Annotated in this window: 108 protein-coding genes (2 of these 108 only partly in view); 55 read left to right on the top strand and 53 right to left on the bottom strand. The window is 72.6% G+C overall.

The features are described 5' to 3' along the window. Window positions 1-888 carry the 5' portion of an aldo/keto reductase gene (locus ACIQUC_RS07870; protein ID WP_402265215.1) on the bottom strand. The gene continues 66 nt to the left of window position 1, outside the view, so 888 of the gene's 954 nt are visible here — the first part of the coding sequence; it begins with the start codon at window positions 886-888; its stop codon lies beyond the left edge, outside the window. A 95-nt stretch (window positions 889-983) separates the two neighbouring features. On the opposite strand from ACIQUC_RS07870, the gene ACIQUC_RS07865 reads away from it, so the two are divergent. Both ACIQUC_RS07865 and ACIQUC_RS07860 read left to right on the top strand, forming a co-directional pair. Further along, window positions 984-1,628, top strand: a complete 645-nt coding sequence (locus ACIQUC_RS07865; RefSeq protein ID WP_402265212.1) for a HEAT repeat domain-containing protein — start codon at window positions 984-986, stop codon at window positions 1,626-1,628. A gap of 340 nt (window positions 1,629-1,968) precedes the next feature. Beyond that, on the top strand, window positions 1,969-3,255 hold the full coding sequence (locus tag ACIQUC_RS07860; RefSeq protein ID WP_402265210.1) for a sodium:proton exchanger: 1,287 nt from the start codon (window positions 1,969-1,971) through the stop codon (window positions 3,253-3,255). A gap of 32 nt (window positions 3,256-3,287) precedes the next feature. Here the strand turns inward: ACIQUC_RS07860 and ACIQUC_RS07855 are convergent, their stop codons facing one another. Then, a complete protein-coding gene (locus tag ACIQUC_RS07855; RefSeq protein WP_402265207.1) occupies window positions 3,288-3,977 on the bottom strand; it encodes a metal-dependent transcriptional regulator in 690 nt (229 codons plus the stop codon). A gap of 22 nt (window positions 3,978-3,999) precedes the next feature. Here ACIQUC_RS07855 and ACIQUC_RS07850 point away from each other — a divergent pair, with 22 nt between their 5' ends. The 3 genes from ACIQUC_RS07850 to ACIQUC_RS07840 all read left to right on the top strand — a co-directional run bounded on the left by ACIQUC_RS07850 (window position 4,000) and on the right by ACIQUC_RS07840 (window position 7,705). Next, window positions 4,000-4,884 (top strand): lysostaphin resistance A-like protein, encoded by an 885-nt coding sequence (locus ACIQUC_RS07850; protein WP_402265204.1) that lies wholly within the window; start codon window positions 4,000-4,002, stop codon window positions 4,882-4,884. Window positions 4,885-4,998: 114 nt separating this feature from the next. Continuing rightward, window positions 4,999-6,771, top strand: coding sequence for a phosphatase PAP2 family protein (locus tag ACIQUC_RS07845; RefSeq protein ID WP_402265201.1), 1,773 nt, complete (start codon window positions 4,999-5,001; stop codon window positions 6,769-6,771). A 58-nt stretch (window positions 6,772-6,829) separates the two neighbouring features. Continuing rightward, complete coding sequence (locus ACIQUC_RS07840) at window positions 6,830-7,705, top strand: L,D-transpeptidase (RefSeq protein ID WP_402265198.1); 876 nt, start codon at window positions 6,830-6,832, stop codon at window positions 7,703-7,705. 226 nt (window positions 7,706-7,931) lie between these two features. On the opposite strand, the gene ACIQUC_RS07835 is transcribed toward ACIQUC_RS07840, so the two are convergent. Together ACIQUC_RS07835 and ACIQUC_RS07830 are read right to left on the bottom strand one after the other, a co-directional pair. Next, window positions 7,932-8,744: a methyltransferase domain-containing protein gene (locus ACIQUC_RS07835; RefSeq protein ID WP_402265195.1), complete on the bottom strand. Its 813-nt coding sequence runs from the start codon at window positions 8,742-8,744 to the stop codon at window positions 7,932-7,934. 2 nt (window positions 8,745-8,746) lie between these two features. Beyond that, complete coding sequence (locus ACIQUC_RS07830; protein WP_022906215.1) at window positions 8,747-9,544, bottom strand: HAD-IIA family hydrolase; 798 nt, start codon at window positions 9,542-9,544, stop codon at window positions 8,747-8,749. A gap of 178 nt (window positions 9,545-9,722) precedes the next feature. Between ACIQUC_RS07830 and ACIQUC_RS07825 the strand changes: the two genes are divergently transcribed. Together ACIQUC_RS07825 and ACIQUC_RS07820 are read left to right on the top strand one after the other, a co-directional pair. Then, the gene (locus tag ACIQUC_RS07825) at window positions 9,723-10,400 is read left to right on the top strand and encodes a TetR/AcrR family transcriptional regulator C-terminal domain-containing protein (RefSeq protein WP_402265191.1); all 678 of its coding nucleotides are present in this window, start codon (window positions 9,723-9,725) and stop codon (window positions 10,398-10,400) included. A 28-nt stretch (window positions 10,401-10,428) separates the two neighbouring features. Continuing rightward, window positions 10,429-11,064 carry a TrmH family RNA methyltransferase gene (locus ACIQUC_RS07820; RefSeq protein WP_402265188.1) on the top strand — a complete coding sequence of 212 codons (636 nt, stop codon included), beginning with the start codon at window positions 10,429-10,431 and terminating at the stop codon, window positions 11,062-11,064. A gap of 130 nt (window positions 11,065-11,194) precedes the next feature. Here the strand turns inward: ACIQUC_RS07820 and ACIQUC_RS07815 are convergent, their stop codons facing one another. Next, entirely contained in the window at window positions 11,195-12,193 is a 999-nt protein-coding gene (locus ACIQUC_RS07815; protein WP_402265185.1) for a LacI family DNA-binding transcriptional regulator, read from the bottom strand. A 275-nt stretch (window positions 12,194-12,468) separates the two neighbouring features. On the opposite strand from ACIQUC_RS07815, the gene ACIQUC_RS07810 reads away from it, so the two are divergent. Both ACIQUC_RS07810 and ACIQUC_RS07805 read left to right on the top strand, forming a co-directional pair. Then, on the top strand, window positions 12,469-13,365 hold the full coding sequence (locus ACIQUC_RS07810; protein ID WP_402265182.1) for an endonuclease domain-containing protein: 897 nt from the start codon (window positions 12,469-12,471) through the stop codon (window positions 13,363-13,365). Between the two features lie 10 nt (window positions 13,366-13,375). After that, complete coding sequence (locus tag ACIQUC_RS07805; RefSeq protein ID WP_402265179.1) at window positions 13,376-14,179, top strand: NAD-dependent epimerase/dehydratase family protein; 804 nt, start codon at window positions 13,376-13,378, stop codon at window positions 14,177-14,179. A 217-nt stretch (window positions 14,180-14,396) separates the two neighbouring features. Here the strand turns inward: ACIQUC_RS07805 and ACIQUC_RS07800 are convergent, their stop codons facing one another. The 3 genes from ACIQUC_RS07800 to ACIQUC_RS07790 are packed head-to-tail and all read right to left on the bottom strand — an operon-like array spanning window position 14,397 to window position 17,841. Beyond that, on the bottom strand, window positions 14,397-16,466 hold the full coding sequence (locus ACIQUC_RS07800; RefSeq protein ID WP_402265176.1) for a YhgE/Pip family protein: 2,070 nt from the start codon (window positions 16,464-16,466) through the stop codon (window positions 14,397-14,399). Further along, entirely contained in the window at window positions 16,463-17,179 is a 717-nt protein-coding gene (locus ACIQUC_RS07795; RefSeq protein WP_402265174.1) for a hypothetical protein, read from the bottom strand. The genes ACIQUC_RS07800 and ACIQUC_RS07795 overlap by 4 nt, the downstream gene beginning before the upstream one ends. Continuing rightward, complete coding sequence (locus ACIQUC_RS07790; RefSeq protein ID WP_049973454.1) at window positions 17,176-17,841, bottom strand: TetR/AcrR family transcriptional regulator; 666 nt, start codon at window positions 17,839-17,841, stop codon at window positions 17,176-17,178. Before ACIQUC_RS07790 ends, ACIQUC_RS07795 begins: the two co-directional genes overlap by 4 nt. A gap of 161 nt (window positions 17,842-18,002) precedes the next feature. On the opposite strand from ACIQUC_RS07790, the gene ACIQUC_RS07785 reads away from it, so the two are divergent. The 7 genes from ACIQUC_RS07785 to ACIQUC_RS07755 all read left to right on the top strand — a co-directional run bounded on the left by ACIQUC_RS07785 (window position 18,003) and on the right by ACIQUC_RS07755 (window position 25,877). Continuing rightward, a complete protein-coding gene (locus tag ACIQUC_RS07785) occupies window positions 18,003-21,674 on the top strand; it encodes a S8 family serine peptidase (protein WP_402265171.1) in 3,672 nt (1,223 codons plus the stop codon). A 107-nt stretch (window positions 21,675-21,781) separates the two neighbouring features. Next, window positions 21,782-21,952, top strand: a complete 171-nt coding sequence (locus tag ACIQUC_RS07780) for a hypothetical protein (protein WP_022906203.1) — start codon at window positions 21,782-21,784, stop codon at window positions 21,950-21,952. Window positions 21,953-22,147: 195 nt separating this feature from the next. Then, on the top strand, window positions 22,148-23,440 hold the full coding sequence (locus tag ACIQUC_RS07775; protein WP_402265168.1) for an adenylosuccinate synthase: 1,293 nt from the start codon (window positions 22,148-22,150) through the stop codon (window positions 23,438-23,440). A 2-nt stretch (window positions 23,441-23,442) separates the two neighbouring features. Further along, window positions 23,443-24,000, top strand: a complete 558-nt coding sequence (locus ACIQUC_RS07770) for a low molecular weight phosphatase family protein (protein WP_402265165.1) — start codon at window positions 23,443-23,445, stop codon at window positions 23,998-24,000. Window positions 24,001-24,374: 374 nt separating this feature from the next. Continuing rightward, window positions 24,375-24,704, top strand: coding sequence for a hypothetical protein (locus tag ACIQUC_RS07765; RefSeq protein WP_022905219.1), 330 nt, complete (start codon window positions 24,375-24,377; stop codon window positions 24,702-24,704). A gap of 135 nt (window positions 24,705-24,839) precedes the next feature. Beyond that, the gene (locus ACIQUC_RS07760; protein WP_022905218.1) at window positions 24,840-25,184 is read left to right on the top strand and encodes a hypothetical protein; all 345 of its coding nucleotides are present in this window, start codon (window positions 24,840-24,842) and stop codon (window positions 25,182-25,184) included. Between the two features lie 111 nt (window positions 25,185-25,295). Beyond that, window positions 25,296-25,877 carry a hypothetical protein gene (locus tag ACIQUC_RS07755; RefSeq protein ID WP_402265160.1) on the top strand — a complete coding sequence of 194 codons (582 nt, stop codon included), beginning with the start codon at window positions 25,296-25,298 and terminating at the stop codon, window positions 25,875-25,877. Window positions 25,878-25,886: 9 nt separating this feature from the next. Here ACIQUC_RS07755 and ACIQUC_RS07750 read toward each other — a convergent pair whose 3' ends face one another. Together ACIQUC_RS07750 and ACIQUC_RS07745 are read right to left on the bottom strand one after the other, a co-directional pair. Further along, window positions 25,887-26,627, bottom strand: coding sequence for an SOS response-associated peptidase (locus tag ACIQUC_RS07750; protein WP_402265157.1), 741 nt, complete (start codon window positions 26,625-26,627; stop codon window positions 25,887-25,889). A gap of 33 nt (window positions 26,628-26,660) precedes the next feature. Next, window positions 26,661-27,350 (bottom strand): hypothetical protein, encoded by a 690-nt coding sequence (locus tag ACIQUC_RS07745; protein WP_402265155.1) that lies wholly within the window; start codon window positions 27,348-27,350, stop codon window positions 26,661-26,663. Between the two features lie 136 nt (window positions 27,351-27,486). On the opposite strand from ACIQUC_RS07745, the gene ACIQUC_RS07740 reads away from it, so the two are divergent. The 3 genes from ACIQUC_RS07740 to ACIQUC_RS07730 are packed head-to-tail and all read left to right on the top strand — an operon-like array spanning window position 27,487 to window position 29,290. Then, a complete protein-coding gene (locus ACIQUC_RS07740) occupies window positions 27,487-27,912 on the top strand; it encodes an organic hydroperoxide resistance protein (protein ID WP_402265152.1) in 426 nt (141 codons plus the stop codon). Window positions 27,913-27,922: 10 nt separating this feature from the next. Beyond that, window positions 27,923-28,309, top strand: a complete 387-nt coding sequence (locus ACIQUC_RS07735; protein ID WP_402265149.1) for a YchJ family protein — start codon at window positions 27,923-27,925, stop codon at window positions 28,307-28,309. Window positions 28,310-28,336: 27 nt separating this feature from the next. Then, window positions 28,337-29,290 (top strand): SDR family NAD(P)-dependent oxidoreductase, encoded by a 954-nt coding sequence (locus ACIQUC_RS07730; protein ID WP_402265146.1) that lies wholly within the window; start codon window positions 28,337-28,339, stop codon window positions 29,288-29,290. A 15-nt stretch (window positions 29,291-29,305) separates the two neighbouring features. Here ACIQUC_RS07730 and ACIQUC_RS07725 read toward each other — a convergent pair whose 3' ends face one another. Then, window positions 29,306-30,172 carry a shikimate dehydrogenase family protein gene (locus ACIQUC_RS07725; protein ID WP_402265144.1) on the bottom strand — a complete coding sequence of 289 codons (867 nt, stop codon included), beginning with the start codon at window positions 30,170-30,172 and terminating at the stop codon, window positions 29,306-29,308. Between the two features lie 54 nt (window positions 30,173-30,226). Between ACIQUC_RS07725 and ACIQUC_RS07720 the strand changes: the two genes are divergently transcribed. Next, window positions 30,227-31,237, top strand: a complete 1,011-nt coding sequence (locus tag ACIQUC_RS07720; protein ID WP_402265142.1) for an iron-siderophore ABC transporter substrate-binding protein — start codon at window positions 30,227-30,229, stop codon at window positions 31,235-31,237. Window positions 31,238-31,407: 170 nt separating this feature from the next. Here ACIQUC_RS07720 and ACIQUC_RS07715 read toward each other — a convergent pair whose 3' ends face one another. Continuing rightward, entirely contained in the window at window positions 31,408-31,812 is a 405-nt protein-coding gene (locus ACIQUC_RS07715; protein WP_187290535.1) for a DUF1304 domain-containing protein, read from the bottom strand. Between the two features lie 112 nt (window positions 31,813-31,924). On the opposite strand from ACIQUC_RS07715, the gene ACIQUC_RS07710 reads away from it, so the two are divergent. Both ACIQUC_RS07710 and ACIQUC_RS07705 read left to right on the top strand, forming a co-directional pair. Further along, on the top strand, window positions 31,925-32,248 hold the full coding sequence (locus ACIQUC_RS07710) for a chorismate mutase (protein ID WP_022908001.1): 324 nt from the start codon (window positions 31,925-31,927) through the stop codon (window positions 32,246-32,248). Then, window positions 32,245-33,363, top strand: coding sequence for a lactonase family protein (locus ACIQUC_RS07705; RefSeq protein WP_402265139.1), 1,119 nt, complete (start codon window positions 32,245-32,247; stop codon window positions 33,361-33,363). Before ACIQUC_RS07710 ends, ACIQUC_RS07705 begins: the two co-directional genes overlap by 4 nt. 121 nt (window positions 33,364-33,484) lie before the next feature. On the opposite strand, the gene ACIQUC_RS07700 is transcribed toward ACIQUC_RS07705, so the two are convergent. Genes ACIQUC_RS07700 through ACIQUC_RS07685 form a run of 4 tightly spaced genes read right to left on the bottom strand, consistent with a single transcriptional unit; the run spans window position 33,485 to window position 37,827 of the window. Then, window positions 33,485-34,405: a 2-hydroxyacid dehydrogenase gene (locus ACIQUC_RS07700; protein ID WP_402265136.1), complete on the bottom strand. Its 921-nt coding sequence runs from the start codon at window positions 34,403-34,405 to the stop codon at window positions 33,485-33,487. A 40-nt stretch (window positions 34,406-34,445) separates the two neighbouring features. Beyond that, window positions 34,446-36,827: a phosphoribosylformylglycinamidine synthase subunit PurL gene (gene purL / locus ACIQUC_RS07695; protein WP_402265133.1), complete on the bottom strand. Its 2,382-nt coding sequence runs from the start codon at window positions 36,825-36,827 to the stop codon at window positions 34,446-34,448. Window positions 36,828-36,874: 47 nt separating this feature from the next. After that, on the bottom strand, window positions 36,875-37,570 hold the full coding sequence (purQ, locus tag ACIQUC_RS07690) for a phosphoribosylformylglycinamidine synthase subunit PurQ (RefSeq protein ID WP_402265709.1): 696 nt from the start codon (window positions 37,568-37,570) through the stop codon (window positions 36,875-36,877). A 5-nt stretch (window positions 37,571-37,575) separates the two neighbouring features. Further along, window positions 37,576-37,827, bottom strand: a complete 252-nt coding sequence (locus ACIQUC_RS07685; RefSeq protein WP_402265130.1) for a phosphoribosylformylglycinamidine synthase subunit PurS — start codon at window positions 37,825-37,827, stop codon at window positions 37,576-37,578. Between the two features lie 143 nt (window positions 37,828-37,970). On the opposite strand from ACIQUC_RS07685, the gene ACIQUC_RS07680 reads away from it, so the two are divergent. Then, the gene (locus ACIQUC_RS07680) at window positions 37,971-38,585 is read left to right on the top strand and encodes a PadR family transcriptional regulator (protein ID WP_402265127.1); all 615 of its coding nucleotides are present in this window, start codon (window positions 37,971-37,973) and stop codon (window positions 38,583-38,585) included. Continuing rightward, window positions 38,582-40,243 carry a DHA2 family efflux MFS transporter permease subunit gene (locus ACIQUC_RS07675; RefSeq protein ID WP_022907994.1) on the top strand — a complete coding sequence of 554 codons (1,662 nt, stop codon included), beginning with the start codon at window positions 38,582-38,584 and terminating at the stop codon, window positions 40,241-40,243. Before ACIQUC_RS07680 ends, ACIQUC_RS07675 begins: the two co-directional genes overlap by 4 nt. A 281-nt stretch (window positions 40,244-40,524) precedes the next feature. On the opposite strand, the gene ACIQUC_RS07670 is transcribed toward ACIQUC_RS07675, so the two are convergent. Together ACIQUC_RS07670 and ACIQUC_RS07665 are read right to left on the bottom strand one after the other, a co-directional pair. Continuing rightward, window positions 40,525-41,340 carry a cytochrome c oxidase assembly protein gene (locus ACIQUC_RS07670; RefSeq protein WP_402265706.1) on the bottom strand — a complete coding sequence of 272 codons (816 nt, stop codon included), beginning with the start codon at window positions 41,338-41,340 and terminating at the stop codon, window positions 40,525-40,527. Between the two features lie 145 nt (window positions 41,341-41,485). Next, window positions 41,486-42,793: an acyltransferase gene (locus ACIQUC_RS07665; RefSeq protein WP_402265124.1), complete on the bottom strand. Its 1,308-nt coding sequence runs from the start codon at window positions 42,791-42,793 to the stop codon at window positions 41,486-41,488. Between the two features lie 180 nt (window positions 42,794-42,973). Between ACIQUC_RS07665 and ACIQUC_RS07660 the strand changes: the two genes are divergently transcribed. After that, on the top strand, window positions 42,974-43,417 hold the full coding sequence (locus ACIQUC_RS07660) for a Fur family transcriptional regulator (RefSeq protein WP_402265122.1): 444 nt from the start codon (window positions 42,974-42,976) through the stop codon (window positions 43,415-43,417). Window positions 43,418-43,561: 144 nt separating this feature from the next. Next, window positions 43,562-45,088, top strand: coding sequence for a catalase (locus ACIQUC_RS07655; protein ID WP_402265120.1), 1,527 nt, complete (start codon window positions 43,562-43,564; stop codon window positions 45,086-45,088). 195 nt (window positions 45,089-45,283) lie between these two features. Here ACIQUC_RS07655 and ACIQUC_RS07650 read toward each other — a convergent pair whose 3' ends face one another. Next, window positions 45,284-45,850 carry a GNAT family N-acetyltransferase gene (locus ACIQUC_RS07650; protein WP_402265117.1) on the bottom strand — a complete coding sequence of 189 codons (567 nt, stop codon included), beginning with the start codon at window positions 45,848-45,850 and terminating at the stop codon, window positions 45,284-45,286. 39 nt (window positions 45,851-45,889) lie between these two features. After that, window positions 45,890-46,759 carry a VOC family protein gene (locus tag ACIQUC_RS07645; protein WP_402265115.1) on the bottom strand — a complete coding sequence of 290 codons (870 nt, stop codon included), beginning with the start codon at window positions 46,757-46,759 and terminating at the stop codon, window positions 45,890-45,892. 123 nt (window positions 46,760-46,882) lie between these two features. Here ACIQUC_RS07645 and ACIQUC_RS07640 point away from each other — a divergent pair, with 123 nt between their 5' ends. Then, window positions 46,883-47,446: a hypothetical protein gene (locus ACIQUC_RS07640; protein WP_402265112.1), complete on the top strand. Its 564-nt coding sequence runs from the start codon at window positions 46,883-46,885 to the stop codon at window positions 47,444-47,446. 100 nt (window positions 47,447-47,546) lie between these two features. Beyond that, window positions 47,547-48,455, top strand: a complete 909-nt coding sequence (locus ACIQUC_RS07635) for an AraC family transcriptional regulator (protein ID WP_022906113.1) — start codon at window positions 47,547-47,549, stop codon at window positions 48,453-48,455. 60 nt (window positions 48,456-48,515) lie between these two features. Here the strand turns inward: ACIQUC_RS07635 and ACIQUC_RS07630 are convergent, their stop codons facing one another. The 5 genes from ACIQUC_RS07630 to ACIQUC_RS07610 are packed head-to-tail and all read right to left on the bottom strand — an operon-like array spanning window position 48,516 to window position 52,428. Then, entirely contained in the window at window positions 48,516-48,839 is a 324-nt protein-coding gene (locus tag ACIQUC_RS07630) for a hypothetical protein (protein WP_148286873.1), read from the bottom strand. Window positions 48,840-48,861: 22 nt separating this feature from the next. Further along, window positions 48,862-49,488 carry a response regulator transcription factor gene (locus ACIQUC_RS07625; RefSeq protein ID WP_022906115.1) on the bottom strand — a complete coding sequence of 209 codons (627 nt, stop codon included), beginning with the start codon at window positions 49,486-49,488 and terminating at the stop codon, window positions 48,862-48,864. Next, window positions 49,485-50,696: a sensor histidine kinase gene (locus tag ACIQUC_RS07620; RefSeq protein WP_402265107.1), complete on the bottom strand. Its 1,212-nt coding sequence runs from the start codon at window positions 50,694-50,696 to the stop codon at window positions 49,485-49,487. The genes ACIQUC_RS07625 and ACIQUC_RS07620 overlap by 4 nt, the downstream gene beginning before the upstream one ends. Before the next feature lie 23 nt (window positions 50,697-50,719). After that, on the bottom strand, window positions 50,720-51,490 hold the full coding sequence (locus tag ACIQUC_RS07615; RefSeq protein WP_402265104.1) for an ABC transporter permease: 771 nt from the start codon (window positions 51,488-51,490) through the stop codon (window positions 50,720-50,722). Next, complete coding sequence (locus ACIQUC_RS07610; protein WP_402265101.1) at window positions 51,487-52,428, bottom strand: ABC transporter ATP-binding protein; 942 nt, start codon at window positions 52,426-52,428, stop codon at window positions 51,487-51,489. The genes ACIQUC_RS07615 and ACIQUC_RS07610 overlap by 4 nt, the downstream gene beginning before the upstream one ends. A gap of 136 nt (window positions 52,429-52,564) precedes the next feature. On the opposite strand from ACIQUC_RS07610, the gene ACIQUC_RS07605 reads away from it, so the two are divergent. After that, window positions 52,565-53,758, top strand: coding sequence for a PP2C family protein-serine/threonine phosphatase (locus ACIQUC_RS07605; protein ID WP_402265098.1), 1,194 nt, complete (start codon window positions 52,565-52,567; stop codon window positions 53,756-53,758). Window positions 53,759-54,393: 635 nt separating this feature from the next. On the opposite strand, the gene ACIQUC_RS07600 is transcribed toward ACIQUC_RS07605, so the two are convergent. Further along, window positions 54,394-55,263, bottom strand: a complete 870-nt coding sequence (locus tag ACIQUC_RS07600; RefSeq protein WP_402265095.1) for a phosphoribosylaminoimidazolesuccinocarboxamide synthase — start codon at window positions 55,261-55,263, stop codon at window positions 54,394-54,396. Continuing rightward, window positions 55,260-56,528 (bottom strand): phosphoribosylamine--glycine ligase, encoded by a 1,269-nt coding sequence (purD, locus tag ACIQUC_RS07595; protein WP_402265092.1) that lies wholly within the window; start codon window positions 56,526-56,528, stop codon window positions 55,260-55,262. The genes ACIQUC_RS07600 and purD overlap by 4 nt, the downstream gene beginning before the upstream one ends. A 57-nt stretch (window positions 56,529-56,585) precedes the next feature. Here purD and ACIQUC_RS07590 point away from each other — a divergent pair, with 57 nt between their 5' ends. Then, a complete protein-coding gene (locus ACIQUC_RS07590; RefSeq protein ID WP_031261651.1) occupies window positions 56,586-56,948 on the top strand; it encodes a sterol carrier family protein in 363 nt (120 codons plus the stop codon). Between the two features lie 366 nt (window positions 56,949-57,314). Here the strand turns inward: ACIQUC_RS07590 and ACIQUC_RS07585 are convergent, their stop codons facing one another. After that, window positions 57,315-59,888, bottom strand: coding sequence for a LuxR C-terminal-related transcriptional regulator (locus tag ACIQUC_RS07585; protein WP_402265089.1), 2,574 nt, complete (start codon window positions 59,886-59,888; stop codon window positions 57,315-57,317). Window positions 59,889-59,996: 108 nt separating this feature from the next. Between ACIQUC_RS07585 and ACIQUC_RS07580 the strand changes: the two genes are divergently transcribed. Then, window positions 59,997-60,410, top strand: a complete 414-nt coding sequence (locus ACIQUC_RS07580) for a hypothetical protein (protein ID WP_402265087.1) — start codon at window positions 59,997-59,999, stop codon at window positions 60,408-60,410. A gap of 84 nt (window positions 60,411-60,494) precedes the next feature. Here ACIQUC_RS07580 and purF read toward each other — a convergent pair whose 3' ends face one another. Further along, window positions 60,495-61,952, bottom strand: a complete 1,458-nt coding sequence (gene purF, locus ACIQUC_RS07575) for an amidophosphoribosyltransferase (protein WP_402265084.1) — start codon at window positions 61,950-61,952, stop codon at window positions 60,495-60,497. 73 nt (window positions 61,953-62,025) lie between these two features. Here purF and purM point away from each other — a divergent pair, with 73 nt between their 5' ends. After that, a complete protein-coding gene (purM, locus tag ACIQUC_RS07570; RefSeq protein ID WP_402265081.1) occupies window positions 62,026-63,123 on the top strand; it encodes a phosphoribosylformylglycinamidine cyclo-ligase in 1,098 nt (365 codons plus the stop codon). Window positions 63,124-63,574: 451 nt separating this feature from the next. Here purM and ACIQUC_RS07565 read toward each other — a convergent pair whose 3' ends face one another. Next, window positions 63,575-63,796, bottom strand: a complete 222-nt coding sequence (locus tag ACIQUC_RS07565; RefSeq protein WP_022908422.1) for a DUF3073 domain-containing protein — start codon at window positions 63,794-63,796, stop codon at window positions 63,575-63,577. Between the two features lie 158 nt (window positions 63,797-63,954). Between ACIQUC_RS07565 and ACIQUC_RS07560 the strand changes: the two genes are divergently transcribed. Continuing rightward, a complete protein-coding gene (locus ACIQUC_RS07560) occupies window positions 63,955-65,112 on the top strand; it encodes an NAD(P)-binding domain-containing protein (RefSeq protein WP_402265078.1) in 1,158 nt (385 codons plus the stop codon). A gap of 327 nt (window positions 65,113-65,439) precedes the next feature. Here ACIQUC_RS07560 and ACIQUC_RS07555 read toward each other — a convergent pair whose 3' ends face one another. The 4 genes from ACIQUC_RS07555 to ACIQUC_RS07540 all read right to left on the bottom strand — a co-directional run bounded on the left by ACIQUC_RS07555 (window position 65,440) and on the right by ACIQUC_RS07540 (window position 69,402). Then, window positions 65,440-65,880, bottom strand: a complete 441-nt coding sequence (locus ACIQUC_RS07555; protein ID WP_402265075.1) for a DoxX family protein — start codon at window positions 65,878-65,880, stop codon at window positions 65,440-65,442. A 122-nt stretch (window positions 65,881-66,002) separates the two neighbouring features. Continuing rightward, window positions 66,003-66,266 carry a DUF3072 domain-containing protein gene (locus ACIQUC_RS07550; RefSeq protein ID WP_402265072.1) on the bottom strand — a complete coding sequence of 88 codons (264 nt, stop codon included), beginning with the start codon at window positions 66,264-66,266 and terminating at the stop codon, window positions 66,003-66,005. 173 nt (window positions 66,267-66,439) lie between these two features. Continuing rightward, entirely contained in the window at window positions 66,440-67,177 is a 738-nt protein-coding gene (locus ACIQUC_RS07545) for a hypothetical protein (protein WP_402265069.1), read from the bottom strand. A gap of 11 nt (window positions 67,178-67,188) precedes the next feature. Continuing rightward, complete coding sequence (locus ACIQUC_RS07540) at window positions 67,189-69,402, bottom strand: APC family permease (RefSeq protein WP_402265067.1); 2,214 nt, start codon at window positions 69,400-69,402, stop codon at window positions 67,189-67,191. 130 nt (window positions 69,403-69,532) lie between these two features. On the opposite strand from ACIQUC_RS07540, the gene ACIQUC_RS07535 reads away from it, so the two are divergent. Further along, on the top strand, window positions 69,533-70,321 hold the full coding sequence (locus ACIQUC_RS07535) for a MerR family transcriptional regulator (RefSeq protein WP_402265064.1): 789 nt from the start codon (window positions 69,533-69,535) through the stop codon (window positions 70,319-70,321). A 69-nt stretch (window positions 70,322-70,390) separates the two neighbouring features. Here the strand turns inward: ACIQUC_RS07535 and ACIQUC_RS07530 are convergent, their stop codons facing one another. The 3 genes from ACIQUC_RS07530 to ACIQUC_RS07520 form a co-directional block, all read right to left on the bottom strand. After that, on the bottom strand, window positions 70,391-70,972 hold the full coding sequence (locus ACIQUC_RS07530; RefSeq protein WP_402265061.1) for a PadR family transcriptional regulator: 582 nt from the start codon (window positions 70,970-70,972) through the stop codon (window positions 70,391-70,393). After that, window positions 70,969-71,856, bottom strand: a complete 888-nt coding sequence (locus tag ACIQUC_RS07525) for a DUF4097 family beta strand repeat-containing protein (RefSeq protein ID WP_402265059.1) — start codon at window positions 71,854-71,856, stop codon at window positions 70,969-70,971. The genes ACIQUC_RS07530 and ACIQUC_RS07525 overlap by 4 nt, the downstream gene beginning before the upstream one ends. 76 nt (window positions 71,857-71,932) lie before the next feature. Continuing rightward, on the bottom strand, window positions 71,933-72,631 hold the full coding sequence (locus tag ACIQUC_RS07520) for a YitT family protein (RefSeq protein ID WP_402265056.1): 699 nt from the start codon (window positions 72,629-72,631) through the stop codon (window positions 71,933-71,935). A gap of 60 nt (window positions 72,632-72,691) precedes the next feature. On the opposite strand from ACIQUC_RS07520, the gene ACIQUC_RS07515 reads away from it, so the two are divergent. The 3 genes from ACIQUC_RS07515 (at window position 72,692) to ACIQUC_RS07505 (ending at window position 78,390) form a co-directional block, all read left to right on the top strand. Beyond that, window positions 72,692-74,143: a PLP-dependent aminotransferase family protein gene (locus ACIQUC_RS07515; RefSeq protein ID WP_022908411.1), complete on the top strand. Its 1,452-nt coding sequence runs from the start codon at window positions 72,692-72,694 to the stop codon at window positions 74,141-74,143. Window positions 74,144-74,250: 107 nt separating this feature from the next. Beyond that, a complete protein-coding gene (locus ACIQUC_RS07510; protein ID WP_402265053.1) occupies window positions 74,251-74,916 on the top strand; it encodes a DUF6518 family protein in 666 nt (221 codons plus the stop codon). 60 nt (window positions 74,917-74,976) lie between these two features. After that, entirely contained in the window at window positions 74,977-78,390 is a 3,414-nt protein-coding gene (locus ACIQUC_RS07505; RefSeq protein ID WP_402265050.1) for an efflux RND transporter permease subunit, read from the top strand. Here the strand turns inward: ACIQUC_RS07505 and ACIQUC_RS07500 are convergent. Then, complete coding sequence (locus ACIQUC_RS07500; RefSeq protein WP_402265048.1) at window positions 78,387-78,707, bottom strand: hypothetical protein; 321 nt, start codon at window positions 78,705-78,707, stop codon at window positions 78,387-78,389. The genes ACIQUC_RS07505 and ACIQUC_RS07500 overlap by 4 nt on opposite strands. Before the next feature lie 239 nt (window positions 78,708-78,946). After that, entirely contained in the window at window positions 78,947-80,080 is a 1,134-nt protein-coding gene (locus tag ACIQUC_RS07495) for an alpha/beta hydrolase (RefSeq protein ID WP_402265045.1), read from the bottom strand. A 217-nt stretch (window positions 80,081-80,297) separates the two neighbouring features. Here ACIQUC_RS07495 and ACIQUC_RS07490 point away from each other — a divergent pair, with 217 nt between their 5' ends. Continuing rightward, window positions 80,298-81,152, top strand: a complete 855-nt coding sequence (locus ACIQUC_RS07490; protein ID WP_402265042.1) for a PPK2 family polyphosphate kinase — start codon at window positions 80,298-80,300, stop codon at window positions 81,150-81,152. 269 nt (window positions 81,153-81,421) lie between these two features. Continuing rightward, window positions 81,422-83,623 carry a DEAD/DEAH box helicase gene (locus ACIQUC_RS07485; RefSeq protein ID WP_402265039.1) on the top strand — a complete coding sequence of 734 codons (2,202 nt, stop codon included), beginning with the start codon at window positions 81,422-81,424 and terminating at the stop codon, window positions 83,621-83,623. Between the two features lie 65 nt (window positions 83,624-83,688). Here ACIQUC_RS07485 and ACIQUC_RS07480 read toward each other — a convergent pair whose 3' ends face one another. Both ACIQUC_RS07480 and ACIQUC_RS07475 read right to left on the bottom strand, forming a co-directional pair. After that, on the bottom strand, window positions 83,689-84,198 hold the full coding sequence (locus ACIQUC_RS07480) for a DUF664 domain-containing protein (protein ID WP_402265036.1): 510 nt from the start codon (window positions 84,196-84,198) through the stop codon (window positions 83,689-83,691). Window positions 84,199-84,234: 36 nt separating this feature from the next. Continuing rightward, window positions 84,235-84,801 carry a MarR family winged helix-turn-helix transcriptional regulator gene (locus ACIQUC_RS07475; RefSeq protein WP_402265033.1) on the bottom strand — a complete coding sequence of 189 codons (567 nt, stop codon included), beginning with the start codon at window positions 84,799-84,801 and terminating at the stop codon, window positions 84,235-84,237. A 232-nt stretch (window positions 84,802-85,033) separates the two neighbouring features. Here ACIQUC_RS07475 and ACIQUC_RS07470 point away from each other — a divergent pair, with 232 nt between their 5' ends. The 4 genes from ACIQUC_RS07470 (at window position 85,034) to ACIQUC_RS07455 (ending at window position 91,129) form a co-directional block, all read left to right on the top strand. Next, window positions 85,034-85,633, top strand: a complete 600-nt coding sequence (locus ACIQUC_RS07470) for a hypothetical protein (RefSeq protein ID WP_022905694.1) — start codon at window positions 85,034-85,036, stop codon at window positions 85,631-85,633. Between the two features lie 120 nt (window positions 85,634-85,753). After that, on the top strand, window positions 85,754-86,929 hold the full coding sequence (locus ACIQUC_RS07465; RefSeq protein WP_402265030.1) for a S24/S26 family peptidase: 1,176 nt from the start codon (window positions 85,754-85,756) through the stop codon (window positions 86,927-86,929). A 61-nt stretch (window positions 86,930-86,990) separates the two neighbouring features. Then, complete coding sequence (locus tag ACIQUC_RS07460) at window positions 86,991-88,154, top strand: exonuclease SbcCD subunit D (RefSeq protein WP_402265027.1); 1,164 nt, start codon at window positions 86,991-86,993, stop codon at window positions 88,152-88,154. Beyond that, complete coding sequence (locus ACIQUC_RS07455; RefSeq protein WP_402265025.1) at window positions 88,154-91,129, top strand: AAA family ATPase; 2,976 nt, start codon at window positions 88,154-88,156, stop codon at window positions 91,127-91,129. Before ACIQUC_RS07460 ends, ACIQUC_RS07455 begins: the two co-directional genes overlap by 1 nt. Window positions 91,130-91,163: 34 nt before the next feature. Here ACIQUC_RS07455 and ACIQUC_RS07450 read toward each other — a convergent pair whose 3' ends face one another. Both ACIQUC_RS07450 and ACIQUC_RS07445 read right to left on the bottom strand, forming a co-directional pair. Then, entirely contained in the window at window positions 91,164-91,340 is a 177-nt protein-coding gene (locus ACIQUC_RS07450; protein WP_022905690.1) for a hypothetical protein, read from the bottom strand. Next, window positions 91,337-92,050 (bottom strand): class E sortase, encoded by a 714-nt coding sequence (locus ACIQUC_RS07445; protein ID WP_402265022.1) that lies wholly within the window; start codon window positions 92,048-92,050, stop codon window positions 91,337-91,339. The genes ACIQUC_RS07450 and ACIQUC_RS07445 overlap by 4 nt, the downstream gene beginning before the upstream one ends. 186 nt (window positions 92,051-92,236) lie before the next feature. Here ACIQUC_RS07445 and ACIQUC_RS07440 point away from each other — a divergent pair, with 186 nt between their 5' ends. Continuing rightward, entirely contained in the window at window positions 92,237-92,674 is a 438-nt protein-coding gene (locus tag ACIQUC_RS07440) for a GNAT family acetyltransferase (protein WP_402265019.1), read from the top strand. Between the two features lie 205 nt (window positions 92,675-92,879). Here the strand turns inward: ACIQUC_RS07440 and ACIQUC_RS07435 are convergent, their stop codons facing one another. Next, window positions 92,880-93,821, bottom strand: coding sequence for an EamA family transporter (locus tag ACIQUC_RS07435; RefSeq protein WP_402265016.1), 942 nt, complete (start codon window positions 93,819-93,821; stop codon window positions 92,880-92,882). A gap of 36 nt (window positions 93,822-93,857) precedes the next feature. Here ACIQUC_RS07435 and ACIQUC_RS07430 point away from each other — a divergent pair, with 36 nt between their 5' ends. The 5 genes from ACIQUC_RS07430 (at window position 93,858) to ACIQUC_RS07410 (ending at window position 99,689) form a co-directional block, all read left to right on the top strand. Next, a complete protein-coding gene (locus ACIQUC_RS07430) occupies window positions 93,858-94,994 on the top strand; it encodes a lysostaphin resistance A-like protein (RefSeq protein WP_402265014.1) in 1,137 nt (378 codons plus the stop codon). A 9-nt stretch (window positions 94,995-95,003) separates the two neighbouring features. Continuing rightward, window positions 95,004-96,851 (top strand): DNA helicase RecQ, encoded by a 1,848-nt coding sequence (gene recQ, locus ACIQUC_RS07425; protein ID WP_402265011.1) that lies wholly within the window; start codon window positions 95,004-95,006, stop codon window positions 96,849-96,851. 79 nt (window positions 96,852-96,930) lie between these two features. Beyond that, window positions 96,931-97,671: a 1-acyl-sn-glycerol-3-phosphate acyltransferase gene (locus ACIQUC_RS07420; RefSeq protein WP_022905684.1), complete on the top strand. Its 741-nt coding sequence runs from the start codon at window positions 96,931-96,933 to the stop codon at window positions 97,669-97,671. 467 nt (window positions 97,672-98,138) lie between these two features. Continuing rightward, entirely contained in the window at window positions 98,139-98,780 is a 642-nt protein-coding gene (locus ACIQUC_RS07415) for a M23 family metallopeptidase (protein WP_402265008.1), read from the top strand. Window positions 98,781-98,846: 66 nt separating this feature from the next. Further along, window positions 98,847-99,689: an NAD(P)-dependent oxidoreductase gene (locus ACIQUC_RS07410; RefSeq protein WP_402265005.1), complete on the top strand. Its 843-nt coding sequence runs from the start codon at window positions 98,847-98,849 to the stop codon at window positions 99,687-99,689. On the opposite strand, the gene ACIQUC_RS07405 is transcribed toward ACIQUC_RS07410, so the two are convergent. Together ACIQUC_RS07405 and ACIQUC_RS07400 are read right to left on the bottom strand one after the other, a co-directional pair. After that, entirely contained in the window at window positions 99,686-99,922 is a 237-nt protein-coding gene (locus ACIQUC_RS07405; RefSeq protein WP_402265002.1) for a hypothetical protein, read from the bottom strand. The genes ACIQUC_RS07410 and ACIQUC_RS07405 overlap by 4 nt on opposite strands. A 9-nt stretch (window positions 99,923-99,931) precedes the next feature. Beyond that, window positions 99,932-100,468, bottom strand: coding sequence for a MarR family winged helix-turn-helix transcriptional regulator (locus ACIQUC_RS07400; RefSeq protein ID WP_042723537.1), 537 nt, complete (start codon window positions 100,466-100,468; stop codon window positions 99,932-99,934). 177 nt (window positions 100,469-100,645) lie between these two features. Here ACIQUC_RS07400 and ACIQUC_RS07395 point away from each other — a divergent pair, with 177 nt between their 5' ends. Next, a complete protein-coding gene (locus tag ACIQUC_RS07395; protein ID WP_402264999.1) occupies window positions 100,646-101,542 on the top strand; it encodes an alpha-E domain-containing protein in 897 nt (298 codons plus the stop codon). Window positions 101,543-101,877: 335 nt separating this feature from the next. Here ACIQUC_RS07395 and ACIQUC_RS07390 read toward each other — a convergent pair whose 3' ends face one another. Continuing rightward, window positions 101,878-103,224 carry an MFS transporter gene (locus tag ACIQUC_RS07390; protein WP_402264996.1) on the bottom strand — a complete coding sequence of 449 codons (1,347 nt, stop codon included), beginning with the start codon at window positions 103,222-103,224 and terminating at the stop codon, window positions 101,878-101,880. Further along, complete coding sequence (locus ACIQUC_RS07385) at window positions 103,221-103,631, bottom strand: MarR family winged helix-turn-helix transcriptional regulator (protein ID WP_022905677.1); 411 nt, start codon at window positions 103,629-103,631, stop codon at window positions 103,221-103,223. Before ACIQUC_RS07385 ends, ACIQUC_RS07390 begins: the two co-directional genes overlap by 4 nt. 94 nt (window positions 103,632-103,725) lie before the next feature. On the opposite strand from ACIQUC_RS07385, the gene ACIQUC_RS07380 reads away from it, so the two are divergent. After that, complete coding sequence (locus ACIQUC_RS07380) at window positions 103,726-104,478, top strand: SDR family NAD(P)-dependent oxidoreductase (RefSeq protein WP_402264993.1); 753 nt, start codon at window positions 103,726-103,728, stop codon at window positions 104,476-104,478. A gap of 192 nt (window positions 104,479-104,670) precedes the next feature. Here the strand turns inward: ACIQUC_RS07380 and ACIQUC_RS07375 are convergent, their stop codons facing one another. Genes ACIQUC_RS07375 through ACIQUC_RS07365 form a run of 3 tightly spaced genes read right to left on the bottom strand, consistent with a single transcriptional unit; the run spans window position 104,671 to window position 107,090 of the window. Next, the gene (locus tag ACIQUC_RS07375) at window positions 104,671-105,615 is read right to left on the bottom strand and encodes an acetamidase/formamidase family protein (RefSeq protein ID WP_402264990.1); all 945 of its coding nucleotides are present in this window, start codon (window positions 105,613-105,615) and stop codon (window positions 104,671-104,673) included. A gap of 33 nt (window positions 105,616-105,648) precedes the next feature. Then, window positions 105,649-105,918: a hypothetical protein gene (locus ACIQUC_RS07370; RefSeq protein ID WP_402264987.1), complete on the bottom strand. Its 270-nt coding sequence runs from the start codon at window positions 105,916-105,918 to the stop codon at window positions 105,649-105,651. 11 nt (window positions 105,919-105,929) lie between these two features. Then, entirely contained in the window at window positions 105,930-107,090 is a 1,161-nt protein-coding gene (locus tag ACIQUC_RS07365) for an anion permease (protein WP_402264984.1), read from the bottom strand. 86 nt (window positions 107,091-107,176) lie between these two features. Between ACIQUC_RS07365 and ACIQUC_RS07360 the strand changes: the two genes are divergently transcribed. Together ACIQUC_RS07360 and ACIQUC_RS07355 are read left to right on the top strand one after the other, a co-directional pair. Further along, window positions 107,177-108,052 carry an alpha/beta hydrolase gene (locus tag ACIQUC_RS07360; protein WP_402264981.1) on the top strand — a complete coding sequence of 292 codons (876 nt, stop codon included), beginning with the start codon at window positions 107,177-107,179 and terminating at the stop codon, window positions 108,050-108,052. 84 nt (window positions 108,053-108,136) lie between these two features. After that, complete coding sequence (locus ACIQUC_RS07355; protein WP_402264978.1) at window positions 108,137-109,186, top strand: biotin/lipoate A/B protein ligase family protein; 1,050 nt, start codon at window positions 108,137-108,139, stop codon at window positions 109,184-109,186. On the opposite strand, the gene ACIQUC_RS07350 is transcribed toward ACIQUC_RS07355, so the two are convergent. Continuing rightward, a complete protein-coding gene (locus ACIQUC_RS07350; RefSeq protein ID WP_402264975.1) occupies window positions 109,187-110,743 on the bottom strand; it encodes an AAA family ATPase in 1,557 nt (518 codons plus the stop codon). Window positions 110,744-110,941: 198 nt separating this feature from the next. Between ACIQUC_RS07350 and ACIQUC_RS07345 the strand changes: the two genes are divergently transcribed. Further along, window positions 110,942-111,271 (top strand): hypothetical protein, encoded by a 330-nt coding sequence (locus ACIQUC_RS07345; protein WP_148286919.1) that lies wholly within the window; start codon window positions 110,942-110,944, stop codon window positions 111,269-111,271. A 6-nt stretch (window positions 111,272-111,277) separates the two neighbouring features. Here the strand turns inward: ACIQUC_RS07345 and ACIQUC_RS07340 are convergent, their stop codons facing one another. Beyond that, window positions 111,278-111,565 carry a GNAT family N-acetyltransferase gene (locus tag ACIQUC_RS07340; RefSeq protein WP_022906845.1) on the bottom strand — a complete coding sequence of 96 codons (288 nt, stop codon included), beginning with the start codon at window positions 111,563-111,565 and terminating at the stop codon, window positions 111,278-111,280. A gap of 69 nt (window positions 111,566-111,634) precedes the next feature. On the opposite strand from ACIQUC_RS07340, the gene ACIQUC_RS07335 reads away from it, so the two are divergent. Beyond that, window positions 111,635-111,957: the 5' portion of a hypothetical protein gene (locus ACIQUC_RS07335; protein ID WP_402264971.1), read on the top strand. The gene runs 1,129 nt beyond the window's last position; only the first 323 of its 1,452 coding nucleotides appear in the window; its start codon is at window positions 111,635-111,637; the stop codon falls past the right edge of the window.

The following is a 111,957-nucleotide window of genomic DNA, read 5'->3' as shown; positions in this document are numbered from 1 at the left end:
GAGCTCCGCCGAGGCCAGCAGGGCCGGCAGCTGCTCGGTGTTCCGCGCGCTGGCGATCGGCGCGACGACGTCCGGCTGGGCCTGCAGCCACGCGAGGGCGACGGTCGCGACCTCGGTCGAGCGGTCCGCGGCGATCGTCGCGAGGGCGTCGACCACGGCGAGGCCCGCCTCGTTGAAGTAGCCCGAGACCTGGCCCTCGCGGTCCTTGCCGGCGACGTCCTCGGCCGTGCGGTACTTGCCCGTCAGGAAGCCGGCCGCGAGCGCGAAGTAGGGGACGACCCCGAGGTGCTCGGTCGCGGCCAGCGGCGCGATGTCCGACTCGTACGGCTCGCGGGTCACCAGGTTGTAGTGCGGCTGGATCGCGACGGGCACGGCGAGGTCGTGCTCCCGCGCGATGCGCACCCACTCCGCCGCACGCTCCTTCGAGTAGTTCGAGATCGCCGTCCAGCGCACGAGGCCGTCGCGCACGAGCTGGTCGAACGCCCGCACGGTCTCCTCGAGCGGGGTCGACTCGTCGTCGAAGTGCGCGTAGTAGAGGTCGATGCGGTCGGTGCCGAGGCGCTCGAGGCTCGCGCGTGCGGCCGCGGCGACGTTCGACGCCGACAGACCCTGGAACTCCGGGTGCTGGGACACCTTCGTGGCGATCACGACGTCGTCGCGCTTGCCGGACGCCCGGAACCACGATCCGATCACCCGTTCGGACTCGCCGCCGGAGTTGCCGGGCGCCCAGGCGGAGTAGACGTCCGCCGTGTCGACGAAGTCGCCGCCGGCCGCGGTGTACGCGTCGAGCACCCGGTGCGACGTCTGCTCGTCGGCGGTCCAGCCGAAGACGTTGCCGCCGAGGGCGAGGGGGAACACGGTGAGGTCGCTGGTACCGATGCGGGGCATTGGGGGTCCTTCCGGGGCTGACTGGAGCGGTCCCGTCCACGCTATGCCGCTCGCCCGGTCCGCTCCCAGGTGCGTGGGGTCTGCTGGGAAGGACCATGACGACGCTCACCTCGTCCCTCAGCGACCCCCGTCCGTCCGTCCGCCTCCGTGCCGTGATGACGGCCGGCACGACCCCGGACCCCGACGACCTCGACGTCCTCGTCGAGCAGTGCGCGATCGAACCCGACCTGCAGGTGCGGGAGGTGCTCACCTGGGCGCTCGTGCGGCTGCCGGCCGAGCTCGTCGTGCCGCGGCTCGTCGAGCAGCTCGCACGACCCGAGCCGCAGGCACGCAGTCAGGCGTTGCACACCCTGTCGAAGATCGGGGACCGCTCGGTGTACCCGGCCGTCGCGGAGCTCCTCGGCGACCTCGACCACGGGGTCGTCCGGACCGCCTGGCGCGCCTCGGTCCGCCTCGTCCCCGACGACGCACGGCCCGCGCTCGCCCGACGACTCGCACGGGACCTCGGGCACGGCGACCGCGAGACCCGCCTGGCCCTCGGCCGGGCACTCGTCGACCTCGGCGAGGACGTCGTCGCCCCCGTGCTCGACGAGGCGCAGCAGCGTCAGGGCGACGGCGTCCGGGAGCACGTCGAGGACGTCCGACGGCTGCTGCGGGACCCGGACGCCGCGAGCAGCCTCGCGCTCGAGCGTGCCCGACGCGAGGTCGCGCTCGGCCGGACGCGCTCCGCGACGGGGTGAGTGCGGTGGGCGTGACCGGATGACGGCCGGGAGGCGCGTGGCGGGCCCGCCACGCGCCTCCCGGCCGTTCCGGGGCGGGCCGGGGAACACCGGGATTCGGGATGCCGAACAGGCCCGATCGGCTTGCGGACGGGGATCGGAGCGCGCCAAGCTGGTGTGCGAAGGGGAGTAGCTCCCAGCGCGTGCATCGACACACTGGCCATCACGATGATCGGCCCGGTGCACCACCTCCGCCCGTCCCGCACCGGGGCGCGCGAGGCGAGCGAGACCTTCGGCCGTTCCGCCATGGCCGAAGCCGCTCGAGTGTGTGCAGCGTCATGGCTCGACCACGAGGACCACCATGTCGACCACCCTCTCTCCCGCGCCGCCCGCCGTCGCACCGCCCCGCATGGGCGCGAGCGCCTGGGGCCGCATCGCGATCTGCATCGCCATCGCCCTGCCGGCGGTCGTCTTCCGCATCGGCGGGTTCGCGCCGAACGCCCTCGTCGACCTGCTCGTGTTCGGCGGGGCCGTCGTGGCCGCGTCGTTCCTGCTCGCCTGGGCCGCCGAGGCCGCCCAGAAGGACATCGCCGGCGCGCTCGCGATCGCGATCCTCGCCCTCATCGCCGTGCTCCCCGAGTACGCGGTCGACCTGTACTACGCGTTCCGTTCCGGGTACGACCCCTCGTACGAGCAGTTCGCCGCCGCGAACATGACCGGGTCGAACCGGTTGCTGCTCGGGTTCGGGTGGCCGCTCGTCGTGATCATCTCGCTGCTCGTGGCGCGCCGGTTCGTCCGGACCGGGTCGCTCCCGGCCTCGGCCACCCGGGTCCTCGAGCTCGAGCGGTCGTCGCGCCTCGACATCGGGTTCCTCGCGCTCCTCGCCCTCGTCGCGTTCCTCATCCCGCTGATGGGCTCGATCCCGATGTGGTTCGGCTTCGTGCTGCTCGCCGCGTTCGTCTGGTACCTCTGGCGGGCCTCGAAGGTCGAGGACGGCGACGACGACGAGGAGCTCGTCGGCATGGCGGGCAACATCGCCTCGATGCCGCAGCGAGCCCGGCGCTGGACGATCGCGGCACTGTTCGTCGTCGCGGCCGCGGTGATCCTGTCCTCGGCGGAGCCCTTCGCCGACGCCCTCGTGCAGTCCGGTAGCGCGCTCGGCATCGACAGCTACTTCCTCGTGCAGTGGCTCGCCCCGCTCGCCACCGAGGCGCCGGAGTTCATCGTCGCCGCGCTCTTCGCGCTCCGCGGCATGGGCGGCGCGGCCATCGGCACGCTCATCGCGTCGAAGGTCAACCAGTGGTCGCTGCTCGTCGGCTCGCTGCCGATCGCGCACGTGCTCGGCGGCGGGACGTCCGGCGGGCTCCCGCTCGACGGCCGGCAGATCGAGGAGTTCATGCTCACCGCGTCGCAGACCGTCCTCGGCGTGGCGATCATCATCGCGCTCCGGTTCCACCGATGGTCGGCGATCGCGCTCGCGGCGCTGTTCGCGGTGCAGTTCTTCGTGACGGACACGAACGGGCGCTGGGTGCTCAGCATCGTGCACCTCGTCGCGGCGCTCGTCGTGTTCTGGATCAACCGCCGCGAGATCCTGCCGACGGTGACGGCACCGTTCCGACGGGCGTCGTCCCCCGTGCTGCGCGGCTGACCCGCGTCGGCGCAGCGCGGGCGGGCGGGGCGTCAGTCGGCGTCGGGGGCGAGCCAGATCGCGGAGGCCGCCGCCGCGGGCAGGTCCACGAGGGACTCCTCGCCCGACGGACCCCGGCGGGACACCGCGATCACGCCCGCGTAGTCCCGCACCCGCTCGACCCGCAGGTGTGTCCCCAGCCCGACGCCGAGCTCGTCGAAGTACCGCAGCAACGAGGGGTCGTCGTCGGACACCCGGTCGACGGTGCCGCACGCCCCGGGTTCGATCGCACCGAGCAGGGTGCCGGGGGAGTCCGGCACGGTGCCGTCGGCGCGCGGGATCGGGTCGCCGTGCGGGTCGTGCGTCGGGTGCCCGAGGTCGGCGTCGACCCGATCGAGGAAGGTCTCGGACACCGCGTGCTCGAGCGCCTCGGCCTCGGTGTGGACCTCGTCCCACGAGTAGCCGAGGCGCTGCACCAGGAACGTCTCGATCAGCCGGTGCCGCCGGACCATCGCCACGGCGACCTGCTGGCCGAGCGGGGTGAGGACGACCCCGTAGTACGGGGTGTGCTCGATGAGGCCGTCGCGGTCGAGCTTCCGGAGGTTGCCGGACACCGTCGAGGCGGACACCTTGAGGGCCGCAGCGATGTCGCGGGTGGCCAGGCCTTCCCCGCCGCGCTCGCTCGCCTTCCACACGAGCTTGACGTAGTCCTCCGCCATCGTGGACAGGGAGGGCAAGCGCATGCCCCAATGGTACAAACGGCAGGTGACCGACGACGCCCCCACCCCGAGCCGCCGCTGGCCCGTCCCGCCGTCGCTGCTCATCGGCCTCGCGCCGCTCGTGGTGTTCGCGGCGGTCAGCGCCTGGCGGGCCCGGCCGAGCGACGACTACCCGACCCTCGGACAGACGGTGGACAGCGTGGTGCGGGCCCTCGTCGTCCCGGAGGGCATCGCCGTCGTCGCGCTCTGCCTCGTCGTGACCGGGCTCGGCTGGTGGCGCATCGCGACGGTCGACCCGACGCGCACGCACCTGCGCTGGACCGCGGTCGCGCCGATCCTCGTCGCCGTCGTCTGCGTGGTGCGGCTGCCCCTCGTGGACTGGTCGGCGCTCCCCGTCCGGTACTTCCTGCTGCTCGCCGTGGGGGTGCTGTTCGTCGGGGTGTTCGAGGAGCTGATGACCCGCGGGGTGCTGCTCGTCGGGCTGCGGCGGCGGCTGCCGGAGTTCGGCGTGTGGATCGCTTCGTGCGTGCTGTTCGGGGTGCTGCACCTGCTCAACGCCCTCGCTGGTGCCGGGCTCGGCGCGACGCTCGTGCAGGTCGTGTTCGCGGCATCGTTCGGTTCGACCCTGTACGTCGCGCGTCGGGTGACCGGGAGCCTGCTCCTCCCGGTGCTGCTGCACGCGTTCTGGGACTTCGGGTCGATCGGCCTGTCGGCGACGACGGACGTGCGGGACCCGTCGCAGATCGTCGTCGTCGGCGCGATCGGGCTGTTCTCGTTCGTCGTCCTCGCGTTCGGGGTCGTCGCCGGCGGGGTGGTCGCGTGGCGGGACGACCGGCCGCGCCGCCTGCGGCGCCGGTGGCGGGCGGTCCCGCCCATGGGGGCCGTCGCGGTGCAGGGGGACGAGCCGCGCCTCCCGTCCACGGTCTGGTGACGATGGTCCGCCTGGAGGCGCGGTGCTGCGAGTGCGCACAGGCTGCGGTCCGGTTCACCTCGGCTTGGTGCACCGTTCCCCGCTCGGCCACCACCCGTCCCTAGCGTTCCGCGCATGCACAGATCAGCACTCCGCGGGTTGACGGTCGCCGCCGTCGCGACCACCCTCGTCGTCGGCTCGCCCCTCGCCGCCACCGCGGCCGGGTACCCGAGCGACACCGACAAGCCCGACCTCGTCTCGCTGCTGAACGGGTACGACCAGTACTGGACGTCGAGCGGCACGAACGACCTGCACGGCACCGTGCTCGACCCGGCCACGCTGGCGAAGAACGACCAGCTGACCTCGTGGATCAACCAGCACGCCACGACGGCGCAGCAGCGGAAGGCCCTGCAGGACTCCGAGTACCAGAACGCGACGAACACCGCCTACGACCAGTCGATGACGGTGTCGCAGGGGCTCGGCCCGGCGCTCGAGAAGATCTACGTCGAGGGCCGGAGCGCCGGGAAGCTGCCGCTGACCTCGGCGCTGGTGAACTCCTCGAACGGCACCAGCGGCGCCTACGTCAGCACGGGCACCGCGAAGGCGCACTACAGCTACCCCCGGCCCTACCTGCCGGGCACCACCACGGCGACGCTGCCCGCGACCGACGACCAGACCGGCTGCGCACCGTCGAAGGTGAACGCGTCGTCGCTCGCCGCGAACCGGGCGGGCAAGGCGTGGGCCTCGGCGGACGGGACGCTCGACATCACCCGCGTGCCCGCCACCACCGACACGTCGCACGAGTTCTCGCCGAACGACGTCGTCCTCGACGCCGGGTACGGGACCGCCGGCATCTGCACGGGCGGGTCCTTCCCGAGCGGCCACACCACGACGGCGTACCAGGCGGGCATCACCCTCGCCACGCTCGTGCCCGAGCTCGCGCCGGAGCTCCTCGCCCGCGCCTCGGAGGCCGGCAACGACCGCATCGTGCTCGGCGTGCACTACCCGCTCGACATCATGGGCGGGCGCATCGACGGCGAGGCGGCGCTCGCCGCGCGCTGGTCGGACACGCAGTACCGCACCGAGGTCCTCGAGCCCGCGCGGAAGGAGCTCGTGTCGTACCTCGAGCAGCAGTGCGGCGACACGCTCGCGAACTGCATCGCGCACGAGGCGGCCTACTCGGACGACCCGTACGGCGGCGCGGCCATGCCGGGCGGCAGCGCGCAGGTCGTGACCGACCGCGCCTCGGCCGCAGCGGTGTACCGCGAGCGGATGACCTACGGGTTCGCCGCGACCGGGAAGACCGGCCTCGCCCCGTCGGTGCCGACCGGCGCCTCGAACCTCCTCCTGACCGCGTTCCCGACGCTGACCGACGCCCAGCGCACCGCGGTGCTCGCGCAGACCGAGATCGCCTCGGGGTACCCGCTCGACCAGTCCGGCTCGGCTGCGGGCTCGTGGGAGCGGCTCGACCTCGCCGCCGCGACGAGCGCCACGGTCGCGGTCTCGGCCGACGGCACCGCGACGGTCCTCGCCACCGGCGGCACCGCCCACGTCGTGACCGGCGTGCTGACCGCGCCGCAGGGGACGACGGTCGCCGCGGGCGGATCCATCGCCCTGGCCGGCACCGGCTTCACCCCGGGCGCCTCCCTGCGCATCGTGCTGCACTCCGACCCGGTCACGGTCGGCACGCTCACCGTCGCGGCGGACGGCACGGTGTCCGGCAGCGTGCGGATCCCCGCCGGCACCCCCGCGGGAGCCCACACGATCGACGCCGTCGACGCCTCCGGAGCCTCGACGCTCGTGGCACCGCTCGCGATCACCGTGACGCCCGCGGCCGGCGGCACGGGCACCGGCGGCGCGACCGTCGACCCCGGTACCGGTGTCCACCTGCCGGTCGTCTCCGGCTGACCCACCCCTGACCGGCCGGCGCCCCGTGCGCCGGCCGGTCGTCCCCCTCGGAGTCCCCATGCGCAAGCGCACCCTCTGGGCCGGCGCCTCGGTCGTCGGCGCCCTGGTCGTCGCCGGAGCCGTCGCCGTCCCGCTCGTCGTCGGCTCGCCGTCGGCCGAGTCGGCACCGACGCACGGCACCACCGTCTCGACGCCCACCCCGTCGGCGGCGCCACCCGTGCCGCGGGTCGGGGCGGCGACGCTCGCCGCGCTGCCCGAGGCGCAGTACTCGGCGGTCATCGGCGGTCTCATGCCGTTCGACCGGACCGTCACCGCCGACACCGTCTTCCGACTCCGCGGCGACGCACCCCTGTTCGGTGCCGCGCGGACCACGCCCGTCGCGCGCTTCGCCGCCACGGACTTCCTCCGGCAGCCCACGACGGTCGTCGGGCTCGAGCGCGACGGTGACTGGGAGCGCGTCTTCACCCCCGCACGGCAGGAGCTGCCGTCGGCGGCCGGGGGCACGGCCGCGGCACAGACCTCGGCGTGGGTCCCGGTGGCGTCCCTCCGGGAGGTGTCGACCCCGACCCGGCGCGTCGTCATCTCGACGACGGACCAGTCGGTGTCGATCGTCGACGCGGCAGGGCACGTCGACCAGCGCTTCGACGCCGGTGTCGGCACGGCGGACACCCCGACGCCGACTGGCGTGACCGGCTACCTCGAGCAGCGGTACGTCGACCCGGCGCAGGGGACCGGCGACCACCCGATCCAGCTGACCTCGTTGCACTCGAGCGCGGCCGACGAGCCGTACGGCGGGCACGACGGTGGGCTGATCGGGCTGCACTGGAACGCGACGACCTCGGGGGCGGTGTCGCACGGGTGCGTCCGGCTCGACGCCGAGGCGGTGGCCGCGGTGGACGCGCTGCCGCTCGGCACCCTCGTCACGGTCGAGTAGCGGGCGGGGCGGCAGCGGCGACGACCGCCGGAGGCTCGACCGGAGGTTGCGATCGCGGGCTGACCGTCCTGGTTCCGAGGACCCGGGATCCGCGAACCAGAACGGTCACGCCGCCGGGAGATCCTCGTTCCGTTCCGTTCCGTTCCGTTCCGTTCCGGGCCGGGCCGGGCCGGGCCGGGCCGGGCCGGGCCGAGCCGGGCCGAGCCGAGCCGGGCCGGGCCGGGGCTCAGGGCTTGCGGCCGACGGCGAACACCCGCCGGAACGGGTACACCGTGCCGTGCACGCCAGCCGGGTAGGCCGACCGGAGCGCCGCGGCGTACTCGGCCTCGAACGCGGAGGTCGTCGCTCCGGTCGGGTCCGCCGCGTCGAGCGCCTGCAGTGCCGGACGGAGCCCGGTGCCACGGACCCAGTCCAGCACCGGGTCGACGCCCGTCAGGAGCTGGGCGTACGTGGTCTCCCAGGCGCGGGCCGCGAACCCGGCGTCGAGCAGGATGCCGAGGTACCCCGCCGGGTCGAGCACCGGCTCGGAGCGCAGGACCCCGTCGAGCGCGGACGCCCACGGCCCCGAGGCCGCGACGGACCGCATGAGCGCGTGCGACGGCGACCCGAAGTTGCCCGGCACCTGCATCGCGAACCACGAACCGGACGGCATCGCGTCGAGCCACGTCGGCAGCAGGGACACGTGGGACGGCACCCACTGCAGTGCCGCGTTCGTCACGACCACGTCGTCGGTGGGGCCCGGCGTCCAGTCCTCGATCGCACCGAGCGCGAACGACAGGTTCGGCACGTCCGCCAGGGCCGGGTCGGCCGCAGCCGACGCGAGCATCTCCGCCGAGCTGTCGATCCCGATCACCGTCGACCGACGCCACCGCGCTGCCAGCGTGGCGGTGAGGGCCCCGGGACCGCAGCCGAGGTCGACGACGCGACGTGGCGCCTCCTGGTCGGCACCCGACGGCCACGCGACCTGCGCGAGGAGGTCGTGGAACGGCCGCGCGCGGTCGTCCGCGAAGGCGGCGTACCGTGCGGGGTCCCAGCGCATCGTCAGATCTCGACCTCGAAGGGTTCGGTGCGGACGAGCTCGTGCACACCCGAGATGATCTCGCTCGGCCGGAACGGGTACTTCTCGATCTCGGCCTGGTCGCTGATCCCGGTCATGACGAGCACGGTGTGGAGTCCGGCCTCGATGCCGGCCTGCACGTCGGTGTCCATCCGGTCGCCGATCATGCCGGTGTTCTCGGAGTGCGCACCGATCCGGTTCATCGCCGACCGGAACATCATCGGGTTCGGCTTGCCGACCACGTAGGGCTGCTTGCCGGTGGCCTTCTCGATCATCGCCGCGATGGCGCCGGTCGCGGGGAGGACCCCCTCGGCGCTCGGACCGGTCGCGTCGGGGTTGGTGACGATGAACCGGGCGCCGTCGCGGATGAGCCGGACGGCCTTGGTGATCGCCTCGAACGAGTAGTTGCGGGTCTCGCCGACGACCACGTAGTCCGGAGCGGTCTCGGTCATGATGAATCCGGCCTCGTGCAGGGCGGTGGTCATGCCGGCTTCGCCGATGACGAACGCCGAGCCGCCGGGCATCTGGGACCGGCAGAAATCGGCGGTCGCAAGGGCCGAGGTCCAGATGCGGTCCTCGGGGACGTCGATGCCGGAGCCGCGCAGCCGGGCGCTGAGGTCGCGCGGCGTGAAGATCGAGTTGTTCGTCAGGACGAGGAACTCGGTGCCCTGGTCCTGCCACTGCTGGAGGAGCTCGGGAGCGCCGGGGAGCGCCTGGTTCTCGTGCACGAGCACGCCGTCCATGTCGGTCAGCCAGCACTCGACCTCGTCGCGGGATGCCATGCCCTCACCCTAGTGCGCGCCCGTGACGGCCCGGCTCGGTGCCGGCTCGGAGAAGGCCGGGAGGAACGGATCGGCCCTTGCGGGCAGGCCGCGGACCCGGGATGGTCGAGACACCGAACGGCGGTCGGCTTTGCCCTAGGCTTTTCGGGACACGTACTGGAACCAAGGAGGCTGCACCGTGCTCGTCGAACCCGGAACCCCGACCGCTCCACCCCGGCCCGCCTCGGCGCCGGAGCAGGCCGAGGTGACCCCGCGACGACGCCGTGGCCGCCCCAACGTGCTCAGCCGCGAGCAGGTGATCGACGCCGCGACCGCCATCGCGAACGAGGACGGGCTCGACCGGCTCTCCTTCCGTGCGCTCGGCGTCCGCCTGGGCGTCGCGCCGATGACCGTGCACCGGACCATCGGCGGCCTGGACGACCTGCACGCAGAACTCGTGCGCCGCACGGTCGACGAGTTCACCGCCACGTTCGTCTGGCCGGACGAGTGGCACGCGGTCGTGCGGACCTTCGCCACGACCTTCCGCGACCTCATGCTCACCCACCCCCTCGTGCTCGAGTCGCACAGCCGTCGCGGGGCCCTGGTCTCGACGGAGTCCGACGCCGTCGTGGCGAAGGTCGTCGGCGCGCTGCGGTCGGCCGGCCTGCCCGACGCCGAGGCGATGTACGCGTTCTTCGTCGTCTACGACTTCGTGGTCGGGCACACGGGCGTGCAGGTCGGACGGGGTTCCGCCGCGGCCGGGCGTCCGGAGCGGCACGCACTCGTGGCGGAGATCCTCGGTTCGCACTCGTACGAGGAGCGGTTCTCCCTCGGGCTCGACGTCCTCATCACGGGGATCGAGGCCCGCGTCCGCTGACGTCCGGGACCGGCTCTACGCTGGGGACGTGACCGCCGTCCCCGAACCGTCCCACGAGCGGACGACGCACGGGGTGGGACCGCACCCGGAACCCTGGCCGGACGACCCGCGGCTCGACCCGGAGCTTCTCGCGACCGGAGACACCCGCAACGTCGTCGACCGCTACCGGTACTGGTCGATGGACGCGATCGTCGCCGACCTCGACACTCGCCGACACGCGTTCGACGTCGCCATCGAGAACTGGCAGCACGACCTCAACATCGGGTCGATCGTGCGGAGCGCCAACGCCTTCCTCGCCGGGACGGTGCACATCGTCGGGCGTCGGCGGTGGAACAAGCGCGGCGCGATGGTGACGGACCGGTACCAGCACGTCCGGTACCACCCCGACGTCGCCGCCTTCCTCGAGGCCATGCGCGCCGAGGGCCGTCCGGTGATCGCGATCGACAACACCCCCGGGGCGTCCCGCATCGAGACGGCGCCGATCCCGGAACGGTGCGTGTTCCTGTTCGGCCAGGAGGGCCCCGGGCTGACCGACGAGGCCGTCGCCGGCGCGGACGGACACCTCGAGATCGCGCAGTTCGGGTCGACGCGGAGCATCAACGCCTCGGCCGCCGCGGCCATCGTGATGCACAGCTGGGTGGTCCAGCACGCCGAGCTCCCCTGACGGCGGCGTCGCCGGGCCGGACCGCGGGTGTCGCCGGGCCGCGCCGCTCGCGTGGCGGGTCCGGCGGGGCGGGGACGAGCCGCGCCTCCCGTCCGCCTGCGCGTCAGCGCGCCTCCCGTCCGCCTGCGCGTCAGCGCGCCGCGGTCGTCCGCCGCGCGACGAGCCGCGGCTCCACGAGCACCTCGGTCGCCGCCGTGCTCGGGTCGGCGATCCGGGCGAGGAGTCGTTCGCCGGCGCCGCGCCCGATCTCGACGCTGCGGTCGTCGATGCTGGTCAACCCGACGTACCGCGTCGCCGCGAGCGGGGTGTCGTCGTAGCCCATGACCGACACGTCCTCGGGGACGCGCAGCCCGCGCTCGGCGAGCTCGGACAGGGCACCGAGGGCCATCACGTCGTTCGCCGCGAACACCGCCGTGACGTCGGGGTGCACGTCGAGCAGCTGCGCGACCGCGCGGGAACCGGCCTCCTCGGTGGGCTCGCCGGGGAGCACGACCGTGGCGACCTCGGCGCGGCCGTCGACCCCGGCCCCGAAGCCGATCCGCCGCTCGTCGGACGCGGCCGACGAGGCACCGATGAACCCGAGCCGAGCGTGCCCGAGGGCGAGCAGGTGCTCCGCGGCCATCGCCCCGCCCGCGCGGTCGTCGTTCGCCACGGTGTCCGCACGGGGGATCGCGACGCGGCCGCCGGCGATGACGAGGGGTGTGGAGGCCGGGACGGCCAGGTCGGTGTCGGGCTCACCGGCGATCACGAGCCCCTCGACGCGCATCGACAGGAAGCCCTCGACGGGCGAGGCGTCGAGCCCGGTGTTGAGGAACCGGTCGGCGACGACGAGCCGGTGGCCCTGGTCCTGCAGGGACTCGCGGAGGCCGGTCAGCAGGTCGACGAACCACTGGTTCCGGAAGTCGTCGAGGACGACGCCGATCGTCCGGGAGCGCGTGCCCGCGAGCGAGACCGCGGCCGTGGAGGGGCGGTAGTCGAGCTCCTGGATCGCCTTGAGCACCGCATCACGCCGCTGCTGGCTCACCCGCGGGGAGCGCTGCAGGACGAGCGACACGAGGGACTTCGAGACCCCGGCGCGCGCGGCGACGTCGTAGATGGTCGCGGGTTTGCCGGCTCCCATGATCTGCATCGACCTCCGTGGCTCTCCCGTCGATGGTAGCGGGGGCGGGGCGGGCGCACGCTCGGGGCCGTGTGCGCGCGGCGCGCGCGGCGCGCGCGGCCCTGGGCCGCTGGGCCGCTGGGCCGCTTCGTGAGCAGAAACGGTCGGGTGCGTGGTCCCGACCCGACATCTCCTGCTCACGATCTGCGCGTGGTCACTCCTCCACACGGGAGGCGCGGTGCGAGTTCTGCACGAGTGCTTCCGGTCGGGGGTGGTGCGGGAGCGCGGGTCGCGAGCATGACCGCATGCGACCACGACCGCTTCCGCCCGCGCTCCGCGACCGCGCGTTCGACGTGCACGCCGCGGACCGCGCAGGAGTCTCCCGACAGCGACTCCGTCGGAGCGACCTCGTCCGGCCCACCCGGTCGATCCGGTGGCCCCGCGATCGCCCACCCGACGCCGTCCAGCGGATCCGAGCCCTCCGGCCGGTCCTGCTGCCCGGACAGTTCATCAGCCACGTCTCCGCCGCCGTGCTCTGGGGGCTGCCCGTCCCGGTCGACGACGGCGCGCCGGTGCACGTCACGAGTCCGATCCCGACCGCCCAACCGCGTCGCACGGGTGTGGTCGGACACCGGATCACGCCCGACCGAGCGGACGTCGTCGAGCGGTGGGGCATGCCCGCGAGCACTCCCGCAGCGCTGTGGGTCGACTGCGGCGCGATGCTGACGACCGACGAGCTCATCGTGCTCGGCGACGCGATCGTGACCGAGCCACGGTGTCGCACGACGATCGACGACCTCCGGACCGCACTCGTCCGGGCCGGAGCCCGAGCGGGCGTCCGGAAGCTGCGGACGGCGATCGAGCTGGTCCGGGTCGGTGCCGGTTCGCCCCAGGAGACGCGGGCACGGCTCGCGATCGTCCGCGCGGGCCTTCCCGAACCGGAACTGCAGGTCGAGGTCCGAGACGAGGCAGGGTCCTTCATCGGCCGGGTCGACATGGCCTACCCGCGGCACCGCGTCCTGATCGAGTACGAGGGCGACCACCACCGCACGGATGCCGCGCAGTGGGCCAGCGACCTCCGGCGCTACCGTGAGGCCGAGCGCCTCGGCTGGGTCGTCGTCCGGTGGTCGCGCTCGGACCTCACCCGGTACGTCGGCGAGGCCATCGAACACCTGCGGTCGGTGCTCACGCGCCGGGGGTAGCGTCCGGGCAATGGCGACGCTGCTCATCACCGGGGCCGCCGGACGCATCGGCGCTGCGCTCCGGCCGCGACTCCTCGCGGCCGGTCACGACCTCGTGCTGTTCGACGAGCGCACCCCGGACGACCCACCGACCGGTGGTGAGCGCTTCGTGCCCGGGTCGGTGCACGACGCCGATGCCCTCGACGACGCATTGATCGGCGTCGACACCGTGGTCCACCTGGCGGGCATCCCGACCGAGGCCGCGTGGGACGACCTCGTCGCGGCGAACCTCACCGGGACGAAGAACGTGCTCGAGCGAGCGGCCGCAGCCGGGGTCCTCCGGATGGTCCAGGCGAGCTCGATCCACGCCGTCGGCCGAGTGCCCGAGCCGCTCGACGAACCGGGGAGCGTGCCCGGAGACCGGCTGCCCCGGCCGGACACCTACTACGGCGTGACGAAGGCCGGGATGGAACTCCTCGGCAGTCTCTTCGCCGATCGGTTCGGGATGTCGATCGTCTCGGCGCGCATCGGGGCGTTCGGCGAGCAGCCGTCGTCCGGTCGTGCGCTCCTGATGTGGAGCTCGCCGGACGACCTGGTGCGGTTGGTGCTGGCGACGGTCGCGCTCCGTGACCCCGGGCACCACGTCGTGTGGGCGCTGTCCCGGAACACCGGCTCCCCGGCCGACCTCACCGCGGGGGAGCGGATCGGCTTCGTCCCGGTCGACGACGCCTCGGGCGTGCTCGACCCCGACGCCCGTGCTGCCCTGCCCGCCGAGGACCTCCGCTACCTCGGTGGCGACATGGTCGGGCTGCCGCTCGGGCGAAGCACTTCGTGAGCAGCAATGGTCGGGCTGCCGCTCGGGCGGAGCACTTCGTGAGCAGCAATGGTCGGGCTGCCGCTCGGGCGGAGCACTTCGTGAGCAGCAATGGTCGGGTTCCCTGAGGCCACCCGACCATTTCTGCTCACGAAGCCGCGCAGCGGCGCCCGGCGGCGCCCGGCGCCCGCCCGACGCCCGACGCCCGGCGCCCACCCGGCGCCCGCCCGGCGCCCCGCTACCCGATCAGGCTCGGGCGCAGGTCGCGCAGCGTCCGCGAGCGTGTCTGCCGTGCGGTGACGACGAACGACACCAGGAGCGCACCGAGCAGCCAGCACGCGAGGATGCCCGCGTCGGACCACGCCGCCCCGAGGCTCCCGCCGTACATCGTCTGCCGGATCGCGTCGACCGAGTACGTCATCGGCAGCGCGAAGTGCAGCGCCGCCAACGGCCCCGGCAGCGTCTGCCACGGGAACGTCCCGCCCGCGGTGACGAGCTGCACGAGCATGAGCACCAAGCCGAGGAACTGGCCCACCGAGCCGAGCAGCACGTTGAGCGCCATGATGATCGCCGCGAACGTGGCCGAGGCCAGCACCATGAGCCCGATCGTCGCCCCGGCGTGCACGACGTTCAGGTCGAGGGCGAACCGGACGATGCAGAACAGCGCCACCATCTGCACGAGTCCGAGCAGCGCCGGCGTCAACCATCCGCCGAACACCACCGCGAGGGGCTTTCGCACCGCGGTGATCGCCCGCTTCGAGATCGGCTTGAGGATGAGGAACAGCGCGTACATGCCGATCCAGGCCGCGAGGGAGATGAAGAACGGCGCGAGGCCGGCCCCGTAGTTGTCGGCAGCGGCGACGTTGTCGTCCCCGACCTTGACCGGGTCCGAGATCACCGACGCCTGGTCCTCGCGCTGTGAGGCGTTCGAGGCCGGGATCTTCGTGCGGCCCTCGTCGAGCTTCGAGGCGAGCTCGGACGAGCCGCTCTGCAGCTTCGTCAGCCCGGACGCCAACGACTTCGCGCCGTCGTCGGCCGAGGCCGCTCCGGACGCCAAGGAAGCCGCACCGGACGACAGCGTGGGCGCGGCCGACGCGAGCTGCGAGGTGCCAGAGGCCACCTGCGACGAGCCGGACGCCAACTGCGCGGCACCGTCCGCAGCGGAGGAGACCCCGCCGGCCAGGGTGGGGGCCGCCGTCGCCAGGGCGGAGGTGCCGGCCGCGACCTGGGCGGACCCGTCGCGCAGCTGGTCGACGCCCTCGAGCGCGGCCTTGGCCTTCGCGAGGTCGGCCTTCGTCTTCTCGTCTCCGAGCTGCGTCTCGACAGTGGAGGAGATGACCGCCTGCACCTCCGGCGTCAGTTCCACCCCACGGTCTGCGGCGGCCTTCGTGATCGCCGCCGTCACGGTGTCGGGGGAGAGTCCGTTCAGCGCGTCGAGCGCCGGATCGGTCTGGTCGGCCAGTGCCTTGTTGCCGGCCGCGACCCGCTGCGCACCCGCGTTCAGCTGCGCGGTCTGCGCCGGCAGCGACGCGGTCTGCTGCTTCGCCGTCTGCAGGCCCGACGACAGCGTCGCCGCCCCGGAGGCGACCTGCTGGGCGCCCTGGTCGAGCGCAGCGGTCTGCGACGGCAACGCGGCGGTCCCGTCCGCGAGCGTCGCCGCGCCGGAAGCGAGCTTGCCGGTGCCGTCCGCGAGCGTGGCCGCGCCCGACGCGGCGGACTTCGCACCGGAGGCGAGCTGCCCCGCGCCGTCGACCGCGTCGCCCAGGCTGTCGCGCACGTCGGCGAGGCCCACGAGCAGGGTCTTCGCCGCCTGCTTGCCGACCCGCTCGGCGACGGCTGTGCGCATCGTCTTGCCCGCCTGCTCCGCGATGGTCGAGGCGAGGTACGAGTTCGTGTCCGCCGTCGTCATCACGAGCTCGGCACGCTTCGGGTCGTCGGACTGTGCGGAGACGAGCGACTCCGAGAAGTCGTGCGGGATCGTCACGACGAAGTCGTACGTGCCGTTCCGGACGCCGGAGCGCGCGTCGGCCGCGGTCGTCTCCGTCCACTTGAAGTCGGCGCCGTCGATGGCCTCCTTCGTGACGTCCTTGCCGTAGTCGACCCGGTCGCCGTCGAGCGTCGCGCCGGCGTCCTGGTCGACGATGGCGGCCGGCACCTGGTCGAGCTTCGCGTACGGGTCGCGGTTCGCCCAGAGGTAGGCGCCGCCGTACAGCAGCGGCACGACCATGAGCGCGATGAACGCGAGTCGTGCGAGCGGGGTCGCGGTGAGTCGCGCCAGTTCGGCGCGGACGAGCGAGGTGGTGGTCACGCGGTCGCCTCCGTGGGCAGGTGGTCGGTCTCGGACTGGAGGCGCGGGTCGTCTCCGTCGGGTCGGGCCACGTCCTCGGGGTCCTCGGTCTGGGTGGTGTCGAGCGGCTCGATCGTGTCGAGCAGGTGTTCGACGGTCGCGGCTGCGGCCTTGGAGGTCACGAGCAGGACGGTCACACCGCGGCGGGCGACGTCGCGCACGACCGCGAACCACCCCTCCACGGCGCCGCCGTGCCGCTCGGGCGAGGTGACCACGAGCCCGGTCACGCCGTCCCGCAGCAGGGCGAGTTCGGCGAGCAGTCGGACCCGCACGTCGGTGGGGACGCGCTGCACCGGGGTGTCGGCGTGCTCCCGCAGCCCGAGTTCGTCGAGCACGGTGTCGACGTGTTCGCGGGAGGGCCGCTGCCCGGCGAACGCGAGCTCCTCGCGCACGACGCGCTTGACGGTCATGACGGGGAAGGGCTCGGCGACGCCGGGGGTGTCGACGAGGGCGAAGGTGCGGCGTACCGCGGCGGCGTCGTCGTGCCCGTCGAGCAGGACCCGACCGGTCTCCGGACGCATGCGACCGCCGGCGACGAGCGAGGCGAGCACCGGTGCCTGTTCGGTCTCGACGGCGACGACGCCCGGACGGCCGGGTGCGGCGACGGCGGAGACGACGGGCAGTGCGGCACCGGGCTCCTCGCCGATGCCGACGTGGTCGAGTTCGAGGGTCATGCGCGGTCCTTCTCTGGGGAGGCCTTCGTGGTGGTCGCGGGTGCGGCGGGCTCGGACAGGGACGCCGTACGCCAGTCGATGCCCGCCATCCCGAGCGCGGAGAGGACGACCATGCGGCGTCCGTCCTCGTCGGAGGTGCCGGAGCGGGTGGCCTCGTCGAGCACGGCGATGCACGCGCCCTCGACGAGCCGGCCGAGGGTGGCGGGGTCGACGTCGTCGCGCATGGTGCCGTCGGCGATCCCGAGGGCACAGGCCTCGCGGACCTGGGCGCGCAGCGGTGCGAAGACCTCGGCCACGGACTCGCTGAACGGGCTGCGGATCGCGACCCGGGCCATCGACCGGACGTGGGACACCTCGGACCAGAGCGTCACGGCGATGGCGGCGAGCCGGGCGGCCGGGGGGAGTGCCTCGAGGTCGGCGGCGGTGGGCATCGCGCCGGCGACCCGCGCGGCCCCGGCCGTGACGACCTCGCGCACGAGGTCGTCCCGCGACGGGAAGTGTCCGTAGACCGCACGTCGCGAGAGTCCGGCGGCGGACGCGATGGTCTCGAGCGGGACGTCCGGATCGGCCTGCAGCGCGGTCTTGGCCGCCTCGATCAGGGCGGCCCGGTTTTCGGTCGCGTCCCTGCGGGGGGCGCGGACGGACTGGTCGGGAGTGGTCACGAGCACCATCGTAATAACGTGCACACGTGTGTGCAAGTTATTCGATCCGACACCCCCGTTCGGGGGCAGTCCCCCAAAGTGCGGACTGCGCACCCTGAGAGCGAACGCATAACTTCACAGCAATTCCATGAAGAACACGGACGGAGCCAGGAGTGCGCCTTTTGAACCGTGCAACACCGAACGACAACCCGAACCCGAACCCGCATCGCATCGCACGCGTGCTGACCGCCGGGATCGCCGCCGCGGCCCTCGCGTGCGGTGGGCTCGCCGTCGGAGGGGCGGCGTCCGCGGCCCCGTCCGGCCTCTCGCCCGCCGACCTGAAGATCGCGGCACCGCTGCGTGACGCGAAGCCCCAGAAGACGATCGCCGCGTTCGTGCGGACGACCGGCCAGGGGGCCCTCGAGGTCGACGCGAAGGCGAAGGGCGGCGACCTCACGCGGTCGAAGACGCAGTCCTCGGCCGCCAAGCAGCGCGTCAAGGCGATCGGCTCGACCGTCGCCGCCGTCCGCGCCGCCGTCAAGCAGTCCGACGCGAAGGCCACCGAGCTCTATTCGACCGAGTACACCGTGCCCGGCATCGCCGTCGTCGCCGACGTCGAGGCGCTCCGCAAGGTCGCCGAGCGCTCCGACGTCGCGAGCATCATCCCGCTCACGCCGAAGAAGGTCGTCGAGCCGACGGTGAACAAGGACGCCTCGGCGGCCCCGTCCGGCGTCGACCCGAGCCTCGTGAAGCCGGGTGCCGACGGCGTCAGCCCGAAGAACGCGGCGAGCGACGTCTACACGCGGGCGCTCAACGCCTGGCAGCAGACCGGGCACACCGGCAAGGGCGTGAACGTCGCCGTGCTCGACACCGGCCTCGACTACACGCAGGCGGACTTCGGTGGCCCCGGCACCACCGCCGCGTACCAGGCGGCGCTCGACTCGACGAGCGCACCTGCGGCGGGCTCCTACGACCCCGAGAAGTTCCTCGGTGGCTACGACTTCGCCGGTCCGACCTACAACGCGGACCCGAGCGACCCGGACACCTACCAGCCGGTCCCCGCACCGGACGACAACCCGATCGACGGCAAGGGCGGCGACCACGGCACGCACGTGTCCGGCACGATCGCCGGCTACGGGCTCGACGCCGACAAGAAGACCTTCGACGGCGACTACACCAAGCTCACGACGCAGCAGGTGCAGGACATGTGGATCGGTCCGGGCACCGCGCCCGAGGCCGGCCTCTACGCGCTCAAGGTGTTCGGCGACGGCGGCGGCTCGACCGACCTCACCGGTGCCGCGCTCGACTGGGTCGGCCAGGCGCTGACCGAGGGCAAGGACATCAACGTCCTCAACCTGTCGCTCGGCTCCGACTACGGCGCACCGGACGACCCCGACAACGCCAAGATCGACGCGCTCACCGCCCGCGGTGTGCTGCCGGTGATCGCCTCGGGCAACGCCGACGACTTCACCGACATCGGTGGCTCGCCCGGGAACGCCGAGGGGGCCCTGACGGTCGCCGCCAGCGCCACCGGTCAGTCGCTCTACGACGGCGTCCAGGTGACCGCCCCGTCCGCCGTCGCGAAGACCTATCGCGCGCAGTACTCCCAGAACTTCCAGGGCACGCTGCCGGTCGAGGGCGACGTCGTCGTCCCGACCACGAACGTCGACGGCTGCACGCCCTTCACGGGTGCGGACGCCGCGGCGATCTCCGGCAAGGTCGTCTGGCTGAAGTGGACCGACGCCGCGCTCGAGTGCGGATCCGGGACACGCTTCAACAACGTCCAGGCAGCCGGCGGTGTCGGCGTGCTCCTCGCGGGCACCATCAACACCTTCAGCTCGGGCATCGCGGGCAACGCGACCATCCCGGGTGCCGAGCTGACCAAGGACAGCGTGACGAGCCTCGCGGCCTCGGCCAAGGCGGGGACCCTCCACGTCAAGTTCGCCGACGAGCTCAAGGGCTTCGAGCTCGCCACCGACCCCGAGGCCGTGAACACGCTCGCGTCGTTCACCAGCCGCGGTGTCCACGGCTCGTTCGGCGACATCGTCAAGCCGGACATCGCCGGCCCCGGGGTCAACGTGATCTCGGCGGCCAACGGCACCGGTGACGACCGCATGTCGATGAGCGGCACGTCGATGGCGACGCCGGACGTGGCGGGCATCGCCGCGCTGACGTTCGAGTCGCACCCGACCTGGTCGGCGCCGGACGTCAAGGCCGCGCTCATGAACACGGCCACGCACGACGTCAAGGACGGCTCCCGCACGGCGACCCTGCTGCGCCAGGGCACCGGTCGCGTCGACGCCCTGCAGGCCGTGACCGCGGACACCACCGTGAAGAGCGTCGAGAACGGCCAGCTCGTCACCGCCTCGTTCGGTGTCGTCGAGGTCGCCGGCAAGACCAGCCAGACCCGGTCGCTCCTCATCCAGAACACCGACTCGTCGGCCCACACCTACGACGTGGCCTACCAGCCGCAGGTGGCCCAGCCGGGCGTCGCGTTCTCGCTCAGCACGAAGCGCGTCACCGTCGGCCCCGGTCGCGGTGCCGTCGTGGACCTGACGTTCACGGTCACCGACCCCACGCAGCTCCGTCGCGTCATCGACCCCACCCAGGAGTCGGTGCAGCAGGGCTACCAGCGTGAGTTCGTCACGGCCGCCACCGGTCTCGTGACCTTCACCCCGACCGACAAGACGCTCGACCCGCTCCGTCTCGGCACGTACGTCGCGCCGAAGCCGGTCAGTGCCGTGCGCGGTTCGGGCGTGACGTTCACCGGCCCGCAGAAGACCGCGAACCTCGCACTGAGCGGCCGCACGGTCGACCAGGGCGGCCTGACCTCGGGCTACCACGCCGCGGTCGCGCCGTTCGTGCTCGGTGGGACGGACGCCGTGGAGTCGTTCCCGGCCGGTTCGGCGTCGCAGTCGCTCAAGGCCGCTGACGTCCGTGCCTACGGCGTGAGCTACGACAAGGCGTCGGACACCCTCGCCTTCGGTGTGCAGACGGCCGGTCCCGACGCCAACCCCGGCGCCGTGACCAACGTCGAGGTGTTCATCGACACGAACGGCGACGGCAAGGACGACTACCTCGTGTACGACGCGAAGTCGTCCGTGGTCGACGCGACGCTCGTCACGACGATCGACCTCGCCAAGGCCGCCCAGGCTGCCGACGACCCGGACATCGACCCGGTCGTCGACGCCTTCCCGCTGAACGGCGGCGCTCCCGGCCAGGACGTCAACACGTTCGACAGTGCCGTCAAGGTGCTGCCGGTGACGGCCTCGGCGATCGGTGCCGCGGGCAAGACCATCTCGTACCGGGTGGAGACCGAGTCGGCGTACGCGCCGGGTGCGGCCACCAGCGGGTCCTCGGTGGTCGACGTGACCTCGACGGCGAAGTTCAACCTCGCCAAGCCGACGCTCACGTTCGCGCAGGGTGGCCAGGGCGGCACGCTGTTCGCCGACAAGGGCACGCTCCAGGTCACCCGCGGCTCCGGGGTCGCGAGTGCTCGGATCCTGCTGCTGCACCTCGGCAACGCGGTCGGCAGCCAGGCCCAGAGCGCCGCGGCGACCTGGGTCGCACCGACCCTCACGCTCGTCAAGGGCAGCGGGGTGTCGGTGAGCGGCACGCCGAAGGTCGGGTCGAAGCTCAAGGCGAACCACGGCAAGTGGAACGGCTCGGGCGTGACCTACTCGTACCAGTGGCTCCGTGACGGCAAGGCCGTGAAGGGCGCGACGAGCTCGTCGTACAAGCTCGGCACGTCCGACGCCGGTCACCGGTTCTCGGTCAAGGTCGTCGCGAAGGCGAAGGGCTACCAGGACGGCACGGCGACGTCGAAGCAGACCGCCAAGGTCGCACGCCGCTAGCGCACACCACCACTGCGGGCCCCGTCACATCGTTCGTGACGGGGCCCGCAGTGCGTCAAGAGGACATGTAGTTAGACAAACTACCTATCGAGTGCGAGGCTTGCCGCATGCAGACGCAGACCACCCTGAAGCAGCTCCGGGCCAACCCGATGGAGTGGCGTCGCCGTGGGCTCACCCCGCCGGACGTCATCCAGTCCATGATCGAGCAACGCCTCGCCGAGCCGGGTCACGCGGCCCCGGTGGGCGACCCGTCCTACCAGGACTTCTTCCGCAGCTGATCGCCGGATCGCGACCCGATCGCGGGACTGGAGGCGCGGTGCCGGCTGGCACCGCGCCTCCAGTCCGTCCGGGGGACCGTCCGCCGGGCCGGCACCTGACCGGCAGGTAGCGTGCCGGTGGCCGTCCGATAGACTCGGGTGGACCACCGGCCCGACTGGTCGTGTGAGGTCCTCCGCCAACGTGAGGAGAACCAGATGCCCGCTGCAGTGATCATCGGAGCCCAGTGGGGCGACGAGGGCAAGGGGAAGGCCACCGACCTCCTCGGGTCCCGCATCGACTACGTCGTCAAGTTCAACGGCGGCAACAACGCCGGGCACACGGTCGTCGTCGGGGGCGAGAAGTACGCCCTGCACCTGCTGCCCTCCGGCATCCTCACGCCCGGCGTCACCCCGATCATCGGCAACGGCGTGGTCGTCGACCTCGAGGTCCTGTTCCAGGAGCTCGACGCGCTGAAGGCCCGCGGCGTCGACACCTCGAAGCTCCTCGTGTCGGCGAACGCCCACGTCATCACGCACTACCACCGCACGATCGACAAGGTGACCGAGCGGTTCCTCGGCAAGCGGCAGATCGGCACCACCGGGCGCGGCATCGGCCCGACCTACGCCGACAAGATCAACCGCGTCGGCATCCGCATCCAGGACATCTTCGACGAGAACATCCTGCGGCAGAAGGTCGAAGCGGCCCTCGACCAGAAGAACCACCTGCTCGTCAAGGTCTTCAACCGCCGCGCCATCGACGCCGACGAGGTCGTCGAGTCGCTGCTGTCCTTCGCCGACCGCCTGCGCCCGATGGTCGCCGACACCGGGCTCGAGATCCACCGCGCACTCGAGCGCGGCGAGACCGTCCTGTTCGAGGCCGGCCAGGCCACCATGCTCGACGTCGACCACGGCACCTACCCGTTCGTGACGTCCTCGTCGGCGACGGCGGGCGGCGCGGCGACCGGCTCCGGCATCGGCCCGGGCAAGCTCGAGCGGATCATCGGCATCGTCAAGGCGTACACGACCCGCGTCGGCGCCGGCCCGTTCCCGACCGAGCTGTTCGACGAGTCCGGGGAGTTCCTGCGGGCGAACGGCTTCGAGTTCGGCACGACCACCGGTCGTCCGCGTCGCTGTGGCTGGTACGACGCCCCGATCGCCCGGTACACGGCGCGCGTCAACGGCGTGACGGACTTCGTGCTGACCAAGCTCGACGTCCTCACCGGGCTGTCGACGATCCCGGTCTGCGTCGCCTACGAGGTCGACGGCGTCCGCGTGGACGAGGTCCCCGTGAACCAGTCGGACTTCCACCACGCCAAGCCCGTCTACGAGGAGTTCCCCGGCTGGACCGAGGACATCACGGGTGCCCGCACGTTCGAGGACCTCCCGAAGAACGCGCAGGACTACGTGCTCGCCGTCGAGGCGATGTCGGGCGCGCGGATCTCCGCGATCGGCGTCGGCCCCGGGCGTGACGCGATCGTCGTGCGGCACGACCTGCTCGGCGCCTCCTGAGCATGCGGGTCCTGTTCGTCTGCAGCGGCAACATCTGTCGTTCGCCGCTCGGCGCACAGGTCCTCACGGCGCGACTCGGCCCGGACGCACCCGCGTTCGAGGTCGAGTCCGCCGGCACCATCGCCCAGGACGGCGCCCCGATGGACCCCGCCGCCGCTGCGCAGTCCGAGCGGCTCGGTGGTGTGCCCGGTGACCACCGGGCCCGGTACCTCACCGAGGCGATCGCGGGCTCGGCCGACCTCGTGCTGACCGCGGAGCGTGCCCACCGGTCCGCCGTGGTGTCCCTCGCACCCCGGGCGGCGAAGCGTGCCTTCACCATCACGCAGTTCGCCCGGGTGCTCGACGGCCTCGCTCCGGCCGACCTCGCCGGGGTGTCCTCGCCCGCGGCGCTCGTCGAACTCGTCGCCCGACTCCGGGGGACCGTGGCGCCGCCCGCGGACCCGGCCGACGACGACGTCGACGATCCGTACCGACGCTCGACGGCGACGCACGAGCGCGTGGCCGACGAGATCGCCGCGGCGCTGACGGTGATCGCGGACGCGCTGCGCGCCGTGCGCTGACGCGCGGGCTCCCGCCGCGGCCCGGGTGCGTGCTCGACTTCACGCGCTGGGCGACACCTCACGCGGTCGCGCGCCCGTGAGCTGTCGCTGGGCGCGAAACATCGAACGCCCGTTCGCGCACCCGCGCCCGCACCCGCGGCAGAGCCCGCGGCCCCGGCGCCCGCGGCCCCGCCGGCGGAATGGCCGGAGAACGAGTACCCCGATCGGTCCCCTGTACCCCGGATGTGCGACGCATCCCCCCGGAAACCCGGGCTTCTCCGAAGGGGTGCATTGGCGGAACCCGTGAATCGACGGGCATCGCTGGCGGGTGGAGGGGTCGTTCTCGTAGCGTTCTCGTGTCAGGAGATGTACCCCGGATCGCGAAGGAGAGCGACATGAGCACCACCGTCAGCACCGACACCCGAGCCGAGGTCACGCTCGACACCGAGACGGTCGACACGATCGCGATCCTCGAGGCCCAGGCAGAGACGCACGCCCGCCCGGCCCGCGCCAAGCTCACCTGGACGCAGGAGGACGACGGAGAGTGGGTCGCCAACTACGGCGGGTACTTCGGCGGCTCGGTGGACAAGCGCGACGACCGTTACGTCGCCTCGGACACCTTCGGACTCGTCGTGGGCGACTTCGCATCGCTCGAGCAGGCCCAGGCGAAGCTCGCGGACCAGCTGCACGTGATGCTGCCGTCCGTGATCCGCCCGGTCGACTAGCGCGACGCTCGGGACCGCGGGCACGACCAGCACCGGTCTCCGGACCACCCGCACCACCAGTTCCAGACAGCACCACCAGCACCTGCACCACGGCACGCCGCACCACAGCAGCACGCACCACGAAGGAGCACGACCATGAGCACGCCCGTCGACCACCACCAGCACCTCGAGGTGACCGTCGACACCGCCACGATGGTCGCGATCACGGGCATGGACGACCACGCCGAGATCGTGGTCGACACCGCGGTCGACCAGCCCGTCCACCCGCGGATCCTCTGGACTCGCCCGGACACCGGCCTCTGGGCGGCCAACTACGGCGGCTACTACGGCGGAACGGTCGACCGGCAGGGTGCCCACTACTTCGTGTCCGACACCTTCGGACAGTACGTCGGCGACTTCCGGTCGCTCGAGGAAGCGCAGCAGCGGCTCGCCGAGCGGCTCCACGTCCTCCTGCCGGACGTGCGGCACGACAGCATCTGACGACCCTGACAGGAGGCGCGGATCGCGTCAGCCCACCGGCTGACGTGATCCGCGCCTCCTGTCTGTCATGCTCTCCACAGGGACCGATGGGCGGTCCGGACCGGGGGGACCATGACGTCGACCGACCACACCACCGTCCGCGAGCGGACCGGCCTGTCGGCGCGCGCGGTGCTCGCGCTGTGCGTCGTCGCCGCACTCGTCCTGCTCGCCGGCCTCGTGGTCGTCACGTCGTCCCCGGACCGGCTGCGCGCGCTCGGTGCGAGCGGCTCGTGCGGCGGCTGGTCCGACGACGAGATCGGACGTGACGAGACCCGGATGAGCGCAGGGTTCGTGATCCGGAACCCGATGGACCGTCCGGTCACGCTCCGGGGAGTCAGCGCGACGTGGGACGCCAGGATCCGCTCGGTGCACATCGTCCTCGCGGAGAAGGTCCGCGGTTCCGGGACGGGTGCGATCTACGGCAACACCGCGGACGTGATCGAGGGAGCCCGGGTGCTCGGGGCGGACGGCGCGGTGATCGCACCGCACCACGACGTCCGGGTCGTCGCCGAGATGCAGGCGGTGAGCATGGCGCACGGCGGGCACCTGACCGGACTCCGGGTCGTGACGCGTGGGCCGCTCGGGACGCTGCAGACGCAGGACCTGTCCGACGTCACGCTCGGGATGACGACACCGCGGTCCGACAGCTGCTGACCGCGGTGACTACGCGACCGGGTCGATGAGCTGCGGGCCGTCGTTCCGGACGCTGTTCACCGCGCGGGAGACCTCGTACTGTTCGAGTCCCGCCGCGACCGTCAGCGACTCGTGGTCGAGCAGGGCGAGCAGGTCGTCCTGCTCGAGACCGCCCTGGTCGGTGTCCAGCCAGGCGTCGTAGCCGTCCGGGGTGAGGAATGCCGGCATCCGGTCGTGCACCTCACCCGGGGCGACGTGGGCGTCCCGCGTGATGATCGCCAGCGACAGCCGCCACTTGTCCGGGTCCCCGTCGGGCTTCGTCGGGTCGGGCCACGCGCTCACGACCCCGGCCATCGCGAGGGCACCGCCGGGTTCGTGCACGAAGTGCGGTTCCTTGCCGTCCTCACGCACGACCCACTCGTAGTAGCCCTGTGCGGGGACGATGCACCGGTTCGTCGCGAACGCCCGCTTGAACATGCCGCTCGTCGCGACCGTCTCGATGCGGGCGTTGATCGGCTTCGGGCGCTGCTTCTGGAAGTCCTTCGCCCAGCTCGGCACGAACCCCCAGCTGATCTGCGGGAGCTCGCGCTGCCCGTGCCGCTGCCGGACCGCGAAGACCGGGTCGGTCGGCGCGACGTTCCAGCTCGGCACCAACCCGGTGCCGACCACGCCGGTGTCCTCGTCGACGTGCTCGGTCCGATCGGCGAGCGCACCGATGAGTTCCGGCAGCAGATCGGCCGTGGTGTCGGAGACGACGAACCTTCCACACATGCGCCCAGTGTGCCCGGCGCCACCGACACGCGTTCACTCGCCGGGCAGGGCCAGCTTGCTGCCGTTCGGACCGTCAGGACGCCCGCGGCGCGGTGCCGGCGGGACCAGCGGCAGCGCCTCGGCCTCGACACTGAGCTGCTCCTGGCGCCCGAGCGTCCGTATGCCGATGATGCCGGTGCCGGTCGTGACCATGATGGAGACGAGCCAGACGCCCGGGAACAGGATCACGCGGGCGCTGTCCCCGGGGGATGCGACGTCCAACACCAGGGTGCCGAGGACGATGCCGATCCACCCACCCGTGAGGAACAGTGAGCGGTACGTCGAGCGGACGAGCAGGTCGCGGGTCTCGGGCATGCCTTGCAGCACCGCGTCTCGATGCTCCGGCGCGACCGGGGGCGGACTGTGCCGGTAGTACCGGGCGACCGCCTCCTGCGTGCGCCACCCGATGCCGGGTACGGGCGGGATCGTCCACCCTCGCGGGCCGATCGGCGTGAGGGCGGCGCCCACGCAGCCGATGCCCGCCGCGCCCGACACCGCGACGACGATCCCAGCGGCCACCGGGACGTCACCACTCGACCGCTCGACGACCGCCGCGAGCACCAGGAGCCCCACCAGCGCGACGAGCGCGACGACGATCCCGACCCGTACGACACGACGGTGCACCCGTCGGTCGACGGGATCGGGCAGACGCCGGCGGTACACCTGCCACCCGAGTCTGAACACGAGGTTCCGTCTACTCCACGAAGCTGACAGCGGCAGGGCCCGGACACGCCCGACGCGCTGGCACCCGCGGGCAGCGACCGCCCGCCGTTCCGCGCCGCTCCAGGGATCGTCCAGGAACGCACGGTGCGCTCGTGTCATGAGTCTCGACATCGTCTACACCGCCGCCGCCCACGCCACCGGAGGCGGCCGGGACGGCCACGTGCGAAGCGAGGACGACCGCCTCGACCTCGACACGCGTCCGCCGCAGGAGATGGGCGGCAGCGGCGAGGGCACGAACCCCGAGCAGCTGTTCGCCGCCGGGTACGCCGCGTGCTTCCTCGGTGCGCTGCACGCCGCCGGCAAGGAGCTCGGCGTCGACACCACCGGCGCGGAGGTCTCGGCCGAGGTCGGCATCGGCGGCACCGGCAACGGCGCCTTCGGGCTCGCGGTGGAGCTCGACGTCTACGCGCCGGCCGCGGCACCGGAGCAGCGGCAGCGCCTCGCCGAGCGCGCGCACGAGATCTGCCCGTACTCGAACGCCACCCGCGGCAACATCACCGTCTCGCTGTCCGTCGTCGACTAGCGTCCCTGCCGTGGTCACCGACGCGACGCGCTGCCCCTGCCTGAGCGGCAACCCGTACGGCGAGTGCTGCGGACCGCTGCACGCCGGCGCCGCGGCTCCGACGGCCGAGCGGCTCATGCGGTCCCGGTTCAGCGCGTTCGCCCTCGGCCTGCCCGCGTACCTGCTGGAGACGTGGCACCCGAGCACCCGTCCGGCGACCCTCGAGCTCGACCCGGCGCAGCGCTGGACACGGTTGGACATCCTGTCGACGCGGGCCGGCGGGCCGTTCGACGCCAGCGGCACGGTCGCCTTCCGTGCCTGGTGGCGGACCGACGACGAGCGGGGCACACTCGAGGAGACGAGCGACTTCGTGCGCGAGCACGGCCGGTGGTCCTACGTGGACGGCACGGTGGCCTGAGCGCGCGTCCCCAGACAGGAGCACACCGTGCCGGACCGTGACCTCGCCGCCTTCGGCGCCCGCACCACCGCCGCCGAGGTCGTGGCGGATCTCGACCTCGGCGGGCGGACGGCCGTCGTGACCGGCGCGGCGTCCGGCATCGGCGTGGAGACGGCCCGGGCGCTCGCCGGCGCGGGTGCAGCCGTCACCCTGGCGGTCCGGGACGTGGCGGCGGGGCACCGGGTCGCCCAGGACATCGCGCACACCACCGGACGCGCCGCCCCCGTCGTGGCGGAGCTGCACCTCGACGATCCGGCGTCCGTCGAGGCCTTCACGGCCGCGTGGTCCGGGCCGCTCGACGTCCTGGTGGCCAACGCCGGCGTCATGGACAGCCCGGAGTCGTACACGTCGGCGGGGTGGGAGTCGCAGTTCGCCACGAACCACCTCGGGCACCTCGCCCTGGCGCTCGGACTGCACGGCGCGCTCGCCGCCGCACCCCGGGCGCGGATCGTCGCGCTGTCGTCGAGCGGTCACGGCAGCTCGCCGGTGGTGTTCGACGACCTGTTCTTCCGGCGACGCCCGTACGTGCCCGGTCTCGCCTACGCCCAGTCCAAGACGGCGAACGTCCTCTTCGCGGTCGAGGCCGGGCGCCGGTGGGCCGACGACGGGATCACCGCGAACGCGTGCATGCCCGGCGGGATCTGGACCGGCCTGCAGAAGCACTGGGACCCCGAGGTCCTCGCGGCGACGAAGGCCTCGGCCGCGGACGTCGTGAAGACCCCGGAGCAGGGTGCGGCGACGTCGGTGCTGCTCGCGACGGCGCCCGAGCTCGACGGCGTCACCGGCCGGTACTTCGAGGACTGCCACGAGGCGACGGTCGTCGACCGCATCACCGACGGCCTGCACGGCGTGCTGCCGTGGGCGCTCGACCCAGCCGCCGCCGAGCGACTCTGGGACGTGTCGGTCGCGCTGCTCGACGCCGAGGCACGGTCCCGTCGCTGACGGTCGGGCGGCCGCTCAGGCCCCGATGGTCTCCGGCAGGCCCACGGAGGCGCGCATCGCCCGCCGCACGTCGGCCTCGGCGGGCAGGAGCTCGTCCTGGTCACCGCTCAGGAAGAACCGGATCTGCCCGAGCGCCTGCTCGGCGAGCATGTCGAGCCCGTTCAGCACGCGCCCGCCGGCATCCGCCCACCGTGAGGCGACGACGGTCGGCCACGGCTCGTAGGCCACGTCGAACAGCACCGCGTCGGGCCCCGACGGCACGAGGTCGAGCCCGTCCGCCGCACCGCCCGGCAGTGTCGAGACGACGAAGCCGTGGCGGGTCCCCGGCAGCTCGGTCAATGGGAGCACCTCGAGCGGGACCCCGAGCCGCACGGCCAGCTCGACGAGGTGTCCGGCCTTCGCGGTGTCCCGCAGGAACACCCGCACGTGCGACGATCCGAGCCGGACGGCAGCGGTGAGGGCGCTGGCCGCCGTCGCGCCGCCCCCGAGCACCGTCGCATCGCCGGGTCGGTGTCCGAGCGCCTCGACCGGGCGCACGATGCCCTCGACGTCCGTGTTCGCGCCTTCCCGCAGGACGGTGTCGCCGACGGTCCGGAACGCGATCGTGTTGGCGACCCCGAGCTCGTCCACGAGCGGCGTCGTCCGGTCGAGCATCGGCAGGACCTCGCGCTTGAGCGGCATGGTCAGGCTCAGGCCGCGCCAGTCGGGACCCAGCCCCGCGACGAACGCGTCCAGCCCACCGGACGCGACCTCGTGCCTCCCGTACGTGAACGGCACCCCGAGCACGTCGTAGGCCGCCGCGTGCAGCGTGGGGGAGAGGGAGTGGGCGATGGGGGAGCCGAGCACCGCGAGGCGGACGCGACGCGGTTCGGAGAGGTGCACGCTGTCAGCCTATCCAGGGTCCACCGGCAGAAGTCTTAGGGTAGCCTTACCTACGTGATCCGTTCCTCCGCCCGACTCCGCCGCGTGCTCGCTGCCGCGGGCGCCGTCGTCGCCGCCTCCCTCGTCCTCGCCGGCTGCGCCTCCGGTTCCGGCTCCTCGTCCGACGACGCATCGTCGTCGACGACGGCGGACGGCCAGTTCCCGGTCTCCATCACCACCGCGCTCGGCACCACGACGATCGACTCGCAGCCGAAGCGTGTCGTCGCCCTCGGCTGGGGCGACGCCGAGACCGCACTCGAACTCGGCGTGCAGCCCGTCGGCGCGAGCGACTGGCTCGCGTTCGGTGGCGACGGCGTCGGACCGTGGCTCAAGGGTGCGTACACGAAGTCGCCGAAGATCATCCAGACGCTCGAGCCGAGCTACGAGGACATCCTCAAGCTCAAGCCGGACGTGATCCTCGACGTGAAGTCCTCGGGCGACAAGGACCGGTACGCGAAGCTCTCCGCGATCGCGCCGACCGTGGCGATCCCGAAGGGCGGCGAGAACTACCTTGCGTCGACCGAGCAGCAGACCACGATGATCGCGAAGGCGCTCGGCAAGGAGACCGAGGGCAAGAAGCTCCTCGCCGGTCTCGACGACGCCTACGCCGCCGCCCGCAAGGCGCACCCGGACTTCGAGGGCAAGTCGGCGGTCGTCGGCGCCTACACGTCCGAGGGCTTCGGGGCCTACGCCTCGACCGACAGCCGCTCGACGTTCATGCGGAACCTCGGCTTCACGATCCCGAAGGCGATCGACGAGCAGGCCGGCACGGCGTTCTCGGTGCACCTGTCGGACGAGAACCTCGACCTGCTGAACGCCGACCTGACACTCATCCTGCCGATCTACGTCGATGCGTCGAAGGCCGAGAGCGACCCGCTGTTCCAGAAGGTGCCGTCGGTCGAGGCCGGGCACGCGATCGTCTTCGACGACCCCGACGTGTCCTCGGCGTTCTCGATGGGCACCACCGCGGCGATCGAATGGGCGCTGCAGAAGCTGCCGGACGAGTTCCAGGCGAAGCTCGGCTGACGCCGACGCTGCAGACGGGAGGAGGGCCCCACCCGCCGGTTCCGGCGTGACGCGCCAGCGGCACGACGGCCGTGACGGGAGGGACGGTGCCAGCTGGCACCGCGCCTCCCGTCGTCGTGTGGTCGCGTCGCGAGTCGGCGTCGGCGTCCGGCCGCCCGGACGCTGCCGCCTCAGGCGCCGAACGTCGAGCCGAGGAAGGCGAAGAGCAGGGCGATCAGCGGGAAGGACCCCTGCGAGAACGCGGAGTTGAGGTACTTGCGGCCCGTCCCGAGCAGGACCACCGCGGCACCGAGCATCGACGCCGTCGAGAACACCACGAGCGTCCACCCCGTGGCACCGTTGCCGGTGACCGCGAGCACGACACCGAGGATCGCGCCGATCGCGAGGAACAGGTTGTAGAAGCCCTGGTTGAACGCCATCGCGCGCGTCGCCTGGACCTCGGTCTCCGACGACAGCCCGAAGATCCGGCGCACCCGGGGACTCGTCCAGGCGACGGACTCGAGGAAGAAGATGTACACGTGCACGAGGCCCGCGAGGACCGCAAACACGCTCGAGATCACGAGCAGGACCGACATGGACTCCATTCTCGCAGTTCCGAAGCCGTGCTCAGGTCTTCCTCAGGTTGCGGTCGTCGGACGCCCACGTAACCGGGCCGTTCCGCGCGGCCGTGGCCGTTAGGCTCGTGACATGAGCGACGACGTCACCACGCCCCAGTACGACCCGGCGGCCGTCGCCGAACTGGCCAGCATCCGCCAGAGCATCGACAACATCGACGCCGCGGTGATCCACATGCTCGCCGAGCGGTTCAAGTACACCCAGCGCGTGGGGTACCTCAAGGCCGCCGCGGGCATGCCGGCGGCCGACCCCGGGCGCGAGCAGATCCAGGTGTCACGGCTGCGCTCCCTCGCCGCCGAATCGCACCTCGACCCGGCCTTCGCGGAGAAGTTCCTGAACTTCATCGTGGCCGAGGTCATCCACCACCACGAACAGATCGCCGGCGGCGACGAGTGAGCGCCACGCTCCCGACCCTGCTCGTCGGCTCGTACACGGCCACGGGCGGCGGGAACGCGACGGGCATCTCGGTCGTGTCGGCCGGGCCGGTCGGGGGCGCTGACGGCGACGCTCCGACCGTTCGGACCGTCGCGGTGATCGACGACCCCTCGTTCCTCGCCGTCTCCGGAGACCGGGTCTACGCCGTGTCCGAGACGGCCGACGGCGGTGTCTCGGCCTTCCGCCGGGACGGCACCTCGCTCGAGCACCTCTGGGACGCGCCGGCCGGCGGGGACGCCCCGTGCCACGTCCGGGTCGACCCGTCCGGCACGCTCGTCGTCACGAACTACGTCTCGGGGACGGTCACGGCGGTCGCACTCGCGGCGGCCGAGTCGCACGCGGCGTCGGTGCTCGGCAGCGACGGCGTGCTCGGTACCCACGCCGGCGACGACGTCGTCGTGCCGCACGGCAGCGACGACCGGGTGACGGCGCCGGCCTCCGCCCTCGTCTCCGCGATCCTGCCGGACACCACCGGCCCGGTCGAGGACCGGCAGGAGGGTCCGCACGCCCACCAGTCGGTCGCGACGCCCGACGGCACCGTCCTCGTGGCGGACCTCGGCGGCGACGCGCTGCACGAGTTCCGGGTCACCGATGTACCGAGCATCGAGCAGGTCCGCGTCCACCACGTCACCCCCGGCGTCGGGCCACGGCATCTCGCCTGGTACGACGGCGACCTCCTCGTCGCCGGCGAACTCGACGGCCGGGTCCACCGCCTGCGTCGCGACGGGTCGGGGTCGTTCGTGTCGGTGGCCTCTGCGGCGACCTTCACCGGAGAGGTCGGTGAGTCGCTCCTCAGCCACATCGAGGTCGACGACGCCGGGCGCGTGTACGTCGCGGTGCGCGGGCGTGACCTGGTCGTCGTGCTCGACGCGTCCGACGGCGGGCTGACCGTCGTCGGCTCGGCGTCCTCGGGCGGGGTGTGGCCCCGGCACTTCGCGCGGGTGCCCGGGTTCCTCCTCGTGGCGAACCAGATGTCCGACGCGATCGCGGTCCTGCCGCTCGGTGCGGACGGCGTCCCGGGGGAGGCCGTCGCACAGATCGCGGTCGGCACGCCGACCTGCATCGTGCCGGTCTGACGACCGTGCTGGGCCGGCTCGCCACGAGCCGGCACCGGCCGGGCCGGCTCGCCACGGGCCGGTACCGGCCGGGCCGGCTCGCCACGGTTCGGCTCGCCACGGGCCGGTACCGGCCGGTGTGTCAGGCGTCGATGACGTTCTCGAACGGGCGGCCCTCGGCCAGCGCGGCCACCTGCCGCCGCATCAGCTCGATCGAGCGCGGCACGCTGAGGTCCGTGTTGCCGCCGACGTGCGGCGTCAGGACCGTGTTGGGCGTCGTCCAGAGCGGGTGCCCGTCGGGCAGGGGTTCGGGATCGGTGACGTCGAGCGCTGCCGACAGACGTCCGGACCGCAGCTCGGCGACGAGGGCATCGGTGTCGACGACCCTGCCGCGGGCGACGTTCACCACGAGGGCGCCGTCGGGCAGCGCGGCGAGCAGGTCGGCGTCCACCAGCCGTTCGGTCTCGTCCGTCAGCGGGGCGATGAGCACGAGGACGTCGGTCGTCGCAGCGAGCGACGGGAGCTCGTCGAACGCGTGCACCTGCCGACCGTCCTGCTCGCGTGCCGTGCGCGCGACCACCGTGACCTCGGTGCGGAACGCGTCGAAGCGGGTCGCGATGGCGGACCCGATGGCGCCGTAGCCGACCACGGTGACGCGCCGGTCCGCCAGGGACCGGGTGGTCCGGGCGTCCCAGACGCCGTTCGCACGGTCGGCCTGGAACGCCCCGAGCTCGCGCAGCGACGTCAGGGCGAGGCCCACCGCGAGTTCGGCGGTCTCGTCGTCGTGGATCCCGCGGCCGTTCGCGAGCTGTGCGTGCCCGGGGACGTGCGGGATCGCGTGCTCGTACCCGGCGCTCGGCAGCTGCAGGAGCCGCAGGTTCGGCAGGTCGTGCACGTACTGCCACCGGTGGCGTCCGCCGAAGTAGAACGGCAGGAACGCGATGGCGACGTCGTCGGGGCGCCCGTACGGTGCCTCGACGTCCCACACGTCGAGCTCGATGCCCTCCGGCACGGGGCCGAAGCGATCGACGAGTTCACGGAACGGCAGGGTGACGACGGGCATCAGGCGGCACCCGTCGTCGTGGCGCTCCGGTCCGACCCGTTCAGGAGTCGGTCCGCGGCGAGAACGAGCCGTGGTCGTCGAGCGGACCCCGACCGACGTAGCCCTCGGTCACGTCCTCGACGATGACGTCGCCGAACCGGCTCGGCAGCGTCGCACCGTGCGTCCCGCGCAGCTCGTCGAGCGTCGCCTCGAACGCGCCCTGGACCTCGAGCGACCCGCTCGTGGCGTCGGTGACGCCGATGCGGAGCACCGGGAAGCCCCGGCCGTCGCAGAGGCCCTGGAACCGGACGTCGTCCTCGCGCCGGACCGTCACGATGACGCGACCGGTCGACTCGGAGAACAGGGCGGTCGCCGTGTCGACGCCGTCGCGCTCCTCGACCTCGTCGAGCACCACACGAGCGCCGAGGCCGAAGCGGAGCACCGACTCGGCGAGCGACTGGCCGAGGCCGCCGTCCGCCAGGTCGTGGGCACTCGTCAGCAGCTGCTCGTTCGCGGCGGCGTGCAGGAGGTCGGCGAGGGCCTTCTCCTGCGCGAGGTCGACCGCCGGCGGACGACCACCGAGGTGGCCGTGCACGGTGCCGGCCCACGCCGAGCCGTCGAGCTCGAGGCTCGTGGTGCCGAGCAGGTAGATGTTGTGGCCGTCGTCCTGCCAGCCGGAGGGCACGCGCAGCGCGACGTCCTCGATCACGCCGAGGACACCGACGACCGGGGTCGGGTGGATCGGCGTGGTGCCGGTCTGGTTGTAGAACGACACGTTGCCGCCCGTGACCGGGATGCCGAGCTCCATGCAGCCGTCTGCGAGGCCCTCGACGGCCTCGGAGAACTGCCACATGACCTCGGGGTTCTCGGGGGAGCCGAAGTTCAGGCAGTCGGTCACGGCGGCGGGGACGGCACCGGTGACGGCGACGTTCCGGTACGCCTCGGCCAGGGCCAGGCGGGCGCCCTGCTTCGGGTCGAGCTGGCAGTAGCGACCGTTCGCGTCGGTGGCGATCGTGACGCCGAGCCCGGTCTCCTCGTCGACGCGGATCATTCCGCCGTCGTCGGGGAAGGAGAGCGCCGTGTTGCCGAGCACGTAGGTGTCGTACTGGTTCGTCACCCAGTTCTTCGACGCGAGGTTCGGCGAACCGAGCAGTTGCAGGAACTGTGCCTTGAGCGCGGGGCCGTCTGCCGGGCGGTCGAGGGACGCGGCCGAGTCGGCCTGCAGCGCGTCGATCCAGGTCGGGTACGCGACCGGGCGGTCGTAGACCGGGCCGTCGACGGCGACCGTGCGCGGGTCGACGTTCACGATCTCCTGGCCCTGCCAGTCGATGACGAGGCGGCCGGTGCCGGTGACCTCGCCGAGGACGCTGGTCTCGACCTCCCACTTGCCGACGACGCGCAGGAACTCGTCGAGCTTCTCGGGGCGGACGACCGCCATCATGCGCTCCTGGCTCTCCGACATGAGGATCTCCTCGGCGGTGAGCGTGGGGTCGCGCAGCAGGACGTCGTCGAGCGAGATGTGCATGCCGCCGTCGCCGTTGGACGCGAGCTCGCTCGTCGCGCACGAGATGCCGGCCGCACCGAGGTCCTGGATGCCCTCGACGAGCTCCTGCTGGAAGAGCTCGAGGCAGCACTCGATGAGGACCTTCTCGGCGAAGGGGTCGCCGACCTGGACCGCGGGGCGCTTGGTCGGGCCGCCCTCGGTGAAGGTGTCGGACGCGAGGATCGACGCGCCGCCGATGCCGTCGCCACCGGTGCGGGCACCGAAGAGCACGACCTTGTTGCCGGCGCCCGAGGCGTTCGCGAGGTGCAGGTCCTCGTGGCGGAGGACCCCGACCGCGAGGGCGTTCACCAGCGGGTTGCCCTGGTACACCGGGTCGAAGTAGGTCTCGCCGCCGATGTTCGGAAGGCCGAGGCAGTTGCCGTAGAACGAGATGCCGCCGACGACGCCGTGCACGACGCGCTGCGTGTCCTCGTGGTCGATCGCACCGAAGCGGAGCTGGTCCATCACGGCGACCGGACGGGCACCCATCGAGATGATGTCGCGGACGATGCCGCCGACACCGGTCGCGGCGCCCTGGTACGGCTCGACGTAGGACGGGTGGTTGTGCGACTCGACCTTGAAGGTGACCGCCCAGCCGTTGCCGACGTCGATGACACCGGCGTTCTCGCCCATGCCGACCATGAGGTTCTTCGTCATCTCCGGCGTGACCTTCTTGCCGAACTGACGCAGGTAGTTCTTCGAGGACTTGTACGAGCAGTGCTCGGACCACATCACGGAGTACATCGCCAGCTCGCCCGAGGTGGGGCGGCGGCCGAGGATCTCGCGGATCTTCGCGTACTCGTCCGCCTTCAGCCCGAGCGCCTCGTACGGCTGCTCCTTGTCGGGGGTGGCTGCGGCGTCCTGGACGGTGTCGGGCTTCGGGCGAACGGAGGTCGTCACGGTGTTGTCGTTCCCTGTCACTGGAGTCGTGGTCGTCGGAGTCGTCGTCACTTGACGAGCGTCGACTCGATCACGGAGGTGAAGAAGGTGAGGCCGTCCGTCCCGGAGGCCATCGCCGCGGGGGTGTCCGGGCCGAACCCGGGCTCCGTCGCGTGCTCGGGGTGCGGCATCAGACCGACGACGTTGCCACGCTCGTTCGAGACGCCGGCGATGTCGTCGATCGACCCGTTCGGGTTCACGCCGACGTAGCGGAACACGACCTGGCCGTTGTCCTCGATGCGCTTGATCTCGTCGGCGTCCGCGACGAAGCGGCCGTCGGCGTTCTTCAGCGGGATGGTGATCTCCTGCTGCGCGGTGAAGCCGCTCGTCCACGCCGTCGCGGTCGTCTCGACGCGGAGCTTCTGGTCGCGCCGGATGAACTGCTGGTGGGCGTTGCGGGTGTGCGCACCGGGCACGAGCCGCGCCTCGGCGAGCATCTGGAAGCCGTTGCAGATGCCGAGCACGGGCATGCCCTTGCCGGCGGCGTGGATGACCTCGGCCATGATCGGGGCCTTGGCCGCGATGGCGCCGGCGCGCAGGTAGTCGCCGTAGGAGAACCCGCCGGGGAGCACGATCGCGTCGACACCCTGCAGGTCGTGGTCGCCGTGCCAGAGGGCGACGGGGTCCGCGCCCGCGAGACGGACGGCGCGCTGGGCGTCGCGGTCGTCGAGCGAGCCCGGGAACGTGATGACGCCGATCCGCATCGAGGTCACGCGTCCTCGACCGTGACCGACACGACGTCTTCGATGACGGCGTTGGAGAAGACGTCGGCGGCGATCGCGCGGACCTCGGCGAGCTTCTGGTCGTCGACCGGGCCGTCGACGGCCACCTCGAAGCGCTTGCCGATGCGGACGTTGGTCAGGTCGGCCTTGCCGAGACGGGCGAGCGCGTTGCCCACCGCCTTGCCCTGGGGGTCGAGGATCTCGGCCTTGGGCATGACCTCGACGACGATCGTTGGCACGTGTTCACTCCAGCACTTCGGGGATGGGTGGGACGAGAACAGTCTAAGCGGCGGGCGCGCCGCGCCCGACCGCTTGTGGAGAAGTCGTCGAAGGCGTACATTCCATTTGGAATAATCGGTACGGACCAACCCAGGAGGCACGGATGGCGTCGCTCACGCCCCTCGCGTTCGCCGCGCTCGGGCTCCTCGCCGAGGCGCCCATGCACCCCTACGAGATGTTCCAGACGATGCTGCAGCGCCGCGAGGACCAGAACGTCAAGGTCCGACCCGGCACGCTCTACCACCAGATCGGTCGTCTGGTGGACCTCGGGTACGCCGAGGCGCTCGGCACCGCGCGTGCGGGCAACCGACCCGAACGCACCACCTACGCGATCACCGACCACGGGCGTGCCGCGCTCGAGGACGGCCTCCGCCGGATGATCGCCGAGCCCGCCGACGAGTACCCCGAGTTCCAGCTCGCCCTCTCGCACGTCGACAACCTGAGCGCACCCGACGCGGCGACCGCCCTGCGGGCCCGTGCCGGGGCGCTCCGCGCGGAACGCGAGCAGTACGACGAAGCCGCCACGGGCCTCCAGGCCAAGCGTCTCGCGAGCCGCTTCTGGCTCGACGTGTCGTACGTACGTGCCATGCTCACCGCGCAGATCGAGTGGCTCGACGCCGCGGCCGACCGGATCGCGAGCGGTGACATCCCCTGGGACGGCCCGGCCGTCCCCACCGACGAAGACACCACCACGAACAGCAAGGAACCCACTCGATGACCTCCGTCTCGACCACCACCGAGAAGAAGCCGTGGCCGGCCCTCTGGGCCCTCGTCGTCGGCTTCTTCATGATCCTCGTCGACTCGACGATCGTGTCCGTCGCGACGCCGACCATCGCCGCGAAGCTCGACGCGAGCATCAACTCCGTCATCTGGGTGACGAGCGCCTACCTGCTCGCCTACGCCGTGCCGCTGCTCATCACCGGCCGGCTCGGTGACCGCTTCGGCCCGAAGGTCATGTACCAGACGGGCCTCGTGGTCTTCACGCTCGCGAGCCTCTGGTGCGGTCTCGCCGGGTCGATCGAGCTGCTCATCGTGGCGCGCGTCGTGCAGGGGCTCGGCGCGGCGATGATGACGCCGCAGACGATGGCAGTGATCACCCGCATCTTCCCGCCGCAGAACCGCGGCGCCGCGATGGGCCTCTGGGGTGCCGTCGCCGGTGTCGCCTCGCTCGTCGGCCCGATCGTCGGCGGCCTGCTCGTCGACGGCTTCGGCTGGGAGTGGATCTTCTTCGTCAACGTCCCCGTCGGCGTGGTCGCGTTCGTGCTCGCGCAGCGGTTCGTCCCCACGTTCGACCGGCACGGACACCGCTTCGACACCCTCGGCATCGTGCTGAGCGCCGTCGGCATGTTCCTGCTCGTGTTCGGCATCCAGGAAGGCGAGACGTACGACTGGGGCACCATCACCGGGCCCATCTCGGTCTGGTCGCTCATCATCGCCGGCATCGTCGTCCTGGTCGCCTTCGTGGTCTGGCAGGGCGTGCAGAAGGGCGAGCCGCTCCTGCCGCTCGGTCTCTTCAAGGACCGCAACTTCACGCTCGCGAACATCGCCATCACCGCCGTCGGCGTCGCGATCTCGTCGTTCGCCCTGCCGATCATGCTCTGGGCGCAGGACGTGCTCGCCTTCAGCCCGACCGAGGCGGCGCTGCTCCTCGTGCCGCAGGCCGTGCTCTCGGCCGGCCTCGCGCCGCTCGTCGGCAAGAACCTCAACCGGTGGAGCCTCCGCTGGGTCGCGGCGTTCGGTCTCGCGTGCTTCTCGGGTGCGCTGTTCTGGTTCGGCTCGCTCCTGGCCTCCGGCGCCGACTGGGGCTGGGTGCTCCTGCCGTCGACGCTCCTCGGGCTCGCGAACGCCTGCATGTGGGGACCGCTCTCGGTCTCGGCGACGCGGAACCTCCCGCCGAAGCTCGCCGGTGCCGGCTCCGGTGTCTACAACACGACGCGGCAGATCGGTGCGGTCCTCGGCTCGGCCGGCATCGCGGCCCTGATCGAGGCGCGCATCACCGCGAACTTCCCGTCCGGTGCGGGTGGGTCGTCCGGTGGGGCCGAGCAGCAGGTCGGGACGCTCCCGGGCTTCCTGCAGCAGCCGTTCGCGACCGCCATGGGGCAGTCGCTCGTCCTGCCGGCCGTGGTCCTCGTGGTCGCGATCGTCGCCGCGCTGTTCCTCGCGAAGCCGAAGCAGACGGTGGCGTGGCAGCGGAGCGGTGCGGTGTCCGACGGGTCGCCGGCGTCGTCCACTTCGACCTCGACCGGATCCTCGACCGCGGGTGACGAGGCGGGTGCCGAGCAGCGCCACGGTGTGCACGCCGCCGCCCCTGCTCCGGAGACCGCCGAGGCCGAGCTCGCCGCGACCGACCACCACGGGCGGCACGCGGACGCCTAGTCCGGGTCCTGCCGGAGCCCCGCGTCGCACCGTGCGGCGCGGGGCTCCTGTGCGCGTGCGCGTGCGGGGCGGTGCGGCGGTGCGGTGGCAGGTGCGGGTGCGGGTGCGACATCGTCGATGTCGTACGACAGCGGTGTTGTCGCTCGTGCGCGAACGCAATCGTTGCGACCGCCCGCAAGCGACAAGTTCGACGTCGTACGACATCGACCTTGTCGTTCGACGTCGGCGGCCGGCGGTGCGCGGTCGACGTCGGCGGCCGGCGGTCCGCGGTCGAGCCCCGGTCACCCGCGGCGCTGCAGGTGCGCCCGGGTGAGCTCGGCCATCTCCTCGTCGGTGAGCGCGTCGACGGAGCGGGCCTCACGGCGGTCGGAGCGCTGCCACCGGATGAACAGCGAGATGAGCACGGGGACGTCCGCGACCTCGGCGATGAACCACAGCAGGTCCCCGGCGAGGTGCTGGTCGCGCAGGGGCGACGGGAACCAGGGCTGTCCGACCGCCTGCGTGACCGAGCCGTCGAGCACGTGGTTCGTGATCCGGAGCACGATGCCCGGGATCGCGTCCGCCATCAGCTCGACGAAGGCGAGCAGGAACTCCACCGTGACGAAGGTCGACGAGCGCAGGATCCCCGGCTCGGACAGCGGGGTCAGCAGTGCGAACCCGAGCACCGGCACGAACACCGTGATGGCGGTCGCCCACACCGGGGACTCGCGGATGGTCGCCGAGAACGGGGTGAGCAGCACGCAGAACAGCGCGAGGGCGACCAGGGGCGACACGATGGCGTTGCCGAGGAACCGCGCCGGACGCGATGCGAGCGCTGCCGAGGCGGCGCGCGCGAGGCGAGCCGGGCCTCCCGAGCGGAGCAACGAGACGGGCGCGGCGAACGCGGCGAAGGTGGGGACCGCGAAGAAGAGCAGGGCCAGCCGCAGCACGAACGCCCACCGGAGGTCCCGGTCGTGGATGCCCACGATGCCGAACTGCAGGATCCCGAACAGGACCAGCGCGCCGACGAAGGCGAGCGTCCGCCACCACGGCCACCGGGTGCCCCGACGGGCGGCACCCACCATCCACCAGCCGTAGGTGACCGCGGCTACGGCGATGAGGACGGCCGCGAGCGGATCGAGGTGCCACGTGCTCCAGAACTCGGGTGTCGACGGCGTGGGGTGCCTCCTGCGGGTCGTGCTGCCGACGACAATCCTCCGCCCGCCCGGCGCCCCGGACCGTCCCCCGCCGGTGAGAACCGGTTCAGATCCGGACGGCGCTCCGAGCGGGCACGGTCCGGGTCAACAGGTGGACCCCGACCGGGACGGCGAGGGTGCCGAGCAGTGCCACCGCCAACGACAGGTGCAGCTGCATCACCACGAAGGCCGGACCGATCGTGCAGAGCGCCGCGACGGCGAGCACCGGCCAGGCCGGGCGATCGGTGCCCGGGACCAGCCGGGGGAGCGGCCGGTCGAAGCGGCGGAGCGCGCGGGCTGTGCCGAGCGCGACCACGAGCAGGACGACGAGGGCCACGCCGCGGGTCGCCCACCAGGACGGCGAGCCCGGCGTCGGGAACGGCACGCCGACGAGCAGGGCGACGCCGTTCAGTGCGATGAACAGCGGCAGGTGCCAGAGGTAGATCGTCATCCCGTCCCGGCCGAGCAGGAACACCGTGGCCTGTGCGGCCAGGGTGCGCATGAGTCGTGCGAGCGGTGCGTGCACGACCTGGACGAGGCAGGCCTGGGCGATCGCCAGCACGGCGAGCGGCAGCATCGGCGGGTTGAGGTCCTGCAGCATGTCCGGGGCCCAGAGCCCGATCGACGTCAGGGGCACGAGCACGCCGTACCCGGCCGCGGCGACGGCGACGAGCAGCACGCGGGAGCGCCGGGCGAACCAGCCGTCGGCCCAGAGGAACCCGAGCTGCTGCGCGAAGAGCCACACGGGTCCGAGGTTGACCAGACCCACCTCGGCCGTCCCGGTGGCGAAGCGCACGGCGTCGACGGCCGCGGCGAGGGCCAGCAGTGCCACGAGCGTGCGCCACGGAGCGCGCTCGTGCAGGCGCATCATGAACGGCACGCAGCACTGGGTGATCCCGTACGCGGCGAGGAACCAGAGCGGCGAGCCGATGCCGAACGCCACCTCGGCGAGCAGGTCCGCCGGCGTCCCGAGCAGGGTGGCGACGCCGAGGCCGACCGCCAGCACCGCGAAGAGGGGGATCGCGGGCCGGAAGAGCCGCACGAGCCGGGTCGCGACGAAGTCCCGCGCGCCGCCGCCCCGCGCGACCGTGGAGCGCCACCCCACGGCGCTGGCGAACCCGCCGACCACGAAGAACAGCGGCATCACCTGGCCGACCCAGGTCGCGGCGACGTACCAGGGGAGCTCCTGGAGCGGACTCGTCACCGCGATGCCGTCCGCCCCCACGGCGACCCCGACCATCGTGACGTGCACGAAGACGACGAGGACGACGCATGCCGTCCGGATGAGGTCGACGACCAGGTCCCGCTGCGCGATGATCCCCCGGACGTCCTCGGCACGGTTCGCCTGCTGCGGCAGGCCCTGTTGCGTGGACATGGCGGGACGCTAGCGCGGGATCGGGCACTCCCAGGGGTGTTGCAGGTGATCGCGACCGGATCGTGACACATCGTATTCCGCTCCGGGAATGCGTCTGGGCGGTGCGGTCGCGCTGGCCGGGTGGGCCGCCTGGTGTACAGTGACGGTGTTGTCTTGATTCCTGCAAAAGAAAGGCCCAGCATGGACGTCGACGCCGATCTGCTCCGCGCCTCCGGCCTGCGGGTCACGACGCCACGGCTCGCCGTCCTCCGGGCGACCGCGACGATGCCGCACGCGACGGCCGACGACATCGTCACCGCGCTCACCGCCGAGTTGCCGACCACCAGTCACCAGGCGGTCTACGGCGTCCTCGCGGCGCTCACCGGCGTCGGGTTGGTGCGGCGGATCGAGCCGGCGGGCAGCCCCGCGCGGTACGAGCGGCGGACCGGTGACAACCACCACCACATCGTCTGCACGATGTGCGGCGCGATCGAGGACGTCGACTGCGCCGTCGGCCACGCCCCCTGCCTCACGCCGTCCGAGACCCACGGCTTCGCCGTCACCACGGCCGAGGTCACCTACTGGGGCATCTGCGAGCAGTGCGCCGCCGCCGAGCGCGACGTCACCGGGGCCGTCCCGGCCTGACCGCAGACACCCCGACCCGGGGACGACCGCAGACACCCCGACACGGGGACGATCCGCAGTCGTCCCCGCTCCCGGCACCGAACCGGGACCACGAGCAACCCGAGCACCCCTGACCGAACCAACCGTTCCACCCAAGGAGGAACCGTGTCCGACCAGAACACGACCGGCACCCCGTCCGGCGCCCCCACCACCACGACCAACTCCGGCGCCCCCGTCTCGAGCGACGAGCACTCGATGGGCGTCGGGGCCGACGGCCCCCTCGCGCTGCACGACCACTACCTGGTCGAGAAGCTCGCCCAGTTCAACCGCGAGCGCGTGCCGGAGCGCGTCGTCCACGCCAAGGGCGGTGGCGCCTTCGGGACGTTCACCGTCACGCAGGACATCAGCAAGTACACCCGCGCCGCGTTCCTGCAGCCGGGCAAGCAGACCGAGATGCTCGCGCGCTTCTCGTCGGTCGCCGGCGAGCAGGGCTCCCCGGACACCTGGCGCGACCCGCGCGGCTTCGCGCTGAAGTTCTACACCGAAGAGGGCAACTACGACCTCGTCGGCAACAACACCCCCGTCTTCTTCATCCGCGACGGCATCAAGTTCCCGGACTTCATCCGTTCGCAGAAGCGTCTGCCCGGTTCGCACCTGCGCGACCACGACATGCAGTGGGACTTCTGGACCCTGTCGCCCGAGTCCGCGCACCAGGTCACGTGGCTCATGGGTGACCGCGGCCTGCCGGCGAGCTGGCGCGAGATGGACGGCTTCGGCTCGCACACCTACCAGTGGATCAACGCCGCGGGCGAGCGTTTCTGGGTGAAGTACCACTTCATCACCGAGCAGGGCCACAAGACCCTGACGCAGGAGGACGCCGACCGCATCGCCGGCGAGGACGCGGACTTCCACATCCGCGACCTGCACGCGGCGATCGAGCGCGAGGACTTCCCGCGCTGGACCCTCAAGGTGCAGGTCATGCCGTACGAGGACGCCGCGAGCTACCGCTTCAACCCGTTCGACCTGACGAAGGTGTGGCCGAAGGGCGACTACCCGCTCATCGAGGTCGGCACGATGGAGCTCAACCGCAACCCGGAGAACTACTTCGCCGAGATCGAGCAGGCGACCTTCGCGCCCTCGAACTTCGTCCCGGGCATCGCGGCCAGCCCCGACAAGATGCTCCTCGCGCGCATCTTCAGCTACGCGGACGCGCACCGCTACCGTGTCGGCACGAACCACGCGCAGCTGCCGGTGAACGCCCCGAAGAACGAGGTGCACTCGTACTCGAAGGACGGCGCCATGCGCTTCGACTTCCAGAAGGCCGAGGTGCCGGTGTACGCGCCGAACTCCCTCGGTGGTGCGCACGCCGACCCCGCCGCCAGCGACGAGGCTCCCGGTTGGGAGTCCGACGGCGCGCTGCAGCGCTCCGCCGCGACCCTCCACCCCGAGGACGACGACTTCGGGCAGGCCGGCACGCTCGTCCGCGAGGTCCTCGACGACGCCGCCCGCGAGCGTCTGGTCGGCAACATCGCCGGGCACGTCTCGAAGGTGACGCGCGACGACCTGCGCGAGCGCGTGTTCGCGTACTGGACGAACGTCGACGCCGACCTCGGCGCGCGCGTGCGCGCGGCGGTCGCGCCGAGCGCGCCGGGTTCCAACGAGGACCCGGAGAAGGTCGCGGTCGAGGCGTAAGCCCCGCTCCACCACCTGACGGACGGGAGGCACGGTGCCAGCTGGCACCGTGCCTCCCGTCCGTCTGTCGTTGCGCTCTAGACCTCGTGGCCGTTCAGCCAGGTCGGGCCGCCTCGGGGAGGTGCCCAGTCCTCTTCTGGACCTCTTGGCCGTTCAGCCAGGTCGGGCCGCCTCGGGGAGGTGCCCAGTCCTCTTCTAGACCTCTTGGCCGTTCAGCCAGATCGGGCCGGCCGGCCAGTCCTCGAGCGCCGCGGCCACCGGCCGCACCATCCAGCCGCCCTGCTCCGTGTTCGTGATGCCGGCACCCTCGGCGGTGAACGCCGAGAAGGTGCCGACGACCTCGGGGAACTCGTGCCAGCCGAGCTTCGCGTAGAAGGGGATGCGGTTCTCGCCCGCACCGAGGAAGCCGTACGGCACCGCGAGCCCGTCGAGCACGGCGTGCGTGCGCTCCATGAGCTCCCGGCCTCTGCCCGAGCCCTGCAGCCTGGGCGACACGGCGACGAGACCGGTGTCGCCGACGAGCACGTCGCACCCGCCCACCGTGATGAACATGCGGCGGATCCCGACGTGTGCCAGGACGACGCCGTCCGGGTCGCGGGCGAGGACCCGCCGCTCGGGCTGCATGCCGGACCAGCTGCGGCCGCCCACGTACCAGTGGGACCAGTCCGGGAACGCCTGCGCGAGCAGTGCTGCGATCGCCTCGTGGTCGGGGAGCGACAGCGTGCTCTCCTCGACCACCTCCCACCGGATGTCGTCAGTCATGCCCCCATCCTGTCGGAGGTGCCGGGTGGCTGTACCGGATCAGCCCCGTCCCGGAGTGCTGACCTCGATGCGGTTCGCCCACGGGTCCTCGAACGCCACCGTCCGGCCGTCGTCGGCGGTCTGCACGCCGGTGTCGTGCATGCGGGTCACGAGGGCGCCGAGGTCGTCCGCGCCGGGCACCTCGATGCGGACGAGTCCGAGCCCGAGTCCGAGCTGGCGCCGTCCGGCCCCGCGCGAGTTCCACGTGTTCATCGCCATGTGGTGGTGGTAGCCGCCGGCGCTGACGAACAGCGCCTCGCCCCATCCGGCGGTCGTCGCGAAGCCGAGTCGGTCGACGTAGAACTCCTTCGCGGTGGTGACGTCGCCGACGGACAGGTGCACGTGGCCGACGCGTCCGGGGCGTGCCGCGGCGTCGTCGAGGGCCTCCTGCGTGAGGTGCTCCTGCAGGAAGGCGTTCGGGTCGACGAAGAGGGTGGCCATGTCGACCATGCCGTGCGTCCACGACCACTCGCTGCGGTCGCGGTCCCAGTACAGCTCGACGCCGTTGCCCTCAGGATCGGTGCAGTAGAAGGCGTTGCTCACGAGGTGGTCGGCGCTGCCCGTGAAGGTCTGCGGGTACCGGGTCGCGACGGAGTACAGCGCGGCGGCCAGGTCGGCCCTCGTGTCGAACAGGATCGCGGTGTGGAAGAGGCCGGCCTCGCGCGGTGCGGCGTGCCGCATCTCGGGTGCGTGCTCGAGGACGACGATCGGTGTCGTGCCGCGTCCGAGCACGGCGACGCCACCGGTGTTCGACAGGAGCGTGAGCCGGACGCCGTCGCGGTAGTAGCCGATCATCCGGTCGAGGTCGGCGACCCGGAGCGTCACGGCGCCCATCGAGGTGTCGGCGGCGAGGAGGTCCTGCGTGGTCATGCGACCAGTGTGCGCGCATTTGGTTGACGCGTCAACCAAATGACCCCGGTGGCGGTCGTCCGCGTTCGTTCCCCGGCGTGTCCCGCCGCCGGGGCCGATGTCGTCCGGGGCCAAGATGGGGAGATGCCACGCACAGGACGACTGCCGGACCGAGCGGGCGGACGCCGTGGCGGCCGTCCGGACCGGCGTGACCTGCCGATCGAGCAGGTGCGCGACCGGATGTCCTCGTACGTCTACGGCAATATCACGGTCCTCGCCGCGGCGATCGCGGTCGACCCGACGGCGATCCACCACGGTTCCGCCGTCTGGGCGGTGCTCGGCACCGCGGTCCTCACGTACCTCGCGCACGTGCTGTCGCACCTCGTCGCGCACGGACTCGGGGACGACGACGCGTCCGACGAGGTCCGGCGGGAGTCCGTCGCCACCATCGTGCGGAACGCGAACCCGATCGCCACGTCCGGGCTCATCCCCGCCGTGCTCTACGCCGTCGCCTGGGCCGGTTGGCTCCCGGCGCCGTGGGCGCAGACGGCCGCGCTCGTCATCCTCGTCGTCCGCATCGGCATGGTCGGTGTGTTCATGCAGCGGTTCAGCGGGAAGCGCCCGACGTTCCTCGGGCTCTGGGGCGGCATCGTGCTCGCCGCCGTGGCGTTCGTGATCGGCGTCGTGAAGGTGGTGCTGACGCATTGAGCTGCGCGACGCGGACGGGGGCCTCGCGCCCGGACGACCGGCCCGGTAGCGTTCCAGGGCCCGCCGGACCCGGCGCGCGGCACGTCGAACGGAGGCACGGATGACGTCCTCCGACCACGACGTGTCCGAACGCCCGGCGTCCGACCAGGCGGTCCCGGACCAGGCGGTCCCGGACCGGGCGGTCCCGGACCAGTCGGCCCCCGACGGGCAGGCGTTCGACTACCGGTCCGGTGGCGACGAGTTCGTCTCCCTGCGGCAGATCCGCACCGGCGGCCCGCAGTCCGGCACGATCGGACCACGACCGGACCACGTCGTCTTCGTGCTCGCGAACGGCCGGGCGACCCTCACCGCCGACGACGGCAGCGAGTGGGACGTGGGACCCGGACGCCCGATGATGCTGTCCGCCCCGGTCGCCTACGCGTTCGACACCGACGCGACCGCGATGACGCTCCTGCACATCGCACCCGCGATGCTCGGCGACACCGAGGAGCCGTCCGAGTTCGTGCAACCGGACGCGGCCGACCCGGGCGTCGAGCCCCTGCTGACCCTGTTGCGCGAGGTGACCGACCGCATCCTCGACGCCGACCTGGACCCGGCTGAGCGGGCCGCGCTCGACCGGCGGGTGGCGACGGTCGTGCTCTCGACGTTCACCCGGTCCCGCTCCGACGTCGAGCACCGGCTCCGTCGCGCGATCCGCTTCGTGCACGAGCACGCCGGCGAAGACCTCGAGGTCGCGGACATCGCTGCTGGTGCGGACCTCAGCGAGCGCGGGCTGCAGGACCTGTTCCGCCGCCGACTCGCCGTGACGCCGATGCGCTACCTGCGCGAGGTCCGGCTCGACCGGGTGCACCTCGAGCTCACGTCCCGACGGGGCGGGATCGTGACGATCCGCGACGTCGCACGGCGCTGGCGCTTCGCGCACCTCGGGCGGTTCGCGGCGGCGTACCGGCGACGGTTCGGCGAGAGCCCGCACGAGACGCTCCGGCGCTCGGGCCGGTCCGAGGCCTGACGGCCGGGATCCGTCCAGGAGGCGCGGTGCGGGTCCGACCCGCACCGCGCCTCCGGTGCGTCAGCAGCCCGTCGTCGTCAGCGTGACGGTCGCGACCTCGCCGTCCGTGACGGTGGTCTCCTGCGGGCAGAGGTCGTCCGCCCGCACCCTGACCGTGCCGAGGGGCACGCCGGCGAAGTCCGCCGTCCCACCGGGGAAGACCCGCTGGTGCTCGGAGAGCTTGCCGGTCTCGGCGGTGAAGACCTGCACCTCGTAGGCGTGGTCCGCCGCGTTCGACGACACCGTGACGGACACCTGGCCGGTGGAGTCGTGTGCGCCGCAGCCGGCGAGGGTGAGGACGGCGGCCGCACCGAGGGCGAACACGGGGAGGACACGTCGGAGCACGGGCACCAGGCTACGCCGCGGTTCAGGCCGACCCGAGCAGCCAGCCGTTGTCCGCGGCGACCCGGAGCGCCTCGGTGGCGTTGCGGGCGGCGGTCTTGCCGATCGCCGACGACAGGTGGTTGCGGACCGTGCCCTCCGACAGGTGCAGGGAGCCGGCGACGCCCGCCACGGTCGGCGTCGTGCGGAAGGCGATGAGCACGTCGGTCTCCCGCGGGGTGAGCGGGGACGGGCCGGCGGCGAGGGACTCCGCGGCGAGCACCGGGTCCACCACGCGGAAGCCGCCCGCGACCCGGCGGACGGCGTCGGCGAGCTGCTCCGCCGGGGTGTCCTTCACGACGAAGCCCGCGGCCCCGGCCTCCAGCGCACGGCGGAGGTACCCGGGGCGGCCGAACGTCGTGACGATGAGCGATCGGCACGACGGCAGCGAGCGGGCGAGGGCGGCAGCCGCGGTGAGCCCGTCGGCGCCCGGCATCTCGACGTCGAGCAGTGCGACCGCGGCGCCGGAGGACCGCGCGGCCTCGAGCACCTCGTCGCCCCGGGCCACCTGCGCGACGACCTCGATGTCGCGCTCGAGCGACAGCAGGGACGCCAGGGCCCCGCGCACGAGCGCCTGGTCGTCCGCCAGCAGCACCCGGATGGTGTCGGTCATCGTCGGTTCCTCTCGACCCGCAGCCGGAAGCCGCCGAGGTCGCTCGTGCCGGTGGTCAGGGTCGCCCCGACGGCGTCGGCCCGCTCGCGGAGCCCACGCAGCCCGTTCCCCGGGGTCACGGCGGCGGACGCCTCGAGCACCCCGGTCCCGTCGTCCTCGATCGTCAGTGCCGTCCGGGTGAGGGTGACCCGGACCCGGCTCGCGGCAGCGTGCCGGAGGACGTTCGTGACGCCCTCGCGGAGGACCCATGCGAACAGGCTCCGGACGTCGTCGGCCGCGGCGTCGCCGTCGTGCGGGAGCGACGCGTCGGTCCCGGCCGCGGCGAGGGCTGCCCGCGCCGACACGAGCTCCGCGTCGAGGTCGGCCTCGCGGTACCCGCTGACGGCGCGTCGGAGCCCCTGCAGCGCCTCGCGGGAGAGCCGTTCCACGTCCTGCATCTCCGTCCTGGCCCGGATCGGGTCGACGTCCACCAGTCGTGCGGCGAGCTCGGACTTCATCGCCACCACGGTCAGGGAGTGGCCGAGCACGTCGTGCAGGTCCCGGGAGAACCGGGCGCGCTCCTCGACCACGGCGAGCCGGGTGATCTCGTCCTGCGCGACGCCCAGCCGTTGCTCCGCCTCGCGCTGTCGTCCGAAGAACAGCATCGATGCACCGACGGAGACGGTGATCACGGGGGCGAACAGGATGCCGCTGTCCACGGCCCGGTCCCACCCCGTGCTCAGCGCGACGAGGAACTGCGCACCGACGATCGCGAGCACGACCGATCCCGCCACCCAGAACCGTTCGGCGACGAAGCCCGACAGTGCCGCGACGAGGAGCCACGTCCAGATCGCGAGTGGCCCGACGACGAACAGCAGCAGCCCGGCCAGCAGCGCGACGCCCGCGAGGACGACGACCCGGCCGCGCAGGCTCCGGCGCCACATCAGCTCCGGAGCGAACAGGTACGCCGCGTAGAGGATCGCCAGGGCGATCGTCGAGACGACGTGCGCCCGGAGGCTCCGGCCGTCGTTCCAGACGGCGATGACCTCGAGGACCTGCCAGAGCAGGGCGAACACCGCCCCGGCGTACCAGCGGCGCCGGCCGATCCGGATGTCGTCGTCGCTCGCGCCGGGTGGGACCGCCCACGGGAACGAGCGCGGGCGAGCTCGCGAGCCCGTCGGTGCGTTCCCCGCACCACGCACCTCGGTCGTGTTGGTCGCCTCTGACATCGGTGCCAGCGTAGGACGCTCGGTCACGCTCGTGCGGCATCGCGGCGGTAGCGCCACGCGATCACCGCGCCGAGGACGAGCGCCCAACCGGCGAGGACCAGCGCCGGTTCGGTCATGCCGGCGGACCCGGTCGCCCCGGCGCCCATCTGTCCGATCCGGTTCAGCCAGTACGAGGGCATGAGGTGCGCGACGCTCCCCATCCAGCTCGGCATCACCGACAGCGGGACCCAGAGCCCGCCGAGGATCGACATGCCCATGAACACCACCATGAACACCGGCTGGGCGAAGGACGGCTTCGCGAACTGCCCGATGAGGATCGCGATGAGGGCGAACGGCACCACGCCGCACCAGATGCCGAACCCGGCGGCGAGCCAGTGCCACGGGTCGAGGGACGCGTGCAGCACGACGGTCGCGACGACCACCGTGACGACGATCGACATCGCGGCGAAGGCCATCGCGGCGATCACCTTCGACACCATGAACGCCCACCCGGACAGCGGCGTCACGCGCAGCTGCCGGTTCCAGCCGATCGACCGTTCGTTGACGATGGCGAACGCCTGGCTGAACGCGGCCATCATCGCCCCGTAGGACGCCATCTGCAGGGTCGTGACGACGAGGTACTGCAGGTGCGTGGTCGGGTCCGTCACGGACCCGAACGCCGAGCCGAACACGAGCAGCATGACCACCGGGACGGCGAAGGTGAACACCATCGCGCGGACGTTGCGGAGCTGCCGCTTGGTCTCGAGGTACACGTAGCCGAGCGGCAGCCGGCCGGAGGGGGTCACGGTGGTCATGCGAGGACTCCTTCGGGAGCGGCGGTGGGAGCGGTGGCGGTGGGCGCCGGGTCGGCGGTCAAGGCGAGGAAGGCGTCGTCCATGGTCGAGGCGACCACCTGGACGTCGTGCGCCTCGGGGTGGGCGGCGAGCAGGGCGCGAAGGGTGTCGTCGCTGCGGTCCGAGCGGAGCGTGACGGCGTCGCGCCGCGCCTCCAGGCCCACGACGCCCGGCAGCGCGCGCAACGCGGCGTGCGCGTCGGCGCCCACACCCGCGAACCGGAGGGTGCGGGTGGTGGCGATCGCCTTGATCTCGGCCGGCGTGCCGTCGGCGACGACCCGGCCGCTGCGCATGATGACGATGCGGTCGGCGAAGGTGTCGGCCTCGTCGAGGTAGTGCGTCGCGAACACGACGGTGCGGCCCGCGTCGGTGAAGTCCCGCATCGACGACCAGAAGGTGTGCCGGGCCTCGACGTCCATCGCCGCGGTCGGTTCGTCGAGCACGAGCAGGTCGGGGTCGGAGACCACCGCGACCGCGAACCGGGCCCGCTGCAGCTGCCCGCCGGACAGCTTCGCGATGCGGCGTCCGGCGATGTCGGAGCACCGCGCCCGGCGGAGCGCCTCGTCGACGGGCATCGGGCGACGGTGCGCGGCACCGACGAGGGCGACCGCGTCGCGGACCGTCATGTCCGGCAGGAGCGCGCCGCCCTGGAGCATCGCGCCGACCCGGCCGGAGACGACCGCGGCGCGGGGCTCCTCGCCGAAGAGCAGGGCCTCGCCGGTCGTCGGCGTCGACAGCCCGAGCGCGAGGTCGACCGTCGTGGTCTTGCCGGCGCCGTTCGGGCCGAGGAGGGCGACGACCTCGCCCGGACGGATCGTCAGGTCGACGCCGTCGACCGCGGCCACGGCGCCGAAGCGCTTGCGGAGGTCGCGGAGCTGGATGACCGGTGTGTCGTTCATGGCTCCGAGCCTGCCGGGGAGTGGTCCCCGCTCCCTCTGCGGTTCGTCACGGATCCGGCGTGACATCTGTCACGGGCGACACACGTCCTCCGTTCTGGGGACGGTCACTGTCCGTTGTGCGCGTTAGCGTGGGTGCATGCACCACGAGCCCGCCGTCTCCGACCGCCCCGCGACGGACGCCGTCCGGCGGGCGGCGCTGCTCGCAGCCCTGGACGTCGTCGAGGGCGGGCCCGAGGAGCGCTTCGAGCGGATCACACGGATCGCGCGCGAGGCCTTCGGTGTCTCCGGCTCGTTCCTCAACCTCGCACGCGAGTCCGACGTCTTCATCAAGTCGCAGCAGAGCGACACCGCCTTCGGCCCGACGATCCCGCTGCAGGACACCTTCTGCGGTCGGACCCTCGCGGTCGACGGACCCGTCGTCGTGCCGGACGCCCGCGCCGACGTCCGCTACTCCGACATGCCGATGGTGGTCGACGACCCGAACGTGCGGTTCTACGCCGGGGTGCCGCTCCGTGCAGGCGACGCCGACGTCAAGGTCGGGACGCTCTGCCTCATCGACCCGACGCCGCGCACGCTCGACGACGACGAGCTGGCGCTGCTCGAGGAGCTCGGCGTCTGGGCGGAGCGCGAGCTCGCCGCCGGCGCCGACGAGGACCGGCTCCGTTCCGTGCTCGCCGGCCTCGAGCCCGGTGGCGTCACGCTGCCCGGGTACCGCGTCGGGGGCATGTCGCTGCCGCACGGCGTCGTGTCCGGCGACTTCCACGACTGGCACCTCGACGGCGCGACCCTCTCGCTGACCGTGGCGGACGTCATGGGCAAGGGGATGTCTGCGGGACTCCTCGCCGCCACCATCCGCGGTGCCCTGCTCGCCCGGAGCTCCGAGGCCCCGGACCGGGCCGTGGCCGCACTCGAGGCGCAGGTCGGGCCGGACCTCAGCCGTGCCGAGTCGTTCGCGACGATGTTCCACGGACGCCTGACGCCCGCCACCGGGCGGATGGAGTTCACCGACGCGGGCCACGGCCTCGTGCTGCAGTTGCACGCGGACGGCACCGAGAGCGTCCTGCGCTCGTTCGACCTGCCGATCGGCCTGCACCCCGTCGGGGCCGAGCGGGTCACGGGCACGCTCGACCTCGAGCGCGGGGACGTGCTCATCGTCGTCAGCGACGGGGCCCTCGAGCTGTGGGACTCGACGCTCGCGTCCCTCGGTGCGCTCGGGGCGATGTGGCGGGACGCCCCGGAGCTCGACGTGTTCCTCGGGCGCATCCGGGCGCGTGCGGTGACGCACGACCCGGGCGACGACCTGACGGTCGTCGTCGTCGCGCGCGACTGACGCGCGGGCGCGGGCGCGGGGGCGCCGGCGCGGGCACGCGGGGCGCCGGCGGGTCGCGGGGGTGCCGGCGGTTGCCGAGAGTGCACGATCTGTCGCGCTCGGCGCCGGCGGGCGGCACATCGTGCTCCCTCGGCGGACGTGAGCGGCGTGTTGCGCCCGCTCGCGCCGGCATCCGCCGCGCGGGCGGTCTGGAGGCGCGGCTCGGCCTGCCTCGGGCCTCATGTCCGGCGGTCGTGCGGCCGGCCGGGCCCATCGCGCGGCGCCGGCGGGTGCCGAGAGTGCACGATCTGTCGCGCTCGGCGCCGGCGGGCGGCACATCGTGCCCCCTCGGCGGACGTGAGCGGCGTATTGCGCCCGCTCGCGCCGGCTTCCGGCGCGCGGGCGGCCTGGAGGCGCGGCTCGACCCAGGCTCGCGCCACGCGTCCGGCGGTCGTGCGGCCGAACGCGGCGGCGGCAGGGCCGGCGGGTGCGCCGAAAGTGCACGATCTGTCGCGCTCGGCGCCGGCGGGCTGCACATCGTGCTCCCTCGGCGGACGTGAGCGGCGTGTTGTGCCCGCTCGCGCCGGCTTCCGGCGTGCGGGCGGCCGGCCGCGGCGGCGAGGCCCCACGGCCCTGCGGCGCGGCGGGGCCGGCCCCTACGCGCCCAGGCGCTCGATGAGCTCGCGGTAGCGCTCGGCCGTCCGCGACACGATCGCCTCGGGCAGCACCGGAGGCGTCCCCTGCCGGTCCCAGTTCGCGCTGAGCCAGTCGCGCACGATCTGCTTGTCGAACGACTCCGTCCGGTTCCCCGACCGGGCGTCCCAGTAGCGGCTGGAGTCGCTCGTCAGGACCTCGTCGGCGATCCGGACGAGCCCCGACGCATCCTGCCCGAACTCGAACTTCGTGTCCGCGATGACCACCCCGCGGTCGAGCGCGATCGCCGCCGCCTCGGAGTAGACGCGGAGCGAGAGGTCCCGCAGCTGCGACGCGACCTCGGGTCCGACGAGCTCGACCGTCTGCTCGAACGAGATGTTCTCGTCGTGCTCGCCCTGCGGTGCCTTGTACGCCGGCGTGTAGATCGGTTCCGGCAGCCGGTCCCCGTTCGACAGCCCGTCGGGGAGTGGGACGCCACACACGCTGCCGGACTGCTGGTACTCGGCCCACCCGCTGCCGACGAGGTACCCGCGGACCACGCACTCGACCGGGAACATCGTCAGCGGCATCACGTGCATGGACCGCGCGGCGACCGACGCCGGCACCGGGGTCCCGCCGGCGGACGGGGCGATGAGGTGGTTGGGGACGTCGGCCAGCCGGGTGAACCAGAAGCGGGACAGCCGGGTGAGCAGCTCGCCCTTGCCCGGGATCGGCGGCTCGAGGGCGAAGTCGTACGCGCTCACGCGGTCGGACGCGACGAGGAGCAGCTCGGTGGCGCTCGCGACGTCGGCGGTGCCGGAGGGGACGTAGAGCTCGCGGACCTTGCCGGAGGAGACGTGCTGCCAGCCGTCGAGGACGGGCGCCGCGCTCATCGGGCGACCTTCGCGGCGATGTCGGTGCGGAACTGCGCGCCCTCGAGCGCGATGTCACTGACGCCGGCGTACGCGCGGTCGCGGGCTTCGGCGAAGGTGGCCCCGGTTGCGACGACGCTCAGCACGCGCCCGCCCGTCGCGACGAGCTCGGTGTCGAGCACCCCGGTGGCGGCGTGTGCGACGGAGACGCCCGCGCGCGCGTTCGCCTGGTCGATGCCGGTGATCGGACGGCCGGTCTTCGGGTTCTCGGGGTAGCCCTCGCTCGCGAGGACCACGGTGACGGCGACGTCGTCGCGGAACACGGGGTCCGGCGTGGAGCCGAGCTGCCCGGTGGCTGCGGCGAGCATGAGCTTGCTGAGCGGGGTCGCCAGGCGGGGAAGGACGACCTGCGTCTCGGGGTCGCCGAAGCGGGCGTTGAACTCGATCACCCGGACGCCCTGCTCGGTGACGATGAGACCGCAGTAGAGCAGGCCGACGAACGGCGTGCCCTCGTGCTCGAGTCGGCGGACGGTGGGGAGCGCGACGAGGTCGGTGACCTCGTCCACGAAGGCCCGCTCGGACTCCCAGCGGTCGGCGAGCCAGGGGAGCGGCGAGTATGCGCCCATGCCGCCGGTGTTCGGTCCGACGTCACCGTCGCCGAGGCGCTTGTAGTCCTGCGCGGGGCTGAGCGGCCGGACGTCGTGCCCGTCGCTCAGGAAGAAGAGCGAGACCTCTTCGCCGTCGAGGAACTCCTCGACCACGACGTGCCCGTGCTGGAGCCAGTAGGTGGCGTGGTCGATCGCCGCCTGGCGGTCGTCGGTCACGAGGACGCCCTTGCCGGCAGCGAGTCCGTCGGCCTTCACCACGTGCGGGGCGCCGAGCTCGTCGATCGCGGCGACGGCCTCGTCGACGGTTCCGGCGTACACGGGTCGACCGGTGGGGACGCCCGCCTCGGACATGATCCGCTTCGCGAACGCCTTGGAGCCCTCGAGCTGTGCGGCGGCCTTGCTCGGCCCGAACACCGGGATGCCCCGCGTGCGGACCGGGTCGGCGACGCCGGCGATGAGCGGCGCCTCGGGCCCGACGACGACGAGCTCGACGCCGTTCTCGAGCGCGTACTCGGCGACGAGGGCACCGTTGGTCGGGTCGATGGAGACGGTCTCGACGTCGGCCGCGATGCCGGCGTTGCCCGGCGCTGCGGTGATGACGTGACCGGCCTGCTCCGCGAGGAGGGCCGTGATGATCGCGTGCTCGCGGGCACCGGAACCGAGGACGAGGATTCGCACCCGATCACCCTACCGATCCCGACTCGCCCGTTGCGATGCGGCGGCTAGCCTGTGGACATGCCACCCAGGAGGATCGAGGACGCAGCGGGACGGGCCGCGCTCACCGCCGTGCAGCAGGGGGCCACCGACCGGCCGACCCTCGCGACCGCCGTGCGGTGGTCGCTGCAGCGCCTCGCCGAGGACGTCCCGGGGAACAGCGTCGAGGTGCGCGTCCCGCCGTTCGCGGCCGTCCAGGCGGTCCCCGGACCCCGGCACACGCGCGGCACGCCGCCGAACGTGGTCGAGACGGACGCGACGACCTGGCTCGCGCTCGCCACCGGCGAGCTGCGCTGGGACGAGGCCGTCGCGCAGTCGCGCGTCAGCGCGTCCGGTTCCCGCGCGGACCTCACGGACTTCCTGCCGGTGCGCCTGGCCGTCTGAGACGGCCGGCCGAGCGACGGCACGGAGACGAGGCGGTCGCGGGATCGCAGACGGATCCGAGACGGGCGCGTGTGTCGGACGGGAGGGACGGTGCCAGCCCGCCCCGCGCCTCCTGGACAGGAGGACTCGGGTACCTAGACGGCCTCAGCGAATTAGGTAGTACCTACTGATGTGACGTCACCGACCCGGCGGCTACCGTAGAAGTCGCCGGGATTCGGACCCGACCCGAACGGGTCCGAACCCGGCGACAGGCTCCAAGGTACGCGACATTCCGTACATCCTGTCAACCGTTCCGGCGAGTCGTGCTGCATTCCGCAACCCACCCGCGGCTCGCAGCGGCGCCGGAAGGCCCGCGGACTCGACCGATCAGAGCAGCTCGGCGAGTTCCGTGCGGGCGTGCAGGTCCCACTTCGTGAACACCCGGGACAGGTGCGCGTCGATGGTGCGGACGCTCAGGCCGAGGGTCTCCGCGATGCGGCGGTTGCTCAGGCCGTGGGACGCGAGTTCGGCCACCTCGTACTCGCGGTTCGTCAGCGGCGGCTTCACCCGGCCGGCCGAGACCGCCATCCCGTGCGACGCGAGCACCCCCTGGGCCGCGATGATCCGGGTCCGGTCGTCGGTGCGGACCGCCTCGGCGTACTCGACGATCGCTCCGGCGAGCGGGCCGTCCACGCGGGCGGCGGCGTCGCGCATCCGCAGGAGGGACGCCGCCGAGTCGCGCCCGTTCAGCATGTCGTTCGTGTAGTGCAGGGTCTGCGCGTACATCACGTGCGTCCACGACCCGCTGGCCGTCCCGCGCTCGATGATGTCGTCCGCGTGCCGGAGGCCCGCCGGGTTGCCGAGCACCGCCTCGGTCCACGCGATCGTCACCGCGACCTGGTCGCCGATGATCCGCATCGCCCGGAGCGGCGTCGCCCGGGCGCGCTCGAGCGCCGCCGAGGCCTCCTCGCCGCGACCGGCGTAGGCGTACGACATCGCCAGCCGTGCCCACGGGTAGGCCGCGAAGCCGCCGTGATCGGCCACGTCGTAGCGCTCGCAGGCCGCGGAGAACGCCGCGACGGCGTCGTCCCACCGGCGCTGGGCGAGTGCGAGGTTGCCCTCGCCGATGAGCTCGAGCGTGAAGTCGTACTTCAGGTACGGGCTCGACCGGCGGACGGGGACCTCGGTGATGAGGTCGGCGATGTCGCCCCGCCACACCTGCAGCTGGTGCAGCACGGACACGATCTCGCCGACGCTCCACGGGGCGTCCTCGAGGTGCTCGACCGCGGTCGCCAGGCACGCCCTGCCGAAGGCCTGGGCCTCGTCGAGCCGACCGGCGGTGGCGAGGGCCATCACCGCGCACGGCGCGAGGCAGAGGAACGCGAACGGCACCGTCGCCGCCTGCACGATGCCGGAGCGCTCGAGCTCGTCGCGGACCTCGTCGAAGCGGCCGCCCCAGCCGAGGTGTGCCAGGCGCAGCAGGCGGAGCCGTTCGGCGGCGTCCGGACCCACGAGCCGCGATGCGGCATCGGTGAGGGCGACCGCGGCGAGGACGTCGTCGTCGTGGAACTGCCGGATGTTCGCGAGCGTCTCGCACGCTTCGATCACGGCGTGGTCGTCGACCTCGGTCGGGGTCGAGCACACGACGGCCCACGCGGCCTCGGCGTCGGCGCGACCGGCCTCGCGCCCGGTGCTGTACGAGTGCGCGAGCGATCGCAGGCAGTGCGCGGCGACCCGCTCGCACGGGCTGAGCGTCGTGCGGAGGGCGGCCGAGGCAAGTGCGATCCCGCTCTCGTGCTCCTGCAGCCCGACCGCGACCTGGGCGGCGTCGAGGAGCTGCTCGACCGGGGGCAGTACACCGCACTCGAGCGACCACAGCGCGGCACGGAGACGGGCGGCGGGCGGCGCGCCCTCCGGCCGGTCGGTGCGGAAGGCGTTGGCGCGGGCGAAGAGCGCCGTGCGTCGGGCGACCGGGACGAGCGCACGGACGACCTCGCCGACGAGGGGGTGCGACGGGCGGACGACGGCGGCACCGTCCTCGAGGGCGTCGATGCGGACGAGGCCGAGCGCGACGACGCGGTCGACGTCCCCGCCGCTCACCAGCCCGATCAGCCGCGCGAGCGGGATCGGGTCCGCGAGGGCGACGATGTCGACGACGTCGCGGAGGTCCTCCGGCAGCGACCCGAGCTCGGTGCGGTACATGTCGGCGAGGCTGTTCGAGGCGGTGACCCGGCCACGCCAGTACCAGCCGGTGGCGGTGTGGTCGAGCGCCCCGGAGGCGAGCGCCGACCGGACGACCTCGCGGATGTAGAGCGGGTTGCCGGCGGTGGCCCGGTGCACGCGTTCGGCCGACGCCGTCTCGAGCTGGGCTCCGAGCGCCCGCGCGATGAGGGTCGAGGTCTCGTGCAGGTCGAGCGGCTCGAGGTCGATGCGTTCGAGCAGGTCGTCCTGCCAGAGGGCCCGGAGCGGTTCGGGGAGTGCGGTGAAGTCGCGGCAGGTCAGGACCAGCCGGGCACCCTGCTCGCGGACGAGCCACGCGACGTAGCGTGCGGAGATCGCGTCGAGGTGGTCGGCGTCGTCCACGCGCAGCAGGACGTCGCGGTCGGTGAGCTCCTCGCTCTCGCGGAGGCGCTGCTCGGCCCCGCCCGCGCCGACGAGCTCGGCGAGGGAGCCCGGCAGCTCGCCGAAGCGCTCCGACGCCGCGCCGAACGGCATCGACCTGCTGGCGGCGACGGCCGTGATGGGCACGACGAGCGTCCGGCCGGAGGCGTCACGACCGGCGACGCGGTCGGTGATCCGCAGGGCCGCGGAGCTCTTGCCGAGGCCGGGGGCCCCGACGAGCGCGACGCTCCACCGGTGTTCGGCGACGACCGCGACGGCCCGGTCCTCCTCGCGACGCTGCAGGATCGGCCAGCTGATCCGCGCCGGCGTCCGGGCGCCGCGGGTGGTCCGTTCGCGCATCTGCCGCACCTCCTCACCGTGGGATACCGATCGGTAGCGACCATCCTCTCCCGGATCCACCTGGGCGGACAGGCCGGAGCACGTCCCACAGTGGGGGACAATGGACGTGTGAGCAACACCGACCGACCCGACGAACGACCGGCTCCGGCGCCGAACGCCGTCTCCTCCTCCGACGAGGTGACGATCCGTCGTGCCCCGAAGTTCGGGGTCTTCATCGTCGGCGGTGCGGTCCTCGGCTTCATCGCGACGCTCATCGTCGTGTCGCTCACCATGGACATCGACCGTGGGGACACGCAGGAGACCGCGAGCTTCGGCAGCCTGGTCGGCTACTTCAGCCTGTGGGGCGTCACGATCGGCGCCTTCGTCGGCGCCGTCGTCGCCGTGGTGCTCGACCGCGTGTTCGCGCGCCGGGCCGCCCGCCTCACGGCGGAGCGCGTCGAGGTCGAGCTGCCGCCCGAGACCGTGGACGGCGAGATCGAGGACCACGGCGACGCCCGGGCGGACGGCGACCGGACGCCGTAGTCGTCCGCATCTGACGGACTGGAGGCGCGGCTCGGCCTGGCACCGCGCCTCCAGTCCGTTGCGGGGTCGCGTTCGCGACCCCGCTCAGCTGAGCTGGTTCGCCTCGACCCAGGACAGGTACTCCGGGCTGACGGTGCCCGTGACGTACTCGCCCGTGAAGCAGCTCATCTCGAGGTCCGTGACGTCGGACCCCTCGATGATCGCGTCGCGCATGTCGCCGATCTCCTGGTAGATCAGGTGGTCGCTGCCGAGCACCTTGTTGATCTCCGGGATCTTCCGGTCGTGCGCGATGAGCTCGGCGCGCGTCGGCATGTTGATGCCGTACACGTGCGGGTACCGGACAGGCGGCGCGGCGCTCGTGAAGGTGACCTCGTTCGCCCCGGCGGCACGGGCCATCTCGACGATCTCGCGGCTGGTGGTGCCGCGGACGATCGAGTCGTCGACGATCAGGATGTTCTTGCCCTTGAACTCCGACGACATCGCGTTGAGCTTCTGGCGCACCGACCGCTTGCGCTCCGCCTGCCCCGGCATGATGAAGGTGCGGCCCACGTAGCGGTTCTTGTAGAAGCCCTCGCGGTACTCGATGCCGAGCTTCTGCGCCACCTGCATGGCGGCCGGCCGGCTCGAGTCGGGGATCGGCATGACGACGTCGATGTCACCCGTCGGCGCGTACTGCTCGATGGTGTCGGCGAGCCGGTTGCCGAGGCGCAGGCGTGCGTCGTAGACCGAGATGCCGTTCATCACCGAGTCGGGTCGGGCCAGGTAGACGTACTCGAACGAGCACGGCACCAGTCGCGGGTTCTTCGCGCACTGCCGGGCGTGCATCTGACCGTTCATCTCGATGAACACGGCCTCGCCCGGGGCGACGTCGCGGACGATCTCGTATCCGCCGGACTCGAGCACGAGTGACTCGCTCGCGACGACCCACTCCGGCTGCCCGGCCTCGTCGAACTTGTGCCCGAGGATGAGCGGACGGATGCCGTACGGGTCGCGGAAGGCGAGCAGCCCGTGCCCGGCGATCGTGGCGATCGTGGCGTAGGAGCCTTCGACACGCTCGTGCACGCGCTCGACGGCGTCGAAGACCTGGCCCGGGTCGAGGTTCGCGCCGCGGACCTGCCCCTGCAGCTCGTGCGCCAGCACGTTCACCAACAGCTCGGTGTCCGACGTCGTGTTGAGGTGTCGACGGTCGATGTCGAACAGTTCACGCGTGAGTTCCCGCGTGTTGGTGAGGTTGCCGTTGTGGACGAGGACGATGCCGTACGGCGCGTTCACGTAGAACGGCTGGGCCTCTTCCTCGTTGCTCGCGGCGCCCTTGGTGGCGTAGCGGACGTGCCCGAGCCCCATGGTGCCGAGGAGGGCGCGCATGTCACGGGTGCGGAACGCCTCGCGGACGTGCCCGCGGGTCTTGTGCATGTGGTGCACGTGGCCCTCGACCGTGGCGATGCCCGTCGAGTCCTGCCCGCGGTGCTGCAGCAGGAGCAGTGCGTCGTAGATGGATTGGTTGGCGGGGCCCTGTGCAACGAGGCCGACGATGCCGCACATTCGCGGGTGTGCTCCAGACCGTAGAATCGGGGGGTACCGAACAAGTCTGCCATGTCACCGCGAAGGACTCAGCATGCCCAACCCGTACGCCGAAGCCGGAGTGGACACCGCCGCCGGTGACCTGGCCGTCGAACTCATGAAGTCCGCGGTCGCGGCCACCCACAACCAGTCCGTGCTGGGCGGCGTCGGTGGCTTCGCCGGACTCTACGACGTCTCGTTCCTGAAGGACTTCTCACGACCGCTGCTCGCGACCTCGACCGACGGCGTCGGCACGAAGGTCGCGATCGCGCAGGCGATCGACAAGCACGACACCATCGGCCAGGACCTCGTCGGCATGGTCGTCGACGACATCGTCGTGGTCGGGGCGAAGCCGCTCTTCATGACGGACTACATCGCGTGCGGACGCGTCGTGCCCGCTCGCATCGCGGACATCGTCGCCGGCATCGCGCGTGGCTGCTCGGAGACCGGCACCGCGCTCGTCGGTGGCGAGACCGCCGAGCACCCGGGCCTGCTCGGGCCGGACGACTACGACGTGGCCGGTGCCGCGGTCGGCGCGGTCGAGGCCGGATCGCAGCTCGGCGCGCACCTCGTGCAGGACGGCGACGTCGTCGTGGCGATCGCGTCCTCCGGGCTGCACTCCAACGGCTACTCGCTCGTCCGGCACATCCTGTCGTCGCGTGGCGTCGCGTACACCGACTCCCTGCCGGAGCTCGGCGGGCTCGTGGGGGAGGCCCTGCTCGAGCCGACGCGCCTCTACACGACGCCGCTGCTGTCGCTCATCGAGCGGCACCCGGGTGCCGTGCACGCGCTCTCGCACGTCACGGGCGGCGGCATCGCGGCGAACCTGGCGCGTGTGCTCCCCGTCGGCTCCTGGGTCGAGGTCGACCGCTCCACGTGGCAGCCCCTGCCCGTGTTCCGGGTCCTCGCCGACATGGCCGGGACCCCCATCGAGGACACTGAGGGCACCTGGAACCTCGGAATCGGCATGTTCGCGGTCGTCTCGGCGGCTGCCGCGTCGGACGTCATCGCGTCGCTCGGCGCCGCCGGCCTGCCGTCGTGGGCGGTCGGGTCGATCTCGACCTCTGTGCGCGAGGACCTCGCCGGGTTCGAGCAGGGTGCGAAGGGCGTCGACGGCGGCGCGGTGCGGCTCGTGGGGGCGTACGCGGGCTGAGTCCGCGGCGCGGGGCGGGCGCGCGCGGGCGCGGGCGTCGCCGCGCGGGTGCGGGCCGCGCGGGCTTGAGGCGGGCGCGCGCCGCGCGGGCGCGGGGTGAGCGCGCCGCGCGGGCTCGAGGTCGCACGAACTGCCGCCCATACTTCTTCCGGGCGGCAGTTCGCGCGACCGGGGTGGAACACGCGCGGCGGGTCGTGCGACCTCGGGGAGCGCCTGGGATCACCGCGTGTGCATGTTCCGACACCGCGCCGGTCGATCGACGGGTGCGATGTCGCATGATGCGCCGGCATCCGATGTGCGTGCACGAGCCAACGTTGCGCCGGTCGATCGAAGCGGACAGCGCCGCACCGTGCTCGCGAATCGAAGCGGGCGGCACGGTGACACCGGCCTGCACGTACGACGAAACGCCGCGCTGCCCCGGAGGGTGCGCGGCGTCGTCATCGAGCCTGGGTCAGGCGGACTTGTTCTGGTCCTGTTGGGGTTCGAATTCGTCGTCTTCTTCGAGCTGGTCATCACCGTATTGGTCTGCCCAGCGGTCGATGTAGGAGTTCTCATCCGAGTGTTGCCCGGCGGAGAGCTCGCGTTCGAGCGCACCGTAGTTCGTCTCCGGGCTGAAGTACTTCAGTTCCCGGGCGACCTTGGTGTGCTTCGCCTTCTGACGGCCGCGCCCCATGCGTGACCCCCTCGTGATCGGCTCTGGTCCGGTCCTGGCGGGAGAGGAGTCACCCGGGGAACCGAACGGTTTCGTGGTTTGAAATCTGCCGATCACTCTACCATGTACCCCGATCTGGACGTCGCCGCGACGGCCCCGCCCACAGCAGAATCGAAGTGATGACAGACGACGCGCAGGCCCCGGCCGACCAGCACGCCCGGGTCGTGGTGATCGGCGCGGGTCAGGCCGGTCTCTCGGTGGGATACCACCTCCGTCGGCTCGGGCTGACGCCGGGGAGCGACCTGGTGCTGCTCGACCGGGCGCCCGCGACCGGAGGAGCGTGGCAGTTCCGGTGGGAGGCCCTCCGTCTCGGAGCCGCGCACCGCGTGCACGACCTGCCGGGGATGAACGCGATGGGCCTCCGGTTCGACGACGCCGATCGGTCGCGGCCGGCCCGGGACGTCGTCGGCGAGTACTACCGACGCTTCGAGCAGTACTACGACCTGCGCGTGCGGCGGCCGGTCGCGGTGACCTCCGTGTCGCGCATCGCGGACACCGCCGGATCCTCGGCCGGACTGTGCGTCACCGTCCGCAGTGCCGACGGGGGGTCGAGCCGGATCGGCGCGGACGTCGTGGTGAACGCCTCGGGGACGTGGGGCACGCCCTTCGTCCCCTGGTACCCGGGCCGGGACGTCTTCCGTGGTCGGCAGGTGGACACGACGGAGTACCGCAGCGCGGCGGAGTTCGCCGGGCAGGACGTGGTGGTGGTCGGGGGCGGGACGAGTGCCATCGGCTTCCTGCTCGAGCTCGACGGCGTGGCGGCGCGGACGCGGTGGTTCACGCGTCGCCCGGTGGCGTGGTCCGAGGCGGCGGCGCTCGACGTCGAGTCCGCGGTCGCGGCGGTGGACGAGCAGGACCGGGCTGCCCGGGCGGGAGAGAGCCTGCCGAGCATCGTGTCCGGTACCGGGGTCCCGATCTCCCGCCGGATCCGTGCGGGACTCGACCGCGGTGTCCTCCGGGATTCGCCGATGTTCGCGCGACTCGACGAGACCGGTGTCGTCACGGCCGACGGCGAGCACGTGCACGCCGACGCCGTGATCTGGGCCACGGGGTTCCGCGCGGACCTGCGGCACCTCGCGCCGTTGCACCTGCGGACTGCCGCCGGCGGGATCGTGGTCGAAGACGGGCGCTCGGTCGACGAGCCGCGGCTCTTCCTCGCGGGGTACGGGCCGCAGGCGTCGACGATCGGCGCGAACCGGGCCGGCCGGAGGATCGCTCGGCAGGTGATGGACGTCCTCGCGGACGACCCCGACGGGCAGGCTGCGCACGCCGACTGACCGCGCACGGACTGGCCGCGAACTGATTGACCTCGCACCAACTGGCCGCGCACGGTGCTGTGTTGTTGGCCGGGGTCGGCGCTGATCGCTCGGTGCGAGGTTGTAGCGCCGCACCGAGCGAGCAACCCCGCACGGGTTGGGGAAGGTCGCACGGCGCGCGGGCGTGGTTCGGGCTCGCGGCGGTGGTGGGCACGGTGCTGTGTTGTTGGCCGGGGTCGGCGCTGATCGCTCGGTGCGAGGTTGTAGCGCCGCACCGAGCGAGCAACCCCGCACGGGATGGGGAAGGGCGCACGGCGCGCGGGCCCGCGGGCCGCCGGCACGCGCGTGTCAGGCGGGGAGGGGGCCCTCGACGCCGCGGCGCCGGCGCGAGGCCCGCAGGACCACGGCGTCGAGCGAGAAGCGACCCGGCCCGATCAGCGCCACCGCGAGGGACGCCACCGCGAGGACCAGGACGTACTCGAACCCGCCGTCCTGCGAGTAGAACCCCGCGGACGCGTGCGCGAGCAGCCCAGCCACGACCATGTCGACGGCCAGGAGCACGCCGACGACCCGGGTCAGGACACCGAGCACGAGCAACACGCCCCCGACGAGTTCGAGTCCGGCGACGAGGGGCGCCGCGACGTCGGCGAGCGGGACGCCCATGCCGGAGAAGCCCTGGGACACGGAGCCGAGTCCCTGCGCGAACTTCTGGGCGCCGTGCGCGATGAACACCACGCCGAGGACGATGCGGAGCGCGGTCAGGCCGATGGAGGTCGATGTCGTTCGCATGCCGCCGACCGTAACCGGTGACGCGTCATCGTTCACCCCCGTGCGGGGGACTTCCCGGACATCGCCAGAACATGCCCAGGCCCGGGTCCGCCGAAACGCGGACCCGGGCCTGGGCGGTTTCGTCAGGAGTCGGCGCCGCGCCCGGTCTGCTGCTGCAGGCGGTCGATGTGCTCCGAGGCCTCGGCCTTGGTGAGGTCGGCAGGGAGTTCCTCGCCGGCCTCGCGGGCGAGGGTGTCGAGGTAGCTGCGCTGCGGCCCGGTCATGGGCTCGTCGCCGGTGACCCACTGTTCCGGGTCCTTGCTGGCGTCGGTGCTGGGGTCGGGTCGGGCTCCGCCGAGCGTCTCGGGCTGGTCGGTGCGGTCGTCGGTCGGGGCTGCGTCACTCATGGCACGGACGCTACGCCGCGCCGCCGACCGGAACGCCCACGGTGGCGTCCCCCGGACACCGGTCAGCACCCCGACCCGGACGTCGACACGGACACCGGCCCGCACGACGAGACGGACCCGACCGCAGGACCCACCGCATGCCCCGCACCCGACGCGACGAGACGACCGCGCGCTCAGTCCGCGACCGCGGTGTACCGCACCAGGTCCGGCCCCACCGAACTCACCGCGATCGGCACCGAACGGCCGTCGCGGCGGATCCAGATCGTCGCGGCCCGCTCGTCGATCCGTTCGACCTCGTGCAGGGTGCCGTCGATCAGGACGGCAGCGCTGACGGACACGGACCCGGTGGCTGCGCGCGGGGGCAGCCCCACGACGTCGTCACCGAAGGCCGGGTACTGCCCGGGCGACAGGAACGGCGACACCGGTGTCGTCACGATCTCGATCCCCTCGTCGACCGCTCGGACCACCACGAGCCGCACCGCCTGGTCGGTGGGGAGCGCCACGTCCACGACCGGGGCCTCCGCGGAACCGGCCAGCGCGCGGAAGGCGGGCCGACCGTCGGGGGCGAGCCGCGCCTCCAGTCCGTCGATCCGGACCCGACCGCGGCCGCGGGAGTCGGCGTAGGTGCCGGGCTCGATGCCGGACCGACGCGCCTCGAGGCGGGACACCACCACGCGGTCGGGGCGGTACCAGTCGCGGAGCGTGGCGGGGTCGACCCAGCCGATCCGGTGCGTCTCGTCGTCGGCCGCCCGCTCGTCGAGGGCGCCGAGGGGGTGCGGGCCCCGGACGGCGACGAGTCCCTCGTGCGGACCGCCGGGGGTCGGCTCGTGGTCGAGCACCTCGACGCGCTTCGAGACCTTGCCCCCGTGCCCGTCGAACGTCGCGAACGTGCGAAGGTCGGAGATCGTCATGACGTCAGATGCTACGACGAGCGACCGTCGGTGCGCGGCGGCGAGGGGACGAGCACGTGCATCTCGCCGGTGCACTGGGTCTGGTCGACGCCCTCGGCGGGACCGGCCGGCCGGGTCGCTCGGCGGGGCTGGAGGCTGTTCCGCTCAGCCGACCGGAGCAGGCGGTCGTCCTCGACCTCGTGGTGGACGACACCGTGCGGTGACCGGCGGAGCGCGGGCCGGATCGGCTCGCCGCGGCGCTCCTGCCCGGGGAGGGGGCGGGAGCGGCGGCCGTACAGGAGCTCGGAGGAGTCCAGCAGCCAGGGCACGAGCGCGACGGTGACGCCGTGCACGAGCAGCAACTTCTTCCGGATGCGACGGCCGCGGTGGTTGTGGAGGAAGGTCTCCCACCAGTGCCCCACGACGAAGACCGGCGTGTAGACGGTCACCACCTCGGAGCCGTGCTCCATCCGGTGCGCCTTGATGTACTTGATGAGCGGCATCGAGATGTCGCGGTAGGGGCTCGGCACGATGGTCAGCGGGACCTCGATGCCGTACTCCTGCCACTGCGCGCGGAGGCGTGCGGCATCGGCGTCGTCGATCGCGACGTGCACCGCCTCGAAGCTCGCGTGCTTCGCGGCGATCGCGTAGTCGAGCGCCTTGAGCACCGGCTTCTGCAGCTTGTTCACGAGGACGATCGCGTGGTCGCCGGTCGCACCGAACTGCGTCTGGTCGTCGGCCTCGATCTCGTGCGAGACGTCGCGGTAGTACCGGTTCACGCCGAGCATGAGCACGAACAGGATCGGCATGATGAGGAACACGAGCCAGGCGCCGTGCGTGAACTTCGTGATCGTGACGATGACGAGGACGACGAAGGTGAAGGTGGCGCCGGTCGCGTTGATCGCCCGGGAACGGATGACCTGCCCGCGGTTGACCGGTTCGGCGGCGGTCCCGGCCCGGTCGTCGCGGAGCAGCCGGGTCCAGTGCACGATCATCCCGGTCTGCCCGAGGGTGAACGAGACGAAGACGCCGATGATGTAGAGCTGGATGAGGCTCGTGACGTCGGCCCGGTAGACGATCAGCAGCGCGGCCGCGACGAGCGCGAGGACGATCACGCCGTTCGAGTAGATGAGCCGGTCGCCGCGGGTCGACAGTGCCTTCGGGGCGTACGAGTCGCGGGCCAGGATCGAACCGAGCAGCGGGAACCCGTTGAAGGCGGTGTTCGCCGCGAGCAGCAGGACGGCTGCGGTCGTCGCCTGGATGACGAAGAACAGGATCGTGTTGTTCCCGAACGTCGCCGCGGCGATCTGGGCGATCAGGGAGCGCTGCGGCGTCGTGGCGCACTGCGCGAAGCCCTGCAGGTCGCAGGCGCTCTCGGCGTAGTGCACGCGGGAGACCAGCGCGAGCGTGATGAGCCCGACGAACAGGACGATCGCGATCGACCCCATGAACACCAGGGTCATCTGCGCGTTGCGGACCTTCGGTCGGCGGAACGCCTGCACCCCGTTCGCGATCGCCTCGACACCGGTCAGCGCCGAGCAGCCGGAGGCGAACGCACGGAGGAGCAGCAGGACGAACGCGGCCTGGGTCGTGTGCTCGACGTTCTGCACGGTGTACGTGGCGGACTCCGCCACGGGGGCGTCGCCGGCGACGACGCGGACCAACCCGACGACGACCATCACGAAGACGGAGGCGACGAACAGGTAGGTCGGCACCGCGAAGGCCTTGCTCGACTCGCGGACACCACGGAGGTTCGCCGCCGCGAGCAGCACGACGAAGAGCAGGGCGAGCTCGACCCGGAACTCGTTGAGGACGGGGAGGGCCGAGATGATGTTGTCCACGCCGGAGGCGACCGACACGGCGACCGTCATCACGTAGTCGACGAGCAGGGCGGACGCGACGACGAGTCCGGCCTTCTCGCCGAGGTTCCGGTGGGCGACCTCGTAGTCGCCGCCGCCGGACGGGTAGGCCTTGATGAGCTGTCGGTAGGACGCGACGACCACGACGAGCAGCAGCACGACGAGGGCGGCGACCCAGGGGGCGAAGGTCAGGAACGCCATGCCGCCGAGCAGCAGGATCATGAGGAGTTCCTGCGGTGCGTACGCCACGGAGGACAGCGGGTCACTCGCGAAGATGGGCAGTGCCAGGTGCTTCGGGAGGAGCTGTCCCTCGAGCTTCTCGGAGGGGAGGGGATCCCCGATCAGTCGCGCTTTCAACGACCGGATCTCGTTCGTCACGAGCGGCAAACCTACTCATTTCCGGGCGCGAGTCAACACGGGCGGGTCCGGCGGTATTCCCGGTCCGCACCGGGTCGGGAGGTTCGCACCCCGGATCGGGCTTGCGGTTGACGCTGCGTCAACCTCTAGCCTCTCCAGCATGAGGGATTCGACAGACACGGGCAGTCCGGCTGCGAAAGCGCCGCACGGGATCGCCGAGGTGGCGCGTTCCGCCGGTGTGTCGAGCCGCACGCTCCGGCACTACGACGCGATCGGTCTGCTGCCCGCCACGGCGACCGGCGAGGGTGGGCTCCGGCGGTACGACGACCAGGCGCTCGTGCGGCTGCAGCGGATCCTGCTGCTGCGGGGCCTCGGGCTCGGCCTGGCCGACGTCCGCCGGGTCCTCGACGGGGAGCAGGACGACGTCACGGCCCTCACCGCACACGTCGCGTGGCTCGAACGCGAGCGCGACCGGCTCGCCCGGCAGCTCGCGGCCGTGCGGACCACCATCACGAGGATCGAGGAAGGAGTGGACATGAACACCACGGACACGTTCGACGGGTTCGACCAGACACGGTTCCGGCAGGAGGTCGAGGAGCGCTGGGGCGCCGACGCCTGGGACCGCGGCGCACGCTGGTGGGAGTCGAAGGACTCCGCCGCGAAGGAGGCGTTCCAGGCGGAACAGCGCGCGATCGCGCAGGACGCCGCAGCGCTCGCCGCGTCGGGCGCGGGTCCGGCATCGGAGGCCGGCGCGGCACTCGCGAAGCGCCAGTTCGCGTGGCTCGCCGAGGCGACGCCCCCGGCCGAGCTCACCGCCGACCGGTTCCGCACGCTCGGTGACATGTACGTGCAGGACGAGCGGTTCACGCACGCCTACGAGTGGGCGGGCGCGGGTGCGGCACGCGCCCTGCGGGACGCGATGCACGCGCTGGCCGACCGCGGCCTGTGACGGACGACCCGCGCCTCCTGGCGGTCTGCCTGGAGGCGCGGGTCGTGACCGTTCGTCGGCCGTCGGTCGTCAGAGGGACTTGCGCAGGGCCTCCAGGCCGTCGCGCAGGCGCGTGACGGTGTCGGAGCCGAGCGTGCCGCGCGTCGCACGCCGGCGGAGGTCCGCGCGGACCTGCTGCCGGAACGACGACAGCGCCATCTCGACCTCGCGCAGGGCACGTGCACCCTCGGACGGGACGTCCTCCGGCTCGTCGGCGGTCTGCCCACGCGGGGCCTGTGCGCTCGCCGCGAGGTCGGCGCGGAGGGAGCGCATCGCCTCGCCCACCGATGCGCGGACGCCGTCGGCCAGCGACTTCACCGAGTCGTTCACGCCGTTCTCGACCGCGGCGATCTCGTCGGCGCGGGCGTCGAGCTCGGCACGGCCGGCGTCGGTGATGGCGTAGACGGTCTTCCGGCCGTCGGCGGACTTCGTGACGAGTCCCTCTTCCTCGAGCTTGGCGAGCCGCGGGTACACGGTGCCGGCGCTCGGGACGTACGTGCCGCCGAAGCGGTCGCCGAGGGCCTGGATGACCTCGTACCCGTGCATCGGGTGGTCGGCCAGCAGCACGAGCAGGTAGAGGCGCAGGTGGCCGTGCGCGAAGACGGGGCTCATTCGGGCACCTCGCTGTCGGTGACCGGGGCCGTCGGAGCCGCGGGGGTGCTCGGGGTGGTCGGGGCGGATCCCTCCGACGGTTCCGCGACGGGCGGGGCGTGCAGCACCGCGATGTCGCCGGACACCGAGTTCACCTTGAGGTCGAGCCACTGTCCGGACAGCTCGCCGCCCTGCTTGACGTAGGACCCCCGCACGCCGCGGATCTCCGAGTCGTCGAACTGCAGCTTGCCGGAGGCCGTGCTGACGGTGCACCGGTAGGGCACGCCGTCCTCGAGCCGGACGCTCACGGAACCGGACACCGTGTTGACGCGGGCCTGGTCGGGGGTGCCGTGCAGGTCGAGCACGACGTCGGCGTTGACGCCGTCTGCTTGGAACCGCGGGATCGCACCCGTCGCCACGACGTCGCCGGACACGGTGTGCACGGTGAGGGCGCCGTCGAGCTCGCGGATGGTCGTGGTGCCGGACACCGCGTTCACGGTGACGTCGCCCGCCACGCCGTCGACGACCACGTCGCCGGAGACCGTGTTGAGCGTCGCACCGCGGTTGGTGCCGGACAGCAGGGCGCCGGCCGAGACGACGCCGAGCGTGACGATCGCGTCGCGGGGGACCAGGACGCTGACGTCGGCGTGGGCCTTGCCGCGGAACGACTTCAGGAACCCGATCGGGTCGTCCCAGCGCACCTGCGGGTGGTCGATGGTGAGCGTGTCCCCGTCGAGCTCGATCTTCATCGGCTTGCCGGACACGCTGTGCACCTCGATGCGCGCGGTCGGCTCGTCGTGGGCGACGACGTCGACCTGACCACCGGCGAGTCCGACGCGCAAGCGGCGGACGATCCCGGTGTCGATCACCTTCGGCTCCTCGACGAGCCACTTCTCCTGGGCCATGTTGCCTCCTCGAACTCGCGATGTATCGCGTCTGTGGAAGACACGTTATATCGCGATGTGGCGGTGCGCAACGGTTCTAGGCGACCTCCGAGGCCGCGGCGGGCCGCGCCTCCTGGGCCGATGCGGCGGTGGCGGGTCGCGCCTCCTGGGCCGACGGCGCCGCACCGGTCCGTTCCGGGCTCCACGGGAACCGACGGAACAGCGGCATGAGCGGCTGCACCATCGGGCCGATCGCGAACGCCGCGATCACGGTGCCCACGCCGACGTCGCCGCCGAGGAGCCAACCGACGACCACCACCGACACCTCGATGACGGTCCGCGCCACCCAGACCGGCCACCCGAGCCGCTCGTGCAGGCCGACCATCAGGCCGTCGCGCGCCCCCGTGCCGAAGCCGGCGCCGATGTAGAACGCGGTGGCGACCGCGAGGAGCGCCAGCCCCGCGGCGAACAGCAGGACCCGGCTCGCGAGGTCGGCCGGGGTCGGGACGAGCCACAGCACGAGGTCGGCACTCGGTCCGATCGCGAGGGCGTTCAGCAGCGTCCCGATGCCGGGCTTCTGGCGGAGCGGGATCCAGAACAGCAGGATCACGCCGCTCGACACCACGGTGATGACGCCGAACGACCACGGCACCACGTGCTCGAGCCCCTCGGTGAGGACCGTCCACGACGACACACCGACCACGGCGCGGACCTGCAGGGCCGTCGAGGCCCCGTAGAGGAACAGGCCGACGAAGAGCTGGACGAAGCGGAGCGTGAGGGCGGTCGAGCGGGGCATGGCTCGATCGTCGTGGAGATTGGACTGCTGGTCGAGAGCCAATTCGGCTACCGTGGATCCATGACCCCGGTCCTGCTCAGCGCTCGGTCCGCAGCGCTCCTCCTCACCGACTGGCGCGCCGGCACCGACGCCCCCGCGTACGAGGCGCTCTCCGACGCGCTGCGCGTGCTCGTCATCGACGGGCGGGTCCCGCAGGGCGTGCGGCTGCCGGCCGAGCGGGGCCTCGCCACGGCGCTGGGCGTCTCGCGGACCACGGTCGCGAACGCGTACTCCCGGCTCCGCTCCGACGGCTTCCTGGTGTCGGTCCGCGGCTCCGGCAGCGTGGTCCGGCTGCCGGCCGGGCTCATCGGTCGTCCGGACCCGGAACGGCTCGGCGGGGTGGTCGACGACGACCTGCTCGACCTCCGCAAGGCGGCGCTGCACGCCGCACCGGGACTCGCCGAGGCGGTGGAGCACGCGATGCGGCACGTGCCCGCCGCGCTCGCCGGCATCGGGTACGACACCGTGGGCGACCCCGGGCTCCGCGCGGCGATCGCGGAGCGCTACGCCGACCGGGGGCTGCCCACCGACCCCTCCCAGATCGTCGTGACCATCGGGGCGCAGCACGCCATCGCCCTGCTCGCCCGGGTGCTCGTCCGCCGCGGGGACGCGGTCGTCGTCGAGTCCCCGACCTACCCGCACGCGCACGAGGCCTTCCGCGAGGCCGGCGGACGACTCGTCGGCGTGCCGGTGGACGCGCGGACCGGCTGGGACGCCGCGGCGCTCGAGACGACCATGCGCCGCACGGCACCGGCCGTGGCCTACGTCATGCCCGAGCTCCACAACCCGACCGGCGCGACGATGTCGGCGTCGACCCGGCAGCTGCTGCTGTCCGTGGCGGCGTCGACCGGGACGACGGTCATCGCCGACGAGACCATGGGCGAGCTGCGGATCGAGGGCTCGCCGTCCCTGCCGTTGGCGGCGGCCGACCCGTCCGGTGCGTCGGTCGTGATGATCGGGTCCGCCGACAAGGTCTTCTGGGGCGGCCTGCGCATCGGCTGGATCCGGGCCGCTCCCGAGCTCCTGCAGCGCCTGCTGCTCGCCCGCCCGACGGGCGACCTCGGCACGCCCGTGCTCGACCAGCTGGTCGCGCGGGAGCTCGTCCCGCGCACGGCGGCGGTCCTGGAGGCGCGGCGCGAGTACCTGCGCCAGGGTCGCGACGACGTCGTGGGGGCGTTGCGCGCGCGGCTCCCGGAGTGGGACGTGCCGTCGCCGGCGGGCGGGTTGACGACGTGGGTCGGGCTCGGGCGACCGGTCTCGAGCGCCCTGGTGCTCGCCGCGCGGGCCGAGGGCGTCGTGCTCGCGTCCGGAGGGGTCTTCGGGCCGGACGGCGGGTTCGAGCGGTTCCTGCGGGTGCCCTTCACGATGTCCCCGGCGGACCGGGTCCGGCTCGTCGAGGTGCTCGAACGGTCGTGGGCTCGGATCGGCGGCGACGCAGCCGGGGTGCGGGGATCGCTCGCCGCCGTGGTGTGACGGGTCGCCCGGTCGCCCGGCGGGTCATCCTCGGGGGTGACGCCGACCGCGCGATCTGGCCCTGCCGAGGGATGCGCCCGGCGCCCGTCGGCGGGGATCCTGGTCCCATGGAGACGACCATGCACGCCGGCACGACCGTCCGCACCGCCGACGCCCGGGAGCACCGGGTGCCCGCGGCCGCCCGGGTGTCGATGGCACTGACGGGTGCCCTGCTCGCCGGGGTGCTGACCTCGTTCGGGCAGGCCGTCCCGGGGCTCTCGAGCGTCGCCAACTCGGCCGGACCCTGGTTCGTCGTCGCGACCGCCCTCTGCCTGCTCACCGGGGTCCGCGCCGGCCGCGTGGCGCTGCCGCTCGCGATGCTGTTCGGCATCGTGCTCCTCGAGCTCATGCACGTCGGCTACTGGGCCACGACGAACCTGCGCGGGTACCCGGACGTGCTGTCGATCACGAACTTCTGGGTCCTGATGGGGATCCCCGCGGGGGTGCTCGCCGGTGCGGTCGCGGTGGCCGTCCGGACGCGGGACGTCCGGTGGTGCGGGCCGGCGCTCGGTGCGACCGCCGCCGTGCTCGTCGGTGAGGGTGTCCGCGCACTGCTGCAGGTCGCGGCGACCACCGGCTCGACGACCTGGGTCGTGGAGATCGTCGTCGGTGTCGCCGTGCTCGTCGTCGCGGTGCTCGCGGCCCGGACCCCGACCGGCCGGATCCTGGCGCTCGCGACCGGGGTGCTCGGGACCGTGGGGGTGCTCGGCATCTACCTGCTCCTCGGCGGCTGAGTGCGTCGCCTGCTCCTCGGCGGCTGAGTGCGTCGCGCTCCGCCCTGCAAGGATCGGGGTGTGCACCTCCTCTCGGTCTTCAGCCTCCGCAACCGGGCGCTCATCGCGCTCGTCACCGTCGTCGTCGCGGTGTTCGGCGGCATCGCGCTCACGAGCCTCAAGCAGGAGCTCATCCCGAGCGTGCAGTTCCCCCAGGTCGCCATCGTCAGCGCCTACCCGGGCGCCACGCCCGAGGTCGTGTCGAACGACGTGTCGACGAAGATCGAGCAGGCGATCCAGGTCGTCCCGAACCTCGAGTCCACGAGTGCGACGTCGTCGACCGGGCAGAGCGTCGTCTCGGCGTCGTTCGACTACGGCTCGAACCTCGCCAGCGCCGAGGACAAGATCCAGACCGCGGTGAACGCCCTGTCGCTCCCGGACACCGTGCAGACCCAGATCGTCACCGGGTCCTTCGACGACCTGCCCGTGCTGCAGCTCGCCGTGTCCGGCACGGGCGACCAGGAACAGCTCGTCGATCGGCTGAACGCGACGGCGATCCCCGACATCGAGAAGCTCGACGGCGTCCGGCAGGCCGACGTCTTCGGCAACCCGGGCCGGCGCGTGGTGATCACGCCGGACACCGACGAACTGGCGTCCAGGGGGCTGACGACGCAGTCGATCGCCGACGCGCTCGACGACAACGGCACGCTCGTCCCCGGCGGCACGATCACGCAGGACGGCACGACGCTGTCGGTGCAGACGGGGGAGCGGATCGCGTCGCTCGACGACATCGAGGCCCTGCCGCTGACCGCGTCGTCGAGCAGCGGGAGCAGTGGGTCCACGGCCTCGGCGACCGGTGCGAGCGGTACCGGTGCGACCGGCGCCGGCGCGACCGGCTCGACGGGCGCGCCGGGATCGACCGGCGGGACCAGCGGGACCGGAGGGACGGCGGCGAGCGGCGCGACGGGCGCGAGCAGCGCCTCCGGGACCACCGCCTCGGGCACGACCGCCGCGACCACGCCGACCACCATCGGCGACGTCGCGAAGGTCGCGATCGAGGAGTCCCCGCGCACCTCGATCAGCCGCGTCGACGGCGAGACGGCCGTGACGATCGCCATCACGAAGACGCAGGAGGCCAACACCGTCGACGTCTCGAAGACGGTCCGCGACGCCCTGCCCGGCATCGAGGCGAAGGTCGCCGGCGACCCCCGGTTCACCGTGGTGTTCGACCAGGCGCCGTACATCCAGCAGTCGATCGACTCCCTCGCCGAGGAGGGACTGCTCGGCCTCGGGTTCGCCGTCGTCGTGATCCTGCTGTTCCTGCTGTCGGTCCGGTCGACCATCGTCACCGCGATCTCGATCCCGACGTCCGTGCTCCTCGCCGCGATCGGCATGCGGGCCACGGGCTACACGCTGAACGTCATCACCCTCGCCGCGCTCACGATCGCGATCGGACGCGTCGTGGACGACTCGATCGTGGTCATCGAGAACATCAAGCGGCACCTGCAGCCCGGCGTGGACCGGACCCGGGCGGTCCTCGACGCCGTCCGCGAGGTGGCCGGAGCCGTCACCGCCTCGACCCTCACCACCGTGGCGGTCTTCCTGCCGGTGGCGTTCGTCGCGGAACTCGTCGGCGAGCTCTTCCGGCCCTTCGCGCTCACCGTGACGATGGCGCTCGTCGCGTCGCTGCTGGTGTCGCTGACCATCGTCCCGGTGCTCGCGTACTGGTTCCTCCGGACGCCGAAGACCCACCGGCACGCCGGAGGGTCCGCGGAGTCGGTGGACACCGCGGCGCCCGAGGCTCCCGCGGGCTCCGCGGGCTCCGCGGGCTCCGCGGGCTCCGGTGCCCGCGCCTCCGCCGCGACGGACTCGCTGTCGTCCGCCGCGGACCTGCACGACGCCGGGACCTCCGACCGGCTCCGGCGCGCGTACCAGCCGGTGCTGCGCTGGGCCGTCGGCCGACCGGCGCTCGTGGTGGTGCTGGCGGTCCTCGTCCTCGGCGGCACCGGCGCGGCGGTGCCGTTCGTCAAGACGAACTACCTCGGCGACTCCGGGCAGAACACGTTCACGGTCACGCAGGACCTCGAGCCGGGGACGAGCCTCGACGAGCAGTCCGACGCGGCGCGCAAGGTCGAGCGCGTCCTCCGCGGCGTCGACGGCGTGCAGACCGTGCAGACCACCATCGGGACGAGCGGGCAGTCGATCCAGGCGGCGTTCGGTGGCGGGGCCTCGGCGTCCGTGCAGTACAACGTCACGACCGACGCCGGCGACGACCAGACCACCATCCAGTCCACCGCACGCGACCGCATCGACCGGATCGACGGGGTCGGCGAGGTGAGCCTGTCGACCGCCGGCGGCGGCTTCGGCGGCTCGAGCGACATCGAGGTCGACGTCACCGCGCCGACCCAGGCCGAGCTCCGGACGGCCGCGGCGTCGGTGCTGCGCGAGATGCGGAAGGTCGACGCCACGACCGGTGCGACGAGCAACCTCGCCGCGTCCGAGCCGTACCTCGCCGTCCGGGTCGACCGGAAGGCGGCGGCCGAACGCGGGCTGACCGAGACGCAGGTCGGCGGGATCGTCGCGGCGGCCGTCTCGCCCCGTGACACCGGCACGATCGAGATCGACGACGCGACCCTCGACGTCTACATCGCCGACCCCGCGCCGCCGACGACCGCCGCGGCACTGCGGTCGCTGTCGGTCCCGACCTCGACGGGATCGGTGCCGCTGTCCGACCTCGCGACGGTCGAACGGGCGGAGGGGCCGACCTCGATCACGACCTCGAACGCGGTCCGCACGGCGACCATCACGGTCACGCCCGACTCGACGAACCTCGGCGCCGCGGTGCAGAACGTGACGGCGGCCGTCGACGCGCTCGACCTGCCGCGTGGTGCCTCGGCGGAGATCGGCGGCGTCGCGTCGAGCCAGTCGTCGGCGTTCAGCCAGCTCCTGCTCGCGATGCTCGTCGCGATCCTGATCGTCTACGTGATCATGGTCGCAACGTTCCGGAGCCTCCGACAGCCCCTGCTGCTGCTCGTGTCCGTGCCGTTCGCGGCGACCGGTGCGGTGCTCCTGCAGATCGTCACGGGGATCCCGCTCGGGGTCGCGTCGCTCATCGGGCTGCTCATGCTCGTCGGCATCGTCGTGACGAACGCCATCGTGCTCATCGACCTCGTCAACCAGTACCGACGCCGAGGGCTCCGGGTGCACGACGCCCTGATCGAGGGGGCGACGAGGCGACTCCGCCCGATCCTGATGACCGCGCTCGCGACGATCTTCGCGCTGCTCCCGATGGCCATCGGGCTCACGGGCAAGTCCGGGTTCATCTCGCAGCCGCTCGCGCTCGTCGTGATCGGCGGGCTCGTGTCGTCGACGCTGCTGACCCTCGTGGTGCTGCCGTCGCTGTACGCGCTCGTCGAGGGCTTCTTCGAGAAGCGGGCCGACCGGCGGGCGGCGCGGCTCGACCGGGATGCGTCCGGCGAGGGGTCCGCGGGTTAGCGGCGGTACTCGGCGTCGATCGCCGAGAGCGGGTGCGCCGGTGTCGCCGGGGCGACGGGACGCGTCGCCGCGGGTGCGTCCTCGCGCTCGACCGCCCGGAACCACGACACGAGCACGCAGGTCAGCGTCACGAGGAAGACCACGCCGGCGCCCTGCGAGAGCACGGTCATCCGGCCGGTGACGGCCGCGTACCCGCCGAAGGCGACGGCGGCGGTGAACGACAGGCCGAGCAGGAGCTCGGCGAACGTCTGCAGCGAGGAGTGCCGCTCCCAACGGGAGGCGGTGGCGTGCGCAGAGCGGGTCGAGGTGTCGGTCACCCCCGAAGTCTGCGCGCCGTGGGCGTCGGGCGGCAGTCCCGACTCCGGGTGCCACCCGGCCGGGGCACGTCGCCGGTGCCGGTGCCCGTGCCGGTGCCCGTGCCGGTGCCGCCGCCCGTGCCGAGTCTCGGCTCCGCGGACAGTTCCGCGCCGCCGGCAACCGAGGAACGTCCGCCGAGCCGAGACTCGGGGGCGCGTGCGTGCACGCGTGCGTGCGTGTCCGCGTCCGCGTCCGCGTCTCAGCCCAGGCGCGCGTGCAGGAAGGCGACGACGCGTTTGCTCATCGCCTCGTCGAGCTGCGCGATCGAGTGCGCCGACCCCTCCACCGCGACGAACGTCACCGGGACGTCGTGCCGACGGAGGGTCGCGGCGAACTCCTGCGACTCCCACAGCGGGATGAACTCGTCGGTCGAGTGGCCGATGAAGAACGGCGCCGTGTCCGAGGTGACGTGGTACTCCGGCGACGCCCGGGTCGCCGCGGGGCAGTCCGTGTAGGTCCGGCAGCCGAGGTACAGCAGCTGCTTCCGCTGGAACGACGCCGAGACGCCGTCCGCCTCGGTCGAGCGGGACGTCAGGTTCGTGGGGCCGCTCAGGTCGACGACGGCACGGATCCGGTCGCCCTGCGCGTACGCCGTGGAGTCGTGGTCCGTCACCGCCAGCATCGCCGCGAGGTTCCCACCCGCGCTGCCCCCGAACACCCCGACCCGCTTCCGGTCGACGTCGTACGTGGACAGCGTCGACGGCCGGAACACCCAGTCGAGCGCCCGTCGGACGTCGTCGAGCCCGGCCGGGAACGGGTCTGTCGGGGCGAGCCGGTAGTCCACGTTGAAGGTGACGAAGCCCTCGGATGCCAGGTACTCGCAGACGGACCGGTAGGCGGCGGTCGCCTTGTCGCCGTGCGACCAGCTCCCACCGTGGATCATCAGGACGGCGGGCCGCGTGCCCCCGGCCGCCTGCTCGGCGACCCCGGCCACCGAATCGATCGCGACGGTGCCTCCGGCGGCCGCATCGCCCGTGCCGGTGCCTCCGGCGGCCGCATCGCCCGCGACGGCGTCTCCGGCCCGCAGGCCGACCGCGTCCGCATCCGGGTCTGCCGAGGCCGACGCCGACGCGGCCGGGGTCGGCGTCGTCGTGGTGTCCGGCGCGCTGTCCGCCGGCAGGCACACGTCGAGCCGTTGCAACGGGTCCGATCCGTACGGCACGTCCGCGACGACGTCGATGCCGTGGTACCGGAGCGACAGCGGGTAGATGACGGGTCCGGCGGTCACCGTCCGGTTGTCGTCCCCGACCGGGTCCGTGCTGCACGACGCGACCGCGCCGAGCGCCACGACCGCGGCGACGAGCGCGAGCAGCGTGCGACGGCCTGACCTCATCAGGTCAACGGTAACCCGGCCGCCACGGGCCGTCGTCCACCCACGGGGGGACTCCGCACCACACGCGCCCCCGCCCCACCGACACCCCGCCCCGATGGCCCCGCCCCACCGACGCCCCCGCCCCCGACGACCCCGCATCACCGACGACCCCGCCCCGGCCACGCCGGACGAACCCGCCCGTCGGTGCCAGGATGGGGTCGACCCCGCAGGAGGACCCGTGAGTCGTCGCAAGGCCTGGAACGCCGACCCCGAACCGCTGCTCCGCGTCGAGGACGGGTTCCGCCTCGACCGGGTGGACCCGGAAGCCACCCCGGGGTTCCCCGGCCGGAAGATCGACGGCCTCGAGGCACTCGCCGCCGGCGCCTCCCGCCTGTCCGCACTGCAGGAGCGCCTCTGGGCCGCGTCCACCGCGGGCGACCAGCGCCGCGTGCTCCTCGTGCTCCAGGCCATGGACACCGCGGGCAAGGGCGGCATCGTCTCGCACGTCGTCGGCGCGGTGGACCCGAACGGCGTGCACTACGCCGGGTTCAAGGCGCCCACCGCCGAGGAGCGCGACCACGACTTCCTCTGGCGCATCGAACGACAGCTCCCGGGTGCCGGCCAGCTCGGGGTCTTCGACCGGTCCCACTACGAGGACGTCCTCATCCAGAAGGTCCGGGCGTTCGCTCCGCCCGAGGAGATCGAGCGCCGGTACGGGGCCATCGTCGACTTCGAGGACGAGCTCGCCGCGTCCGGCACGAGCCTCGTCAAGGTCATGCTCCACATCTCGAAGGACGAGCAGCGCGAGCGCCTCGGTGAGCGGCTCGACCGCCCCGACAAGCACTGGAAGTTCAACCCGGGCGACATCGACGAGCGACTCCTGTGGGACGACTACCAGGCCGCCTACCAGACGGTGTTCGAGCGCACCTCGACCGCGACGAACCCCTGGTACGTCGTCCCCGCGAACCGCAAGTGGTACGCGCGGCTCGCCGTGCAGCAGCTCCTGCTCCGCACGCTCGAGGACATGCAGCTCACCTGGCCCGCAGCGGACTTCGACGTGGCCGAGCAGCGGCAGCGGCTCGCCGAGTCCTGACCCGGGGTCCGTCCAGGAGGCACGCATCGCCCCCGCCCCGCGGCCCCGGCCCGGCGGTGGGCTGGCCAGCGACGCGTCCATCGCGTAGACTCACTCGGTCGGCCTTCGACACCGTGACATTGTGATCACGGAGTGTTCTTCTGGGTGTGTGTTGCTCGAGGGCTGGATTCACGTCGATCCGCGACGGGAAGAACCCCCTCTCCGCACGCAAGCCCCCGCCGATGTCGCTGCCGGGCGCTGCGGTACGTTGCGCACCCGAGGAAGTAGTCATGGCCCCGTACAACAAGGGCGGCGCGGACAACCGCGCCTCCGACCGTGTCCGTCACCCGAACGGCACCCCTGCCGCTCGCAGCAGCAAGCACCGCGGGTTCCGCGCCGCCGACCCGTCGGCTCCGCGGCAGAAGCAGCGCTGGGACGCCGAAGAGCGTCGCGGCCGTGCGGCACAGGGCGAGCGCCCGAGCCGGCCGAACTGGGAGCCGCGCGACGGTGGCCAGGGCCGCCCGCAGCGCGACGACCGCGGTGGCCGTCGCTTCGACCGCGACGACCGTGCCCCGCGTCGGTTCGACCGTGACGACCGTGCTCCGCGCCGCGACCAGGACGACCGTCCGCGTCGTTCGTTCGACCGCGACGACCGCGCTCCCCGTCGCTTCGACCGCGACGAGCGCGCACCTCGTCGCGACGACGACCGTGCCCCGCGTCGTTCGTTCGACCGCGACGACCGTGCCCCGCGCCGGTTCGACCGTGACGACCGTGCCCCGCGTCGCTTCGACCGCGATGACCGCGCCCCCCGTCGCGACGACGACCGAGCGCCTCGTCGGTTCGACCGTGACGACCGTGCTCCGCGCCGCGACCAGGACGACCGTCCGCGTCGTTCGTTCGACCGCGACGACCGCGCCCCGCGTCGGTTCGATCGTGACGACCGCGCACCTCGTCGCGACGACGACCGTGCCCCGCGTCGTTCGTTCGACCGCGACGACCGTGCCCCGCGTCGGTTCGACCGTGACGACCGGGCTCCCCGTCGCGACGACGACCGCGCCCCGCGTCGGTTCGACCGTGACGACCGCGCCCCGCGTCGGTTCGACCGTGACGACCGTGCCCCGCGTCGGTTCGACCATGACGACCGTGCCCCGCGTCGGTTCGACCGTGACGACCGCGCACCCCGTCGCGACGACGACCGTCCGCGTCGTTCGTTCGACCGCGACGACAGCGCCCGTGGGCACTTCGTCCCCGCGGACGACGTCAAGCTCGAGAAGCTCCAGGCCGAGGCCACCGTCGCGGCCGACGTCGAGGGCGTGACCTTCGGCGACCTCGGCATCGGCGGCAACATCACCCGTGCCCTGGCCGAGCTCGGCGCCTCCAGCCCGTTCCCGATCCAGGCGGCGACCATCCCCGACGTGATCGCCGGCAAGGACGTCCTCGGCCGAGGCCGCACCGGCTCCGGCAAGACGATCGCGTTCGGTGCACCCCTCGTCGAGAAGCTCATGGAGCACGGCGGCGGCACGAAGCGGAAGATGGGTCGCGCTCCGCGTGCGCTCATCCTCGCGCCGACCCGCGAGCTCGCGCTGCAGATCGACCGCACCGTGCAGCCGATCGCCCGCTCGGTCGGCCTCTTCACGACGCAGATCTACGGCGGCGTGCCGTACGGCCGTCAGGAGGGCGCCCTCGAGCGCGGCGTCGACATCATCGTCGGCACCCCCGGCCGCGTCCAGGACCTCATGAACAAGGGGAAGCTCGACCTCAGCGAGGTCGTCATCTCCGTGCTCGACGAGGCCGACCACATGTGCGACCTCGGCTTCCTCGAGCCGGTGCAGGAGATCCTCTCCGCCACCGCCGAGGTCACGCCCCAGGGCAACCGTGCGCAGAAGCTCCTGTTCAGTGCGACGCTCGACGCCCAGGTCGCGTCGCTCGTCGCCCAGTTCCTGCACGAGCCGAGCGTCCACGAGGTCGCCGGTGAGGACCAGGCCTCGTCGACGATCGACCACCGCGTGCTCGTGGTCGAGCAGCGCCAGAAGGACCAGCTGCTCGAGGAGCTCGTCGCGGGTGACGGCAAGACCATCGTCTTCGCCCGGACCCGTGCCTACGCCGAGCGGCTCGCCGACCAGTTCGAGGACGCCGGCATCCGCGCGACCTCGCTCCACGGCGACCTGAACCAGTCGCGGCGCCAGCGCAACCTGCAGCTGCTGACGAGCGGTCGCGTGAACGTCCTCGTCGCGACCGACGTCGCGGCCCGTGGCATCCACGTGGACGACGTCTCGCTGGTCGTGCAGGCCGACGCCCCGGACGACTACAAGGCGTACATGCACCGCTCGGGCCGCACGGGTCGTGCCGGCAAGGAGGGCACCGTCGTCACGATCGTCCCGCGCAGCCGTCGTCGCAAGATCGAGGGCATCCTCGAGCACGCGGAGATCGAGGCGGACCTCGTCGACGCCGCACCCGGTGACGGGATCGTCGCGGAGCTCGCCGCGCGGTAGTCGCGAGCGGACGCACGACGGGAGGCACGGTGCCGGCTGGCACCGTGCCTCCCGTCGTGACCGCGTCAGCGGTTGAAGAAGAGCAACCCGCGCACGTACCCGGCCTGTCCGGCGTGCTGCGTGCAGTCGTCGAGGATGCTGACGAGTCGCGCGCCCCGCGTGACCGGCGGGTCCCACGCGTCGTCGACCACCGGGTCGAAGTCGTCCGGGTCGAGCGTGCGGACGTAGGCGACCGTGCGCTCGTGCACCGCGCGGAGGTAGCCGACCAGCAGGTCCGCCGAGGCGCGGACGCGTCCGACGTCGTCGCGCGACATGCCGTAGCCGAGCGCCTCGGCGGGGAAGGGCAGGCCGAAGCGGTCCACCCAGCCGTCCGCGGTCCACACCTGCTCGGTGCCCGCGAGGTCCGCGACCTGGGCGTCCTGCCCGCGCGCGATGTGCCACGCGAGCCAGGCGAGGGTGTTCGCGCCCGCCGCCGGACGAGCGGCCAACTGGTCCTCCGACAGGCCGCCGACGGCCCGCTCGACGGTCGCCGGCACGCGCGAGAACGCTTCGATGAGGAGTTCTGAGGGGGTCATGCCGGCCACGCTACGCGCGGCGACCGACCCCGTTCGTCACGGGGTGATGCCGGCGACGGTCGCCGCCACCGACACGCTCCGCGAGTGGTGTTCGAGCGCCGTGCCGAGCCGGTCGAAGGCGTCGGCGAGCCGCCGACGGTCGCCGGGGGCGATGACGTCGCGGAAGGCGGCCGTGTAGACGCTGCCGATCTCGCTGGCGACCTCGGAGCCGGAGGCGGTGAGGTGCACGAGGATGCTGCGCCGGTCGGCGGGGTTCGGCCGACGCTCGATGTGCCCGCGCTGCTCGAGCCGGTCGATCAGGCTCGTCATGGCGCCCGTGGAGAGCTCGAGGTACTCGCCGGCCTGCTTGGGGGTGACGCCCTCGCCGTCGGCCGAGGCGAGGAAGAACACGAACCGGGAATCCGTCGCGTTCAGGCCGTGGGTGGCGCTCTCGTGGTGCAGGACCCGTGCGTGCTGGGTCTGCAGCATCCGGAACGCGGTCATGAGCGCCGCGAGGTCCCCGCGCGGGTCGCCCTCGGGGACGCCGATCGTCGGCGACACGGGTGCAGGGGGGAGCTGCGCGGTGTGCGGGCGCTGCGCGAGCGCGGGGACGGTGTCCGTCATCGGGCGGCTCTTCTCGGGTGGTGATCGTCGTGGCGATCGGTGGGACGACTGGGGTACGACGCCGTGATGCTCATTGAACAAGTATCTCAGTGATTGAACTACCCCCAACTGTGGGGGTGTAGCTTCCATTGTGAGTCACACGGCGACCAAGTAGCTTGATCGTCGTACGAACCACCGTGCCGGAGCGACCAACCACCGCGGACCCGGCACACCATGGATCAGGAGCTCCGTCATGTCCCGTGTCACCCCTCGCGCCGCTCGTCTCGCCGCCTGGATCGCCGTCCCCGCCGCTCTCGTGGCCTCGGGTGTCGTCGTCTCGACCGCGTCCTACTCGGCGTTCTCCGCCACCACGGTCAACCCCACCAGCAACTGGAGCGCCGGCACCGTCGCCCTCACCGACGACGACAACAACACCGCGCTCTTCACCGCGACCGGCCTGAAGCCCGGTTCGACGGGGACGAACTGCATCACGGTCACCTCCACGGGCACGCTGCCCTCGACGGTGAAGCTGTACGGCACGAACCCGGCGACGACCAACGCCCTCGCGACGAACATCAACCTCACCGTCGAGCAGGGCACGGGCGGCGGCTTCGGCTCCTGCACGGGCTTCACCCCCGCGTCGACCAGCGGCACGCTCTACAGCGGCACCGTCGGGGGCTTCGGCTCGGCCTCGACGAACTTCGCCTCGGGCGTCGGCACCTGGGCGCCGACCGGCAGCGGCTCGGAGTCGCGCGTCTTCCGCTTCACCTACACCGTGTCGAGCACCGCGCCGAACACCGTGCAGGGCGGCACCGCGGCCCTCGGCTTCACCTGGGAGGCCCAGAACAGCTGAGCGGGCCGAGCGGGAGCAGCGTGAGCGCTCCCATCCCCGCCCAGCGTGACGGCCGGGACCGGGCCCGATGCGGCCCCGTCCGTCACCGCCCGATCAACGCGCCCCCGGTCGAAGGCAGTCATGGTCAGCATCGAAGTGCACGGTGGACCCACACCGCACGACGCGCTCCGCGACGCCGTGGACTGGGGGCGCGTCGTCGTCGCCACGATCGCCCGCGGCGTCGTCGCGACGGTGCTCGGGCTCGCGCTCTGGGCCGCCGCGCCAGCCGTCATCGGCTGGCAGCCGACGACCGTCGTGACCGGCTCGATGGAACCGCGGCTCGTCCCCGGGGACGTCGTGGTCTCCCGCCCCGTGGCGCCCGCCGAGCTCCGGGCGGGCAGGGTCCTGCTCGCCGACGACCCCGACCAGCCCGGCCACCTGCGCATGCACCGCTACGTCGACGACGGCCCGGACGGCACGATCGTCACCAAGGGCGACGCCAACCCGCAGCAGGACTCGACACCCGTCGAGCGGTCGGCGGTGCACGGGGTCGCCTTCCTGCGGGTCCCCGTCGTCGGCACCCCGATCCTCTGGCTCCGCGAGGGCGCGTGGGGCAGGGTCGGGATCCTCTCGATCGGCCTCGTCGCGCTGCTCGCGCTCTGCACCGTCGACGGATCGCTGCGCCGCCTGGTCGACACCGACCCCGCGGACGGTCCGTCCGACGACGACCCGCCCACGGGACCGGACGACGCCGACGGCACCGCCACCGGCCCGCGGACCGGCAGGGACGACGGCCAGGAGGCGCGGCGCACCCCCGCCAGACACCGTGCGCCCGACCCGTCCACCGTCGCATCGCGCCGCACCGTCCGTCGGACCGCCCGTCGCATGCGTCGGACCCGCCGGCTCGGCGGCGCAGCAGCCGTGCTCGTCCTCGCCGGCGGTGCCGGGGTGCTGCTGCCCGCGGAGGCCGTCGCGGGACCGTGGACGCGGACCACCGCCACGGCGTCCTCGTTCGGTGCCCTGACGGTGCCGCAGGCCACCGGCCTCGGCTGCACCGCCAACGGCGACGGAACGGTGAACATCGGCTTCACCTACCCGGGGCCCGCGGCGACCTCGTTCTCGGTGCTCAGCGGGACGACCGTCCTCGCCACCGGGACGACCTCACCCGTGCGGGTCACCGGCTCCGGTCTCCTCAACCTGGGACAGGTGTACACCGTCGTCGTGCGCGTGGACTTCCTCGGCAACTGGACGTCGACGAGCACCTCGACCGCCAGGATCCAGACCGCCCTCGTCGGCACGAGCCTCAGCTGCGCCTGAGTTCTCCACAGGCCGCCGCGAGGCACCCGGCGATGTCCCCGGCCGGCGCTACCGTGACCGCATGCGCATCCTGCACACCGGCGACTGGCACCTCGGCCGCACACTGCTGGGTGCCGACCTGCTCGCGCACCAGTCGGCCTTCCTCGACTGGCTCGTCGAACAGGTGCGCGCCCGCGCGGTCGACCTCGTCGTCGTCGCCGGGGACGTCTACGACCGTGCCGTCCCGCCGGTCGACGCCGTCCGGATGCTGTCACGGGTGCTCGAACGGCTGGCCGAGACCACCACGGTCGTGGTCACGCCGGGCAACCACGACTCCGCCGCCCGGCTCGGCTTCGGCGCCGGTGTGATGGACGCGCGGGTCCGGATCCTCGCCGAACCCGCCGGCATCGCCACGCCCGTCCTCGTCGACGACGCTCACGGTCCCGTCGCCGTCTACGGCATCCCCTACCTGCACCCCGACCTGACGCGGTACGCCCTCGCCGCGGTCCCCGACGAACCGCTCGCCCGCTCCCACCAGGCCGTGGTCGGTGCCGCGATGGACCGTGTCCGTGCCGACCTCGCCGGACGCCCGGGCACGCGCAGCGTCGTCGTCGCACACGCGTTCGTCGGTGGGACCGAACCGAGCGACAGCGAGCAGGACATCCGCGTCGGCGGTGTCGACCGGGTGGCGCGCTCCGTGTTCGACGGCATCGACTACGTCGCGCTCGGGCACCTGCACGGTCCGCAGCGGGTCGGTGACGACGACCGCCTCCGCTACGCCGGCTCGCCCCTCGCGTTCTCGTTCGGTGAGCGGCACCAGCGGAAGTCCGTCACCGTGGTCGACCTCGACGACGCGGGCCGGGTGACGGCCGAGCTCGTGCCGACGCCGGTGCCGCGCCGCCTGGTCGACGTCCGCGCCACGATCGACGAGATCGAGTCCGGGGCGCACCAGGCCGCCACGGACGCCTGGGTCCGGGTCGCCGTCACGGACACCGTGCACCCCGAGCGCATGTACGCGCGGGTGAAGGACCGCTTCCCGTTCGCACTCGCCGTCACGCACGAACCCACCGACCGCGGTGAGCGCGCCGCCGCACGCGCGGTCACGGCGACCTCCGACCCGGTCGAGGTCGCGGCGGACTTCGTGTCGTTCGCGACCGGCACCACCCCCGACGACGCCGACCGTGCGATCCTCACCGAGGCGTACGAGGCCGCCGCCGCGGCACTCCAGCGCGAGGGGGACCGCTGATGTACCTGCACCGACTCGACCTCCGCGCGATCGGTCCCTACCCGGACCTCGTGTCGATCGACTTCGCGGCGCTCGCCGCCTCGGGGGTGTTCCTGCTCGAGGGGCCGACCGGGTCCGGCAAGTCGACGATCATCGACGCCGTGGTGTTCGCCCTGTACGGCGGACTCGCCGGTGCCGAGGCGAGCGACGACCGGTTGCACAGCCAGCACGCCGACCCCGCGGTCGAGCCGTTCGTCGAGCTCGTGTTCGAGACCGGTGCCGGGGTGTACCGCCTCCGACGCACACCGCAGTACCACCGCCCGAAGCAGCGGGGGACGGGCACCGTCAAGCAGCAGGCGTCCGCGCAGCTGTTCCGGCTCGCCGGTCCCGGTGACGCGATCGGTGAGCCGATGTCCTCGCGCATCCCCGAGATCGCGATCGAGGTCGCGCGGATCGTCGGACTCGACAAGGCCCAGTTCCTGCAGACCGTCGTCCTGCCGCAGGGCGAGTTCGCCCGGTTCCTGCGGTCGCCCGGCGAAGAGCGCCGGAAGCTGCTGCAGTCGCTGTTCGGCACCGAGGTCTACGACCGGACGGCCGACGAGCTCGCTGCCCGACGCCGCGCCGTCCTCGCCGAGGTCGAGGGTGCCGACGCCGCCGTCCGCGACGCGCTCGCCCGGTTCGCCCAGGCGGCGGGCGCCGACGACCCGGACGAGGCCGCCGTGCCCGAGACCGTCGCCGCGCTCCGTGCCACGGCCGACGCCGCCGAGTCCGAGCGCGCCGACGCGACGCGTGCCGCTGCGGCGGCGGCCGCGCACGAGCAGTCGGTCACGGCCCGCGTTGCCGCGGCCGAGCGACGGACCGCCCTGCTCGCGCGCCGTGCCGAACTCGACGCGGGTGCCGACGCCGTCGCGGACGCCCGGGCCCGTGTGGCGTCCAGCGAACGTGCCGGCCGGGTCGCGGTCGTCGCCGACGGCCTCGACGCCGCTCGGGCGCGGGCGGACCGTGCCCGCGCGTCGACGGACGCCCTCCGTTCCCAGCACGGTCTGACCGCCGACCACGACGCACTCACACGACGGCGGACCGCCGTGACGGACTGTCTCGCCGCGGTCCGGCACCGCGTCGACCTCGAAGCCGCCGTCCCGGGCCGGCGTCGCTCGATCGCGGACGCCGTCGCCCGCGGGGCCCTCCTGGCCGAGCGGCTCGTCGAACTCGACGCCACGCTCGACGCTCGCCCAGCCGAGCGCGCCCGGATCGTCGAGGACGCCCGAGCCGCTGCCGCCCTGGCCGCCGGGTCCGAGGCGGCGCGGCTCGAGGTGGACCGCGTCCGCGTGCTCCGGGCCGAACTCGTCGCACGGGCCGGGTCCGAGCGACGGGTGCACGGCGCCGAACAGGCCGTCGCCGCGGCGCGCACCACCGCCCACGAACTCGTCCGGGCCGAGCAGCACCTGCGGGAGCGCCGCATCGCCGGTCTCGCGGGGGAACTCGGTGCCGCGCTCCAGCCGGGTGACCCGTGTCCCGTCTGCGGCGCGACCGAACACCCCGTCGTCGCCACCCCACAGGACGACCACCCCACCGCCGACGCGATCGAGGCCGCCGCCGAGCGTGCCCGTCGGGCGGAGCGGTCGCTCGCCGACGCAGCGACGACCCTCGCGCTCGAGCGGGCCGAGCTCGATCGGCTCACCGATGCCCTCGGCGACACCGACGACGAGACCGTCGACGCCCTCGCCGCGGCGGCCGACGCTGCCGTGGCCGCTGCGCACGCCGCCGCCGTCCGCGTGCGCGAGCTCGAACAGCAGCGCGCGACGCACGACGACACCACACGCAGCCTCGAACGGCAGCGGAACGACGTCGACGCCGAACGGGCCGTGCTCGCCGCCGCGGTGACGTCCGACACCGAACGCCTCGACCAGGACACTGCCGCGGTGGCGCTCGCCGTCGATCGGGTCACCGAGCACCTCGGCGCCGCTCCGGAGACGCTCGGCCGCGGGGTCGAGGCCCTCGACGCGTTCGTCAGGCGTCTGGACGCGGTGATCGAGGCCGACGTCCGGGCGGCCTCGGCGGCGGCCGACGTCGACGAACGTGCGGCCGAGATCGACCGGGTGCTCAGCGCCCAGGGATTCGACGACGTCGCCTCCGCCCGTGCCGACGTGCTCGACCAGGCAACGGCCGGGGCGCTCCGAGCCGAGGTCGCCCGCGCCGACCAGGCCCGTGCGGTCGTCGACGCCGGGCTCGCCGAACCGGCCGTGGTCGCCGCGGCGGACGACGACCCGCAGACGCTCGACCTCGACGGCGCCCGGGCGGCGCGGGACGCCACCGCAGCCGCGGCCGAGGCCGCCGTCCGCGCGGCCACCTCGGCGCTCGACCGTGCGGTCGCCTCCGAGCGGTGCGCGGTGGATCTGGCGACGGCGGTGCGTGCGCGCGACGACACCTCGGCGCGCAGCCGGGCCGTCGTGCGACTCGCGGACGTCGCTGCCGGTGTCGCCTCGGCCAACCCCACCGGGATCACCCTCGGCACCTACGTGCTCATGCGCCGGTTCGAGGACGTCGTCGCGGCGGCGAACGACCGGCTGCGGGCGATGCTCGCGGGTCGCTTCACGCTCGAGACCTCCGACGAGCGGGAGTCCGGTTCACGGTCGCGACGGACGGGGCTCGCACTCGCGGTGCACGACCAGACCACCGACACGGTCCGCGATCCCCGCAGCCTGTCGGGCGGCGAGACCTTCACGGTGTCGCTGTGCCTCGCGCTGGGGCTCGCCGACGTCGTCCAGGCCGAGGCGGGCGGGGTGTCGCTCGGCACGCTGTTCGTCGACGAGGGCTTCGGCACGCTCGACCCCGAGACCCTCGACGACGTGATCGGGCAGCTGTCGCGCCTGACGGCGGGCGGACGCCAGGTGGGGATCGTCAGTCACGTCGAGGAACTGAAGCAGCGGATCCCGGAGCGGATCGCGGTGCGGCGCACGGCCGACGGCGGCTCGCGGGTGACCACCACCGTCTGACGCGCGACGCCGACGGGTCGCCCGCCGACCTGGGTCAGGGCGACGGTGAGACGTCCACCGTGCCGTCCGGCGGGGGCAGGATGTCCGCCGCGACCCACGGGAAGACGTAGGTGAAGAGCACCCACACGATCGCCGCGAGGAGCACGAGCAACTCGATCACCTTGAGCGCCGTGGGACCGGGCAGGATGCGCCAGACGAACGGGAAGATCACTGCACGGTCTCCGAGAGTTCCTTCGGGGTGCCCTCCGACGCGGGCATCCAGTAGTCGAGCTTGGCGTGGGTGACGTACCGTTCCTTGGCCGACCACATCGGGTGGCACGCGGTCAGGGTCAGCCACCGGTCGTCGGCGGTCGGTTCGACGCCGGGCTTGTTCGGCACCGGGGCGATGGTCTCGACGTGGTCGGGCGTGACGATCTGCGAGTCGGTGACCTTGTAGACGTACCAGACGTCGAACTTCGTCTTCGCGTCGGTGACCCGCACCACGATGTCGTCGCCGGTCTTGAGCTCGGCGATCTGGTTGAGGGGCTTGCCGTAGGTGACCCGGTGTCCGGCAACGGCGAAGTTGCCCTCGGCGCCCGGCATGGCGGTGTCCACGTAGTGACCGAGGCCGATGGTGTTGAGGACCTTCTCGCGGTCGGTACCCTCGCCGATCGGTCGCTCGTAGTCCTTGCCGAACCGGGGGATCTGCATGGTCCCGAAGACGTCGGAGACGGCCGGCGGTTCCGCGAGCACGGGTGCCGGCCCGCGGTGCTCGGTCCCGGTGCCGGCGGTGTCGCGCTGCCCGAGGCCGTCGACGAGCTTGGTCTGCTCGTTCACGGCGACGACGTCGGTCCACCACGCCGTCCACACCACGTACAGCCCGGTCCCCACGCCGGCGATGATGAGCAGCTCCGCGATGAGCGAGACGATCGCGCCACCCACGGTCTGACGCCGCCGCGGAGCCCGACGCGCAGCACCCACGGCACCGTCGCGGCGGTCTCGGCGCGACGAGAGTGTCTCGTGTGCGGTCACGGGGCTCCTGATCCGGATGGGGTGGTCGGACAGGTCTATCAGATCACGGCGACGAACCGGAGACGAGGTTGTCCACAGCACCGTTACGGTGCAGTGATGCAGCACGTCCTCCGACCGTTCGCCCCTGCCGACACCGACGCCGTCGTCGCCCTGTGGGAGGAGTGCGGGCTGGTCCGTCCCTGGAACGACCCCCGACGCGACATCGCGCGCAAGCTGACCGTGCAGCCCGAGCTGTTCCTGGTGGCCGAGGACGTCGACGATCCGGCACGCCCGGTGGTCGGGGCCGGCATGGCGGGGTTCGACGGGCACCGGGGCTGGGTGAACTACCTCGCGGTGCGGCCCGACGTGCAGGGCACGGGCCTCGGACGGACGTTCATGGCCGAGTTCGAGCGACTGCTGACGGACCTCGGCTGCCCGAAGCTCAGCCTGCAGGTCCGCGCCGGCAACGAGCGGGTGATCGGCTTCTACGAGTCGCTCGGGTACGCCGACGACCACGCGGTCTCGCTCGGCAAGCGGCTCATCCCCGACGACTGACCCGCAATGGGCGCCGCCCGGCCCGGACGACTCCACGCGCTGAGCGACACCTCACGCGCTCGATCGCCCGTGAACTGTCGCACAGCGCGAAACGTCCCGCGCCGCGCGCGCCGCCGCAGCAGCCAGCGGCGCCGCAGCAGCCAGCGCCGCCGCAGCAGCCAGCGCCGCCGCAGCCCGCGCCGCCGCAGCCCGCGCACGCGCCCCGCTACGCGAGCGCCAGGCCCACCGACGCCCCGAACGCGAGCACGATCCCGGTCCACTGCACGGCCGTCAGCCGTTCCCGCAGCACGACCCCGGCGAGCACGACCGTCCCGATCGGGTAGAGCGCGTTGAGCACGCTGACCACGGGGAGCGTCGCCGGGTCGTCGCTCGAGTGCAGTCCCGCCTGGATGAACACGTTCGCCGCCGCGTCCAGGACGCCGCAGACGACCACCGTCCACACCAGGCGGGCCGGCCAGCGTCCGCCGACCCGGATGCGGCCAGACGCGGCAGACCCCGCGACGTCGGCCGACGTCCCGGGGTCTGCCGCGCCTCCAGGACCCCGCACCGGGGCCGCCCGCCGGGCGACGACGACCGCCGCCGTCCCGAGCAGCACCGCCTGCAGGGCCCGCGCGACGACCAGCGGCACGACCCCGGAGTCCGACGGCGTCATGTCGTACGCGAGCACGATCCCGCCGAACCCGCACCCCGCGACCGCCGCCGTCACGAGTCCCACCGTGGTCACCCGCGCTCCCGACGTGTCGCGCACCGCGGCCACCAGCACCACCGCGACGACGGCGACGACCAGGGCGACGACCGCGAGGCCCGACAACGCCGTCCCGCGCAGCACCGCCACCACGACCGGCACGACGGCGGCGAACACGGCGGTCAGCGGGGAGAGCACGCTCATCGGGCCGATCGCCAGCGCGCGGTAGAGCAGGAGGACGCCGACGCCACCGGAGATGCCCGCGGCCGCACCCCACAGGACCGTCTCGGTCGCGAACACGCCCCCGACGAGCAGGAGCCCGGCCAGGAGCGGCAGGACACCGACCGCGGCGGCGACCGCGGCGACGGTCACCGCGCGGACCCGCCGGGACGCGAGGCCGCCCAGGAAGTCGGCGAACCCGTAGACGAGGGCGCCGGAGAGGCCGAGGACGACGGTGAGCACGGGTCCCATCCTGCCCGGCCCGGTACCCTGCGTGACGTGAGCGTTCCCTACCACCGCCTGCCCCGCGTCGACGCACGCTGGAGGTGGTGGCGCCCACTGGTGGCCATCGCGTTCCTGGCGGGCTGGTACGTCGCCTCGCAGGTCCTGATCACCATCGCCTACTTCGTGCCGATCGCGGCGACGAAGGGCGAATCGGGCCTGACCGGGCTGCTCGACACCCTGCAGGACGGCGCGCTCGACCCCACCGACCCGGTGGTGCTCTCGCTGACCCTGGTCTCGCTCGTGGTCCTCTTGCCGGGGATCCTGCTCGCGGTGAAGATCGCGCGCATCGGGCCGGCGGGCATCCTCACGTCCACGCGCTTCCGGGTGCGGTGGGGCTGGACCGCGTGGTGCATGCTCCCGACACTCGTGATCGCGGTCGCGATGTTCATCGCGCAGACCGGGCTGTTCTCGGCCGACGGCATGTTCACCACCGACGGCGGGCTCGGGTGGAACCACGCCGTGATCGGCCAGTCGACCGTGTCCCTCGGCACGCTGACCCTCACGATCGTGCTCGTCCTCGTGCTCGTCCCCTTCCAGGGCGCGGCAGAGGAGTACATCTTCCGTGGCTTCCTCATGCAGACCATCGGCTCGTGGATCCCGGCGCGCATCGGCACGGTGCTCGCGGTGGCGGTCTCGACGGTCGTCTTCGCGCTGCTGCACATCCCGAACGGCTACAACGTCTGGGGCATCCTCGACGTCGGCTCGTTCGGGCTCGTCGCCGCGATCATCGTGCTGCGCACCGGCGGGCTCGAGGCCACCGTCCTGCAGCACGCCTTCAACAACATCATGATCTTCGTGCTGCAGGCACCGGGCTGGTCGCGGATCGACCTCGCGTCGCAGGACGCGAACGGCACGGTCGGTGGCTGGCTCGTGACGCTCGGGACCTCGCTCGCCTACTGGGGCATGATCGAGCTCCTCGCGTGGTGGCGGAAGCTCGACCGGCGGTTCGCCGGGGCGCCCGCGCCCCGCTTCCGCGGTCCGGTGCCGGTCTGGGCCGGTGGCGCGCGCTGGTTCCGTCCAGGAGGCGCGGGCTGGGCGGACGCGCCGGCCGGGCCGGACGAGGTGGCCGGGTCCGGCGAGGAGTCGGCGGAGCCTGTGGACAGTGCGGTGGGTGTCTCCGGTCGCCCGTAGGCTCGTCGCATGAGCACCACGCCCGCGCCCGCTGCCGCGTCCGCGTCGCGTGCCGCCGCGCTCGACGTGCTGCACCGGGTGTGGGGGTACGACGACTTCCGGGGCGAACAGGCGTCGATCATCGACCAGGTCGTCTCCGGCGGCGACGCGCTCGTCCTCATGCCGACCGGCGGCGGCAAGTCCCTCTGCTACCAGGTCCCCGCGCTCGTGCGGGACGGCGTCGGTGTCGTCGTCTCGCCGCTCATCGCGCTCATGCAGGACCAGGTCGACGCCCTCGCGGCGAACGGTGTCCAGGCCGCGTTCCTCAACTCGACGCAGGGACCGGACGAGCGAGCCCGGGTCGAGCGGGCCGTCGTCTCGGGCGAGGTCGACATGCTCTACCTCGCGCCGGAGCGACTCCGGCTCGAGTCCACCCGGGCGCTGCTCGACCGCGCCCGCATCGCCCTCTTCGCGATCGACGAGGCGCACTGCGTCGCCCAGTGGGGCCACGACTTCCGGCCCGACTACCTCGAGCTCAGCGTCCTGCACGAACGCTGGCCGACCGTCCCGCGAATCGCCCTCACCGCGACCGCGACCCCGCAGACCCACCGCGAGATCTCCGCGCGGCTCGGCCTCGACGACGCCGCGCACTTCGTCGCCGACTTCGACCGGCCGAACATCCAGTACCGCATCGAACCGAAGACCGGGGCCCTCCAGCAGCTCCTCACCTTCATCCGCACCGAGCACAGCGGTGACGCCGGCATCGTGTACTGCCTGTCCCGCAACTCGGTCGAGCGCACGGCCGCCGCGCTGTCCGAGCAGGGGATCCCGGCGCTGCCGTACCACGCCGGACTCGACGCCAAGGTGCGTGAACGGAACCAGTCCGCCTTCCTGCGCGAGGACGGCATCGTCATGGTCGCCACCATCGCGTTCGGCATGGGCATCGACAAGCCGGACGTCCGGTTCGTGGCGCACCTCGACCTGCCGAAGTCGGTCGAGGGGTACTACCAGGAGACCGGTCGCGCCGGGCGTGACGGGCTCCCCTCGACCGCCTGGCTCGCCTACGGCCTGAACGACGTCGTCCAGCAGCGGCGGATGATCGACCAGTCCGAGGGCGACGCCGCGCACCGTCGGCAGCTCAGCGCGCACCTCGACGCCATGCTCGCCCTGTGCGAGACCATCGAGTGCCGACGCGTCCGGTTGCTCGCGTACTTCGGGCAGGAGTCCACCGCGTGCGGCAACTGCGACACGTGCATCGCCCCGCCCGAGTCGTGGGACGGCACCGTGCCGGCGCAGAAGTTCCTGTCCACCGTGGTCCGGCTCGACCGTGAACGCGGGCAGCGCTACGGCGTCTCGCACCTCGTCGACATCCTCGTCGGCAAGCAGTCGCCGCGCGTGCAGGAACTGCGGCACGAGTCCCTCGCCACCTTCGGCATCGGCAGCGACCTCGGCGAGGCCGAGTGGCGGACGGTCGCACGACAGCTCCTCGCGCAGGGGTACGCGGCGGTGTCCGGCGACGGGTTCGGCACGGTCGTCCTGAGCCCGACGAGCGCCGACGTCCTCGCCGGCCGCGTCGAGGTCCGGATGCGGCATGACCCCGTCAAGGCCCCGCGGGCGTCCCGGAACCGTCGAACCGTCGTGACCGACATGCCGCAGGAGGCCCTCGGCCTGTTCGAGGAGCTGCGTGCCTGGCGTGCTGCGCAGGCGCGTGAACAGGGCGTGCCGGCGTACGTGGTGTTCAACGACGCGACGCTGCGGGGGATCGCGGCCGTGAAGCCGGCCGACGAAGACCAGCTGTCCGAGATCTCCGGCGTGGGCGGCGCGAAGCTCGAGCGGTACGGCCGCGCGGTGCTCGACGTGGTCGCCCGAGCGGAGTAGCGGCGACACATTCCGAGGTGGGCATGTGATCGGGGTTGCGATCACTACACTCGGAGACTCCCGTCACGAGGAGGTACGTGTGTCCGGTTCGTCGAAGTACACGACGCTGAGCCGTGCCTTCGTGGCACCGCTCGCGCGCCTGGTGTGGCGACCGCGGGTCATCGGCCGGAAGAACGTGCCGAAGCACGGTCCGGTGATCCTCGCGAGCAACCACCGCTCCTTCATCGACTCGCCGACCATCGGGCTGCTGGCCCCGCGCAAGGTGTTCTTCCTCGCGAAGAAGGAGTACTTCACGGGCACGGGCTTCCGCGGTGCGGTGTCCCGCGGGTTCTTCGAGGGCATCGGTGCGATCGGCGTGGAGCGCGGTGCGGGTTCGGCTGCGCAGCACGCCCTCGACCTCGGGCTCGAGCGACTCGAGGCGGGCGAGGCCTTCGCGATCTACCCCGAGGGCACCCGATCGCTCGACGGCCGGCTGTACCGCGGGCGCACCGGTGTGGCGTGGCTGGCGTTGACGAGCGGTGCTCCCGTCGTCCCCGTCGCCCTCACCGGCACCCAGGACGTCCAGCCCGTCGGGTCCCGCGTCCCGAAGCTCGCCAGGGTCACGATCGAGTTCGGCGCCCCGATCGACCTCTCCGGGTTCGGCGATGCATCGTCCGGCCGTGCGCGTCGGCACGCGACCGACGCGGTGATGGCGGCGATCCAGGAGCTCAGCGGCCAGGAGCCCGCGAACGCCTACAACAACCCGCCTGCGACGATCGTCGAACGGGTCCGGCAGGTCCTTCGTCGTGACGACCCGACGGACTCGGTCGAACCGGACTGAGTCCCAACACCTAGGACATGGTGTTGCACATCTGAAATACCGGTGGTTCAATGGAGGGGTGCCAGGGGCACGCTCCGACCGCATCCCGACCGAGAACGGGGTGCCCGACCACCTGATCGGCAGGCCAGCAGCATGTCCTCCACCCCGCTCGTCCACTCCGTTGCCTGCGCCTGCGCCTGCGCCTGCGCCTGTGCCCGCGCCGACGCCGTCCACGTCTGACCGCGCCCGTGTCGATGCCGTCGTCCACGACGTCCCACCCGTTGCCGCTGCGCCCGCGCGGTGCCGCTCGCCGCGCGTCGCTCGCCCCCGTGACCGTTCGTCCGGCCACGCACCCGACCACCGGGGCGGCGGTGCACCGTCCTGCCGCCCCGGTCTCCACCCGTGTTCGCCGGTCCGGTCGCCGGTCGACGCACCGAGCGCGGCCCGTCACCCGTTCGATCGCGCTGCCGTCGCGTCCTCGACGTGCCGTGCCCCTCACCGCGATCGCCGTCGCGACCTGCCTGGTCGTCACCGTCGCGACGCCGCAGACCGCCGTGGCCAGCGCTGCTACCGGCGTGACGTCGTCCGCCGCCGTGCTCGACGCACAGGAGTACACGACCTCGGCGACCGAGGCCGTCCGCGCCGAGCGGGACGGGTTCGCGATCGGGCGGGTGCCGGAATGGGCTCCGGCGTCGGGCTCGGCGTCCGGTCGGCCGGCCGGCACCGCGGTGGCACGGCCCGTCGTCGGGACGATCCCGGTGGCGGGCGGCTTCGGCACCCGGTCGGTCAGTGGGTGCGGGGCCTGCTCGACGAACCACCGCGGGCTCGACTTCGCGGCGCGCGAAGGGACCGCGGTCGTCGCGGCGATGCCCGGCCGCGTGGTCGCCGCCGGGCCCCTCGGCGGGTACGGCAACCAGGTCCTGCTGCAGCACCCGGACGGATCCGAGACCCGGTACGGGCACCTGTCGCAGATCGGTGTCCGGGTCGGGCAGAATGTCACGGCGGGCGAGCGCATCGGCGCCGTCGGGAACACCGGCGTCTCGACCGGGGCGCACCTGCACTTCGAGGTCCTCCGCGGCGGGGTGGCGATCGACCCGGCGGTGTGGCTGGGGGATCGCGGACTGCTCTGACCTGCGGCGCGTAGCGTCGGACCCGCTGCCGCACGGTGCGGCGCAGGGACGGAGACGCGCGTGCGGGTGAGTGTGCTGGGGACCGGGGCGATGGGTGCCGGGGTGGCGGGGTCGCTGCTCCGCGAGGGCCACGTGGTGACCGTGTGGAACCGGAGTGCCGACAAGGCCGCTCCGCTGGGGGACCGGGGTGCAACCGTCGCGGACGACCCGGGTGCTGCCGTGGCCGAAGCGGAGGTCGTGCTCCTCACGCTCTTCGACACCGACGCGGTGGTGGACGTCCTCGAGGCAGCCGCGGGCGAGGCGCCGACCGACGCCGTGTGGGTGCAGTGCTCCACGATCGGGGTCGCCGGCACCGAGACCGTCGTCCAGCTCGCCGGCAAGTACGGGATCACCCTCGTCGAGGCCATGATGCTCGGCACGAAGGCGCCAGCGGAGCAGGGCACCCTGACGATGCTCGCCGCCGGACCCGCCGACGTGCTCGAGCGCATCGACCCGGTCCTCGACGCCATCGGTGCGAAGACCGTCCGCGCCGGCGACCACGTCGGGGCGGGGACGGCGCTCAAGCTCGCGGCGAACGCCTGGATCGCGTCGATCACGGCGGCCACGGGGCAGTCCCTCGCGCTCGCCCGGTCGCTCGGCCTGGACCCGGCGCTCTTCCTCGAGGCGATCGACGGCAGCGCCAGCGACTCCGCCTACGCCCACACGAAGGGGAAGTCGATCATCGACGGGTCGTTCCCGGCGCAGTTCGCCCTCGACGGCCTGCGGAAGGACATCGGGCTCATCACCGACGCCGCACGTGCCACGGGGGTGTCGACGGTCGTGCTGGACGCTCTCGGACGGGTCTACGCGGATGCCAGTGCCGCGGGCCACGGCGGGGACGACATCGCGGCGGTCGGCACGGCCTTCTAGCGGCGTCCGTCGCGACCGAGGAGCCGTCGGAGCGCGTTCGTCACGCGCCCGACGGCCTCGTCGTTCATGGTGTTCGCGAGGTCGAACGCCTCACGCGCGGGGTCGGCCCCGGCCCGGATCCGACGGAGTGCCGCGTCCGCCCGGGCTCGGGCGTCGAGCTCGGCGAGGGGCATGTCGTCCTCGGGGTCGTGCGGCGCGGGCACCGCAGTGCCACCGGTGCCCGTGTCTGCCATGGCAGCAGGCTACGCGGACCGGCTGATCCCGCGGTCGTGGTCGCGGACGTCCACGTCGACCTCGTCCACGACGCGGACCATCTCATCGAGGAACGACACGATGACGGCCATGTCGTCGGTCGACAGGTGTTCCGCCGCCTCGACCGCGCGGGAGTCGAGCTGGTCGATCACCTGCAGCACTTGGCGCATGGATCCGCCCGACGCGGTGAGGATGACGCCGCGGCGGTCGTTCGGGTCGGCGTGGCGTTCGACGTGGCCGCTGCGGACGAGTCGGTCCACGAGGGCCGACGTCGAAGCAGGGGTGATGTCGAGGCGCTCGGCGAGGTCCTTCGCGTTGACCGTCCGACCGGCTTCCTCGGCGTCGATGAGTGCGCGGAGGGCGAGCAGGGCGTTCTCACCGATGCCCAGTGCCTCGCGCGCACGGCGTTGCGCAGCACTCTCGGCGCTGCGGTACCTGCGGAGTGCGTTCAGCACATCCACCGCGTCGACCCGGGAATCCTCGCCGTACCAGAACCCCGCGGCGCTCGTCGTCACCTCGGTACTCATGAACACAATGCTAGACGCTCTAGTTAGATTGTCTAGCGAGTGCGGGGACCGGATCGGTCGGGACGGTCCTTCAATGACCCCTCCGAGCGTCCCTGGCGGACCCGCAACACCCGTGACGCGGCGACGAAACACCCTCGCAATCCCCGGTCAGTAGGTTCACGGCATGCAGGAGCCGACGTGCTGAGCCGACTCGCGGGGAGCGTGTTCCACGTCGGGAGCGCCGTGGAACGCGCCGAGGTCGTCGCACGCATGCTCGACGTGTACGTCGCCCGTGGTGAACCGGCCGGCGTCGACCAGGACCGGGTGGTCGCGGCCGAGCTCCGATCGGTCGTCGGAGCCGCGGGCCCGGCGAACGACCCCGACCGTGCCGCGACGATCGACTCCCTCGCGCTCGACCGCCACGAGCCCGCCTCCATCGCGTCCGCCGTCGCGGTCGCCCGGGACAACGCGCGCCGTGCCCGCGAGGTCGTCTCCACCGAACTGTGGGACTGCCTCAACGTCACGCGGTCCCGGATGCCCCGCAAGGTCGGTCCCGAGCGCGCCCACGAGTTCCTCGCCTGGGTCCGGGAGCGGAGCGCCCTCGCGATCGGGGTCGTCGAGGCGGATGCGAGCCACGACGAGGTCTGGGAGTTCTTCACCCTCGGACGGGCGCTGCAGCGGTGCTCGGTGACGTCGCGGTTGCTGGCGTCGGCCCTGCTCGACCCCGAGTCTGGCCCGTCGTGGACGACTGCACTGCGAGCGTGCGGCGCCGGTGAGGCGTTCCAGCGCGGTCGCGACCACCACTCGCCCGGACCGGACGACGCGGCGGCCTTCCTGCTCCTCGACGAGCACAGTCCCAGGTCGCTCCGCTTCCTCGCGCGGCGTGCCGACGAGTGCCTGGCCGACGTCGCCCCGTCGTGCATCGCCGACGAGGTGCGTGCCTTCGCAGACACCCGGGCGGGACTCGAGTCGGTGTCGGGCGACGCCGCCGTGCTCGCGGCGCGGGCCGCGGGGGAGCGGCTCGCCGCGGCGGCCGACCGGGTGGTGCAGGCCCTCGACGAACGTGTCTTCGCCGCGCCCGCAGCCGCTCGCTGAGCAGCGCCCGCGGCCGCTCGCTGAGCAGCGCCCGCGGCCGCTCGCTGAGCAGCGCCCGCGGCCGCTCGCTGAGCCGCGCCCGCAGCCGCCCGCTGAGTGGGCACGACACGCCGCGACAGCCCGCCCGACGACCGGGCAGGACACGCCGCGGGGTTCCGCCGAGCGCGCGGAATCGGCCGCTCCGCAGCGCCGAGCGTGACTTTTTCCGCCCGCTCGGGCAGGCGAGACCCGCGCGGGCAGGCGAGATCGGCTCGGGGCGGGCGCGACCCGGCGCGCGGCGGACGGGAGGCGCGGGGCGGGCTGGACCCGCGCCTCCTGGCCGTCAGGCGGTCACGTCAGACGGCGCTGGACCGGTCGGCGACCGCCTCGTCGCGTTCCAGGTCCTGCCGGAGCGCCGCGCGCGAGGCGCGGGTCCCGACGACCGGCATCGCGTGCGTGATCGCCAGGTGCAGTCGTGTGTCCGCGTCGTACCGCACCCGGAACCGTTCGTACCGGATGAGCCAGACGAGCGCGATCGCCAGGGCCACGAACCCCGAGGCCGCGCCGACGGCGATGGCCCACCGGGGACCCCAGGCATCGGCGACGGCTCCGACGATCGGGGCGCCGATGGGGGTACCGCCCGCGAAGATCGCCATGTAGAGCGCCATCACGCGGCCGCGCATCGCGGGCTTCGTGGTGGTCTGCACCAGGGCGTTCGCGGTCGTCATGAACGTCAGTGACGCGAGTCCGACGAGCACCAGGACGATCGCGAAGGACCAGTACGTCGGGGCGACGGCCGCCGCGACGCACGCCAGTCCGAACCCGGCGGAGGCGATGACGAGCGTGCGCATCCGCGGGCGGTCCCGGCGTGCCGAGAGCAGGGCGCCGGCCACCGAGCCGATCGCCATCACCGAGTTGAGCAGGCCGAACTCGCCGGCCCCCTTGTGGAACTCGACGCGGGCCATCGTCGAGGTGAAGATCGGGAAGTTCACGCCGAAGGTGCCGACGACGAAGATCATGCAGAGCACGACGATGATGTCGGGTCGGGTGCGGACGTACCGGAAGCCCGCGAGGATCTGTCCCTTGCCCCGTTTCGCCCGGATCCGTTCGGCGAGCTGCGCCGGGTCGACGAAGCGCAGCGCGATGAGGACGGCCAGGAACGAGCCGGCGTTGATGACGAACACCCAGCCGGAGCCGATCGCCGCGATGAGCACACCGGCGACCGCGGGGCCGATGAGCCGGGCGGCGTTGAACGACGCCGAGTTGAGCGCCACGGCGTTGGCGACGTGTTCGCCCTGCACGACGTCGGACACGAAGGCCTGGCGGATCGGGGTGTCGAACGCGGCGACGATGCCGAGCGCGAGCGCGAACCCGTACAGCGACCAGAGCGTGGCGGTGTCGGTGAGCACCATGATGCCGAGCCCCAGGCCGAGAGCGCCCATCAGCCCCTGCGTGAGCATGAGCATCTTCCGCCGGTCGAACCGGTCGGCGGCGAGTCCGGTGAGCGGGAGGAGCAGCAGCTGCGGACCGAACTGCAGCGCCATGGTGATGCCGACGGCGATGGCGTCGTTGTCGGAGAGCTTCGTCAGGACGATCCAGTCCTGGGCGGTGCGCTGCATCCAGGTGCCGACGTTGGACACCAGGGCGCCCGCGAACCAGATGCGGTAGTTGCGGGCGGACAGGGAGCGGAACATGGCGGTCACTGCTGGGCCAGCCTCCTCATGATCTCGGTGGCGTCGGCCAGGGTGCGTCGTTCGGCCTCGGTGAGCTCGGCGAGCCTCGGGGTGAGCCAGCCGTCCCGACGACGCCGGGTCTCCTCGACGAACGCGGCGCCGGCGCCGGTCGCGCCGAGCAGGACCTTGCGGCGGTCGTCGCCGTGGTCGCCCTTCGAGACGAGGCCGCGCTCGACGAGGACGGCGATCGTCTTCGTCATCGACGGCGGGGTGACGCCGTCCTGCCGACTGAGTTCGGCGAGGGTCATCGGGCCGTCGCGGTGCAGTCGAGCGAGCGCGGAGAACTGGGCATCGCTGACGGTGGTGTCGGCCTTCTGCGCGCGGAGCGTGCGGGAGAGGCGGTTCACCGCGATGCGGAGGTCGGTGGCGTCGGTCACAGGTCGTTAGCCTAGCAAATTAGTTCAGCGAACGAACTGGTTTCTGGGTGTATCGTGCTGGTGAACAACAGGTGTTGTCGAGAGAGAAGGAATCATGTCCGAGTTCGAGGGCAAGGTCGCCATCGTCACCGGTGGCGGCAGCGGCATCGGTGCGGCCATCGCGAAGGAGCTCGCCGCGGCGGGCGCGTCGGTCGTCGTCACCGACATCCGGCTCGACGCCGCACAGCGGGTCGTGACGTCGATCGAGCAGGCCGGCGGGACGGCGAGCGCGTTCGAGGCCAACTCCGCCGTCGCAGCCGACGACGAGGGCATGGTGCAGTTCGCCGTGGACACCTACGGCGCGCTGCACCTCGCCGTGAACAACGCCGGCATCGGCGCCGCACCGCAGCCCATCGGCGAGTACGACGTCACCGCGTGGGACCGCGTGCGTGCGGTGGACCTCGACGGGGTGTTCTACGGCCTCCGCTACGAGATCCCGGCGATGCTCGCCTCCGGCGGTGGCGCGATCGTGAACATGGCGTCGGTGCTCGGGTCGGTCGGCATCGCGCAGAACGCCGCGTACGTCGCGTCGAAGCACGCGCTCGTCGGGCTCACGAAGGTGGCAGCCCTCGAGTACACGGCGCAGGGTGTCCGCACGAACGCGGTCGGCCCCGGCTTCATCGACACCCCGCTCGTGCGCGCGTCGCTCTCGCCGGAGGAGCTCAGCGCCCTCGAGGCCGAGCACGCCGCGAAGCGCCTCGGCACCGACAGCGAGGTCGCCGCCCTGGTGCTCTTCCTGCTGAGCGACAAGGCGTCCTTCATCAGCGGCAGCTACCACCTGGTCGACGGCGGCTACAGCGCGCACTGACCGCCCGCGCCCGCCCGCGCCGGTGCCTGGCGGAACCGGGCGTACCTACCGGAAACGGGCGTACCTGGTCGGAACTTCCGACCAGGTACGCCCGTTCCTGCTTCCCAGCGCGGGCGCCATGGGAAGGAACCGCCGACGGGAGGCGCGGCGTGGGCGAGCGGATCTGCGCACCCGAGCCGCGCCTCCTGTCCGTCAGCGGGGTGCGTCCGACGGCAGGATCGCGTCGTGGGGGAGCAGTGCGTGCACACCCCACGTGCGGTTCGCGACCTGCGTCACCCGCATGCTGACCGCCACGCTCGCCATGGCGAGCGCCTCGGCGCGGCCGATGCCGTGGAGTCCGGCGATCCAGTCGACCATCCGGTCGAGGGCGGTGGTCGTCGCGGTGTTGAGGTCCGCGTCGAAGCCGAGGGTGACCCGGCCGGCCGGTGTGTCGGCGTGCACGCCGGCGACGGGTGCCGCGTCGAGCAGCGAGAGCGTCATCGTGGTCGTCATGCCGCACTCGACCGCGGTGCCGGAGACCTCGCCGTCACCCTGGGCGGCGTGGCCGTCGCCGACGAAGAGGAGGGCGTCCGGCACCGTCACGGGCAGGTAGAGGGTGGAACCGGCGACGAGTTCGCGGCAGTCGACGTTGCCGCCGCCGGCCTCTCGGGGTGGGATCGTCGAGTGCTCGCCGGTGGGCTCCGGCGGGAGACCGACGACCCCGAGGAACGGTGCGGTGCGCACGCCGAGGCCGAGCTGGTTCACCGCCGTGCCGGCCGCCGGGTCGATGTCCCAGAGCAGCGGTCCGCGTGCCGCCGGGTCGGTCAGGCCGAGCGCCCGGTTCACCGGGGTGTCGACGCCGCCGGAGCCGGTGTACCCCCAGTCGTCCGGCACGAGCGCGTCGAACCGCACGGCCAGGACCGCCCCCGGCTGTGCCCCCGCGACGGCGATCGGGCCCACCAGGCAGTGCCCCCGGCGCGGGTCGACGAGGGTCGGGGCCTCGACCCCCGGGGCCGACTGGGGCTCGGTGTAGCCCGCGGCGCTCAGCGTCCGGACGGTCACGGTGTCGCCCGGTGCGACGGTCAGGACCGGGCGTCGCTCGGCGGTGAGGACGTCGATCGCGGTGTCGACGGTGGCGTCGAGGTGGTGGTGGGTCACCGCTCGATCATCGCAGGCGGTTCGCGGCGTCGGTCAGTGGAACTGCGGGATGGTCAGCCAGATGCCCAGGAGGACCGCGGCGACGCACACGGCGAAGCACACCACGGCTCCCGCCAGGGCGACCGGGGGCGTGTGCCCGGACCGCGGGGTCTCCTCGGAGTACCGGGTGCGCTCGCCGCCGGCGTCGACCGGCTGGCCGAGGCCGAGCAGCCGCAGACCGAGCGTGTAGACGAGCACGATGCCCACCGCGGCCACGAACCCGACGCCGGCGACCAGGCCGATGCTCGTGAAGTCGATCTCCATCGCCGTGCCCCTCAGTTCGTCGCGCCGGCCGGCTGCGGCTCGGCCCGGTCGGTGGGTCCGGTCGATCCGGCCGCGACGTCGTCGCGGGAGATCGGCTTGCGCTCGGCGAGGAAGAAGAAGGTCAGCCCGCCGGCCAGGGCGAGCACCGCGACCAGGACGAGCCCGATGGTCGACGTCGACGCGACCCAGGTGGCGAGGGCGCCGACGACCGCGGCCGCGGGCAGCGTGATCACCCACGCCACGACGATGCGACCGACGACCGACCAGTGCACGTCGGCGAGCTTCTTGCCGAGGCCCGAGCCGATCACCGAGCCACTCGTGACGTGGGTGGTCGAGAGCGCGAAACCGAGGTGCGACGACACGAGGATCGTGGCCGCCGAGCTGGTCTCCGCCGCGAAGCCCTGCGGCGACTGCACGTCGGAGATCTTCTTGCCGACGGTCTGCATGATCCGCCAGCCGCCCATGTAGGTGCCGAGGCCGATCGCCAGGCCGCACGCCAGGATCACCCAGAGTGCCGGTCCGGTCCCGGCGGACTGGTAGTTCGCGGCGATCAGGGTGAGCGTGATGACACCCATCGTCTTCTGGGCGTCGTTCGTGCCGTGCGCGAGCGACACGAGCGACGCCGAGATCGTCTGGCCGTGCCGGAAGCCCGTCGCGGCACCGTGGGTGGTCGCGTTCTTCGTCAGCGTGTACGCGAGGTACGTCGCGACGAGGGCGATGACGCCCGCGATGACGGGGGAGAGCAGGGCCGGCAGGACGACCTTCGAGACGACCGTCGCCCAGTCGACCGAGTTCAGGCCCGCGCCGATGATCGACGCGCCGATGAGCCCGCCGAAGAGCGCGTGCGTCGAGGACGACGGCAGCCCGAAGTACCAGGTGGCGAGGTTCCACAGCACGGCGCCGACGAGTCCCGCGAAGATCATCGTCGGCGAGATGTGGATGCCGTCCTGCCCCTCGCGGATGATGCCCTGCGAGACGGTCTTCGCGACCTCGGTGGACAGGAACGCGCCGACCACGTTGAGGACGGCGGAGATGAGCACGGCGGTCCGGGGCTTCAGTGCTCCGGTGGCGACCGAGGTGGCCATGGCGTTCGCGGTGTCGTGGAAGCCGTTCGTGAAGTCGAACACGAGGGCCACCACGATCACCAGCACGACGGTGACGAGGACGTCCATGCGCGAGACGGTAGGCCCGCTCCGAGCCCACTGCGTGAACGCCGGGTGAACAGCGCGCGGGCGCGCCCGTCTGCGAGGATGCGGGTGTGCCCACGTTCTCCGCAGCCCGAGGCGATGCCTCGTTCACCGACGCGCACGGCGTCGAGATCGTCTACTCGACCTGGCGTGCGGCGCGACCGAAGGGGATCGTGCAGATCGCCCACGGCGTCGGTGAGCACGGGCTCCGCTACGAGCCGCTCGCGCAGGACCTCGTCCGCGCCGGCTGGACCGTGCACGCGAACGACCACCGTGGGCACGGTCGCACCGGGCTGGCGCAGTGGGACGGCGACCACGCGAAGCTCGGACGGCTCGGCCCCGGTGGACTCCGTGCGGCGATCGCGGCCGTCGAGCAGATGAGCGCCGTCGCGCGTGAGGACACCCCCGGCGTCCCGCTCGTACTGCTCGGACACTCGTGGGGCTCGCTCATGGCCCAGCGGATCGTGAACACCTCGTCGGGGTCGTACGACGGGGTCGTCCTGTCCGCGAGCGCGTACCGGCTGCCGGGGTGGATGAACAGCGGTGACCTGAACGCCCGGCACGCGGGTTCCGGCCCGACGAAGTTCGAGTGGTTGACACGCGACCGGTCCGTCATCGAAGCCGTCGCGGCCGACCCGCTCGCGGTCGAGGCGGACGTCATCGGGCTCTTCGGGCTCCGCGACGCCCTGCGGCTCCTCGGGGTCCCGCGTCGGGGGATCCCGCACGACCTGCCGATGCTGTTGCAGGTCGGCTCCGAGGACTCCCTCGGCGGACCACGCTCGGTCGAGCGGCTGGCCGACGCCTACCGGCGTCGCGGCGGACTCTCCGACGTCACCGTGCGGGTGTACGAGGGGGCCCGCCACGAGGTCTACAACGAGACGAACCGCGACGAGGTCGTCGCGGACCTGGTCAGGTGGCTGGACCGGGCGGTCGCGCGCACGGCCTGAGACGGTACCGGCTGTCGGACGGGAGGCGCGGGTCGGCGCCGCCCCGCGCCTCCCGTCCTGCCCTGCGCGGCGTAGGCTCACCGTGTGCACGGTGAGTACAAGGTCCCGGGAGGCAAGCTGGTCGTCGTCGACCTCGAGGTCGTCGACGGGGTGATCGACCAGTTCCGGCTCGCCGGGGACTTCTTCCTCGAACCGGACGACGCGCTGCCGCTCATCGACGCCGCCGTGGACGGCCTGCCGGCCACGACCGACGCCGCGGGCATCGCCGCCGCCGTGCGTTCCGCCCTGCCGGAGGACGCCGTCCTGCTCGGCTTCACCCCCGAGTCCGTCGGGGTCGCGGTCCGCCGAGCCCTCTCGCGTGCGTCGACCTGGCGGGAGTACGACTGGGAGATCATCCACGAGGGGCCGATCAGCCCGAACGAGCACCTCGCGCTCGACCAGGTGCTCACGGAAGAGGTCGGGGCAGGTCGCCGCGGACCCACCCTGCGCATCTGGGAGTGGGACCAGCCGGCGGTCGTCATCGGGTCGTTCCAGTCCCTGAAGAACGAGGTCGACCCCGAGGGCGCGGCGAAGTACGGCGTCGAGGTCGTCCGTCGGATCTCCGGCGGCGGCGCGATGTTCATGGACGCCGGCGCGATCATCTCGTACTCGCTGTACGTGCCGACCGACCTCGTGCAGGGCATGACCTTCGCCGACTCCTACGCGTACCTCGACGAGTGGGTGATCGAGGCGCTGAAGTCCCTCGGCATCGAGGCGTACTACCAGCCGCTCAACGACATCTCGTCGACCAAGGGCAAGATCGGTGGGGCCGCGCAGAAGCGGCTCGGCACCGGGTCGCTGCTGCACCACGCCACCATGAGCTACGACATGGACGGCGAGAAGATGGTGCAGGTGCTGCGCATCGGCCGCGAGAAGATGAGCGACAAGGGCACCACGTCGGCCGCCAAGCGGGTCGACCCGCTGCGCTCCCAGACCGGGCTCACCCGCGCCGAGATCATCGACCGGCTCATCGCGACGTTCACGAAGCTGTACGGGGCGCACGAGGGGCACGTGACCGAGGACGAGCGTCGACGGGCGCAAGAGCTCGTGGCGTCGAAGTTCGCCACGCGGGAGTGGCTCGAGCGCGTCCCCTGATCAGCGCTCCGCCGACGGGTCGTCGTCCTCGTCGTCTCCCGCTCCGTCGTCGGACTGGATCCCGGTCGCGATCGTCCGACCCACGCCGTCTGGGGTGAACGTGGTTCGCGCGAGCGGGGCGAAGGCCACCCACTCGCCTGCAGCTGTGTCGTCCTCCTCCTCGTCGTCATCGGGCTCACCGGTGTCCTCGGCGGAGCGCGTGCCGAGCAGCTTCCGGGTCAGGGCGCTCCGCTCGGTGAGCAGCGAGTCGAGGGCCGCACGCAGGTCGACGTCCGCGGGTTCGGCACCGCGCAGGGCCGCACCGAGGACGCTCCGCCGCATGAGCTCCTTGGCGAAGGAGCCCGTCGTGCCCTCGGCACGCTCGGCCGCCTCGGCGAGGGCGGCCTCGGAGAAGGGCAGCGAGCCGGCGTACCGGCGGAAGAGCCGGACGCGCTCGGGCAGGGCGGGGAGCGGGATCTCCACGGCGAGGTCGACCCGGCCGGGACGGTCCGCGAGGGCGCGTTCGAGCACGGACACCCGGTTCGTGGTCATCACGAAGGCGACGTCCGCGTCGCCGTCGAGCCCGTCGAGGGCGTCGAGCACTTCGAACAGCAGCGGCTGCGGGGAGCTGTGGCGTTCCATCGCGACGAGGTCGATGTCCTCCATCACGACGAGTGACGGCTGGAAGGTCCGGGCGATCTCGGCCGCGGCACCGATCGCCGCGATGCTCGAGCCGGTGAGCAGGATCGCGGTGACTCCGGTCGTCCGGGTGAGGAGGTGCCGGATCGTGAGCGTCTTGCCCGTCCCGGGAGGGCCGTAGAGGAGCACACCGCGCTTGAGGTGCTGTCCGGCCGCGAGGAGCGCCGCACGCTGCTCGCCGATCCCCACGACGTGGTCGACCACCTCGTCGAGCACGCCCGCGCCGAGGACGACGTCGTCGGCGTCGACCTCGGGTCGGCGGAGGAACGTCGCCCCGGCATCGGCCCCGTACTCGGACTGCACGAACGAGAGGACCTGCCCGCGCAGGACGCTCCGCTCGATCATGAGGGCACGGAGGCGGAGCAGGAACGCGGTGGCGGCGTCCTGGTCGGGGGAGAGGATCTCGAGACTGGCGCGGCCACGGCCGTACTCCGGCTTGGCGGACCGCTGGACGACCGCGACCGGAGCGCCGTCGAAGGTGAGGAACCGGAGCCCGAACGACACGACCCGACGGGTGGTGTCGGCACCGGTGGCCCGGGTGGCGAAGCTCACGGGGCCGGGCGCCCACCGCACGTGCGGGTTCGCGATGAACTCGCTGACCGAGCTGTGGAACCGGCTGTCGTCGCCCGCGATGCCGACGAGGGCATCGGGGTCGGTGCCGGCGAGCTCCTCGAGGGCGATGTCGGCGTCGACGAGGCGGTGGTCGGGGAACTCCTCGGTGACCACGGGGACCGACTGCGGGTCGACGCCGAGGTGGGCGCCGATCCGTTCACCGATCGGTGTGGTCACCGCCTGCTGTTCCGCGGCGGCGAGTTCGTTCGCCTTCTCGATGTAGCGAGCGAACGCCCGCATGAGGTCCCGGTCTGCGTCGTCGAGCACGTCGCCATCCTGGCACGCAGCGCTGGAACGCGACCGGCCGCACGTCGTCGGTCGCACGTGGTCGGCCGCCCGGAGAGGGGGGTTCCGGGCGGCCGCAGGACCAGTGTGGGTGTCGTCCTGAAGAACGAGCCATGTGGATCGTGAGAATCCTCCGCGCGGCGGATGTCCCCTCCGGCAGGCGCACGTAGCGTCGTGTGCGTGAACTGGTTGATCTTCCTGGGGGCGGTGGCCGCGGCGGCCGTCGTGATGTGGATCGCCGATCGCGTGGGGTGGATCGACCTGTCGAACAAGTCCACGCGGAGCGGCGGATCCGGCGGCGTGGTCTCGATGATGGACGAGGTGTTCGCGCCGACCCGTCACGAGACGCAAGCCGAGTACGAACGGCAGTCGCGCCTCCCGAAGGAGGCACCGACCCCGGCGGACGACGACCACGACCTGCTGAGCGGCAGCGTCCTCATCAAGGTGCCGGCGGTGCGCAGCGCCGGTCGGCACGCGGTCCGGGCCGGCACGCACGACCGGACGTACTGAGCCCGGTCAGCGGGTCGTGAGCTCCTGGTAGTCCGGGTGCCGCTCGATCCACGCGGCGACGTAGCTGCACTGTGGCACGACCCGGCGCGACGATCCCGACCGGACGTCGTCGAGCGCGTGCTCCACGAGGATCGACGCGTGACCGCCACCACGGTGCGCGGGATCGACCTCGGTGTGCACGAACCGGATCTCGTCGTCGTCGACCTCGTACGCCGCGAAGCCGATGACCTCGCCGTCCTCGACGAGGGAGTACTGCTGCTTGTCGGTGTCGTTCCGCACCTCGGGTGTCGCCATGCGGCAGACGCTACGCCCCTCCCGAAGAAGGGTCTGTGAACCCGCTGGACGCTCGGGTACGGTCTGATCGTGCGCGACGAGTCGACCCCGCCCTTCCGGTTCCGGACGCCTCCCGGCTGGCCGACGCCGACCGCCGAGTGGGCGGAACTCCACCAGGCCGCCGAGCCCGCTCCGGGCTGGTCGCCCGCGCCGGAGGTCCCGTCCGCCCCCGAGGGGTGGCGCTTCTGGGAGCCGGTCCCGCGCTCGTTCCGGCGGTTCCTGCCGCCGGCGGCCCGTCGCCTGCGTGCCGTTCGGTGGATCGCCCTCGCCGTGGCGGCGCTCTCGCTCGCCGCCGTCTTCGTCGTCGGTGCCCTCGGCGGTCCGGGCGCGGTCGCCCTGGTACCGCTGGTGGC

Origin of the sequence: Curtobacterium sp. NPDC098951, assembly GCF_044759965.1 — a bacterium.
Taxonomy (GTDB): domain Bacteria; phylum Actinomycetota; class Actinomycetes; order Actinomycetales; family Microbacteriaceae; genus Curtobacterium.
Note: the sequence above shows the minus strand (reverse complement) of the source record. Positions and strands in the feature narration are given on the sequence as shown.

What these genes read in the sequence shown, in the direction of transcription:
- ACIQUC_RS07550 (WP_402265072.1), bottom strand. Translation starts at nt 66,266, where the DNA reads ATGAGTGACGCAGCCCCGACCGACGACCGCACCGACCAGCCCGAGACG.
- ACIQUC_RS07485 (WP_402265039.1), top strand. Translation starts at nt 81,422, where the DNA reads ATGGCCCCGTACAACAAGGGCGGCGCGGACAACCGCGCCTCCGACCGT.
- ACIQUC_RS07780 (WP_022906203.1), top strand. Translation starts at nt 21,782, where the DNA reads ATGCAGACGCAGACCACCCTGAAGCAGCTCCGGGCCAACCCGATGGAG.
- ACIQUC_RS07545 (WP_402265069.1), bottom strand. Translation starts at nt 67,177, where the DNA reads ATGACGATCTCCGACCTTCGCACGTTCGCGACGTTCGACGGGCACGGG.
- ACIQUC_RS07795 (WP_402265174.1), bottom strand. Translation starts at nt 17,179, where the DNA reads ATGACCCTCGAACTCGACCACGTCGGCATCGGCGAGGAGCCCGGTGCC.
- ACIQUC_RS07525 (WP_402265059.1), bottom strand. Translation starts at nt 71,856, where the DNA reads ATGGCCCAGGAGAAGTGGCTCGTCGAGGAGCCGAAGGTGATCGACACC.
- ACIQUC_RS07700 (WP_402265136.1), bottom strand. Translation starts at nt 34,405, where the DNA reads ATGCCCGTCGTCACCCTGCCGTTCCGTGAACTCGTCGATCGCTTCGGC.
- ACIQUC_RS07715 (WP_187290535.1), bottom strand. Translation starts at nt 31,812, where the DNA reads ATGTCGGTCCTGCTCGTGATCTCGAGCGTGTTTGCGGTCCTCGCGGGC.
- ACIQUC_RS07845 (WP_402265201.1), top strand. Translation starts at nt 4,999, where the DNA reads ATGCACAGATCAGCACTCCGCGGGTTGACGGTCGCCGCCGTCGCGACC.
- ACIQUC_RS07370 (WP_402264987.1), bottom strand. Translation starts at nt 105,918, where the DNA reads ATGGAGATCGACTTCACGAGCATCGGCCTGGTCGCCGGCGTCGGGTTC.
- ACIQUC_RS07380 (WP_402264993.1), top strand. Translation starts at nt 103,726, where the DNA reads ATGTCCGAGTTCGAGGGCAAGGTCGCCATCGTCACCGGTGGCGGCAGC.
- ACIQUC_RS07610 (WP_402265101.1), bottom strand. Translation starts at nt 52,428, where the DNA reads ATGAACGACACACCGGTCATCCAGCTCCGCGACCTCCGCAAGCGCTTC.
- ACIQUC_RS07470 (WP_022905694.1), top strand. Translation starts at nt 85,034, where the DNA reads ATGTCCCGTGTCACCCCTCGCGCCGCTCGTCTCGCCGCCTGGATCGCC.
- ACIQUC_RS07340 (WP_022906845.1), bottom strand. Translation starts at nt 111,565, where the DNA reads ATGGCGACACCCGAGGTGCGGAACGACACCGACAAGCAGCAGTACTCC.
- ACIQUC_RS07865 (WP_402265212.1), top strand. Translation starts at nt 984, where the DNA reads ATGACGACGCTCACCTCGTCCCTCAGCGACCCCCGTCCGTCCGTCCGC.
- purQ (WP_402265709.1), bottom strand. Translation starts at nt 37,570, where the DNA reads ATGCGGATCGGCGTCATCACGTTCCCGGGCTCGCTCGACGACCGCGAC.
- ACIQUC_RS07365 (WP_402264984.1), bottom strand. Translation starts at nt 107,090, where the DNA reads ATGGACGTCCTCGTCACCGTCGTGCTGGTGATCGTGGTGGCCCTCGTG.
- ACIQUC_RS07805 (WP_402265179.1), top strand. Translation starts at nt 13,376, where the DNA reads ATGGCGACGCTGCTCATCACCGGGGCCGCCGGACGCATCGGCGCTGCG.
- ACIQUC_RS07755 (WP_402265160.1), top strand. Translation starts at nt 25,296, where the DNA reads ATGACGTCGACCGACCACACCACCGTCCGCGAGCGGACCGGCCTGTCG.
- ACIQUC_RS07405 (WP_402265002.1), bottom strand. Translation starts at nt 99,922, where the DNA reads ATGGCAGACACGGGCACCGGTGGCACTGCGGTGCCCGCGCCGCACGAC.
- ACIQUC_RS07740 (WP_402265152.1), top strand. Translation starts at nt 27,487, where the DNA reads ATGAGTCTCGACATCGTCTACACCGCCGCCGCCCACGCCACCGGAGGC.
- ACIQUC_RS07555 (WP_402265075.1), bottom strand. Translation starts at nt 65,880, where the DNA reads ATGCGAACGACATCGACCTCCATCGGCCTGACCGCGCTCCGCATCGTC.
- ACIQUC_RS07660 (WP_402265122.1), top strand. Translation starts at nt 42,974, where the DNA reads ATGGACGTCGACGCCGATCTGCTCCGCGCCTCCGGCCTGCGGGTCACG.
- ACIQUC_RS07535 (WP_402265064.1), top strand. Translation starts at nt 69,533, where the DNA reads ATGAGGGATTCGACAGACACGGGCAGTCCGGCTGCGAAAGCGCCGCAC.
- ACIQUC_RS07455 (WP_402265025.1), top strand. Translation starts at nt 88,154, where the DNA reads ATGTACCTGCACCGACTCGACCTCCGCGCGATCGGTCCCTACCCGGAC.
- ACIQUC_RS07495 (WP_402265045.1), bottom strand. Translation starts at nt 80,080, where the DNA reads ATGAGGTCAGGCCGTCGCACGCTGCTCGCGCTCGTCGCCGCGGTCGTG.
- ACIQUC_RS07565 (WP_022908422.1), bottom strand. Translation starts at nt 63,796, where the DNA reads ATGGGGCGCGGCCGTCAGAAGGCGAAGCACACCAAGGTCGCCCGGGAA.
- ACIQUC_RS07840 (WP_402265198.1), top strand. Translation starts at nt 6,830, where the DNA reads ATGCGCAAGCGCACCCTCTGGGCCGGCGCCTCGGTCGTCGGCGCCCTG.
- ACIQUC_RS07620 (WP_402265107.1), bottom strand. Translation starts at nt 50,696, where the DNA reads ATGTCAGAGGCGACCAACACGACCGAGGTGCGTGGTGCGGGGAACGCA.
- ACIQUC_RS07860 (WP_402265210.1), top strand. Translation starts at nt 1,969, where the DNA reads ATGTCGACCACCCTCTCTCCCGCGCCGCCCGCCGTCGCACCGCCCCGC.
- ACIQUC_RS07835 (WP_402265195.1), bottom strand. Translation starts at nt 8,744, where the DNA reads ATGCGCTGGGACCCCGCACGGTACGCCGCCTTCGCGGACGACCGCGCG.
- ACIQUC_RS07675 (WP_022907994.1), top strand. Translation starts at nt 38,582, where the DNA reads ATGACCTCCGTCTCGACCACCACCGAGAAGAAGCCGTGGCCGGCCCTC.
- ACIQUC_RS07750 (WP_402265157.1), bottom strand. Translation starts at nt 26,627, where the DNA reads ATGTGTGGAAGGTTCGTCGTCTCCGACACCACGGCCGATCTGCTGCCG.
- ACIQUC_RS07680 (WP_402265127.1), top strand. Translation starts at nt 37,971, where the DNA reads ATGGCGTCGCTCACGCCCCTCGCGTTCGCCGCGCTCGGGCTCCTCGCC.
- purF (WP_402265084.1), bottom strand. Translation starts at nt 61,952, where the DNA reads ATGTGCGGCATCGTCGGCCTCGTTGCACAGGGCCCCGCCAACCAATCC.
- ACIQUC_RS07650 (WP_402265117.1), bottom strand. Translation starts at nt 45,850, where the DNA reads ATGACTGACGACATCCGGTGGGAGGTGGTCGAGGAGAGCACGCTGTCG.
- ACIQUC_RS07465 (WP_402265030.1), top strand. Translation starts at nt 85,754, where the DNA reads ATGGTCAGCATCGAAGTGCACGGTGGACCCACACCGCACGACGCGCTC.
- ACIQUC_RS07810 (WP_402265182.1), top strand. Translation starts at nt 12,469, where the DNA reads ATGCGACCACGACCGCTTCCGCCCGCGCTCCGCGACCGCGCGTTCGAC.
- ACIQUC_RS07625 (WP_022906115.1), bottom strand. Translation starts at nt 49,488, where the DNA reads ATGACCGACACCATCCGGGTGCTGCTGGCGGACGACCAGGCGCTCGTG.
- ACIQUC_RS07770 (WP_402265165.1), top strand. Translation starts at nt 23,443, where the DNA reads ATGCGGGTCCTGTTCGTCTGCAGCGGCAACATCTGTCGTTCGCCGCTC.
- ACIQUC_RS07665 (WP_402265124.1), bottom strand. Translation starts at nt 42,793, where the DNA reads ATGTCCACGCAACAGGGCCTGCCGCAGCAGGCGAACCGTGCCGAGGAC.
- ACIQUC_RS07400 (WP_042723537.1), bottom strand. Translation starts at nt 100,468, where the DNA reads ATGAGTACCGAGGTGACGACGAGCGCCGCGGGGTTCTGGTACGGCGAG.
- ACIQUC_RS07520 (WP_402265056.1), bottom strand. Translation starts at nt 72,631, where the DNA reads ATGCCCCGCTCGACCGCCCTCACGCTCCGCTTCGTCCAGCTCTTCGTC.
- ACIQUC_RS07510 (WP_402265053.1), top strand. Translation starts at nt 74,251, where the DNA reads ATGGAGACGACCATGCACGCCGGCACGACCGTCCGCACCGCCGACGCC.
- recQ (WP_402265011.1), top strand. Translation starts at nt 95,004, where the DNA reads ATGAGCACCACGCCCGCGCCCGCTGCCGCGTCCGCGTCGCGTGCCGCC.
- ACIQUC_RS07480 (WP_402265036.1), bottom strand. Translation starts at nt 84,198, where the DNA reads ATGACCCCCTCAGAACTCCTCATCGAAGCGTTCTCGCGCGTGCCGGCG.
- ACIQUC_RS07530 (WP_402265061.1), bottom strand. Translation starts at nt 70,972, where the DNA reads ATGAGCCCCGTCTTCGCGCACGGCCACCTGCGCCTCTACCTGCTCGTG.
- ACIQUC_RS07590 (WP_031261651.1), top strand. Translation starts at nt 56,586, where the DNA reads ATGCCACCCAGGAGGATCGAGGACGCAGCGGGACGGGCCGCGCTCACC.
- ACIQUC_RS07585 (WP_402265089.1), bottom strand. Translation starts at nt 59,888, where the DNA reads ATGCGCGAACGGACCACCCGCGGCGCCCGGACGCCGGCGCGGATCAGC.
- ACIQUC_RS07775 (WP_402265168.1), top strand. Translation starts at nt 22,148, where the DNA reads ATGCCCGCTGCAGTGATCATCGGAGCCCAGTGGGGCGACGAGGGCAAG.
- ACIQUC_RS07760 (WP_022905218.1), top strand. Translation starts at nt 24,840, where the DNA reads ATGAGCACGCCCGTCGACCACCACCAGCACCTCGAGGTGACCGTCGAC.
- ACIQUC_RS07765 (WP_022905219.1), top strand. Translation starts at nt 24,375, where the DNA reads ATGAGCACCACCGTCAGCACCGACACCCGAGCCGAGGTCACGCTCGAC.
- ACIQUC_RS07560 (WP_402265078.1), top strand. Translation starts at nt 63,955, where the DNA reads ATGACAGACGACGCGCAGGCCCCGGCCGACCAGCACGCCCGGGTCGTG.
- ACIQUC_RS07460 (WP_402265027.1), top strand. Translation starts at nt 86,991, where the DNA reads ATGCGCATCCTGCACACCGGCGACTGGCACCTCGGCCGCACACTGCTG.
- ACIQUC_RS07605 (WP_402265098.1), top strand. Translation starts at nt 52,565, where the DNA reads ATGCACCACGAGCCCGCCGTCTCCGACCGCCCCGCGACGGACGCCGTC.
- ACIQUC_RS07475 (WP_402265033.1), bottom strand. Translation starts at nt 84,801, where the DNA reads ATGACGGACACCGTCCCCGCGCTCGCGCAGCGCCCGCACACCGCGCAG.
- ACIQUC_RS07710 (WP_022908001.1), top strand. Translation starts at nt 31,925, where the DNA reads ATGAGCGACGACGTCACCACGCCCCAGTACGACCCGGCGGCCGTCGCC.
- ACIQUC_RS07640 (WP_402265112.1), top strand. Translation starts at nt 46,883, where the DNA reads ATGCCACGCACAGGACGACTGCCGGACCGAGCGGGCGGACGCCGTGGC.
- ACIQUC_RS07645 (WP_402265115.1), bottom strand. Translation starts at nt 46,759, where the DNA reads ATGACCACGCAGGACCTCCTCGCCGCCGACACCTCGATGGGCGCCGTG.
- ACIQUC_RS07855 (WP_402265207.1), bottom strand. Translation starts at nt 3,977, where the DNA reads ATGCGCTTGCCCTCCCTGTCCACGATGGCGGAGGACTACGTCAAGCTC.
- ACIQUC_RS07600 (WP_402265095.1), bottom strand. Translation starts at nt 55,263, where the DNA reads ATGAGCGCGGCGCCCGTCCTCGACGGCTGGCAGCACGTCTCCTCCGGC.
- ACIQUC_RS07615 (WP_402265104.1), bottom strand. Translation starts at nt 51,490, where the DNA reads ATGACCACCGTGACCCCCTCCGGCCGGCTGCCGCTCGGCTACGTGTAC.
- ACIQUC_RS07815 (WP_402265185.1), bottom strand. Translation starts at nt 12,193, where the DNA reads ATGCAGATCATGGGAGCCGGCAAACCCGCGACCATCTACGACGTCGCC.
- ACIQUC_RS07635 (WP_022906113.1), top strand. Translation starts at nt 47,547, where the DNA reads ATGACGTCCTCCGACCACGACGTGTCCGAACGCCCGGCGTCCGACCAG.
- ACIQUC_RS07515 (WP_022908411.1), top strand. Translation starts at nt 72,692, where the DNA reads ATGACCCCGGTCCTGCTCAGCGCTCGGTCCGCAGCGCTCCTCCTCACC.
- ACIQUC_RS07440 (WP_402265019.1), top strand. Translation starts at nt 92,237, where the DNA reads ATGCAGCACGTCCTCCGACCGTTCGCCCCTGCCGACACCGACGCCGTC.
- ACIQUC_RS07830 (WP_022906215.1), bottom strand. Translation starts at nt 9,544, where the DNA reads ATGGCATCCCGCGACGAGGTCGAGTGCTGGCTGACCGACATGGACGGC.
- purM (WP_402265081.1), top strand. Translation starts at nt 62,026, where the DNA reads ATGCCCAACCCGTACGCCGAAGCCGGAGTGGACACCGCCGCCGGTGAC.